The following is a 115,343-nucleotide window of genomic DNA, read 5'->3' as shown; positions in this document are numbered from 1 at the left end:
GTGCTGATACCTGCTGTTAGTACGCCAACGAAAGGCTTAGAAGCTTGGCCGTTGAACTTAGGTAGAGTAGCCACACCGTAGTTGATGCCAGACTTCTCGATGTTCGCCCAAGACCACGGACCGTTGATAGTCATTGCAGTTTTACCTTGGTTGAACGCAGACTCAGATACCGAGTAATCCATATCTGCAGAGATAACGCCTTTGTCTACTAGACCTTTAACGAAAGTCAGTGCGTCTTTAACACCGTCTTGAGCGATACCTGCGTCTTTAACGTCGTAGCTACCACCGTTGTATTTGAATGCGTAACCGCCATCAGCTGCCATTAGTGGCCATGTGAAGTACGGTTCTTTTAGGTTCCACATGATTGCTGTCTTGCCATCTTTAGCAAGTTTTGCGTTCAATGCTTCTACTTCTTCCCAGGTCTTAGGTGGGTTTGGAACCAAGTCTTTGTTGTAGATTAGAGATAGTGACTCAACTGCTACTGGGTAACCGATGATTTTGCCATCGTACTTAACTGCGTCCCATGCAAAGTCAACAATGCCTTCTTTAGTTTCTTTAGAAGGTTTGATTTCAGCCAGCAAACCTGCTTGAGCGTACTCACCGAAACGGTCGTGAGCCCAGAACACGATATCAGGACCGTCACCAGTCGCTGCAACTTGAGGAAAGCGCGCTTCTAGACCATCAGGGTGAGCAACTGTCACTTTAATACCTGTGTCTTCTTCGAACTTTTTACCTACTTCTGCAAGACCGTTGTAACCTTTGTCACCATTAATCCAAATAGTGAGTTGTCCTTCTTCGATAGCAGCATTTGCACCAAAAGAACCTAGAGCGACTAGCGTACCTAGTGCTACAGTGCTTAGGGCTTTTTTCATGTTTATATCCTTTTTATAGTTTTGATCGTAGGTTCATCCAGAGGATTTCCCAAGTTTCGATGAGTATCATCTTAAAAATACAGCAAGCTCTCATCATCCTACTCTCTACGCCCTCGCCACAAGCGTTGATTTCCGTGACCTCAATCGCCCAAGACTATAGATCAACATCACAAAACAATCTCCTGTTGTGACAGAATTCACTATTATCAGGCGCAAATTTTTGACCGAGATCTCACACATACATTCTCCCCCCACCCTCCTCCTCCTTCCCTACTACCCCCATAATTATTTTTGTCAGGAGGATGTACCTGCGACCTCAATCAAGGAAACTGCAGTCATCCAAGAGTGGATGGTAAGAACCCTTTACCAGTAAGAGCGAATGCTCTGACAGTTTCTTTAAGGAATGAACTTCTACAGGGAACGTATACTGGGTTTTCATCGCCGGACTCGCCAAGTAGTCACAATCTGAAGCACTAGTGGTAAATGTATTTTACGGGGGAGGTTTTCAGTTTGTGTCGGGGGATACTAGCGAAGTCTTGGCTTTGAGGGTGGCGCCAAATCGTACAGCGCCACCCTTTTTTCTTTCCATCTGGGACTATTTGCACAAACTAAGGAACATCAAAACCTAGAATCATCACGCAACAGTTTCCCAGAACTCCAAACCACGTTGTTGGAGTCACACACTGACCAATTTCCTACTATTATTACCTGTCGAATTATCTCTATAATGACCGACGGAAAGAAAAAATGAATCGAGGACGAGCTACATGGCGAGTGTCACGTTAAAAAATGTTAGTAAAGCGTACGGCGACGTACTGATCTCCAAGAATGTCGACCTAGAAATCAACGAAGGCGAGTTTGTTGTCTTTGTTGGTCCATCAGGTTGTGGTAAATCAACTCTACTACGTTGTATCGCAGGTTTAGAAGACATCACGTCCGGTGATTTATATATTGGTGAAGAGCGCATGAACGATGTTGAACCATCGAAGCGCGGCGTGGGCATGGTATTCCAGTCTTACGCACTTTATCCTCACCTTAACCTTTATGACAACATGTCATTTGGTCTTAAGCTTGCTAAAGCAGACAAAAAAGAAATCGACCGCCGCGTTGAGCACGCAGCAGAAATTCTACAGCTCGGTCACCTACTTGAGCGCCAACCTAAAGCACTTTCAGGTGGTCAGCGTCAGCGTGTGGCTATCGGCCGTACTTTGGTTTCTCAACCAAACGTATTCCTACTAGACGAACCGCTATCTAACCTAGATGCAGCACTTCGTGTAAACATGCGTTCGCAAATCACTAAGCTTCAACGCCAACTAGGCTGCACCATGATCTACGTAACGCACGATCAGGTTGAAGCGATGACCATGGCTGACAAGATTGTTGTACTAGACGCAGGCTATGTTGCACAGGTTGGTAAGCCTCTTGAGCTATACCACTACCCAGACAACCGCTTCGTTGCAGGCTTTATTGGTTCGCCTAAGATGAACTTCATGAGCGTGTTCATTGAAGAAGTAGAAGCAGAGCGCGTGAAAGTTCAGCTTTCTGATGGTGATTCATTCTGGATCCCAGTTGATGGAACAACCGTGAACAAAGGCGATCGTATGTCTATGGGCGTACGTCCAGAGCATTTGGTATCGGCGCAAGAAGGCGATGCGAAAGTGGGCGGTGAAGTGATGATCGTTGAGAAGCTAGGTAACGAAACTCAAGTTTATCTTAACCTAGAGAGCGCAGACGCGGACGTTATCTACCGTCAGCCGGACACACTTGCTGTTGAAGTTGGCGATAAGTTTGAGATTGGTATTCCAGCTCACCGTTGTCACCTATTCCACAGCGATGGCAGAGCTTGCCGTCGCCTATATAAAGAAGCAGGCGTATAAGCCTCTCTAATAGTTTTAAGCACCTTTGCTTGCTGAAAATCCTTCCTCTCTTAACGGAGAGGGAGGATTTTTCTTATCTTTTATACGACAATGCTCGTCAATAATGAATCGCGCTTTGCCTTCCTTATCTTGAAGATCGATAGGGAAACTACTTTTCGACAGAATAAACATCGCGACACCACCAGAACCTCGCCAATGATAGTCGTTGCCCGGTTCTGTTTTGACATGGATTGAGAGGTGACTAGTGTCAGCTTCGATCGCAATCTGTATTTGCTCCTGCTTTACTTGGCAACTGACTTGGGTCTTGAACAGTGCAGAAAATCCATCAAAAGCAGTTAAACAAAAAAAGACGGTGCATAACACCGCCTTTTTTACACCCACCGAAATGGATTTAGTTTTGATGTACATATACCGTCGTGTTTAGAGAGTTCACTTGAGAAATGTATGAACTGTCTTGTGCAGATTGAATAACATCAATATCGCCGCCGCTTGAAGCCACTAGATAAGCCTCAGATAGGCTGTTGTTACCTTTTTGGTTAATCAGCAAGTCGTTGTTCGAACTAGACGCGCTTAGCTCAACGATAGACACGTTATTTTTCTTGGAAGTATTTTTACCCTGCATAACAGTGACCATGTTATTTGAGGAGCTTCCAGACAGACGGATTTCAGAGTCTTGGTTTTCACCGTTTTGTGTTACAGCAACCGTATTGTATTTACTCGCATCTCTCGAGCGGACTCGAGACCAGTTATCAATACCGGTTTGTGCAACCGTTACCGTCGAGTTGTCTTCATCATGACGGAAATTCACCACCGAATCGTTGGCATGACCGTCTTGATTGACATCAATATCTGCCCCGCCAGTAGTACCGCCGATCTTCACTTTAGAGTCGTTGAAGCTGTAACCACCAGATTGGTCGATCATAACATCATTATTATTACCAGGACTGTTCAAACGGATGTCTACGACCGAGCGGTTACCATCGAATACACCCAGTTCACCCTGCATCACAGTAACGGTGGTACCTACGTCATTGGATTGAAGTACGACACTTTTGTTGTCCTTGTCACCTTGTACATCCATGTTTTGGTAAGCTGCGTAATTGTTGAAAGAGACTTCTTTCCCTGTGCCAGGGCCTGCAGCCATAACCGTGGAAGAAGCGACAGCAACACTAACAGCTAATAATAATACTTTCATAATATAACCCTTATTCCTTATAAGTTTCCATGTCATTACATACTCTCTAACCAAGAGTATTTGTATATAAACCGACTGCTCTGATACCTCTTAGTTTCCTTGGTTTATATAAACTCTCATTAACGCCGAAGCATTAATAATGGCGGTGTCACCACCATCTTGAGAAATACCTAAATTTGCAGCCCCAGCACCAGCAACAACGGCAATGTTGTTATCACTTCGCTGAGAAATACTCAATTGACTACCTGCTAACCCGTAATTAGCCTGCCCGATTAACGCGAGATTGTTATCGCCATTTTGCTCAATCAACGCTTCCGCGTTTCTCCCTAACTGGCCGACGTATGCAGCGTTCGAGCTTCCTGTTTGGGTTATGTATGCGGTGTGGTTACGTCCTGACTGCGTGACAAGTGCGGTGTTGTTTGCTCCGTCACGCTGCACCACTTTGGCTTTGTTACCAGCCCTCGAAACACTGCCCCCTTCTTGCACAATTATGGCAACCGAATCAACGACATTAACTGAGTGAACTTCTGAGTAATTGTCTAAGTCAGAACTCGCCCCAGTCACAAACGCATCATAATCAGTCACCACATTCTCACTCACGCCATCAAGAAACGTCCCTGGAGGTGCGCTAAGACCCCCGTTTGGCGCATACCAAAATGTCGCTGCTTGTACAGAACCGCCAGCGGCAAAGACCACTGAACACAATACGGTCGTGAGCCCTTTAGATTTGAGCATTTTGTTATTTAAAACCATGCCTGTTTACCACTTCTTCCGTGATTATTTGGCGTATAAAAATGACTTGATATTTTGGCCAAGACTTTTCTAAAGCAAATTTAAAAAAGCCATTTTTCATCGCCTGACAGTTACTATTCTAAAATTGCACCATGACTTTAGCTCTAAACTAAAAACGAGTTACAGAAATAATTCATTGATAAGTTGTCTTATCTAAAGGGCATTTATAGCGTCCGAAGTATGAAAAAAAACACCTAACTTCTAGGTCGTAAGTTTATGTTTAAACGACGGAGCTTAAGTTAGGCTTTAGATTAGATTTTCACGAATCTATTTCTCATTTTTTAAAAGGATTTTGGAATGGGAGCCTTTATGACTTCAAAAATGCTTACATTGACGCTTATGTTTCTTGCGCTTCCTAGCATCGCAGATAACAGCAAGTTGGAAAACGGGGCTCCTCTCGAAAACGGAACCAAACTCGAAAATGGGAAAAAACTCGAGGAACAGGGAGATAGACTGAAACCGCCATTTTATAACTTTAACGAAGTGAGTGGCGTTATTGTGGATAGAACAATCACACGGCTGGGGGAAGACTTTTATTTTTTCTTTTCTCAACAGTTGAACGACCAATATCCGGATCTTCAAGAAAATCTCACTATTAATGAAATACCAACAGCGCTTTCAGGTAGCATCATCGAAGTCTTCCACTCAAGACAGGTAATTTACCGAACTGCGCTGTCCCCGGGTCGACGCCAAGCAAAAGACAGAGCTCAAGACGCTTTACGTGTGGTGAGTAACTACATCATTCGTTGGCAGGCTGAGCGCCTTTATTTGGATACCTTTGACCTAGAACATGATGAATTTTAAGGCGGCAAGGATGGCAAATTTATCAAGCAAACTCGCTCTTTTAGCTGTGATAGCGACACCATTTGTCCACAGTTCAGAGCTCGTGTATACACCTGTTAACCCAAGTTTCGGTGGCAACCCACTCAACAGTACCATACTGATCAACCATGCAAATGCGATCAATGACTACAGTGATCCAAACGCATCTACATTCGATTTTGAAGAAGAATCGGCGCTCGATAGGTTGGCTTCTAGTCTGGAGTCACGACTCATTAGCCAACTACTTGCTGATATAGGCAACGGCAATACCGGGCAGCTAGAAACCGATGACTTTTTCCTAAACGTTGTTGACGACTCCGGCACGCTACTGGTGCAGATCGTGGACAAAGTAAGCGGTGAATCAACGGAAATCAGTGTTTCAGGACTTAACCCCGACCTCTAATTTACAAGGAACGTATTATGAAAGGTCTAATTGCTATTGGCTTAGCGATATTGCTAAGCGGATGCGCGTATTCGTTGGATATTCCAGATACCGACGCATCACCTAAACTAATGCCGCGTGGCGCAACCTATACTGATCTCGTGTCACTACCTAGACCGGCAGGTAAAATTTTGGTTTCTGTGTATGACTTTAGGGATCAAACTGGTCAATACAAACCGCAACCAAACAGTAACTTTTCAACCGCTGTTCCTCAGGGCGGCACGTCACTATTGACGACGTCTCTATTGGACTCTCAATGGTTTATTCCATTAGAGCGTGAGGGACTGCAAAACCTTTTAACGGAACGAAAAATCATTCGCGCCGCTCAAAAGAAAGACAAAGTCATCTCCAATCACGGCGCAGACCTCTCTTCGCTTAACTCTGCCAACGTTGTTATCGAAGGCGGGATTGTGGCTTACGATTCAAATATTCGCACCGGTGGACTCGGCGCAAAATATCTCGGGATTGGCGCATCAGGGCAGTATCGAACCGATCAAGTCACTGTTAACTTAAGAGCGGTTGATGTTCGTAGCGGTCAGGTACTGCTCAGTATTACCACATCAAAGACCATCTCTTCACATGAAATGGGGCTGGGCGCATTCCGCTTCATTGATTACAAAGAACTACTAGAAGTGGAAATGGGCTACAGCAACAACGAACCGGTTAACATTGCGGTTATGTCGGCCATCGATGCCGCAGTGATTCATCTGATTGTCAAAGGTATGGAACGTGGTATGTGGTCTGCTAACGACCCGCAAGCCATGTCTAACCCGATCATCGCAAGATACTCTCAAGCTGAAACGGAAATCCTCTAGCAACCGAGTAAGCAGTAAACAGGGCTTTGTGGAAAACGGAACTTACCCTTAGCCCTGTTTTTTTCTGTGAGAGAGTCAAAGACAAAGCGAGTCGCCGTCAAAAAAAGCGCCATTCTCAAATAGACCATGGCGCTTTTTCGCATCCTCAATTGTAGCGCTTATTACTGTACAAACTCGCTCGATGCGACATTGTTTTTTACCCACAATAGAGCCTGAAGTCGGTTCTTAACTTTAATCTTCTTGAACGCGTTATGGAGATGCGCTTTAACTGTGTTCTCGCTAACAAAAAGCGTCTCGGCGATCTCGACATTGGATGCCCCATCACCCAACAATTTGATGATCTGTTGCTCGCGTTTTGTTAGGCGAGTGTAGTAAGGACTGGTCTTCGCACACTGACGACGACGGTAGAAGTGAACATACTCATAAACAAGCTTACGACTCATCCAAAGCTCACCAGCTAAAATGCGTTCAAAGCCAGAAACTAAAGTTTCGATAGTATCTGAATCATAGAACACACCCACCAAGTTTTGCCATTTCAGCATTTCTGCATGAGCAAGGTTGGTGGGTGCATTGAGCAGGATCTCTTGGGTGTACTTCTCTACCCCTTCGATAATTTCAAGATACTTTGACGCATTGGCGCTACCAATAGTAGCATAGTCAATGATGATGTAGTCGGTGTCACTACCCAGCGTTTCATCACGATGCCTATACAGCGTTTCAGGAGACACTAAACGAATGTTGAGCGCAACCTTCTGCTCAATAGAGTCTTTGAGTAAGTTAGATTGCAGGCTATTACCTGCAAGAAGAATGGCATGAGGGGTGATGTCCTTATCTTGGGGCATGTCTAGCTCCTTGTATGTAAATCTTTCAAAGCTTCTAAGCAGAAAGTATAACAGAGGATTTAGAGCACGTTACTTCGGGGAAACAAGGAACCAACTGTATACGGCTTTATCTTCAATGACTTAGTTAATTTTCTCACTAATGAGAATAGCTTAAATGGAATCATGTTGTTCAAGATAACCTTATACAACCTAGTTTAGAGCAGTCTGTCACTAAGAATATTTCCGGAGCCTACTAATTATCGTTGAGTCGTAGTCATCTTACGAAGACCCACAAATCACTCATGAACCTTAGTTTATGTTTCTAGTCCCATTACCTAAACCAAATAACCATACTCTAAACATTCTAATTAGCCGTACCTAGCTAAGACTATTCATCCTAATTACTAGGGATAGTTTATGAAGCGTTCCACTTTTTAAACATAGTATTTAATTACACATGAAAATAAACTCCGCGTGCCGTAACGTAACGTGGGATAGAAAAGCAGGTCGTAATTATGAAATGTACATTACTAGGCTTATCTCATTTCTCAACGTTTAACGCCGCTCTGTTCAAGAGCGTAGCCGCTATTCTCATGAGCATTGTATGGCTAATAAATAATGTTCCATATGCAGAGGCAAGTGTCTTAAAGGGTTACGCCATACCGCTGGCAAGCAAAATTGATAACAAAGGTAAATTTGGCTCAGGTATTCAACTTACGCCGTTTGGGACAATTAAAGATATCGAAAATCAACGAGATTTAGCCTCCACAAGCGAGCTCAATTATTCAGAAATAGATATTAGTAGTGAGGGAGGTTCCCAGGCAGATATTTATCAACAAAGTGATGGCTGGGGTACCAACTGGGCTCAAGTTTACATAACCGGTGATGGTAATTATGCACTTGTAGCCCAGCAAGGCACACAAAACCAAGCTTATGTATCACAAAATGGCAACGATAACACCGCTCTATTACTCCAAAAGGGTGTCAATAATACTGCACTAGCTCTACAAGAGGGGGATGAAAACCTGATTTTCGTTGCGCAAAAGAATGGAATAAGGGGGCGTCATAGCAACGTAAGTGTTTCTCAACAGGGCGATGGGCATACAGCGGTTATATTGGCAGGCCCAAGAGCAAATGTAGGCATTGAGCAGGGAGGCAATTCACCACAAGCGATTGTAATGGATATATCCAGCGCTATGTCGGTAAACGTAGTGAACCAATAAATATGTGGTGTTAGTAATTTACAACATCCATAAAAACGGCAAACCATTAAATTAAGGAAGAAACAATGAAATATACGATACTAGCAACGTCAATCTTGTTATCGTTTAGTGCAGCGAGCATAGCAGATACTAGTGATATCGATATCTATGGTAATGGCAATAAGGCAACAGTAACACAAACCGATACGTTCGATAGTAAAGCGACTATTACAATAGGTACATCTGCTAATGACGTTGAAGGAAACAAAGCAACTATCACTCAAGATATGACAGATGAGTACACGATAGGAAAAGCACAAGCGACCATAGCTCAACAAGGTGACGACTCTACTGCTTATATCAAGCAAACTGTAACTGGATATAGAGGTAATGTTAACGACTATGGTATTACCCAGATTACACAAGAAGCCGGCACGACTGACAACAGAGCAAGACTCATTCAAGATGGTACAGGTAAAACAACGATTACCCAGAAGGGTTATACTTCAGGTTCCACCGCGAAAATTAAGGCCTATGGCGACGGAAACACCAGCATCGAACAGCACGCTGCAACCAATGCTACCGCCTCTATTAATGAGCGTGGTAACAAAACTATGTTTATTACCAACGATAATAACATCAAACAGATTGGTACTGATTTAGAGGCTACCATTAATCAACGAAGTGGTACCGGTAATAAATCTTCTATCTTTCAATTAGGTGGTGCCAGCTCAGACCTTACAGCAACGATCACCGTCAATGGTAACAACAACTTCAATAAAGTTTATGCTCAAGAAGGTCAACGCATAGGTCTTGCCATAGGCGTAAAAGGAAATACTAACAGCACTGAAGCTAATCAGAATGGTACCGATATTAATACGTTGGTCACAATTGATGGTAACGACAACACAACAACTTTGTCTCAAATCGGCGCTACTCTGGGGGCTGGGGTCGTTGTTGAAGGTAACACTAACACAACAACTTTGACTCAAGACGGAAACTTTGTGCTAGCTGGTGTCTTTGTTGATGGTGACAAAAACATGACAACTGTAACTCAAAAAGGAGATTATATGTTAGCTGGAGTCAGTATTGGTGAAACTTACATTGACGGTGGCACCAACATTGAAGGGAACCGTAACCAGACAGTTGTTATCCAAGAAGGAGATCATACGTTAGCTGGAGTTAGCATTGATGGCAACAGTAACTCAACAACTGTAAATCAAGACGGTAGTTATATCGTAGCCAGTGTTGATATTGCAGGCAGTCGTAACGGCGCATCGGTTATGCAGTCTGGTCTTGGCCAATTAACAACACTTAACATTGACGGTTCTACTAATACAGCTACCATCACCCAAACGGGCAGTATGAACACCAGCAACAATACTATGCAAGGTAGCGGAAATATTATTACTGTTGCCCAAAACTAATCAGTATTCTAGATCAGTAAGGTAACTTCTAAACACAGAAGTTACCTTGCTAGAATTTTAGTTAAGTAAGTATATATCCACAACAGTATGCGTAACACGCTCATGATTACTAAATATACTCGTGAGGCGAAATATTCTCCTTCACCCAGATCAGCGCTTGCAGTCGGTTGCTAACGTTGATCTTCTTAAACGTATTATGTAGGTGGGCTTTTACGGTGTTCTCGCTTAGGAACAATTCCTCTGCAATCTGAATGTTTGTCGCACCCTCACCGAGCAGTTTTATGATTTGTTGTTCTCGTTTGGTCAGGTTCGTATAGTAAGGGTTGGTAGACGTACATAGTCTCCTACGGTAAAGCTGGATGTATTGATGAACCAACCTACGACTCATCCACATTTCGCCAGACAAAATGCATTTGAATCCTTTGATTAGTTTATCCATTTCATCGTCGTTGTAGAACAGCCCAACTAAGCGCTGCCAACGTAGTAGTTCGTTCTGCTGTATACTGGGCTGCGCATTGATAATCACCTCCTGCGCTTCTGCGTCTAAGTACATTCGAAGCTCATTGTACTTTTTTAAGTGATGATCATTTAACGTAGGCTGGTCAATGATGATAAGTGATACATCTTCATCACCAGGATGCCCTCGATAATTACTAAGCCGATCTGGGGAAATAAGCCGAATATCCATATCCAGATTTTGCTCTAGCAAGTCTTTTAGCAAGCTAGACTGTAAATTGTTTTCCGCCAACAATACTGCACGTTGGCTCTTCAGGTGAGCCTTTGTCATTATTCACTCCATGTGATGAGTTGTGCACGAGTCTAATTACAAAGTTAATAATAGGATGAAGTATCACCTAATCGTCAAGCCGATACTTTTGTGATAAAAATCACAATGAAATCGATTTCATTCAATTAAATAGATTTATAACAGCAAGTTAGAGTCACGTCTCACTTTTGAGAACACTAAGAATAACATTGACAAATAGTCAAATAATTTGCCGAAAGGCACAGAACGAATGGAAAAATCAAACGATAGTTTATTTATTCGATTTAATTAATGGGTTACTTATGTCATTTTTTGAAGATATATGTAGAACAATATACCCTCGACAACGACTGATAAGTGGCGAGGGTTTTATAATCTGATTCTAAGACCTAAGCCTAATGAATAGGTGTCTGGTTATCTTTATTAAACTTGCCAAAATACTGCTCAAGTACTTCTGGCGTTAACTTGCCTTCAGCTTCTAGTCGCTTTAGCTCTGCCGCAATTTCGCGCTGCTCTTCAATCGATGGCAATGCCACCTCAGGTTCAGATTCTACCTGCGAAGCCATTTGCTCTAACTCTTTCTCAAAATCGCTCATAATGATTAACCTCATCAATACTTGTAAACTGTGGCGATTGTACTTGTTTTAGCGAGCAGGTACCAACATTGCGTGGAACGCACTACGCTACTGTTTGCTTTTGCGTCGTTTTGCTATTGAAGTTTTGATTAAACTCCCCAAAGTTATATAGTTACAAAACAATGACCTAGAGTTTGGAACTTTTCGCTCTTCAACTTTTCTATGTTCTTACCTATGTTCTTATATCTGCAATAAGGAATTTTCATCATGCCAGCACAGTCTTTCCAACAACTACAACGTTACTTGCAATCCCAAGTTATTGGTCAAGACAACCTTGTCACGCAACTACTCATCGCCCTACTCGCCGACGGCCATATTTTGGTTGAGGGTCCTCCAGGGCTTGCGAAGACTCGTGCCGTAAAATCTCTGGCTGATTGTCTTGAAGGCAGCTTTCATCGCGTGCAGTTTACTCCGGATCTTTTGCCTTCTGACCTCACTGGCACCGACATCTATCGACCAGAAACCGGTGAGTTTCAATTTAAGCCCGGGCCAATATTCCATTCATTGATCCTTGCCGATGAGGTAAACCGAGCGCCTGCTAAAGTGCAAGCGGCAATGCTGGAAGCCATGGCAGAGAAGCAAATCAGCGTAGGGCAAACTACATACGCGCTTCCTGAACTGTTTTTGGTGATGGCGACTCAAAACCCTATTGAGCAAGAAGGTACCTACCCGCTTCCAGAAGCGCAGCTTGATCGTTTTTTACTCCATTTGGAGGTGGACTATCCAAACGAAGAGAGCGAACTCGCTATTCTGAGACTGAACCGAGGTGAAGCTCAGGGTGAACTCCAACAGTTTGAAGGCAAACTCAGCCAAGAGACCATCTTTAAGGCACGCCAAGAGGTGTTAGCGATCCATATGGCGGATGCCATTGAGCGTTATATCGTTCGATTGGTCATGGCAACAAGGCAGCCTGATACCTACAGCCATAAGTTGGCTAACTGGGTAGAAATGGGGGTGAGTCCGAGAGCGACGATAGCCCTGGATCGAGCCGCTCGTGCCCACGCTTGGCTCGCCGGTCGTGACTTCGTCAGTCCTGAAGATGTTCATCAAGTCATTTATCCAGTGCTGCGCCATCGTTTGTTGCTTAGTTACCAAGCTCAGGCTGAAGGTGTCACTGGAAACATTGTTATTGAAGAGCTTCTCAATACCGTGGCGTCAGCGTAATGGCTAAGAGCGTTAGAGGATTTGGGAGAGTGATATGTTAAATCAACTCAAATCAGTATTGTCTCGTGGGGTACCAAGAAAACACGCGCCTAGAGATACGCTTCGGCAGTTTATCGAAGACGGGAAACTTCCAAAGGCGACCAATGGAGCAACCGTCTCCATTGAAGAGCTGTGTTTTTATCAAACGCACAGCCTGTGTTGGCAGCCACCAGCAAAAAGTATTTGGTCACAGCTCAATGGTGCTCATGCAAGTCCTCGTAAAGGACGTGGCATGACGTTTTCTGAGGTAAGACAATATCAAGCAGGGGATGACGTTCGCCAAATCGACTGGCGAGTGACAGCTCGCACTGGAAAAGTACACACTAAGTTGTTTACAGAAGAGCGCGAGCGCCCAGTTGTCCTATTTGTGGATTTCACTGCGAGTATGCTTACAGGGACAAAACTACTGCTCAAATCCGTGCAGCAATGCCATTTGGCGGCGCTGTTGGCGTTTGTTGCACTCAGCAGCAAAGATCGTGTGGGTGCAGTGATTAGAGTTGGTTCTGAGCTTATCGAGATTAAGCCATCCAGCTCGCGTACATCAATTATGCGTTTACTCAGTCAACTGTGCGAGCAACACAATCACTTATTACAGCACAGGTCGTTGTTACAAGAAGAATCGCTCATCGACCCATTCAACGCGTTAAGCAACCTTTGTAAAAAAGGTAGCGAGGTGATTGTTTTAGGTGATTTTTCAGAGCTTGATGAACCTCAGATCCAAGCTATGGCTCGCTTAGCCCAGCACAACCGAGTGCGAGCCGTGCAGATCTTTGACCCTATTGAAACTGGACAAACTCACGCTCGGGGGACTCAGAAAGTCATCGGCAAACATCAAGAGCTCACACTCGACTTTTCAAGTGCTGGCATTAAAAGTCATATTGCAGACGCGTTTGGCGCCCAACACCACCAGCTAGCAGCTGAGTTATCAAAAAGCGGTATCGCCCTATCGCTGATTTCAAGCGGAAACCCGCTGCTTTCTCAACTTATTCGTTTTAATTAGTACCATTATTATGAACGCATCAACGCAAACTCACCCTCTGCCCCTACAGCCACTACACCTTCCTGAAGCCCCCGGGATGTGGCCACTTCCGTGGGGGTACTGGGCAATACTCGCGACTATTATTATCACTGCTTTACTATTGATTTGGCTAACGCGCCATTACAAACACAAAACGCGGGCTAAAAAGGCCGCCATTAAGCTTATTGAAACCCATTCTGGCTCCTCGCCCTCTTCGGCAATAGAGATCGTTAGGCAAGCCGCACTCAGTTATTTCCCTCGTGAGGATATCGCCAAACTAAGTGGTGAGCAGTGGCTAGCCTTTCTTGACTCGCAGCTCGATGACCCTCGATTTAAAGCGAAGGCTCTACAGTGGCAACACGTGCTGTATCGAAAAGCGGTCAGCAGCAAAGAAACGGATCATGCCCTCGTGAACGATTGTGTCCATTGGGTGCAACATGCCCTTCCTCCAAAACGTAAGTTTAGAAATTGGAAGCAGTCATGAGCGGGTTTAGTTTTGAATGGTGGTGGATGTTTCTAGCGCTTCCATTACCCATAGTCATTTACCGGTTGCGTTCTGCTCCAGCCACGCGGGTACAAGTCACCTTACCACATATGGATGGAATACATGCACGCATTAACCAACGCGATAAACTCTGCAAGGTAATGGCGGTTTTGGGTTGGGTTGCTTTAGTCACCGCTAGCGCAAGACCCGTTTGGTTTGATGAGCCTATTACCGTCTACCCTAAGCATCGCGATATGATGTTAGTCATTGATTTATCGTACTCTATGTCTCGTGAAGACATGCTGCATGATGGCGACTATGAAGATCGCCTTTCGACGGTAAAACGTGTGGTTTCGGATTTTGTTGAGCGCCGTGAAGGGGATCGCTTAGGGCTGGTCTATTTCGCTGACCATGCTTACTTACAAACGCCACTGACCTTCGATCGCAAAGCGATTCAAACCCAGCTCAACCAAACGGTTCTCAAGCTGATTGGAACCCAAACTGCTATTGGCGATGGAATCGGGCTTGCCACTAAAACCTTTATCGATGGCGACGCTCCGCAACGCGTGATGATTCTACTCAGTGACGGCAGCAACAATGCCGGCGTACTCGACCCAATAAAAGCGGCAGAAATCGCAAAACGCAATGACACAACCATTTACACCATAGGTATTGGTGCTGGTGAAATGCAAGTACGAGAATTTTTTATGACGCGCACCGTCAATACCGCAGAAGACCTGGATGAAAAAGCCCTTATCGCTATCGCTAAACTCACTGGCGGGCAATATTTCCGTGCTCGAGACGCTAAGGAGCTCAATACGATTTACGATACCATCAATGCGCTGCAACCGGTTCAAAAAGCGACTCAGTCTTGGCGACCACGCACTGAATGGTTCCCTCTTCCTGCTTCTCTTGGGCTAATTTGCCTTGTGCTCATTACCATTATTAGGAGAAATGATGTCTAGTTTTCAATTTCTCTACCCTCAAATGCTTTGGCTTATTGCACCTGCTATCGGCATCTTGCTTTGGCTCGCGACAAATCAACGCTCATCAGAGATCATTGCTAGTCACCTAGCCAAAGCACTTGGGCAAAGTAAATCTAAAGGTCGCCATCTCTATTGGCTATCCCCTCTTTTACTCTTAACTATCATTGCGTTGGCAGGGCCAAGCTTTGGCAATGCACAAAAGCCAGGAGCTCAATCAGCGAATGCTAGAGTGTTGGTGTTAGATATGTCTCAATCGGTCTACGCTACTGACATTAAACCCACGCGTCTTGCGCAGATCCGCTACAAAGCGCTCGATATTTTGCCACTTTTCGACCAAGGACAAACTGGACTCGTCGCCTATGCTGGAGATGCTTATACTCTTAGCCCATTAACCTCCGATGCGGCGACACTCGCGAATGCCATTCAATACCTTTCTCCAGAAATCATGCCGTTCCAAGGGGCACGAGCCGACCTTGCTGTCAAACAAGCCGTCGGCCTAATGGAGCAAGCGGGAATGAGCCAAGGCGAAATCTTACTGTTTGCCGATGGCCTAAGCACTAATGAGTCCGAGCAGATACAAAAACAGCTTTCAGGGACTGGGTTTAGTTTATCGATTCTTGCCTTTGGCAGTCAAAGTGGCGCTCCTATCCCACTTGCCAATGGCGCTCTGCTTACCGACAGCAAAGGCAACACTGTGGTAGCCAAAACTCCCTACGATGAAATGCAAAAGCTGGCTAAATCAGCCGGCGGACAGTTCACCAGCTATCAAAGTGATAACGTAGATATTGAGCGTTTGGTGAACACGTCTCGCTATGAACAAGTCGCTGGCAGCCACAATCAATCACTCGATATTCCTATCAATCACGGGTATTGGTTAATGCCGCTAGTGGTGCTGCTAGTTTTACCATTGTTTCGTAAGGGCTTTGTATTCTCGATATCTGTAGCGATGGTACTCTCTGCCAGTTACGCGCCATCTTCTCAGGCATCCCTTTTAGATAGTGCCTTTAAAAATCGCGATCAACGTGGCGTTGAGGCATTTTCTCAAGGCAACTACCAGCAAGCGGCTGAACTGTTTGATGATGCTAGCTGGAAAGCAGCCGCTTATTATGAAGCCGGAGATTATTCGTCGGCCATCGCCGCACTGGAGGAGCTAAATGATGTTAACGACGTTTATAACAAAGGCAATGCTTTAGCTCAATCTGGCGAGATTGAAGCCGCTAATGAAGCTTATAAAAACGTATTAGATCGAGATCCAGAGCATGAAGATGCAAAATACAATTTGGATCTCTTAAAGCGACAGCAACAGCAACAGCAACAGCAACAGCAACAGCAACAGCAACAGCAAAAAGCCTGAAGGAGATGCAGAGGACAAGCAAGGTCAGTCGCAAAAAGACTCTAACGAAAGCGCCTCTCAAGACAACCAATCGCAGCAAAGCCAATCAAGTGAAGAGCAAAACAAAAAGCAATCGCAAAATAATGCATCGAGGGAGAGCGCTCAAGAGCCCAATACGAAGTCACATGATGACTCTGAGCAGCAAGGTTCGAATCCACAAGCCGGTGAAGATCAAAATGAATCAAAACAGTCTCCCACCACGCAACAAGCAATGAGTAGCGAGGCACCGAAAACGTCTAATGAATCAGCCGAACAAAGCCAGGCTATAACCTCAAGTAGCCAACAGCAAGAAGCCAACGCGGACTTACGTCAACTAGAGCAAGTAGAAAGCGTGCGTGACCCTAGTTTGCTTCTTAAAGCGCAAATGTTACTTCAAGCCAAAGACAAACCGGCTCCGTCTGCAACGGATAACAACTGGTAGTAAGAATGAAATTGAAACGTCTATGTATAAATATCGCCATCGCACTGCTGTCTATCACCAGCAGCTTTACCGCTATGGCGCTCAATGTCACCGCCAGCGTGACGAAAACCAATGTCAGTAAGGATGAGGTCATCCAGCTTAAAATTGTCGCCGATGAAAAGCTTGATGGCAGCAAAGTTAACTTCGATACACTGAGTGATGACTTTTTCATGGGAAGACCCAGCTTTAGTTCATCAGTGAATATTCTTAACGGAACGCGCCGTGATAGCAGTGTTTGGACAATTGCTATCGCACCGCAGCGCCTCGGTACACTCACCATCCCAAGTTTCGATATTGATGGCGTGACCACTGCACCCATTACTCTTACTGTAACAATGGATGATCAAACACCGACCGCAGACGAGCTGATTGAAGTGAGAACACAAATCGGCAAAGCGGAACTGTATCCCAAAGAGAGCACGACTCTGGATGTGCGTATCATCGTAAAAGTCGACCCGAGAATGCTACAAAACCCTTCTCTTAGCGACCCTATCGCCTCTGATCTCGATATTACAGCTATGGGAGAGCCCAAACAGTATCAAGCAGTGTTGGATGGTGTTGAGGTATTAATCGTTGATCAGAGCTACCGTGTTACCGCAACACAAAGTGGCGACTACACTATCGTCGCTCCAACGCTACGAGGTGGTGTTTTGTATAGCAGCCAACGTGGTGGCAGCACGAAGATCTTGAACCTTGATAGCAAAGCCCCAGAGGTGAACGTCTCGGTACTGCCAGTGCCTGAAAACTACAATGGCATTTGGTTACCCACTCCTTCACTCAAGGCTTCACAAACATGGATGCTAGATAACGGCGAATCTATCAATTCTGACTCAGTGAGTGTAGAGACAGGTGATGCTTTGACGCGAACTTTATCGGTGACTGCCCAAGGGGGGTCTGCCGAGCAAATGCCAGAACTCAACATCCGCAATCCAAAAGCGTTTAGAGTCTATCCGGAAAAGCCGAGTTTCACTGAGAATGCTGATGGCTCTGTTACGATGACCCTAAAACAAGTGTTAATCGCTAAGTCTCCTCAAGTCGCCACTCTGCCAGCCGTGGATATCCAATGGTGGGATACAAAGTCAAAACAAGCCGCCACGACCACGCTCCATAGCTTAGAGGTCGAAATTGCTGCTAATGAAGACAACACAGCTGCAATGCCGACATCATCTACTCCCCCGCCTACTGAGATTGTTGTGCAAGACTCAGGGTTTTGGCCGTGGCTAACTGCGCTATTTGCCGCGCTTTGGTTGGCTTTTATGGGGCTTTGGATTAGAGAGAAACGTCACTCAACATTGCCATCAGAAAAATCTAGCGACAAAAGGCAAACATCGAAGAACAAATTTATTCAAGCGGTACACGCTAGTGATGCGATAGCGGCTCACACGCAGTTTGAAAAGTGGTGCAAAGAAGAAAGTCTATCGACGGCTTCTATATCTGCTATCAAACAAGAGCTTGAACTAATGAGTGCAAGTGCTTTGGGACACCAATCGAGTGAATGGGATAAACGCCACTTACTTGAACTCATAGAGTCGATGCGAATAGAAACGCATCCTAATGAAGCTTTAGCCAAACTCTAAAAGCTAGACACTAAAAAGGCGCTCAATGTGAGCGCCTTTTGTCTAATCAAACTAAGTGATTATAGGTAGAAACGAGTACCAATGATGAACTGGTGATCTTTCGCTTTCTTGTATTCCGAACCTTCACCTTGATTATCGTAGTTGTAACCAGTGTATGCACGTAGGCGTGGTGAGATAGTGTATTCAGCTTGTACAGAAGTACCAGACTTAACACGTAGACCTAGGCTGTCGTCTTGCATCTCTTCGTGCTTAAGGATTAGGTTTAGACCGTTATCTAGACCATAAGCTAGAATAGAGTCGAACGCTTTCGTGTCTTTTAGAAGCTTGCCATTTGCAGAGTTCATGTACTCGTTCACTGCGTAAGTCGCTGCTACGTATAGACCAGCACCGAAGTTACCGTATTTACCAGAAACTAGGTGAGATTCAGCTGTGCGTGCAACGCCGCGCTCTGTTAGGTTACCAGAGTTAAACGCGTAGTTTGCGTTGAAACCGTTGATAGCGTAACCAGCTGCGATTTGAGCACGGTTTTGAGAGTTAAGAACTACATCTTTAGAGGTAGTTACTTTACCATCTGTATCTACTTTAGAAACAGTTTCAGTTGTTTGGTTAGCACCCTGCCAACCAGCACCGATAGTTAGTGCGCCAGCTGTGTCAAAATCGATAGTGTTTGAGTAAGCAACCATTTTCTCAGCACGTGCTGTACCGAAGAAACCGTGGTTGTCGTATAGGAAATCATTTGACCAACCGATTGGCGTATCAACAACACCAGCTGCCATGTAGTATGGAGACCACTGTGTACCAGCAGCTAGACGACCGTAAGTCTCGTGACCAAGACCGATGTAACCTAGACGAGTCTTGAACGTGTTCTCAGCACCTTCAAGCATGTTCATTTGCCATTCAGCTTTGAAATCAGCCTTGAAGCCGTTACCTAGGTCTTGGATTACTTCAACGTTTAGACGAGGAGACTTCTCTTCAACACGAGCGTCTTGACCTTTGTGTGCACCAGTAAGACCAACAGTCACGTGACCGCCGATGTTCATTACAGTGCCTTCGTTGTTGTAAACTTCTAGAGCGTTAGCTTGAGTACCGATTGCTGCAGCTGTAACCGCTACTGCTAGTAGTGTTTTGTTCATAATGACTTCCATATGACAGTTTCAAACTTAAGCGCTTCTTTCTATCCATAAGAGCGAGAAGCAAAAACTTAAGTAATTGGGTGTTAATCGCACTACTCTGAACGGCTGTATTAACAGAACGCTCATTACAAGTGCATGAAAAACATGAATTTGCGATATGGGATTACTTTAAACGGGAAGTTCCGTGATGTGACGTTAAATGAAATGAAGAGTTAAAAAGCCAGCAAACCAAACAACTTAATTCTTGCATTTCAGATACATACGAGCAAAAGAATTGAGATGAGATGAGTATTACTCAGTTTTTGTAAGATATTTTTACCTTTTGGACATTTTTTCCACAAATGCAAGTAAAAGCATACATTCAAGCGATTTATCACTTAGAACAAAAGGCATAAAAAAACCCGCTCACTAGAGCGGGTTTTTGCAATCAAAAGACTAACTGTTTCTATTATAGGAAGAAACGTACGCCAGCTGCGTATTGGTTGTCTTTGTCTGTTTTGTAGTCGCCAGAACCTTGTAGGTCAAACTGGTATGCTACGAAAGCACGTACGCGTGGGTGAATATCGTACTCAGCTTGGATAGCAGAAGTAGCGTAAACTGTGTCGCTCTTCTTCTCATCGCTTACTGCTTCATAGTTAACGCTTAAGTTTAGGCTGTTAGATAGACCGTAAGCTACGATAGCTTCGTATGCACGAGTCTCTTCAAGTAGATCAGCGTAACCAGGCTTAGCTGCGTCATCGTAGTTCATGTAGTCGTTCATTGCGTATACACCAGCAACGAATAGACCTTTACCGTACGTACCGTACTTAGCAGAAACTACGTGAGATTGTGCTTTTTCTGTACCAGTGATAGACGTATGCTGGATGTCACCACCTGTGTATGCGTAGTTCACGTTGAAGCCAGCGATATCATAGCCAAGAGCTACTTGACCACGGTCATCAGTCATACCAGTTTTAACATCACCGTTTTTGATGTCTTGAGAACCTTGCCAACCTAGACCAACGTTAAGTGCGCCAGCGTCAGCAAAATCAAAACCTTTAGTGTAAGCAACTAGCTTATCAGCACGACCTGTACCGAATGCACCATGGTTGTTGTATAGGAAGTCGTTCGCAAACGCGATAGGAGCATCAGCAATACCAGCTGCAGAGTAGTATGGAGACCACTGTGTACCAGCTGCTAGACGACCGTAATCAGCGTGAGAAACACCGATGTAACCTAGACGAGTAGTGAAAGAGTTGTCACCGCCGTTAAGCATGTTAAGCGCCCACTCACCTTTAACGTCAGCCGTGAAGCCGTTGCCTAGGTCTTGAGTTGCTTCCATGTTGATACGTGGAGATTTTTCGTCTACTGCGAAGTGAGACTCGTCACCACCAGCTACGCCAACAGTTGCGTGGCCGCCGATTGTGAATGTAGAACCGTCGTTGTTGTATAGTTCAACTGCTTGTGCAGTAGTACCGAATGCAGCAGCTGCCACTGCTAGTGCGATAAATTTTTTGTTCATTGGGATTTCCATATTTCAAGTTTTTGTATCATCTCGATGGATGACATCACGCTCATTAAGAGGTTACGCACACAGACATAACACCCATGCATGCAACCCGACTCGATGTAACGCTGGATTAACATGACGAGAGCCACTCTAACCTCAAAGTTCCCAAAGCCTTCATAAAAAGACGTAAAACATTAAAAACACTGTTTTCTATTTTAATAAGTTCTTTTAAAACAACCACATACAGCAACAACAAAAATCATAAAGCGTTATAAAAGCAGTATTCAATTCAGTGATTTTTAGCCAATTTAGATCTTTTGGGGTCTGTTTTGTGATGTTAAGCAGTTAAATTTGTTTAAATTTCAAACAAATCCAATTGGGTATTGAATAAGTAAAACAACAGGTTAAGTCAGACAAATCAGCCTCTCTCTTGCCGGAACCGTACTTAGAGAGCACGCACTTGGAGAAATGAGTTACAAAACCACTAATGAAATGGGTGATATATGAGCAATAGATCACAAAATTACAGATAAGATGGAACTTTACATCAATCGGTGAGGAAACATTCAAAAGGCGTCCTATCCTTCAAATAGATCGCTCTTAGAGTGGTATCGGAGCGATCTCGCAGTGGAAACATTGCAGTGGTTAAAATAATTAAAGGATAGAATTATGAAAATGGCAGCCATCGCTACGGCGATTACAACAGCACTCGTCTCTGGTTCAGCACTTGCAGCAGAGGTTTATAGCTCAGATGGCACATCTCTAAGCATTGGTGGTCGTGCGGAATTCCGTGGTGACTTCCAGGGTCAAGAGTCAGGCGCTAAGCTCGATGGAACAATGGACAACAAGTCACGAGTTCGTTTGAACGTAGGTGGCAAAACCCAAATTACTGACGATTTGTCTGGTTTTGGCTTTTACGAAGCTGAACAAAAAGTAAACTCTTCAGGCGGTAACGACAAAGGCACGAAAGGATTGACTTTCGAGCAACGTTACATGTATGTAGGTTTAGAGTCGAATAACAATGCGGTTTCGTTTGGTCGTCAAGATGCAGCGACGGTACAAATCTCACAAATGTCGGATAACGTAGCAACGCACAGTGGTATTCAAAAAACGTACATTGAAGCGGGTGATGAGCAAATAAACAACGCTATCAACTATTCCGGTTACTTCATGGATGCCTTGTCTGTGAAAGCAAGCTTGCTAGCTTCAAGCGAATCAAGCGAAGATGGCTACGCTCTTTCGGGTATTTATACACTTCCGTTTGGTCTTGGTGTTGGTTTGGGTTATGCCGCAAATGAAAATGATGGAACGCAAGATTCTAAGCAGTTTATTGGGGGCTTGAACTATAAATGGGAAGGCCTATATGTTGCCGCAACGTACACACAAGGTGAAGGCTCCAAGAAGTTAACCTCAGCAGATAATGACTTCACTAGTTATGAGTTTGTTGCCCATTACTTGTTCGAAAATAACTTCCAAGCCCTAGTTGGCTATCAAAAAGGTGAAATCGATCCGTCTGGTGCATCTAAAATCGATGTAAGTGACTATTTCGAGCTAACCGGTGTCTACTACTTTAACAGTGCACTGCGCACCTACGTAACTTACAAAGTTAACAATTTGAAAGCTGATAGCTCTTCGCTAGTTGAAGACGCAGACAACTCACTACGTCTAGGTCTACGTTACGACTTCTAACCTACCCGGTTAACCAATACCACAAGGGCGAGTTTACTCGCCCTTTTTTACTTCGTGAAACACTTATATACACTCTGATATTGAAAATACCCAATTAAATCAGAATGTAATATTACCCACATCTATCTGTCATATTCAAATCATACCTTATCCACATCCCAAGGAAGATGTGATGTCGCTTCAATGCATCACGTTATTCAATACTTATAAAGGTAATTAAAATGAAAAAGGCAGTTCTAGCGAGTGCAGTATTTGCAGCAATGGTATCAGGTTCAGCTCTAGCAGCAGAGGTGTACAGCCAAGACGGTACTACGCTAAACATTGGTGGCCGTGCTGAGTTCCGTGGTGACTTTCAAGGTAAAGATTCAGGGAGCAAGCTCGACGGTACAATGGAAAACAAATCTCGCTTTCGTTTAAACGTAGGCGGTGAAACTCAAATTTCTGACAACCTAACAGGTTTTGGTTTCTACGAAGCTGAGCAAACAGTCCAAAATACTGACAAAGACAACGGCGGCAACAACTCAGCGAACAGCAATTTCAAACAACGTTACATGTACGCTGGTATCGGTACTCAATTTGGTGCATTTTCATTCGGTAAGCAAGATACTGCTAACGTTCAAGTATCTAAAATGACGGATATCGGCACGCACACAAACAAGCAAAAAGACTTTATCGATGCTGGTGATGAACAAGTTAACAACACCATCAAATATACTGGCGACTTTATGGATGCGTTGGTAGTCGAAGCTAACTTCGTTGCTAGTGACGAGAAAAGTAACAACTCTTACGGTATCTCTGGTATTTACCAACTACCAATCGGTCTAGGAATCGGTCTTGGCTACTCTGCTGGTGACCTTGGCGAAACAGCTGGTCAAGACAACGGCAGCTCAAACCAGATAATTGGTGGTCTAAGCTATGAAATTGGCTCTTTCTACATTGCGGGTTCCTACACTCAAGGCGATATCAATGATAAAGCGACGGGAACCGATACTAAAGAGTTCATAGGTACAGAATTGGCTGGTCACTACAAGGTTGGTAATGGTTTCCGCGTCATTGCAGCATACAACAAGTCAGAGGTAAAAGACGAGATTGGCGATAAAACAAGCAAACATGATTTTGTCGAGTTAACTGGTCGTTACGACTTCAACAAGAGTCTTCGTGCTTACGCAACCTACAAAATCAACAACTTGAAAGCAGATAGCTCGGCGCTTTCTGAAGATGCAGACAACTCTCTACGTCTAGGTCTACGCTACGACTTCTAAGCGAAACTTAGTACACCCTTTAATCCTATGCCTGAGACCTAGTTCTCAGGCATTTTTTGTTTCAGCCCAATGCATAAATGAAGCATATAAAATTCACTCAAACACAACCATCCCCACCCTGCAATAAGCTTCGAAAATGCACTTTCACAAATAAACACATTCTCACTTAACAACTTGAAAACAATAATAAATGTGTATTTTTCTCTTAATCAAACTGAAATATAAGCTTCATAAACGCCACTTACCTTAGCCTCAACTTTGAGGGGTATAGCCTCACTTTTGATAACCAAGGTATTTAGAAAATGAAAAAAGCAGTATTGGCGAGCGCAGTTGTTTCAGCATTGATGTCTGGTCTAGTCGGCGCAGCGGAAGTTTACAACAGCGATGGCACTTCTCTAGAAGTTGGCGGTCGTATGGAATTTCGTGGCGATTTTGGTGGCAAGTCTAGCGGCGAAAAAATGGATGGCTCTATGGATAACCAAAGCCGTGCACGTCTTAGCATCAAGGGCAAAACAAAAATCAATGACAGTCTAGCAGGTTTTGGCAAGTGGGAAGTTGAACACAGCGCGAAGAAAGCATCTGGCAAGGAAGAAACCTTTAAGCAGCGTTACATGTTTGCTGGCCTAGAAACTGACTTTGGTGCGGTTTCGTTTGGTCGTCAAGATACTGCTGGTGTTATCATTTCTCAAATGTCGGACAACGGCCAAATCTACACAGGTGCTCAAAAAGAGTTCATCACATCAGGTAACGAACAAATTAACAATACTGTGAAGTACTCTGGCAACTTCGCAGATGCGCTAACGATTGAAGCAAGTGCCATTGCAGGTCAAGAAAGTAACTCTAACGGCTATGGTATTGCTGCTCGCTACGACCTTCCTTTCGGTCTAGGGCTAGGCCTTGGTTACTCACAAAACAGCGCGGGTAAAAATTCTAACGGCGATCAAAAACAAACTATCGCTGGTTTAACTTACGCAATCGCTGGCCTAGAGCTGGGCGGTACCTACACTCAAGGTGATCTAGACACTGCTAACGGCACTGAATTCAAAGGTACAGAAGTCTCTGCGAACTACAAAATCGGTGGTGGTTTCTCAGTAATGGGTGCCTACCAGAATACCGAACAAGAACAAGCGGCATCTGCTGAAAAGAAGAAAACCGATTTCTACGAACTTACGGGTCAATACAAGTTCAACAGCAACCTACGTTCTTACCTAGCGTTCAAACTGAACAATCTTAAGAAAGGTGACAACGCATTGGCTTATGATGCAGAAGATTCCATGCGTCTAGGTCTACGTTACGACTTCTAATCACGTCTCGTAGCAACTAAACCACTGCCAACAATTTAGCTAGCATCCTGGACACCTAGAAACCTAGCTATATAGCTTCGTACTTTAAGGCTGAGCATCTCGCTCAGCCTTCCCTATTTTAGTGCAAATGCACCAGCCTACGCCCTTCCTCAAGATGACCTATCAATTCCATAACAGTTAAAGTCACACAAAATCAATACGTTAAAAACTTAAACACACTTGGCACGACTACTGCTTTAGTAGTAGAGACAAATGCTGGCAGCATTTGCACTTATCGGTCTCGGTGTTAGTCGGGTTGCTTTTTTAGAGGGAGAAAGTGACTTGATAAACACACTCTAGGCAGAAGGGACTTCATAAGTGGTCACTATTTGCCTCCCCTGAGCGAAACTAGGGGAGGTTTTTTTTGTCCTGATTTTGGCTATCGCGCTTATGACTACTGGATCAAACGAACAACCAAAGCGCCCGGATCACGTAGGCTATCTACATTGTAACTAAGAACCGTACCAGCATGAGGTGCATAATATTGGTCGAGTACCTGCCCAAAAGCGTCATACTGCGTGGCTATAAGCTGGTCAGCTTCCACTTGCTGTAATAGCTCAACCTGAGGGATAACAAACCCACCTTGACGTGCTCGCACTGTAGTAATGCTCTGCCCCTCTACTGCGCAAGGCAGCACTTCAGGCGCACTTCCTTTCATCAAACCATGACGGGTCAATATTTGTCGAACGCCGTCAACCGTGCGCTCAATGAGCTCAGGCTGAGTGATCTTACCCATCCCTACTTCAATAGTAATGCTCGGCACACCTGAGCTGTTCCATACCGTTTCAAGTACACCTGCGTCGCCCGGATCGTTAAGAATTACGTCTGGTTTTATCGAGCGAGCCATCTCCAGCGCAGGATCTAGCCTAAAGTCAGCAAACACATAAAGAGGATACGTAGCGCCTCGGGTTTGAGTATGCAAATCAATGGCAAACTCAGCATTGGGCTTCAGCAGTTGATTCCAAAGACGATAGAGATATTGATTTGCCGCATCACCATCGACTTTGCCAGGAAAGAAGCGATTGAGGTTGGCGGGTGACGCGTCCGGATCAGACGAGCTGAAATCACGGCTGTGACTTAAAATGCCAGGAATATTCACAGAAGGCACGATCGTAACGACGCCCGCATCCACATTGCCTTCCAGTTTTCTAGCAAGTTTATGAGCCGTCAAAATACCATTGAGCTCATCACCATGCACACCAGCGGTGATCATAAACTTAGCGCCCGGTTTTTCGCCCTTTATGACGATAACGGGCAGCTGAATACCCACGCCCATTGCGTTGGTGGAAACTTGAAACCAAAACCGGTGCTCACCGGAAGGAAGCGTATCGACATCAAGTGATGTGATGGTTGGATAAGTTGGTTTGATGTGTTGCTGAGTTTGTTGTTCCATCATTTCGCCCAATAAAAAAACAAAGCGGGACAAAGCCCGCTTTTTTAAACCTTCAAGTATCTAGGTATTACGCGAACCCAGCGAGGTGCGCACCGATAACCACAAAACTTGCTAAAACGAATAGCAGCAGTATAAAGCGCCAACAGAATTTTGCCCAGTCACCCCAATCAATACGACACACACCAAGCGTTGCCATCAAGGATGCTGATGTTGGTACGATAACGTTAGTAAAGCCATCACCAAGCTGGAATGCCAGTACCGCAACTTGACGTGTCACACCGGCAATATCTGCTAAAGGTGCCAGCAGCGGCATTGTTAGTGCAGCTTGGCCAGAACCTGAGGTCACGAAGAAATTAAATACCGACTGGAATGCGTACATTAACCAAGCAGCGGCAACATCAGGTAGACCGCTAATCATGCCACCAGCACTGTTAAGAATAGAGTTTAGAACGCTAGACTCATCAGTAGTACCGCCACCTAAAATTAGCAGTACACCCTTAGCACAACCAACAAGTAACGCTGGTGCAAGCATAATGCTTGCGCCCTCTTTGAAAGCATCAGCCATGTCATTTAGGGTCATGCCGTTCAAGCGGAATAACACACCAATAAGACCGGCTACAAAACCCATAGTAAAGAACTGAGAAGCGATCTCAGGGATGTACCAAGCGTGCATCACCACGCCCCATACTACCCATACTGTCGTTGCAACTACTGTAAGAAGTACCAGCGTATCGCCTAAGTTCCAACGAGATTCTTTAACCGTATCAGCTTGCTTTCTAAAGTAAACATCAGTACGGCGGCTGTATGAGAGCTCTGGATTCGCTTTAATGCGAGAGGCATAAACCATAGTGAACACAATACCAATAACGGTAAACACTGCCCACATAACCATACGCATAGTCATCCCTGACAGCACTGGAATACCCGCAATCCCCTGTGCAACCGCAACAGAAAATGGGTTCATCCATGACGTTGCAAAACCAATTTGCGTCGCTACGTAAGTCACCATGACCGTCGTAATACCGTCATAACCTAAACGAACCATCAACGGGGCAATAATAATAGCAAATGCCACCGCCTCTTCACCCATACCAAAGACTGCACCGCCCAGAGAAAATAGGCCAAACAATACGGGAATGAACAGCGCTTCGCTGCCTTTGGTTTTATCGATCAGTCGTAAAATACCGTTATCGATTGTGCCTGTGCGCATCACAATACCAAACGCACCGCCGATGACCAGCATGAACATGATCACACCAATCGCGGAACCCCATTTCGAGCCAGAAACTAAACCTTCAAAGGCAAAGTTCATTAGGCCGATACCGCCACCTGAAGCAAACAGTCCGACTGACTTGTATACCAAGTCACCATTTTCATCGGTTGCGTATTCAAAAGAATGTGGGTCGATAACGGTGCGCGTTTTTTCTGCACCGTCAACAAGGTAAGTCACTTCCTGGCTGTCAAAATGACCAGCTGGGACAAAGTAAGTTAGCAATGTAGCCAGGATGCCGACGATAAAGATAAGAATAAGGGTATCTGGCATTTGCCAGGTTTTCGTCCCTTGTGACACGTTTGATGACGCTTCAGTATGAGTATTCATAATTACGTGAGGGTTAAGCATAAAATTTGGCATAAATATCCTTTATTCAGCATAAAAAATCAATATCTGACTGGACATCATTTGAACATTCGGAGATTAAATTGATCTATCGCACTGGATTTGCCTACCCCTACCCCTTCTTTGATACTCTCTCTCGCTTGGTCGTGATTAACATTCGTAGTAACATGCGGAAAAAACTACCAAAACTATTTATGAGCTCACATCACCACCCTATTCGTGGCGCACTTTGGATGCTAGCTGCCGGTGCAGCCTTTGCCTTAGTTAACAACATTGCCCAAGTGGTCAGTATTCGCCATAGTATGCCATCAACCATGGTGGCGCTTATTCAATATGCGATCGCATTCTTCGTGATTCTGCCTTATCTGACATCACTTGGATTTAGGCGCTCATTAAAAACTCAGCACTTCTCCAAACATCTGTTTCGAGTTTTTCTCTCTGTCGTCGGGATCCAGCTCTGGATGTGGGCGCTAGCCTATCCGGTACCTATTTGGCAAGGCATCGCACTACTTATGACATCGCCTCTCTTTGCCACCTTGGGCTCAGGACTACTACTCAAAGAAAAAGTGGGACCAGCACGTTGGCTGGCGACGCTGTTTGGTTTTATCGGTGCGATGATTATTCTAGAACCTTGGGCTGACGACTTTAGCTGGGCGACACTGTTGCCCATTGGTGCGGCATTCTTCTGGGCGTGTTATTCATTGATGGTCAAACACTTATCTTCGGATGATTCTCCATCAACTATGGTCGTGTACTTACTGCTGCTCATCACACCATTTAACCTATTTCTGGCGCTTCCAGAATGGTCGTTACCAACAACAGGCTGGGTGTGGGCTTTACTTGTTGGTGCTGGTGCTTTAACAGCCCTAGCACAATGGGCAATCGTTAAAGCGTATTCGGTCGCAGACGCATCATTTGTCCAGCCCTTTGACCATGCGAAGCTGCCAATGAACGTTCTCGCGGGTTGGATAGTATTTGGCTGGGCACCACCAGGAAGGTTATGGCTTGGCGCGGCCATCATCATCGCATCGGTTGCCTTTATTACCCACTGGGAAACATCCAAACGCGACAAAAAATAATTTGCGCTGATTGAAATGAAAACCCGTATTCAAGGTTCTACTCTATTAAATGGAAGAATTAAGAGGCAAAGAACATGGCACAACCAATTAAACTGACTTTATACCGCTGGGCTGGAAGCTGGGGACCATTCAAAGTTAACATTCCGTGCGGTGAGTGCACCTTAACCAAAGACATACTGACCGACACCTTTGCCAATGAACTTGACGGTATTCCAATTGAACTAGAAGTAAAAGACTGGCTATCACATTGGTGGGAGCCGTTAAAAGCAGGTTCTTGGCATGCTCCGATTTTAATGGTCGAAGGCAAAGTCGTTAGCCAAGGGGAGGCATTGAATCGCGGCGTATTGGTTCAGTCGGTGATTCAAGAGTGGACGAAACGCGACACATTACAAGGCAATATCGTTTACGGAAAGGCCACTTGTCCTTACTGCGTTAAAGCCAAAAAGCTACTCGACGACGCGGGTATTCCTTATACCTATCATGATGTGGTCAAGGACAGCGCTGCACTATATCGAATGATACCGGAAGTAAAAGCACATATTGGCCTCAAGACGCCGGTAACAGTGCCGCAAATCTGGCTCGAGGGTGAGTATATCGGCGGAGCAGACAACTTAAAGACGTGGCTTGAAAGTCGCACCCCAGCAAAAGCGCCTGATAACGTCGTTGATTTTAGTGAGAAGAATGCCTCTTAAGCTAGAAGAATTGCTGTTCAGGCGTTTTCAAGATATCGATTCATAGCTTCAGATAAAAAAGAAGGCTCGCAATGTGCGAGCCTTCTTTTTTTCAATCCATTATTTAGCCAGTTTTTTCATCATTCGTTTAACGAAAGACTTTTTCTTCGGCTGTGCTTTTCCATAAAGCATGTCATCCATCATTTTCTTTGCTGCCAATTGACCAACATACGCTGAACCTAGTTCGTAGCTCATGATCGTTCTCCGATAGATATGTAATTAACTTTCAACTAATTGTAATTTTATACCTAAGAGAGAATAAAACAAGAGGCATATCACACTTTTTCGTACTAAATTTCCAAAAAATAGCGAAAACCCAATATTCGAGCCCTCTTATGGAACATTAATCCTGTCAAACAAACTTTGTTCTTAACACGACAAAAAATCGGAATTGCCACCAAGCAAGGTTCTGATCTCTAATTAGCCTTTGAGAGTTCTGACACTATTCCATTTTGGAATTTCTGTCTTTCCAGACTTTCATTCAATTGTTTCATATACTTTTGAACAAGTTAATTTGAGCCATGAATTAAATCTGTCGCAGCCTATGCTGGCGACACCTACAAGCAACGTGGATGCGCCCTTCTCAATGCTCATTTTTTGTTATTCACTTGTTTTGCAAGGTTAAGTTAATGCTCTATCCAAACAGCAAAGATTGTCTCATCATTGATAACTACCCTATCGTTAGGGAGTCGATTGCCAAGATCGTAACCAGTATTGATGACATGAACTTGGTGCACCAAACAGACAGCATTCAAACTGCTCTGAACCTGGTTAAAACTGGCAATATCGAACTGATCATTCTCGATGTTAACCTAGCAGAGGCCGATGGTTTCGAGTTAATGCGCCGTGCCTATACTGCAGGCTATAAAGGCAAAGCGATTTTCGTTTCAAGTTATGGCTACCCTGTATATTCAGAAACCGCGTATAAACTAGGCGCCAATGGTTACATTAGCAAAACGGAAGATACTGCGTTGATTCGCGATGCCATTGCGGGCGTGATGCGTGGATATAACTTGTTCAAGACGGATTACAAACAACGCAGCCGTAACATTGTGTTGTCGCAGCGAGAAACTGTGGTCTTTAACTACTTGAAGAAAGGCTACACTAACAAACAAATATCAGAATTCCTGTCGTTGAGTGCAAAAACGATCAGCACTTACAAATCACGAATACTGGACAAATATGAGGCTAATTCCATTGTTGAGCTACTGCATACACAAGATGTAGTACAAACTCAGCCTACTGTGGGTGTCGCTATCAGTGGTACAGCGGCGAATCATGACACTGCGCCAGCGATGACTCCTCTTCCAGTTGCAGAAGCAGTCTTATAATTTTCTAAACCGCTTACTTCTTGGCAAGGACGCCAAGTTACTCCCCTAAAGAACTCAATACCGCCAGCTTAATCACACTATGTAGCTTTTGATGTAACGGGTTTTGCCTATCACTCTGTTTAATACAAGAGACAACCGGTGCATAAGTCTGCATGCGCTCTGGAAACGGTATATATCGAACACCTTCTCTCGAAGCAAGATGCTTTGCCAACACCACCGAAGTGTTTTCCCGACGAACTAGCGACATCGCCAATGAAAAATTATCAAGCTTGGTTTTATAATCGAAAGAAAGATCGTACTGCGCCATTTGTCTGATCAGACGATGGTTTGTTTCATTCCAGCCCCGAACCTCAAAAAAGATACATGGGTTGTCAAACACATCTTGCCATTGGTGGAGATCACTTTGCTCGCCTACTAAGGCTCCCATCTCGACATTGAACAAAGCGCTTTGATACAAAGACTTGGAACAATCTTCGTTAAACATCTGAATACCCAGTTGCACTTTTTCATCAAGAATACGCTGATAAGTATCACGTCGCCATGTGATCAACTCAATTAACGAATTACCAAACTCCGCTCTAAGAGCAGAGAGTATAGGAAGGGCAAAACGCTCAATGGAAGTGTTGTCTAAGGCAATAACAATCGGATGTTCATATTGAGTTGCATCAAACACCTCACCTTGCTTGAGAGCATTTTCAACCGAGCGCAAACCGCGCTGTATGCCAGGCATTATTCGCTCGAGATAATGTGTAGGCTCTAAGCCTGAACTACGGCGAATAAACAGCGGGTCACCAAGCTGTTCACGAAGCTTCGCCAAATGCTTACTAACCGCACTTTCTGTTTTACCTAACTTTGCCGCCGCCGTGGTTAGATTACGATGCTCATAAATGAGTACCAATACCTTCAGTAAGTTATAATCGTGCTCTTTATGCATGTTGCGTACTCGTCTGTTCAACCGTTCGCGCTTTGCTGCGCTTATCTCGATACAATAGATTGTCAGCGCGTTGAATCGCGGCCTGTAAATTATCACCTCGCTGAATTTGGCTTACGCCAAAGCTGATGGTCATAGTCAGTGACTGCTTACCGAAAGGCGTAGATTCAATATCACTCGCTAGCCTATCTGCCAACTGATACGCAGTTTGCTCACTGCAGCCAGGCAACAGCACCAAGAACTCATCACCACCACTTCGTATCAAATAATCACTGTCTCTAAAGTTATCCGTCATACATGTCGCTATGTGAATGATAGCCTCATCTCCAACATGGTGCCCGTAGGTATCGTTAATCGTCTTTAAGCCATCTCCATCAATGACGATAACCGACAACCCTTGCTTTTCCTTGATGTATTTAAGTGCACTGTCTTTGAGAATAGTACGATTGTAGATCCCGGTTAACTCATCGCGACTGATGGCAATTTCTGCCAACTTTAGCCGCTCGCGCTTAACGTGGAGTTCTTCTAGCTTTACAAAGATATAAAATAAGATCGCCACAAGAAGGAGGAGTAACCAACTGGTATCAATGACGAGCTTGCTAAAAGGAATGAGATAAACAAACTCAAAGTAGTCATCAACAACAAAATGTTTAGCAAACGCGTGCTTTTTTAGTGGGTAACGTAGGTTTTCAATAATGACCTGACGCTTGTCGCCATCTTTAGCAGAGACAAAGGTTTTATTGGAGATAAAACCAAAATAGTTCAGATAGATATCAACATTAACATCACCAATCATCGTCATTCCATCATAAACAGGACTCGACAACGTAATCGTAGGTTGTCCGGTCACCTTGTCCTGATGCACATCAGACACAACGAGTCGGTTTGATAAATCTTCTGGCGACACAAAATACGCACAGTTTGATGTCGCGAGACACGATTTTTCCGAAAACGCTGATTTAACAACATTGGCGGGAATATCGAACGACTTAGCTGATAGCAGCTTTTGTCCCTCGTAGGAGCGATAGTAAAGTGAATAAGACGGCACGCTGACCATTTCTGGCATGCTCCCAAACATTTTTTCAGCCGTCGCACTGATCACTTTTTCATTGTGAGTCAGTGTTTTATTGTCATCATAGTAATAGATCTTGCCACGATCAAACGACCTTTCGTCCACGAATTTACCGCGATTCGCCTCGACTTGAGCTTCAAACATCACCCCCATGATGTACAGGGTAGATTTATAATCTTGTACTGTTTTTGTGAGAAGGCGAAACTTTGCTTGCTCATTTTCCACCAAGTTGTCGGTACTGTGATAAATGGCAACCCCATATAACAATACCGACAGTATCAGCGCTCTAGCTAAGATAAATGTGTATTTTTTTGCGTGAGAGTGCATGCAATTAATCGTGAACCTTGAGAAAGTGAAAGCGCGCAATTATCAGACAATATTGTTTGATAATCAACAAGTCAGCTTTTAGGTAATAACGGTTATTCCTAATATATTAGCTATTACCAAACGCACTAATTAGGTGGCTAATACATGCTCTGATCCGATTGGGTTGATACTTGTCTTTGTGGTAAATGATCGACAAAGGAACATCGCTAACTTGCCAGTCGGTAAAGACAGAAACCAGTTGCCCCTGCTCAATTTCTCTCTCACAGTAAATCCGCGGCACCCGGATAAGGCCAAGCCCTTTTTTCGCAGCATTTATAAGCACTCTGCCATTTTTGCAACTCAATACACCTTCAATAGGCACTTCAACGGACTCTTTAGTTTCTATATGCTCAAAACGCCACTTAGTTACGGAACCCGTGATGCAGCGGTGAGATTTTAGATGTTTAGGGTGCGTGACAGGCGCAGAGTTTGCTAAGTAGCTTGGACTAGCCAGTGTTTGCATTTCAATCGTGGTGAGCTTGCGCGCGACATAGCTGGCATCAGCTAATTCTCCCATTCGAATCGCTAAATCAAACTCTTCCTCTAAGAGATCAACACGGTGACTCGAAAAGTCGAGTTCAACGGTCACATCAGGATGAGCCTGTAAAAAGGCAGCAATGAACTCCGAAACCATCTCCTCGCCAATATAACCGCCTACACAATTAATTTTGATGTTTCCGCGAATCGTCTCAATATCATCAACCGCAGTATGTACGGCTTTATCGATACTATTTAATGCTTGGTCACACGAGGCTAGAAACGCCCTTCCGGCCGTGGTCAGTTTCATTGAACGTGTAGTGCGAATGATCAAGCTTACACCCATCTGCTTTTCCAGTGACTGTATTTGTCTAGAGACATGAGAACGTGATACGCCCAATGCTTCTGCAGCCTTAGTGAAGTTCCCCAAGTTCGCAACAAGGACGAACGCTCGAACATCGAGAAGATTAATGGAAGAGTGATACATGGCTTCGCACCTTTGTGAGTGGTAGGTTTATTTTGTCTACAATCCCACGAATTGCAACACTTGCATTGCACCTCAACGTTGACATGTTTGTTGTGTGCTCAACCTTTTCAAGAGTGCTTTTGACGCATTCAGTACCAAATGTAAGTTTTCAGCGCAATATTTACACTTCGCACAATAAATAGCCAAAAGTGATTCAGTTAAAACAATCATAGCTTACCGAAAATACAATATTTACATCTACCCACCTGCCGATTAACCAATATTAAACACCCTGTTATCACCGATAGATAATGTTTGTTCTAGATCAGCAATATGGCGTATTAGTGTCGTGCCACAGGCTATTAAAAGGTAGAGTCATTGACACATTTAGAAATAAATAGACATGTATTTTAACAGTATCAGGGGAGATTTATGTTAGAACTGATGATCGGCTTAGTGGTGACCATCACCGTTGGCTACTTTATCGTTAAAGGCTACAAGCCAGCAGGTGTGTTGCTTACCGCCGGTATTTTATTACTGCTTTTGACCGGTGTATTAGGTCACACTGTGTTGCCAGCGAAACTGACATCAACAGGCAACATGGTGACGGATTCGCTAGAGTATGTGAAATACATGCTTCAGTATCGTGGCGGCGGCCTAGGTATGCAGATCATGCTGCTGTGTGGTTTTGCCTCTTACATGACGCATATCGGCGCTAACAACGTGGTGGTAAAACAGTTCTCTAGGCCACTGTCTTTCATTACCTCTCCATATGTTTTGTTGGTTGCGGCGTACATCGTAGCCTGTCTGATGTCACTGGCCGTTAGCTCGGCTACTGGGCTTGGTGTGCTATTGATGGCTACTTTGTTCCCAATGATGACGGCAATGGGTATTTCTCGCCCAGCAGCAGTGGCTGTCTGTGCTTCACCTGCAGCAATTATTCTTTCTCCAACATCTGGAGACGTTGTGATTGCAGCAGAAAAGTCTGGTTTGGCTTTGGATGTGTTCGCGGTGCAAACGGTGTTACCCGTTTCTATCTGCGCGATAATTGTTATGGCAGCAGCGGCATTTTTCTGGAATAAGTACTTGGACAAAAAAGAAAATACGCCAATGGAGCGTGTTGACGTTTCAGAAATCAAGGTAGACGCTCCGGCGTTCTACTGCATTCTACCGTTCTTACCAATCATTGGTGTTTTCCTCTTCAATGGCCGTACAATTCCGGGGCTGTCATTGGATATCTATACCATTGTTGTTGGGTCGATCTTCCTAGGTGCTGTGATTGACTTTATGGTTAAGCGTTTCAACGGTAAGAAGACCTTAGAAGACCTAGAGTCTTGCTATCAAGGCATGGCCGACGCGTTTAAAGGTGTGGTAATGCTATTGGTTGCCGCAGGCGTGTTCGCACAAGGTTTGATGTCAATTGGCGCAATTGATAATTTGCTTCACTTGGCCGACAAAGCGGGTGCTGGCGGTATCGCTCTAATGCTTATCCTAACCGGATTAACGGTCGCAGCCGCAATCGCAACAGGCTCTGGTAACGCACCGTTCTATGCCTTCGTTGAGCTTGCGCCATCTTTGGCCGCTAAGATGGGACTAAACCCAGCATTCCTTATCATTCCAATGCTGCAAGCATCGAACTTAGGTCGCACCATTTCACCAGTATCTGGCGTTATTGTTGCAACATCGGGTATGGCGCAGATTTCTCCGTTTGAAGTTGTCAAACGTACGTCTGTTCCAGTCATCGCTGGCCTTGTCACTGTCATCATTGGTACACTGGTTCTTGTACCAATGAGCGCTTAATTAAAACATAGCGTCGTCAAAACACAGCTTCATCAAAACAAGGGGAGCTAACTAAGCTCCCCTTGTTTAAAACGCCTCACCAACCGATAAGTGCAACGTACTTTCTTCTGGCCCGCGCGCTATATCGAGTCGAATGTTCATCTTCTTCTGCTCTACTGGTTGCCACCTAAGGCCTATACCTTTCGTGACAACCGTACTTTGACGTAAGATATCTTGTTCCGCTTCTGCCGTTTTCCCAAGTCCCACAAAGCCAACCGCGCCAAAACGTGGCATAAATGTCCAACGCCCCTCAAACTGCGCCTGAACAATGTTGTCATTTCGATAGCGACCATGGTTAAAGCCACGCATTTGTAGCGTCGGTTTTTCATAGAAAGGCACATCACCTCCGCTGGTCATTGCGGTCAGTTTTGAGGCAAACACTAGGTCATTTCTGACGCTCCAGTAGTTACTCGTCGACAGCTTACCAATGTTGTAATCACCATCACCTCCCCAGTTTTGGCCATAATCCATATAGCTAAACTGAGTGTACCAACCTTCTGTCGGATAGTAGTTGTCATCACGCGTGTCGTAGTGAACAACCGCGCCAAGTCCAGCCGACTTCACTTGCTCGGTTCCCGGCCAAAAATCGTTAAGTTCTCGGAACGAAATGTCGGTTTGCATGTAGTTATATTGAGGGCCAATGTACCAATGCGACCCAGCAACTTGGAACAAGGCTCTGAGCATGACACCACTCATTGTCATGTCATACTTAAGCGGATCATCCGCAAAAATAGGATCGTTTCCGTCTCCGTAATACTTAAGCTTTAGATCGCCATGAAAGATGCCACCGGTATAGCGCACTGAATCATCTTTTAACGCGCCATCATGGAACGCACCAATCAACCAGCTCTCTGTCGACGTGTACATGCCGACGATACCCGACGTATCGTTGTGCGCCTTAGAGTCTGGCTCTTTGGCATGCATATACAGCCCTACCAGTTGAACACCTGTTCCTAGGGTGGGATTTGACATTGGAATCGGCAACGCAATGAAACCCTGCTTTTCTTCATTACTTTTACTGGTGCTATCCACTTTAGACTTCTTGTCATCAACGTGGTCTTTATACTCGGCCGACCAGGCGGGAAAAGTACTCAGCGCCAACGTTAATGCCAACACAAGAGACTTACTAGGAGTAGCTTTAAAACTGAACTCACGGTGAACCATTTACAACATCCCTGTATCGATAGAACCTCTAGTATACATACAAGTTATCCCTAAGATCTAAGCCATGTCTTGGGGAGGTTAGCAAATAATCGATAAAACTCTGGCAAAAAATTCATATACATACATCCTCATGTTTATCTTTCCCGTACTAAGCTTTTGGTGACAAAGTCAGACAGAAGGGACAACAATGAAAACGACACTTAAAGGACTAACACTGTGCGCGGCTATCCTAGCTCCAACAGCGATCGCTGGTGAGCACGTCATTTATGAACTAAATGGCCAGTCGTATGAAGGCTACTGGGCAAAAGTAAACAACACCGCGCCGTTAGTACTCCTAGTACATGATTGGGATGGCTTAACCGAATACGAAGAAAAGCGCGCGGAAATGCTCAATGAAATGGGCTACAACGTCTTTGCTGTTGACCTCTTTGGGCAAGATGTAAGGCCGACAAAGGTCGAAGATAAACGTCAGCATACCGGTGAACTGTATAAAGATCGCGCCAAGTTACAAGCATTGATGAATGCTGGGCTAGCAGAAGCTGGCAAGCTCGGCGGCAATCTCGATAACACTGTGGTGATGGGCTACTGCTTTGGAGGTGCAGCTACGTTAGAGTCAGCGAGAGCCGGCATGCCTGTTCGCGGCTTTGTGACCTTTCATGGAGGACTAAAAACACCAGAAGGCCAAAGCTACGCCCAAACAAAAGCGCCAATTATGGTGCTCCATGGCACCGCTGATTCAGCCATTCCTATGTCTGAGTTCGCTGGACTTGCGGTTGAGCTTGAAGAAAATGGCGTAAACCACGAAATGATAACCTACAGCGGAGCACCTCACGCATTCACTGTGTTTGGCTCTGACCGTTATCGAGAAGATGCGGATAAGAAATCATGGACTGCCTTCTCTACTTTCTTGAAAGAGACCACAGGAAGCTAAGCAAACCGCTAGATGCAGGGTATAAATGTAACAGCTTGACTAGGCAATAAAAAAACCCAGGTATTAAGACCTGGGTTTTTAGCTTTCGTTTTACAGCTTACGGTTTTCGATTAGCTTGGATTCTTTGCCTTGAACAAAATTGCGTACATCACTGGGATAAACACCAAGGTCAATACGGTTGCAAAACCAAGACCAAACATAACCGTGATAGACATGTTCACGAAGAACACATCACCAAGCAGCGGGATCATGCCCAAGATTGTCGTACATGCTGCCAGCATTACTGGTCGCATACGAGAGATCGAGGAGTCAATGATCGCATCGTAAATCGGTTTCTCTTCCGCTTGCATGTCGATCTCTTCGAGGAGAACGATAGCATTCTTGATGAGTAGACCTATCAAACTTAATGCACCTAGAAGTGCCATAAAGTCAAACGCACCATCAAGTAACAATAGACCTGCGGTAATACCAATGATAGCCAAAGGTACGGTGATCCAGATGATTAGCGGCTGACGCACTTTACCAAATAGAAGTACCACCACGATGATCATCATGATAAACGATACCGGAATCGCGCTAAACAGTGCACCTTGCGCTTCCGCTGAATCTTCGTACTCACCACCCCAGTCCATCGTGTAGCCAGGTGGAAGTTCGATAGCTTCAATTTGTGGCTTCAAACGCTCGAATAGTGGTGCTGCAAGTTCACCAGTTGGGTTCGCAGAGGCAATAATAGTCGTTAGACGGTCTCGTCCACGAATCATCGCATCTTCCCAAACGGTTTCAAAACCAACAACAACCTGCGCAATCGGCACTGTGCGCTGCAGCACAGGGCTATACACTTGTGCATCCATCAACTGAGACACATCTTGGCGCTCGCTAGCATCAGCACGGAAGTAAATTGGCAACAGGCGCACACCGTCACGGTAAATACCTACTTGGGTACCTTCACTTGCTGCTCGAAGTGACGCTGTAAGCTCCGTTCTCGTCACGCCTAATTGACGCGCAACTTGCTCGTTGAAGATAGGTTTGATCAGCTTAACTGGTTGGCGCCAGTCGTTACGAACTTCTTTGGTACCCGGATCGGCATGCATGATCGCTTCAGCTTGAGATGACAGATCGCGCAAGACTTCTGGATCTGGACCTGCAAAGCGCGCTTCAATCTTGGAGTCACGTCCTGGACCGATACGTAAGCCTTTGATCTTAGGTTCAATGCTTTCGATATTCTCCGTCATGAACTGATCGATCTTAGCTTGCAGTGGTGCAATCACGTCTCGATTTTCAGTACGAATAATAATCTGGCCATACGCCTTGGTCGAATCTTGCGGTGTGTATACCAAAGAGAAACGAGAAGCACCGCCACCGATAAAGCTTGCCGTCCACTCTACGCCCTCTTGGCCACGAATAAACTCAGCTACCTTCAGTGTATCATCACGAGTTTGACGAATATCCGTGCCTTCTACTTCCCAAATATCCACAAAGAACATTGGTGTGTTCGCGTTCGGGAAGAAGGCGTTCTTAACAAAGCCAAAGCCCCAAACAGCCGACACAAACATCGCTAGAATGACACCAATAGTCAATACACGCTGTTTAAGTGCGAACTGAAGAATACCTTTATAAATAACAAAGCCAGCCCCCGCATAAGGGTCTTTCTCTTCTTCCTCTTCTTTCTTGTCTTCTTTCTTAAGAAGCATCGCACACAACAGCGGTGTTGTTGACACTGCTGTCACCCAGCTCAAAGAGAGTGAAATCAAGATAACGTAGAAAAGAGAGCGCGTGAATTCACCCGTGTTACTTTGCGACATACCAATCGCGGCAAACGCAAGGATACCTACGGCGGTACCACCAAGAAGTGCCAAGCCGTTAGCGCCAACAACTTCACCCGCTGCTTTCATAGCAGGCATACCGCGCTTGATCCGTATCATCATCCCTTCGGCGACAACGATGGCGTTATCCACCAACATACCAAGGGCGATGATCAGGGCACCAAGAGAGATACGTTGTAGCTCGATACCATAAAGGTGCATGAGTGCTAGCGTACCAGCAACAGTAATCATTAGAACCGCACCGATGATAAGACCTACGCGCAGTCCCATAAACGCAAGTAAAACAACAACTACAATGATCAACGCTTCGACTGTGTTGGTAACAAAGCCTGCAACCGACTGATCAACTTCGTTTGGTTGGTTGTAGATGATATCTAGGTTCATCCCTAGTGGGATCTGGTTCTCAAGGCTGGCTAGCTTATCTTCAATAAGGCCGCCTACTTCAACCACATTACGCCCACTTAGCATCGAAATACCAACCGTTAGCGACGGTTTACCATTGAAATAAATGAGCTTGCTTGGCTCGTCGCTGTATTCACGAGTAACCCTTGCAACATCACCCAGACGGATAAGCTTCTTATCAGTACTAGAGATAAGTAGGTCTTCGATTTCACTTACGTGCTTAAAGGAGCCAGTCGGTTCAATACGAATGTACTCAGGACCAACTCGGAACCGGCCAGAGTCAGACACCAAGTTTTGCGACTGAAGCAAATTCTCAATCGTTGCCATGTCGATGCCAAGCTCCGCCATTTTCGAGCGAGACATTTGCACGTAGACCACTTCTTTTTGGTCGCCATCAATCGACACCTTACGCACACCAGGCACCAAGACCAGTTGCTTCTTCAGATTGTCAGCAACATCTTTAAGTTCACGGTATGTGTAACCTTCACCATTAAGTGCTAGGAAACCACCATAAACATCGGCAAAGTCGTCGACAATTTGTGGTTCACCGGCACCTGGAGGCAGCTTATGCTTGTTATCCGCAATTTTACGACGTAGTTCATCGTAAATACCCGGCATTTCGGCAGAACTGTACTCATCTTTAAACTCAATCGTGATGTCGGACAGACCTTCACGTGTAACTGAGCGTTTGATGCGTTTTACTTGCCCTAAGAGGCGAACCGCATCTTCAATGTGATATGTGACTTCGTCGTACACCTCTTGTGGTGACGCACCTGGGTAGGCTGTAATGATTTTCGCTTCTTTGATTGTGAATGCTGGATCTTCGAGTTTACCCATTTCAAAGTAAGCTAATACACCGCCAATCGTCATCAGCAGCACTAGCAGCCAGCTGTTGACTTTATTCTTTACTGAATACTCACCTAAATTCATATAACTTCTCTTCTTGCTGAGTCACAGTGGGTTATTGCGCTTGATCGATCTCTGGCATCAGGCTCACTTCCATACCTTCAATCAGGAATGGAACACCAACAGTCACAATGCGCTCACCCATTTCAAGACCTGAAAGAATGGTAATGCGATCGCCTGACATATTTGAAACTTCAACAGATTTAGGCTCTACCGTATTGTCACCTGTAACAACCCAAACTGTCGCATTGTGTGCGTTGTCGCTCACAACAGCCGTCGCAGGAACTTGAATAGAACCAGACGTTTCTTGCAGCTTAGAGAAGTCTGCCGTCACATAACCCGTCATCCCAGGAAGGATGTTTTGATCGGTTGGTGCTTCCATCGACACCGTCACTTCGAACGTTTGAGTATCCGAATCTGCTTTAGAAGATACTTCTGTCACCGTTACTGGATACGGCTTTTCACGCGCGGTATCAAAGTAAGCGAAAACAGGAATTTCTACCGGTTCTTCTGCTTGTTCATCACGGATCTGACGAACCAGTTTCTCAGGTACGTTGAATTTAAGTTCAAGCGTGTTGAGGTTTTGGAAAGTAAACACAACCTGTTTAGCTTCAACGTTCTCAAAGTTTTGAATATCACGCTGTGCGACAAAGCCATCAAAAGGGGCAAGAAGTTTGGTGTAGCCTAGCTCTGTATTCGCTTTATCATATGCCGCTTTAGCTCGTGTTAAATTTGCACGTAGCTGCTCGAAATCTTTCTGAGAGATAAAATTATCTTTAATCAGTTCTTGAGCACGTTTGAAATCAGCTTGAGTACGTTGCAACGTTGCGCGAGTATCACGAACCGCCAGTTTAAAGCTCGTATCATCGAGCGTTGCTAGTACCGTTCCTTTCTTAACGTTGTCGCCTTCTTTAACAGGAATACTGTTTACTTTGCCAGAAACGCGGAACGCCATATCTGCACGATCCGATGCAAGAACTCTTGCAGGGAATTCGCGAATCATGCTTTGGTTTTCTAGCCCAATAACAACCGTCTTCACAGGCCTTACTACCGGCGCTTCCACTGTCTGTTCTGGCTCTGGACTACATCCTGTCAACGCAACACCAATTGCTGCTGCCAGAGTAAGAGCACGTAAATGAGTTTTCATAACAACCACCCAATAAAAATTTATAAAAACCAACACACTATTTGGTTAACGAGATCAAATGAACGCTATTTCACAAGTTACATTAAGCGTAGCAAAAAGCAACAAACCTTACACAAAACTATAACGCACAAATGAATGTTCTATGCCAGCTAAAACTTATGGAATAAAAAAACTCTTGTTAAGACCGTCAATTAGAGACAAGTTCATTATTTTTTTCGTTTTTTTATCTTAAATTGAAACAGCAAATAAGTATCCCATAATGATACGTATAATCAATACGAATGATACATATTATGAACATTGTAGTTATAAGGTGGTTAGCCGCTCTAGGTGCTCTTATCACATTGACAACATACCTATTTTTTAGTTTTTCGGCACCAGAAAAGCCGGCAAATAGCACCCGTTCAGAAACCACTATCAATCTCAAAGATATAAGCGCTCAACTCATTCAGCCGATACCAGAACCAACACTGAGTAGCCGCGAACTGAACATTGCGAAACTGGGGATGCAGATCTTTTTAGACCCTAACTTATCCTCAAATAATCGCGTTAGTTGTGAGTCTTGCCATCATATATTCGATAATGGCGCAGAAAATAGACAGGTCTCTTTAGGGGTACAAGGCCTTGGCGCTAGGAACTCTCCTACAGTCTTCAACGTTTCCCACAATTCGCGTTTTTTTTGGGACGGGAGAGCTTCTAGCCTGGAAACACAAATGGATGGTCCGGTTCACAATCCGTTAGAAATGAACACCAACTGGCAAAAAATCACACGCTATGTCGCCTCTGTTCCAACCTATAAACAGCAATTCAATGCCCAATTGAACGGCACCATTAATGAATCCACCATCAAAGAGTCCTTGATAAGTTTCATGACGGCGTTAGATACACCAGACTCACCCTTTGATTTGTTTTTGAAAGGCAATGAAACGGCTATCTCCCAAGCGGCCATAAATGGCTGGCAGCAATTTAAAATACTAGGCTGCATAGCTTGTCATCAGGGAACAAATATTGGGGGCAACCTATTTCAGAAGTTTGGTAACTTGAACGCTACCGATAAGAAAGAGTCAGACCTTGGTCGTTACAACGTCACAGGATTAGAGTCTGATATGGGAGTTTTCCGCGTTCCCAGTCTACGAAACGTGGCGAATACCGCCCCCTACTTTCACGATGGACGTGCAGAGACCTTGGAAGCTGCCATTGTTACTATGGCCTACGTTCAGCTAGGCCGAGAGCTTGAGCCTGCCACTATCTTAGAGCTAAAAGCGTTTCTCAATGCCCTCTCTGCACCACCACCTCCCGTACTCAAGGAGCTAATACCATGACTCGGCGGATACTTACCAAAAAGCGTGTTGAAACACTTTATCAAATGGCTATCGTGCTATCAGCGCTATGGCTAGTAATCAGTGTCTCTTACAGCCGAGTTAGTGATACCTATCAGCAAGCTTACCTTGCTCTATCTCATCAAATCACTCAGTCCCTTGAGGACATCTACACCTTTGACTACAACAATGAACAGTCCTATGACAATTTCTCTAATGAGTTAGTCACCATAGAACTCGAAGCTGGGAACCTCTATGACAACCTGCTGCAGAACCAACAAAGCTACCTCTCTCTTATCAGCCCGATACCCGAGCAAGGCGTACAGTTTGGACGTCATATCAAAAACCAAGTACTCGGTTTCACCCAAAGATTGGAACGCTTGCTCAGCGCTAAAGTATCCTTTGAATACTCCACCAGTACCCTAGAGGAGCTTCAGCGAGGACTGCTATCAGCATCAACTTCCGATACCGACAAACTCAAACTCTATCAATACTTCGACAATCAAATAGCACGTCAAGCGCTGACTAGTGATGCTCAAACCAACAGCACTATCCTCGCAATCGACAGCTACATTCGGCTTAACAGCCGAGTTAAAAATGAAATAGACCAAGAGAAGCAAGCACTTCTTGGCAGTGAAATTCACACCTTACTCAATGACGTCAACACCTATTGGATGACGAGAACATCCAACCTTCAAGGACACGTCGTTTTTTCCGGCGTCATGCTGTTTGTGTTTCTTGGTGGATATATCTACTGGCGTCAATGGATACAGCAATATCGCGAAGCCAAACTCAATCGTGAGCTTTTCACTAAAGAAAAAGAACGTTCTCATTTAGCCTTAGTGGTCGAGCATGCAAGCGATGCCATTATCATCACAGATAAACACGGCTTTGTTACTTGGGCAAATACGGCATTCGAGCGACTCTCAGGCTACCAAGTGAAAGAAGTCATCGGACTTAAGCCAGGTAGTTTTTTACAAGGGAAAGAAACGTCACAACAGGAAGTTGCGAACATTGCAGCACATCTGAGAAAAGGTGAGCCTGTTCAGTCTGAGCTGATTAACTATCACAAAGATGGAGCACCATATTGGATAGACATCGCGATAACGCCCATCAGGAACTATCAACAAGAAGTCGAGCAGTTCATTGCCGTAGAGCGCGACAGCAGTGTTCGAAAAAACCTAGAGCGAGATTTAAGACTTGCGGTTGATAATGCAGATGCTTCTAACAAAGCAAAGTCCACTTTCCTTGCCACCATGAGCCATGAGCTACGCACGCCGCTCAACGGCATTCTTGGAATGGCACAGATTCTCGAGTCTTCAGTCACCGAAACTCAGCATAAAGAGCAGCTCAACATTTTGCTTGAGTCTGGCAATCACTTACTTTCGTTGCTTAACGATATTCTCGATATCTCAAAAATTGAAGAAGGCAAACTTGAACTTGAGGCCATTGATTTTGCTATCAGCGATCTCTGTTCGCCCATCGTCACGACCTACTCTTCTATCTGTGCAGAAAAAGGCGTCGAGTTTGTTCTCGACAACCAGCTCGAAAGCGGTAAATCCTATCGGGGGGATAAATCCCGCATTCGCCAAGTTATTTTCAATCTACTCGGCAATGCTGTGAAATTTACCCGTGATGGCAAAGTTACCCTCACGCTCAGCAGCACCAAAACAGAAAACGGTAAGGACGAAACCCTAACTATCTCTGTAAAAGATACTGGCGTCGGCATTCCTTCAAAAAGGCTAAGCACTATCTTCGATCCCTTTACTCAAGCCGAAGCTTCGACAACGCGTAAATTTGGCGGCACAGGGCTTGGACTGGCCATCGTTAAAAAACTGGCCAACATCATGAATGGTGACGCAAGCGTAACAAGCGAACCCGGCGTTGGAAGCGAGTTTGTTGTTACCATGCAGATTAGTCCGGCAGAAGCTGTCAAAAAACAACAGAAAGCGCATGTTTCGCTTGATGATCAAGCCCTCGCTCAGTCACTCAATATCTTGCTTGTAGAAGACAACAAGGTAAATGCGCTCGTTGCAAAAACCTTCTGTATTAAGCAGGGACACAAAGTAGAAGTTGCGGTGAACGGTCAAGAGGCAGTAGAAAAAGTAAAACAAGGTCACTACGATTTAATCATTATGGATAACCACATGCCTGTTATGGATGGTATCGAAGCGACGCGAATAATACGCGAAGAACTGCATTCAAAAACGGTCATCTTCGGTTGTACCGCCGATGTCTTTAAAGAAGCTCATGACAATTTCATCGCCGCTGGCGCTAATCACATCCTGACCAAACCACTTCAAAAAGAAAGCTTTATTGACGCATTACAACAGTATCGCCATCTGCTAGTAATGCCACCCAAACACGAATCCAATAACAAGGTCGTCGAGTTGATCCGACACGACTTGTCTCAGATGTCGATATCAAACACGACCGAAGCAGAGCTTAAAGTGAGTCCTAACAACGGAAAGTCACTGCTGTCTGAAGATAGAACAAAACAGTTTAAACAAACCAGTGAAGATGCGCTCACCACACTAATCACTAGCTACTCAAGCAAAGACAAAGCAACGCTTTCAAGTACTATGAAACTATTAGATACCGAATGCAGTGCAGTTGGTCTATCTCGCGTAACAGAAAAAATGCGATCACTTCAAACCACACTCGATAGCGAAATTTGGCCTGCGCTAGAGGAGATGCAGTCACTAGTAAATCTACTTGAGGTCAATATCCATGAAGCAGTTCGAATTCTGGATAAATATCGCGATACGCGAAATCAGTCAGTGTTAAAGTCGTCTAAACTCTCTCGGTAAACGTATCAGTAGCATGACGTAGCAAGGACTAACTCATTTCAATGATTAAAGCGGTAGTATTTGATTTAGACAACACACTGGTGACATCAAACATCAACTTTCAGCAGCTAAAACTAGAACTTGCTTGCCCTGCTGATAAGGATTTATTGACCCATGTCGATGAAACCTTTTGTGATAACGAACGGCAGCAACGTATTGAGACCATACTCAAGCATGAACTCGACGATGCCGAAGCCAGTGATTTAATGGCAGGTGCACGTTCGCTGACAGATTGGTTATCAAACGAAGGCTTAAGATTTGGCATCATCACCAGAAATTGTCGTGAGGCCGCGACAAAGAAGTTAAGCGCTCATGCACTAACAATAGAAGAGCTTATCACTAGAGAAGACTTCCCCGCCAAACCTGATCCCAGTGCTCTGCTACACCTTGTGGACAAATGGCAGCTAGAGCAACACAACGTTCTTTATGTGGGCGACCATCAATACGACATTCTCACAGCGCAAAACGCTGGCTGTTTAAGCTGCTTTATTTCCAACTCAAGCCACGAGCCAGACACCTTCGGTGCAGATCTGCATTATTCATCACTGGATGGGCTTCTTGCCTATTTGCAAAAAAACTATTTACGAAAAAGCTATTTGCACAAAAGCCATTTGTAGAAAAGCTGTCTTTAGAAAGCGATTCACAGAAAGAGTAACCTTTAACCTTGCCCTTGAGAGGCTTTATTTAAGTAAAGCGCTTTGTCAGCCAGGTCGAGCAGCTCATCGTGATCAACATTATCGAGCGGAGTGCAACAAACAATGCCAACGCAATAACTCAAGGCGTAAACTGCTTGATGATTGCGATTGAACGACGCGACATTGTCATTAAACCGTGTCATTGGGAACTTGGAGTCGTTTCCTGTGGTTCCGGACATCAAGACAACAAACTCATCTCCCCCTACTCTGGCTATCACGTCAGAGTCTCTAAAACTCGCTTTTAACAATTTGGCAAATTGGCGTAGTGCCTCGTCGCCAACAGAATGCCCGAATGTATCGTTGATGGCTTTGAAGTTATTGAGATCAAACAGGGCTACTGTGTATGGCTCCGTAGAAAAGCGACATTTTTGAATCACTTTGTCGGCAAGCAATCGATAACCACGTCGATTGGAGATTTGAGTTAACTCATCAAGGGTAGAGTTTAAGTTCGCCACCAGCTCAGATTCGGCTAACTTCGCGAGATCTATCAGGTCATGAACTTGCTGATCGGTAAACAGTCTCGGTTTACTGTCTATAACACACAAGGTACCGACCTTGACACCGCCCTCTATTTTGATAGGCACGCCAGCATAAAAACGGATGTTGGGGTCACCCGTCACCAATGGATTATCGCGAAAACGTTCATCAATAGACGCATCGTGAATAATGAATGGCTCGTCACCTAAAATAGCATGGCCACAAAATGATTCTCCACGACCCGTTTGATTCGCAGCGAGTCCTACATTGGATTTGAACCACTGTGTGTCTCTGTCAACGATGGTTAACAAAGCAATATCTACATCAAACATCCGTTTTGCTAATCGCGTAACCCGATCAAAACGCTCCTCTGGCACACTGTCGATATTAAGCTGCCTAACAACTTTCAAACGGTAATCATCATCGATGGGTATAGGAGCTGGCTGCATGTGTGAGAGTTCCTTAGCATAGACGTACTAGACAAATTTGGACTGCGTACTGACACCTTTCATCACTCTCGATGCGCTTTTGAGTTTAAATTTAAAGTGTCCGCTTCTAAAATTAGTCAAGATCACGTGGGCATGCCACAAAAGCATCACATTCTTAACGTAAATTGAAATGAAAATTCGGCAGAGCTTATTGAGAAGAGTGTTAGTAGGTTGCATATTGCAAATATATTGCGGTTTGCATTTGCAATATAAGAACGCATCGAACCTTTTATGTGTAATGACGCACAAAAAGTCGGTAAATAGCTTTCGGCAAAGTTGGCACACATCATGCTACATATATTATGACTTCAGCAATGAAGTCACCTAGCCAACTGACGTTGTTAGTGAACCGATTTGTTCACACTGTTTTCGGCCGATTGATTTATCAATCGGCCTTTTCTTTATCTCAAAATCTAAGCCAATGCTTGCCTAGACAATGTGATTAGCCTTCTTGGCTAGACTCCACCTGTTGAGCCTTCTCCATTTCAGCCAACTTTTGCTCTAACTCGCGGATACGAATTTCAGCCTCTAGCTCGTCAGCGCGCTTCTCCGCATCACTGCGATTGTCTTGCTTTATCCCATCAGCTAGCGTTTCTGTACGCCCTGTTTCACGGGAATCATCCAAGTCTTTCATAGAGCCAGCAACGCCACCAGCAACACCACCAGCAACCGCGCCTTTTACAGCCAGCTCAGGTTCGCCTGTCAGTACGCCCATTGTGGCACCAAGTAAAGCACCTCCCGCTGCGCCTCTATTACGTGCTGCGTTCTCATTGTCCTTATCGAAAGCAGGTGAAGCGCAACCAGCAAGAAGAGCTAGGGTTGCAGCAGCAAAAAGTGATTTAACAGAGTTTTGAGATAGTGTCATAACGGGTTTCTCGCAGTGGTTGTGTCTACGAGAGAAAGAATACTGTTTCAATGTGCTTCAGGGAATTCACTTGTCGTTATTAGCCTGATAAGCAGGAGTTATCAGTTCGGCTAAAAATGTTCGTCTCAAACCGCAATTAAAAAAAGCCGGGTATTACTTTGAATTTTGTATCCTTAAGTAATTCCCGGCTTGTCGTTCTTGAACAATCGTTACTTAGTGAACGTTTTCAGTAGCATTTCTGTCGGCTTAACGATAGCGACGATCGTTTCATCAATGATAATCGCAGACTCGTTAATCATTGCTTGATACGCCTGTGCATCCGCTTTGCTCACGCTATCACCAGATTTCGCCTTTGATACCAAGGTTAAGCCTATTTCAGCAACCTGCTTGGTAGCTTTGGTCAGTGCCACTGTATCGACAGACGCCACGTTGGCGGCAAATACAGGCTCTGCAGCCGCTGCAGCGTTCAAAACAGTTTGGTAGTGCTGTTCTAACGCTGTTAATGCTTGCTTATCCCCTTTCTCGAACTGCTCCACCAAATCATTCATTTCATAAACGGCGTAGCTCTCAACCGGAAGGGCATCAGCAAAACGATTCAAACGCTCATGCTGATTGTAAAGGTCGCCATGGTTTTCCGTTTGAATCCATTTTTCCCAGTTACGAGCATAGTACTGCGCAGGCTCAGTATATCGCGCTAAAGCTAGTAGCGGCGTGATATCTGCGCCATTTGCTAAGCGTTGCATCATCACTCTAGAGTCCGCATGATGGCGCATCCCTAAAGAAATCTCAGACCAATTATCGATAGCACGCATACGTTTATACATGCTTGCTTCATCGGTTAGCTCTTCAGAAGACCAGAAACGCTCAGCAATTGCATAGCTGCGTGGCCAAATGCGATTTTCCATGGTTTGAGTATTGATGTTTTCCGCCCAAACAGTAATTTCACCACCGAGAATCAGCGACTGCTCCTGTTCTGTAAGTTCCGCAGGATAACCACCAGTTGGTTCAGGGATCACCGAGCCCGGCTTAGCTGAAGAGGCAACAATTTCACCCGTGGTCGGCCAACGCACGTTACCAATAAGCTGATAACTGCCTTCTGCCAACTTGTCGCCAGCAAGCTTCAAGTTGAACTCGGTGTAAGACATGAAGTTATCAAAGTGACCCTTGAAGCTTTCACCTGGGGTGTACTCAAGGATTTCAACTTCAGTACGAGATTTGCCGTTGTAATCAGTGAAGGCTCGAACGCTGCCGTCTTTAGCTTGGATGATCGTTAGCAAGCCTTTGCGAGGGCCACCTTTGGTACGTGGCTTCTCCCACTGGTAACTGACAAATCGCTCGCCTTCATGCAGTTGATCGTCAACAGTAATACCGTGAGGCATAGGGTCATTGCGGTAGTGGTAGCTAGTCGGTTGAGGTTGGTCTAGGTAGTAACCTGTCGAAAGCAGTCCCTGATATCCCTCTTGCGCTGCTCGGCCAATACTATCGTGGCCGCGCCAGCTTTGAATAACGATAGATTTAGGCAGGTCTTTGTGCCATATCTCATCCCAACCAGACATCTTCTTGCCACGCTCTTCGAGCATTTTCTCTACTTTCGCATTCAAGTAGGACTGAAGGCCGCGCTCGCCATCTAAGTTGTTTTCCTTAATAAACGCCTGAATTTCTGGATTATTTTGCCACTGTTTGTAGTTCGGCTCATCACCACCAATGTGGAAGTAGTCATCAGGGAATAACTCAACCACTTCATCAAACACGCTGCTCAGCATGGTATAGAGCTCTGGATTCGTCGGATCCATAAGCGGTTCAAATACACCCCATTCGCGCTGCTGTGGATAGCTTTGTTCGCCTAAACCAGACATCAGCTCTGGATAAGCATGTGCAACCGCTGATGCGTGACCAGGTAGCGAGATTTCCGGCACTACACGGATACCCAACTCACGAGCATAATCAACAACATAGCGAATCTGATCTTTGGTGTAGTAGTCACCATCTGTGGTTTTCTCCCACAGCTTAGTGTAGTTATCAAGCTGAATGCGAATGCCTTGGTCGTCCCAAATATGCCAGTGGAACACGTTCATCTTCGCAGACGCCATAGCATCCAACTGACGCAAAATCACTTCCATCTCAATAAAGTGACGTGATGTGTCATAAGAGACCCCACGCCAGCGAAAACGTGGTTCGTCTTCTACATAGATAGCCGGTACTGAGTATCCGATGGCGTCTGTTTTTACTAGCTGAAGGATAGTCTCGATACCACGAATCGCACCATAAGGGCGGTTGGCTTTAAGCACGATCTGACCATTCTGAACATCCAGCGTATAGGACTCATCAGCATTGATATCTTGCACTGCCGATTTTGGCGCTTGGTCGATATCAATCACTAAGGTTGCTTCACTAGCGCTTTCCGCTTGCCAGTTCAGTGTCGGAAGACCCGTTTGACGCTCAATACGATTAACAAAACGTTTTGCGGTCGCTTCCACGCGCTCAGAGTTAAAACCTTTGATGAAAATACTAAAGTCTTTGTCGATGACGACAGCGCCCTGTCTTAGCTCCACAGTTTGTGGATAAGGCATTAGATTCAGATCTGTATTCGGTGCCATAGCCCATGCCGTTGATGTTAGTGTGCCTGCAATTAATAGAGAGACGAGTTTTTTGTTCATGACTACTTCCTTAGAAAACAAAATTTAGACCAATGCGATAGCGCCACTCTGTCGCGCCTTTGTTGGGTTCGGGGATATAAATGTTCTTATCAGCGTCGACAATTTCCGCATATGGGCGCATAAAGCTTGAGTATTTGTACATAAACTTCACTGTATGTTCGCGAGCCGTTTGCTCACCGTTGGCAAGTTCGCCTGGATGATTAGTGATCTGGTCAAAGTAGGTATAGGCATACGACAGCGTAAATTTGTCGTTGCTGTATCCTGTCCACACGTCGTAACGATTTCGTTTGATGGTCTCCAACTCGCCTGCTGCATTTTGAGCTTCGGCACTGGAGAAGTCATAACGATATCGACCGTGAATAAAGAAGCCGTTATCGAAGTTGTAGTTCAGCTTTAGATACGGCATGTAAAAGGTGTTTGAACTTAGGAAGTTAAGTGTAATACCTGGGTTCAAAGTGAAGTTGTCATTCACACCGTAAGTGTAGTAGTTGGTCACCTCAGTATTAGATAGACGTAGGTTACTACCAAAGCTATCAGCGTAAGTGCCGTGGTTAATATTGGTCAGCATTTCAATGCCATAGCCGTTATCAAAATGATGACCAAGAATGACTCGGCTGCGATGTCTATCAGACGGGTCTCTATATTCGTGGCGTAAGTCTAAATAGGTAGTGGATGCCAAAGCTGATGAAGACATCAGTACTAACAAAGGGTAGATACACTGTTTTTTCATTATTTTTTTGTCTTAATGGGGGAGAAATGTTTTAGAGTCAGGGTGTCTTGGGCTACACCCTGACTTAGAGTGTGATTACTCGGTAACTGGCGTAGTCGTCGTTGTACTGCCCGATTCGCCGCCTTGTTCCATTTGCGCACGCTCTGCATCTAAGATGGCTTGCGCTTCTTCTGGAGAAACCATGTTTCTTGGGGTGAATAAGCTCACAGCAACGCCCGCTAGTGTTGCAACCGCTACAGATGGAATCACAGGGTTACCCCAATAAGCGGACAAGCTTGGGCTAAGGATGACAGTGAACGAGGCCGCCGATGCACCCACCAAGGTTGCGATAGCACCTTGCCAGGTGTAACGCTTCCAGAAACGTCCTAGCATGCCGCAGACGAACATGCCTGACATCACGGTAGAGATCATCTTGGTGATGTAGCCAATGATGTCATTCGACGTCAGTGCGAATAGTAGAGCAAAGCCAATCACCACGACCAAAGCGAGTCTTGAGTAGTTCATCATCGATTCTTTGTTTGGTACGCGCCCTGTGAACATCACGTAGACATCACGCAGCAGAATCGACACACCAGCAATGGCATCAGAGCTCGCACTTGACATGGTTGCAGACAGACCCGCAATCAGAACAATCATGCCGATACCCACAGGCAATACCGTTGCCGCAATGTATGGGAACGCAAAGTTTGGATTATCAAGGCTTGGGTCAATCGCATGTGCCGCCATACCAATGATGGCTGGAATGATAGAGAAGAACAGATACAGCACGCCAGAGAGCACAAACGAGCGACGAATCGTTGAAACATCCTTACCAGAGTAGATACGTTGGCGGAAAGAAGGCGTTGCTAACACTCCCACACCAACCACAACAGCGAGTGAAATCGCAGGGATAATGCCTAGCTTCTCGATAGCCAGGAAGCTGGTTGCTGCTGGATCCATTGCCGCATATAAGTTATCCAGTCCACCAATGTGCTGAACCGATAGCACCGCCATTAGAATGAAACCAACGAACAGGATGACAGCTTGAATCGTGTCAGTCCAAACCACCGCAGTATAACCACCGATCACCACGTAGATAGTGAATGCCGCAGCAATAATGACCTTAGCCACATTGAGATCAATGTCAGCAATCCAGGCGAGGTACATGCCGCCACCAAGAATGTGGGCACCTAACCAACCAATGGAAGCGATAAAAATCAGCACTCCAACTAGGTTTTTTACTACGCGGTTTGCACCCACGTAATAAGACAGCTCTTCACTCATGGTCATAAAATTGAGACGACGTACAGGGGCAAACCATAGAGCAAGAAGCAGAATACCAAGTGCGCCACCAATACCATACAAAGCACCAGCCCAGCCGTTCGCGTAGCCAAAGCCAACCGCGCCCATACTAGAGCCAGTACCCACCATGGTCGCGACGGTCGTACCCAACACTAGGAACAGTGGTAGACCACGCCCACCAAGTAGAAAATCTTCACCTGACTTTTGGTTGCGGGATACAAACCACCCTAACCAAATAAGGAAACACACATATACCCCAAAACTGGATAAAAATAGTGTACTGTTCATTGAACTACCTCCAGAGATATAAGCAGATAAGACACTGCTTACTTTTACGTTATTTATATCGAAAAGTAATTACATTATGTGATCAGAATGTCATTGTTATTTTTATTGATAAGGGCATCGCAAAATGCCCTTAATAATGTTGCTTACTGTTGAATATTTATTTTATCGGCGATCTTCGCGATAGCAGGTTACATCGACTTCAACCTTTACATCGACCACAAGGTCACACACCATGCAAATTCGCGCTGGCGGGTTAGCACCGAAGAACTCTTTGAACACTTTGTTGAAAGATTGGAAATAGCGTGAGTCTGTTAGCACTACTTTCACATGCACGACATCTTCAAGGCCGTAACCCGCTTCTTCCATAATGTCGACACAGTTTTGAATCGCTAAACGCGACTGATCAACAATACCACCTTCAACAACTTCGCCATCTGTCATCGGTGTTTGACCCGACACATAGAGAAAGCCACCGGCTTCTGTTGCACGAGCAAAGGGTAAATGTTGTCCGCCAGTACCGGTTCCACCTTCTACACCATAGCGTTTAATTGTCATTGTTTACTCCAGTTTGTTACTTCTTATTTAAATGTTACACATCTCGAATAGTGTTTATTCAAGAGCAATTAGTGCCATCTCTATATATAAATCGACCAAATCTTTTGTTGGCGACTAATTTATTCTGATAGCTGATATTTCCGTTTACGAATACACATTCAATTCCGTCTGCGACGGAAATTGGTGATTCAAACGTCGCGGTATCGCGAACGTTATGTTTATTAAATAAAACCAAATCAGCAAACGCGCCTTCTTTAATAACGCCTCTATTTGCCAGGTTATAGCGCTTCGCCGACATTCCCGTCATTTTGTACACTGCTTCCTCAAGAGGAAATAGGCCGCGATCTTTGCAGTAATGGTTAAGAACTTTCGGGAAAGTGCCCCAAAGCCTTGGGTGTGGATGAGGATCGTTTGGCAACCCATCTGATCCCACCATAGTGAGCTTATGCTTAAGCACTCGCTCGACATCTGCTTCATCCATACAGTGATACACAGCACCGGCTGGTTGAATGGCTTTAGCCGCTTCCATCAATGGCAGTTCCATTTGGTTAGCGATGTCAGCAAGGAGCTGCCCCGCATACTCAGGTTTTGTTTCAGACCAAGTGATGAAAATATCGAAGTCATCGGTCACTTGTTTTAAATCAAGCGTTGATGAGCTTGCTGAATAGGGGTAACAATCACAGGAAACATCTTGGTGCTGAGCCGTTTTTTCGAGCAAATCGAGAACTTCAACGGTTCTTCCCCAGTTACCAGCGCCTGCACATTTCAAGTGAGAAATAACCACAGGGACACGGGCATGTTGCCCCGTTTCAAAAGCCTCTTCCATCGCACTCAATATTTCTTCAAATTCAGTGCGCATATGAGTGGTATAGATGCCGCCAAACTCAGCCAATACCTCTGCTAGTCGCATCACTTCACTGGCGGTTGCCTGCTTAGCGCTGGCATAGGCCAAGCCAGAGCTCAATCCCAGCGCACCTTCGGACATCGCTTGAGCTAAGGCAGTTTGCATCGCCTGAAGCTCATCTTCTGAGGCTTCACGAAGCAGCTCATCCATCACGTTATTGCGAAGTGTGGTGTGCCCTATCAAGGCAGCAACATTCACCGCAGGCTCCGCTTGCTCAACCGCAGTCGCGTATTCAGCAAACGTTGGGTACTTAAAGTCTTCTTGCTTGCCCAATAGATTCATCGGGTCTGGCGGTGCAACGTGTAACGTTGCCGGTGATGCACTTATGCCGCAGTTACCAACAATCACCGTTGTCACGCCTTGACTGATTTTCGGCAAGCAATCTGGGTAGCGAATAACATTGGTATCATCGTGAGTGTGAACATCAATAAAACCAGGACTGAGCACCTGACCCTGGCCGTCGATGATCGTGCTCGCCTCAAAGCCAGCAAGATCACCAATTTTAGCGATGCGATCTTGCTTAATAGCCAGATCGGCATGGTAGGACGCCTCATTGGTTCCATCGACGATTTCTACATTTTTTATAATAGTGTCGAACAACATGACCTTATCTCTCGTCTTCACGCTTTCCATGACACCTATGTTAGAAATTACCCCCATAAAACTCAGTGACAAATTACACAAAAACATCAATAAAGTTTGATAGTTTCTAACATGGTAAGTATCATAAATACCATCAACCATTATTAATCAACAACTTAAATCATGTTAGTGTGAGGATTAAAATGAATAATCTATTTAAAAAAGATAGAAACAATCACAGAAGCCATGCGTTGGGATATGCAATTGGTCAAAAAGGAATGGCGTGCTGCGACCAAGAAGTGCCCAGTTACAGCTTACCTAAAGAAGAAATTAGCTTGCCTGCAGCCGTGATTAAGCGCAGTCATTTAGAAAATAACATGCAGTGGATGCAAAAATTTGCCAACCATCACGGCGTTAAACTTTGTCCACATGGCAAAACAACCATGACTCCGGAATTTTTCCGTCAGCAGCAGGAGTGTGGTGCTTGGGGTGTGACGGTCGCCACCGCCCCACAAGTTGAAGTGGCCGCTCACTGTGGTATCACCAACATCATGATGGCCAACCAACTCGTAGGCAAAGCCAACATGGCCATGATTCATCGAGTACGACGAGATACCGATGCTCGCGTGATGGTATGTGTAGATTCAAAACAAAATATTCAGAAGTTGCAGCACTATTTTGAACACGCTAACAGCTCAATCGACGTTCTGATTGAATATGGCGTTGCAGGCGGTCGCTGCGGCTGCCGCACAGTCGATGAAGTCGTCGCGCTTGCTCAGTTTATAACCGATATGCCAAACGTTAATTTGGTGGGGATTGAAGTCTATGAGGGCGTGATCCACGGTGGCGATGAAGAAGCCCGTGTCCGTCAGTTTCTTGCCAATACTCTTGAGTTAGCCGGTCAGTTAGTTGCAGACAATCTACTGCCTGAAAAACCGATCGTCACAGGTGCTGGCTCAGCATGGTACGACGTGGTCGCGGAAGAATTTGCCCACCTCGACGCCTTTGATGCCATTTTACGCCCTGGTTGCTACGTCATTCATGACACTGGTATCTATCTAGATGCCCAGCATAAAGTGATGCGACGTGCTGAGAAAAACCAGGGTTTTGCTTGTGAGCTTGGCGGCGATCTCTCTTCCGCTTTAGAGGTTTGGGCGTATGTCATTTCTCGCCCTGAAGCCACAAAAGCCATCATAGGTTTAGGCAAGCGCGATGTCGCATTCGACGCAGGGCTTCCTATTCCTGAGCGAATCTATCGCGATGGTGAACAAATAGATACAGCAGGCCTTGTGGCGACGGATGTGATGGATCAACACACATTTTTGTCGGTTCCAGAGGACTGCGATCTCCAAGTTGGTGATATGATTGCCTTTTCAACATCGCACCCTTGCCTAACCTTTGATAAATGGCGCTACATTGCCATTAGCGATGACCAGCATAATGTCGAACATTGGGTCGAGACAGCATTCTAGAGGGAACATTTTGAGCGTAGAAATAGACATTATTTCTCAAATCACGGAGCGCTACAGTGCGCTTCGTGACGCAGAAAAAAAGGTCGCAGACCTTATTACAGATGATGTAAGCAGCGCTGCCAACGCCAGTATTACGGAACTCGCAGAGCAAGCAAGCGTGAGCGAAGCTACCATCACTCGCTTTGCAAAAGCCGTGGGATGCAAAAATGTTCGCGACCTTAAAATCAAACTGGCGCAATCACTTGCGGTAGGCCAGCGCTTTATTATTGAGCCGCCGGTGCAGACTGGTCATCAAGGCATTTACGAGTCCATCAAACAGGCTTTGGACATCAACCGAGCGCTTATTAACGAAGCAGACATCAGCAAGGCGGCGGAATTACTTCACTCAGCAAGGCAAATCATTGCGATTGGCGTCGGTGGTGGCTCAACCATCACCTCACAAGAGCTGCAGCATCGTCTGTTTAGACTTGGCTACCCAGTAGTGTCATACAATGATGGATTGCTCACTCGCATGGTGGCGGCAACAGCCGATGCCAATGACGTGATGGTGGTGATATCGGCGACGGGTCACACACCAATCGTGGTCGAAACGGCTGAAACTGCAAAGCAATATGGCGTCCCTGTGATTGCTATTACCCCTTCAGGCTCACCACTGGCGAACCTTAGCGATCTTGTTCTGCCTATCGTTCACAAAGAAACCGATTTTATTTACAAACCATCTGCGTCACGCTATGCGATGCTTGCCTTAGTTGACGTAATCGCTATGGAGCTCGCAGTAAACCACAAGCGCCGCTCTCGCGACCGCCTTCGCCGCTTAAAGCTTGCCTTAGATACCCACAGAACCGGAAGCGATCGCCAGCCATTGGGCGACTAATTACTGCTTCAACTCCCCCCACCAAACATGAACATCTTTTTGAACCAATGTTCATGTTTGGTTCATATTCCTTAGCGTAGTATTTCGATATAAAGGAGCGATACCAGTAAAGGATGCCCATAAAGACTCGTCCATTTTTGCATTCGGTTTATTACAAAGAGGTCATTATGAAACAAGCACTCCTAACCATTAGCGCACTATTTATCGGTTTTGTGGCAATGATGTTCAGCCTACTAATGGCAATCCCAATGGCCATTGCTGCATTCATCACTGGCAACCGTATTAAAAAGCAGTTAGACAAAGAATTTGCCCGTCAGCGCGAGGCACAAGGCCAAACCGCAAACGGCAATACTATCGAGGGTGAATATGAAGAAGTTTCGTCCAAGTGAATCTAAACGCGAAAAACTATCGCGTCACAAGCGAAAGTTGGTGGCGTTAGCGTTTTATCTGTCTGCTTTTATTACTGCCGGCATCATTGGCTGCTCAACGAAAAACGAAAACCCTTCGTTTTCTCATGCGCCAAGCCTACCTAGCTACCAACAGTCAAATTACCAAGACTATGTTGACGAAACTCAGCAGTGGCTAGCCGAGCATCGCGTCTACAAGACTGATGATCACACGCTAGAAGTGGCACTCAACAGCCCTTTCGAAGTTGTTCCTGAAAACCCAAACGGCGAGGCCGTACTATTAGTGCACGGCCTTGGCGATTCTCCCTACTCTTTTCGTGATATCGCTAACCATCTTGCCAAACGGGGTTATCTCGTTAGAGCGATATTACTTCCTGGCCACGGCAGTAAAGTGGGCGATCTCATTCTACCAAGCTATGAAGATTGGCATGGTGTCGTTGAGCACCACACTGCCCTCTTGTTAGACGAGTACCCATCTATTTGGCTCGGTGGCTATTCTACCGGAGCTAACCTAGTGACTAGTAAGGCACTGCAAGATGACCGCATTTCTGGGCTTCTGCTATTTTCCCCAGCCTTTGAGCCCAGCTCTACCGCGGTTAAATATGCAAGCTTTGTAAGCGTATTTGTACAATGGGCGGATAAAGACCCTGAAGACAACATTCTTCGCTACAATTCTCTGCCGATGAATGGAGCTGCAGTCTATTACGAAACCGTTAGCCAAGTACAAAAGCAATTAGATAAACACCAGTTCGATAAACCCACAGTGATGGTGTTGAGCGAAGGCGATAGCGTTGTTGACACAAAAGCCGCGGTAGGTTGGTTCAATAGCCATTTTTCAAATCCAAATAACAAGCTGATTTGGCAGGGCGACAATGCGCCACAAGTTAGCGGAACGATCGCTCAAACCATGCGCCTCCCTAAGTTTCGTGTCTCCAATGGATCGCACATGGGAATGTTGTTTAGCCCAGAAAATCCATACTATGGGACTCAAGGAACAGTGCGCATTTGTGACAATGGTCAATCCGAAGAGGCCTATACAGCTTGCCTAAATGGAGAACCAATGTGGTATTCCTCATACGGCTATCAAGAGCTAGGAAAGATCCACGCTCGTTTAACATTTAACCCCTACTTCAACCAAATGTCTGAGATTATTGACACCGTTATGAACAGTGAACATCATTACGAACAGACAGCCAGTGCAAAGAAATAGACAGCGCTCGCTACTTTTTATCTCCTTCGATCGCACTTTTGTCTAGCGGAGCACATTATTGACTGGGCTTCGTCCAACTCGCTGTAAAATCTACTAGTATCGCTATATAGCTGTGCTCGAGTCACGTTTAAGCGTAGAGTCATCGAGATAGTTTGAGCACATAGTTGACAGTCATCTGAGGTCAAAATTATGAAGAAAATAGCGGTTATTCTGAGCGGTTCCGGCGTCTTTGATGGTGCCGAGATTCACGAGTCTGTATTGGCCTTACACGCCATTGAGAAGGCTGGAGCGACGTGGCATTGTTTTGCGCCAAACGTAGAGCAATATCATGTTATTAACCATATCACTGGCGAGGAAATGGCAGAGTCGCGCAATGTCTTGGTTGAAGCGGCGCGAATTGCACGTGGCAGTATTGAAGATGTCGAAAAACTGAATGTTGACGACTACGACGCGCTGCTTGTACCAGGCGGCTTCGGCGCAGCCAAAAACCTGACCGACTTTGCCATCAATGGTGCTGAGTGTTCCATTAACGCAGGTGTTGCATCTGCTTGCCGAGCTTTCAAGCAAGCGAATAAGCCTGCGGGTTACTTGTGCATTGCCCCTGTTATTATCCCGATGATTTACCCCGAATCTGTGTCCGGTACCATCGGCAGCGATACAGGTACGGCTGAAGGCTTTAATGCGCTTGGTGGACGCCATATTGAGTGTGCCGTAAACGATTTTGTCTATGATGAGAGCAATAAAGTCCTCTCAACGCCAGCCTATATGCTCGCAAGCAGTATCTCAGAAGCGGCGAGTGGCATAGACAAGCTGGTAAGTAAGCTGGTTTCATTGGCCTAACAGCTAAGAACTAATAGAATTACCTACACCAAATCAATTAATTAACATGGTGTAGGTGACTTTATTAATGTCAGTATTTTGTAACATTCTACATCCCTCTGTCTGCAAAAGTTTCAATCTCCTTCGAGCTCACGTACAATATGCGCCCTTGTCGATGTGCGGCAAACCTAGATTTTACATTTTGGTCTATTGAATATGCTTAAGTTTTTAAAATCAAAGCTGAGTCCTTACTATGAGTTTTGGATCCTCAATGCATTGCTTGCGACGCTAATTGGCGCCCGCTATTTCCTTTATTTCCCAGACTTGCCCTTCGATGGACTTCAGTTCTCGTTTGCTGTGACCAGTTTGTTCAGCCATATGGCGCTACTCGCGTTAGTCTTCTGGCTTGTGGGTTTGGTGGTTTGTTTCTTACCATTAAAGATAAAGCGTCCTATTTTGGCACTGGTAGCCACCATCGCGCTGGGCTTTTTGTTTGTCGATACCATGGTATTTGGCTTCTACCGATTCCACCTAAATTACCCAGTACTCTCTATGGTAATGTCGGGACAAATCGTTGAGTTTCCATGGTCTGCATGGCTTATGCTTGTGGTTGGTCTTGGCTCTGTGTTTGCACTTCAATGGTGGGCGCTAAGTAAAATGGAGCTTCGCAGTTTCACGTTGACCAAAAAACTTCGCAAAGTATTTTTCCCATTATTTATTGCCACCACATTGGCAAGCCACGGTATTCACATTTGGGCAGCGGCGAAAACCTACCAGCCTGTCATGTTTGTGAACCAGTATCTACCGATGTTCTATCCAACTATCGCAAACTCCTTCCTAATTAAAAAGGGCTGGCTAGACCGCGAAGAGTTAGAGAGAAATCAAGCTAAAGCACCAAAAGTACAAGGTGGTCTTAACTACCCCCTAAATCCAATTGTCGGTGAGGCACCGTCACAGCCGAAGAACATCATGTTAATTCTGATCGACTCATGGCGCCCAGATACGGTGACACCCGAGTACATGCCAACCGTTTACGATCTGTATAACGAAGGCTTATCATTCGATAAACACTATGCCTCTGGTAACGCGACTCGAATGGGCACATTTGGTCTATTCTACGGTCTACCTGGTCCTTACTGGCATCCAATGCTAGCAAACCAGCGTCCAACAGTGTTGATGGATCGCTTGCAAGAGCTTAACTACGAGATTGGTGTGTTTACATCAGCACACATCGAGTCACCAGAGTTCAACCGTACTATCTTCGCCAACATCCCGGATCTACGTATTCGTGGTAAGAGTAAAGGTAATTCTGCTGATCGTGATATCGAACTCGTCGACGATTGGATGGTTTGGTATGACGTCAATAAGTCAAAACCAACCTTCTCGTTCTTGTTCTTTGATGCGCCACATGGATTCGTTTTCCCTGCGGATTATGAGCCGAAGTTTGAGCCAATGTCTGGACCAAACAACCCGTTCGTACGCAGTAACGATTCCGATCCGGAGCCTATCTTCAACCGCTACCGTACAAGTACTCACTTTGTTGATAGCAAAATCAAAGAAGTGATTGCCAAACTAAAAGCGGAAGGCACCTATGACGATACACTGATCGTTATTACTGGTGACCACGGTGAAGAGCTCAATGACAATGGTCAAAACTTCTGGGGTCACAACGGCAACTTCACCGAAGCTCAAATCAAAGTACCGTTTATTATGATTGGTGCTGGCGTCGACAAAGAAGCCAGCCAGTGGCCACAAGGCAAGATGACCACACACTATGACTTTGTGCCGACCATCATGAAAAACTACCTAGGTGTGACCAACGACATCGAAGACTACGCGGTTGGTGAAGATCTCTACGGTGAGTTTGTTGACCGCCCATACACCATCGTTGCAGACTACGGCGACTACGCCGTTGTGTCCGAAGATAAGATCTTCTCACTCAAAGGTAACGGTCTTTATGAAGTAAAAGACGGCACTAACCGATTATTGCCACAGCAAGAGATCGACCACGAGCGTATGCACTATGCCATTGAGCTGCTTACCCGCTACACGGAGTAATAGCTAGCTTCAATAAAAAAGCCCTCGCAATATTTTGCGAGGGCTTTTTGTATCAGCTCAGTATGTTTAAAGTTAGCGACTTAAACCGATACTAAAACCTCAGCACTCATCGGTTCGATATGCAGCGCGCCATCAGCCTCAACCACAGCATCAGAAAAGATCGAACTCAGTGTGTTAGTTTGATTGAGAGCCACTACTTTACTGCGTGATGACTTGTTGATCACTACGACACCTTTGTCACCTCGGCTAAATGCCAACAGATCTTCATTCGCCTCAATGATCTCAACGGTCGCTTCGTGAACGGTATGGTAGAAACGAATCAACTTAGCAAGTTTAGGATCTTTCCAACCATCCACCCATCTTGGTAAACCTCGTTTATTGGTGATACCACTTGGATCAAGGTCACTGTATATGAGAGGAACCCCTTCGCCGCGTGTAAGGATGTACACATACGCCAACCACTCATCCTGCTCCTCCATGACCATGTCACTAAACACATCGTTATTTGGAATATCATGAGTTGTCACAAAGGTAATTGAACGCTCATGAGTCAGAGCCAGACCAAAACAATAAGGATCAATCAATGACGTTAAGCTTCCGTCTTTGGATGAAAAGGCTTCAAAAATGGTTTTGAACAGCGGAAAGTCGTACGCCGCCAGTCTAGTCTCTTCAAGATATGGTTGAAGGAACAGCTCGTACTCTTCCTCAGTTGCACCGCCATCAGTAATGATTTCGCCGAACACATGCATGCCTTCAGTGATCTCATCAGTGAACACCTTTTTGATGTGCTCAAGAGTAAGGTGTTTTGCTGCATCAATGCGATAACCACGCACACCAAGATCTTTCATCGCCAATAGATACGCTTGCTGCTGAGCAATAACGTGCTCGCTTGTGCGCAATGTCGGCAACCCTGGATCCTCTGGTCCACCGGTCAGGCGGCCATTTTGCACTTCCCAACGATCTTTCCAGTTCTCGATACCAAACGCTTCAACAAAATCCTCTTCTGTGAACAGAGGTTTGCTCAAGTCACCAAATAACTTTTGCTGCTCAAAGTAGCTAGGATGCTCCTGATAGCACGTTATGTCTGATTTACCCGGGTATTGAAGATCGAGACGCTGACTCAACTCATTCGCCATGTGGTTGAAAACCACATCTATGTATACCCAAATATCGAGTTCATTCAGTGCCGCCATCATGGCTTTAAAATCTTCAGTATTACCGAGTTTATTATCGATAACGCGATAGTCTTGAGGCTGGTATAACTGCCACCACAATACTTCCTTCTCGCCACGGTAGGACTTCATCGGTGGGGAAACAAGCACTGTCTTGTACCCAGAGGCTTTGATTTCCTGAGCGCGCTCAGTCACTAAAGCGTAGGGCCAATCGAACGCATGAAGGATCACGTTACTTTGACTGGTGGTTTTGATAGACATTAGGATCGCCTTTATTACTTGGAATTACTTCAGTTGATAAAATTATAGTGATTGAGGAAAACCGCGGCTCATCCTCAACTTAGTTTCTGTTGGTTTAGGCGGTAGGCGTAGAAGACAATTAACCCTTGAAAATCGTGCCAATCACTTAAATACGACGATAAACCATTGAATTAAAAAGACTAAACAAGAAACATTGTGCAACAACCCAAGTTGTTAACCGAGATCGCTTTATCGTGAAGCCGTGAGCAACATCACAGCGTGTGAGGAAGGTATAATATTCCATCTATATGAAACACAAACAAAAAAGGCGCACGTTATTCACGTACGCCTTCTTGGCTAAAACAACATTAAAATGGTTTTGGTGCGTAACCTGTCATTACCTTTAGCTTCAGCTCTTTACCAATTTTCGTCATTGGGTGAACGACAACTAAGCCTTTCACAGACTTTTTCAGCTTACCCATATCCGCCTGCTCTGCTTTGGTGATTTCACGAGAGAAAGGCATGTCCAGCAAACTCTTACGCTCTTTGTTCATGTCGTAGCTTTGCTTATGGTTTAACTGAGCCAATTTCTTAGTTAGCTTGTCAATTTCATCGGTAAAACGTGAAATCAACTCATTGTCACCACGAGCTTTTGCTCCATTTAGCTTATGCTTGCACTTATCTAGGCGGTTTTTCAGTTTCTGGAGTTCTTGTTTCGAGCTCATGGCATGGACCTTTTTATGGTAAATGATGGGGACAAACGCTGGATATTCAGAGTCTAACTTATCCGCAGCCAATCTGCATAACTGACATCAGCGCGCACGATCCCGTATCTTGGTCGCGCATCATAAAGTTTACGATTCAAGAATGCCAGAGTTGAACGCAGAAATTTCTCAAACCGTTGAAATAGAAAAAAGCAAACGGTTGCAATCGCAAAAACCTTTCTATAGAATCCGCTCACCCCAAATTGGGGACTTACTGTCAGGCATTTTGTATAAGCTTCAGATAGGGTGAAGCGTTTCTACAGAGCACCAATAATGCTCCGCTATAAAATGACTCGAATCCATATCTGCTCTTATGCCAATAAGTCTGATCAGTGAGTGTAATTTTTACACACGCACTTAATCGCTGAGACAAGTGCGCCACTTAGATTTATTACTACCTATTTAATACGGACATTGCTAGGTAACACATGAAAGAGTTGTATCATGTCACTACTTATGAGCATTGTCGGAATCATCGCACTGCTATCCGTTGGTTTTCTTTTCTCTGAAAACCGTCAAGCCATCAATAAACGTACTGTCCTACTTGCCCTAACTGCACAAATTAGTTTTGGTGCCTTCGTTATGTTTGTCCCCCTTGGTGAGCAAATTTTGCAAGGCATGTCGAATGGCGTCAATCACGTTATTTCCTACGCTAATGAAGGTCTAGCGTTCGCTTTTGGCGGCTTAGGTAAGTTCGAAATGGGCTTCATTTTCGTTATCAACGTACTTTGCGTCATCATCTTTATTTCGGCACTTATTTCGGCATTGTATTACCTCAACATCATGCAAACGCTGATCAACGTAATTGGTGGTGTACTAACCAAGGTACTTGGCACGTCAAAAGCAGAATCACTTAGCGCAACCGCAAACATCTTCGTTGGTCCTATTGAAGCGCCATCTATGATTCGTCCACTCGTCAAAAATATGACTCGTTCAGAGCTATTCGCTGTGATGACAGGCGGTCTAGCAAGTGTCGCTGGCGGCACCATGATTGGTTATATCAGCTTAGGGGTGGATCCAAAGTACATTATTACTGCATGTTTTATGACTGCGCCCGCAGGCCTGCTGTTTGCAAAGCTACTGTGTCCACAAACAGAGGAAGTTACCACTGACAAAGCCATTAAAGTTGATGACAAAGACGCTCCAAAATCGCTTCTCGATGCCATTACTGAGGGCTCTCTGGTCGGTATGCACCAAGCAGCAACCGTAACCGCACTCGTCATTTCTTTTGTTGCGTTAGTGGCACTACTTAACGGTATTATCTCCGGTCTTGGTGGCCTTGCTGGCTTCGAGAATGCGAGCCTTGAACTGATTATTGGCTACATCCTGTCACCACTTACATTCCTAATGGGTGTGCCATGGAGCGAAGCGGTTACCGCAGGCGCTCTTATTGGTAAGAAGATTGCTGTAAACGAATTTGTTGCTTACATGAGCTTTGTTGAAGTCAGCGAAACCTTGTCAGCAAAGACTCAAGCTATCATTGCCTTTAGCCTGTGCGGCTTTGCCAACATTGGCTCGCTCGCCATGGTGATTGGCGGTATTGGCGCTATGAACCCAGAGCGTCGTCCTCTGCTTGTTGAAATTGGCTCACGTGTACTATTTGGCGCCATTCTAGCGAACTTAATGTCAGGCACTATCGCTGGCCTGCTTATCACTCTGTCTTAAGGAAAAACTCCATGCCTACTCCACATATTAATGCGAACAAAGGTGACTTTGCAGAAACGATTCTAATGCCAGGTGACCCACTTCGCGCTAAGTTGATTGCTGAAACTTACCTAGAAAATCCGCGTTTGGTGAGCGATGTTCGCAACGTATACGGCTATACCGGCACTTACCAAGGTAAAGAGATCTCTGTTATGGCTCACGGTATGGGTGGACCTTCAGCAACGATCTACTTTCATGAGTTAATGACTGAGTTCGGCGTTAAAAACTTCATTCGAATCGGCAGCTGTGGTGCCATTCACGACGATGTAAAACTGAAAGACGTTATCGTCGCGATGGGTGCATCGACCGACTCTAAAATCAACCGTATTCGTTTTCGTGATCACGACTACGCCGCGCTCGCTGACTTCAACATGCTGCAAAACTGTGTATCCGTGCTAAGCGAAACCGACATGAGCTACCGTGTGGGTCAGGTGTTCTCTTCTGATCTATTCTATCGCCCAGATTTCGATATGTACGAGCTTATGGCTAAGTACGGCGTACTAGGTGTAGAAATGGAAGTGAACGCGCTTTACTCATGTGCTGCTGAAAATGGCTGTAAAGCAATTGCAATGTGCACAGTGACCGACCACATCACTAAAGGTGAACACCTCACCGCTGATGAACGTCGCACAGAGCTGCACGAAATGATTAACGTGGCGCTAAAAACCGCGTTGACGCTGTAATCATTATCAAGCCCAGCATTTGGCTGGGCTTTTTAATGGCTCGCTATTGAAAAGCCACTTTTTAGATAAGTCGTATTTTAGCCATACGGTTTTAGGAACTGAGATGACAAATCAAGCCTTTGTTGCCAATCTTTATCATGCCCCAATCAAAGGGACATTCGACTATATCGAACAGGCGTGTATTGAAATTGATGGTTTGGGAATGATTACCCAAGTATTATCACCCAATCATTCAGACTACACGCAGCTCGTCGAACAACACGAAAATAATAGTAGCTTAACGCGCTTAGCCGACCATCAATACTTGCTGCCGGGTCTCGTTGATCTTCATACTCACGCACCGCAATGGCCTCAAGCAGGCAAAGGGCTGGATCTTCCGCTGCATGATTGGCTAAACCAGTACACTTTTCCACTAGAGAGCAGCTACAGTGATCTCACATTTGCCGCTCGAATTTACCCAGAATTAGTAGACACACTGCTTGCACATGGCACCACAACCGCCATGTACTTTGCCACAATTGACAGTGCACCATCAGAATACCTTGCGCGTGTGTGTAAAGAGAAAGGACAGCGCGCGCTGGTCGGAAAAATCTCTATGGATGAAAAGTCGATGTGTCCGGATTACTACGTTGAATCATCAACGCAGCAAGCGCTCTCTGACGCAGAAGCTTTCATCCAAAATGTGAATGAAATAGATGCACAGCAAGGACTGGTTTATCCCGTCGTCACACCTCGCTTTGTACCGACATCAACCAAAGCACTACTAGAAGGTTTGGGCAAACTGGTTTCCCACTATCAATGCCACGTGCAAACTCACGCCTCAGAAAGCGATTGGGCTCGAGATTTCACAGAACAAGCCTATCAAAAAACGGATGTTGAGTTGTACAACGAAACAGGACTACTGACTCGTAAAACGGTGCTCGCCCACTCAATCTTTCTCAGTGAAAGTGATAAAGAGACCATCAAATCTGTTGGCGCAGGCATTGCGCACTGCCCACTCTCCAACATGTACTTTGCCGATGCAGCATTTCCACTAAGAGAAGCTCTCGATAAAGACCTTCATGTCGGTCTAGGCTCCGATTTATCCGGCGGACCACTGCCTTCAATCTTCCATGCGGCCTTAGATGCAGTGAGTCACTCTCGCGTGCGCGAAGCGGGCACGAATACCCATATCATGGAACAGCGCGGCGAAGCAAACACGCGCGTGTCATTCGTGGAAGCATTCTGGCTTGCGACTCATGGCGGTGGCCTGACGCTTGATTTACCTGTTGGCGTATTCAAGCCCGGATACTGCTTCGACGCACTTGTGGTTGATAGCAACACCCAAGGTAGCCAAGTTCGCGTTTATGATGATCTCGATAGCGAGCAAGACATCTTAGAGAAAATCATTGTGCACACCACCGAACCGGCGATTTCATCGGTTTGGGTCAATGGTCGAAAAGTGAAGTAGCTTCAATGCCTGCATGGTTTGCATAGCAAGGTAGTATAGAAAGTAATAGCCCGCGCTTAATACGCGGGCTATTTTGTATTTGAACGTCTCTGTTTAGCGAGAATGCTCGAAGGACTTAAGTTCTATACAGAACCTTCACCACATGCCAACCAAACTTAGTCTTCACCAAGTGTGGTACTAACGTCTCGCCCGTGAAGCAAACCTTATCAAATTGAGGTACCATTTGGCCTTTACGGAACTCGCCTAAGTCGCCGCCTTTTTTGCCTGATGGGCAAGTAGAGTACTTTTTCGCAAGTGTTTGGAACTTAGCACCTTTCTTCAGCTGTTTGATAATATCTTCAGCTTGCTCTTTGTGTTTAACCAAAATGTGAAGTGCTGCCGCAGTTCTCGCCATGGGTTGCCTCGATCTTTATTCGACTATGGGATGATAAGTGGCGCTGAGTGTAATTCAAAACGAGATGCAAATCACGTTTACTTTTCGCGCAACTAAAGTTTTTCGAGCAACTGCCGCATTAACATTTGCTAGGAAAGTTTATAAAATCAATCTATTGGCAAATAGAGAAAGCGATATAATGAAAGCAACCATCAGTAAGGCAAATCAATCACAGGGCATGTTGTTGTTTACCCTCAACATGCAAAAGCAGCGCTTTGCCATCGGCACACTCAAGGTACGTGAGATCGTTCCTTTCATGCCGACAACACAGATCCCCTACTCACATCAACACGTGGTAGGAACGGTGAGTATTCGCGGCCTGACGGTGCCCGTGATTGATATGGCAGCGGCTATCGGTTTTCGTCCTATTGCGCCAGAAGAGTACAGTAGTACCTATCTAGTCGTTACAGACTGCCTACGTACCGTCGTAGCCTTCATGGTGCGAGAGATAGACAAAATCATCGAATGTGATTGGAAGTCGATTGAACCCGCCCCCGAGAGCAGCGGCAAAAATGTGTTTGTCACTGGCGTGACACGCTTCAACGACCAAATCGTCCAACTGCTGGATGTGGAGCTGTTGCTATCTAAGATTTACCCACAATACGCCGATACCAAAATTCCTATGCTCACCGATGTGCAGAGGGAGCGAATTAAAGCACTCAACATCTTGCTGGTTGATGACTCTTCTATTGCCCGGAAGCAGCTTGGCGATGCACTTAACCAAATTAATATTCCGTTCGATATTTGCAAAGACGGCAACAGCGCGCTCACCTTTATGCGCAATAAAGCTGAGCAAAACGATGCTATCGACATTCTTGTGAGCGATATTGAAATGCCAGGGTTAGATGGCTATGAGTTAGCATTTGAAGTACAAAATGACCCCAAATTGGGACATGCATATCGCATACTGCATACGTCGTTATCTAGTGAAATGTGTACCGAACGTGCTCATCAGGTGGGTGCTCATGAAGCATTAGTGAAATTTAACGCGGGCGAACTGATTGAAGCGATGTTGCGCGGTGCTGAGCAGCTTACTGCTCACTAATCCTTTTTTTTGATACCGACGCCGCTTTCCCATTGCACTTTGCCATTAGAGAAATGCGGCGCCGTTGATCAACGTTTAACTAGTTAGCGTCGTAATTGTTGTTTGGGGCAAACGAGAAGCCCTGACCGCCAATAGATGCTTCATACATTAGACCGCCCTTGGTCATAGTAAACACCGCCATCCCATTAATGTAAGTCGCCTGACTTTGCTTATCGCCCGCTTGTGCTCCAGCACCAGTAGAACCCGCTTGCGCACTCGCGCCTAATGTCAGAGCCACAGCGGAAGCTTGCGCGCCAAATTCAAAGCTGCCGCTGGTGAATGCGTAGTAATCCGCCTTGCTCTCAAAGAAAATAATTTCGCTGTAAGCCTGGGCTCCAAGTTGCAATCCAATACTTAGCTGCGCCAATGTTGAATCGCCCACATGCATACCTTGTTGGTACACTTGCCCTTCACCATAGGAACCGCCAATACCGAAGCCGCCCTTGCCGACAGTCGGGAATACCGCGTAGCCGTAAGCGTTTTCAAAAAATGGTAAGGTTGCTGGGGCTTGTTTGAACTTATTGAGTGTCGCCTCATATTTGCTACTTGATTCAGCACCCTTTGAATTGCTGTCATGACTTGTATCTTGTGCTTTTTCCTCTGAGGTCGTTTCTTCTGCTGCAAATGCGTTAGGGGAGAGTGCCAAACAGGCGGCAAGAAAATAGGGTGTGGCCTTTACTAACATATGATTTCCTTGTTTAAGGTCGGTATTACGTCAAAGCTAAACTGAGTTTTTAGACGACATGCCTTGCGGTTAGTTCAACTCGGCACCACAAATTGAAGCCGCTCTTTTGCACCCAACAAGAATCAGCTCTACACTAAGCAATAGCCTAGACAATTCTTAACATAATGAAAACTATGATAAAGAAGCTATCAGTCAATATCACCTGCATTCTGCTTGGCGTACCGCTGCTATTGGTGATCTTCTTTAAGTTCATAAACCCACCTATTTGGGGATGGAAGATTGCCCGTACTGTGTCACCACCGGAGGGTTACCCCGCTCAAGTCCATCAAACATGGACGCCACTAGAAAACATCTCATCGAATATGCCTAAAGCGGTGATAGCATCCGAAGACCAACGATTTCCCGATCACAACGGTATCGATGTTGTTGCACTGTGGAATGTCATATCTAACAGCGGTGCGGCAGGTCCGAGTCGTGGGGCAAGTACCATTACCCAACAAACGGCCAAAAACGTATTCCTGTTTCCGAGTCAAACGTATATCCGAAAAGCCTATGAACTGTATATCGCGCTACTGTTAGAAGTGATTTGGGGCAAGCAGCGCATTATGGAGGTGTATCTTAATGTCATTGAATTCGGCCCTGGGATCTATGGCGTGGAGGCCGCTAGTCAGCAATTTTTCAAAGTACCGTCTTCTCAATTAACCGCGATTCAGGCAGCACAGCTTGCTGTTGTACTGCCAAACCCTTATCGAATTCGCCCTACCCCTATGTCTGATTACGTGAACAAACGAACGCACTGGGTAGTAACGCAAATGAACAATTTAGGCCCGCTTTCGCTTTAATGGTTCAATGACAGGTTTGAGCAAAGACCACAAATCTCTGCGACATCGAAGCTCTGTGACATAGAAGCTCTGTAACCTAGAGGCTCACTGGCAAAGCTAGTTGTCTAAGGGTGTAACGCTGCGTCCAAAACGTCGAACCTGGCTCATCAGCAATACTACCGCCATTAGTAACGCAGACATTAGATAGAAACGTCCCAATGCCAGCTGATTAGTAACCCAATACTCCACTAAAAATCCACCAAGCACGCCTGCAACAACCATTTGTATCGATCCTGAAAGTGCCGAAACCGAACCCGCCTGAGTCTTATGTGGGCCTAGTAACAGAGCAATAGAGATTGGAAACGACAATCCTTGAGCAATTGTCAACACAGTGAATGATAGCAGTAGATTGAATACGGTCATCTCTACCATTAGCAGCCAAAGCCCAGCCATTGCGGACAAGGCAATCGCTAGAAATAAGATCCAGCTGTTTGAAAAGTAACGGTTCAGAATATTGAGCGAGACACTTCCCATCATTAAGCCTGCCGATGGGATAATCATGATCGACCCATATTCCGCTGCAGTCAGACCCAGTTCGTGCTGCATTAAAAACGGAAACAGGCTGAGTGATACCACGGCAGTAAGGTAGCTGATCCAGTTATAGCTCGCACTTCCAATGACTTGAGGGTTTACAATCAATTTAGCGTACGTCTGCATGACTTGTTTAGGTTTAAAGGCACGCGGTGCATAAGGTAAGGTTTCTGGCAGGATAAACCAGCCCAAACTAAAGATTGCCACCAAGTACACCAACACAAAGACAAACACCGCTTCCCAATCTAAATGAAATGCGATCCAACCGCCAAACATTGGGGCAATAATAGGCATCACCGACGCCGTTACTGAGATGTAAGACAAAGCTTTGGTGAGCTGCTTTCCGTCATAACTATCACGCAGCACACTCCGCCCTAGCACCGAGGCACTGCCTGCACCTAAGCCTTGCAACAGCCTACCAAACTCAAGCACAGCGAAGTGATCACTGAAGACGATACACAGCAAGGTACCCAGCAAATAAACACCTTGCCCCAGAATGAAGACTGGGCGTCGGCCGATAGCATCTGACAAAGGCTCATAGAAGAGTTGTGACAGACCAAACCCGACCAAAAACAAGGTCACCAGCATTTGAACGTCGGCATGACCCACCGCAAGTGACTCACTAATGAGAGGCAGTGAAGGCAGATAAATACTGACACCAACTTGCCCCGTTGCAATGATCATCATCGCAAGCAGCATTGGTGTTTTATTGAATGATTTTGGCTTTGTTTTATTCATACACACATTCTATATTGCGTATGAATCATTGATAATACACCATAAAGGAAACAGAATACGTCCTGTTAGGAAATAATAAGAGGCTGAATATGGATTGGATTTCGTGTATCAACACTTACATTCGAGTAGTCGAAGAAGGAAGCTTCAACGGCGCAGCTCGCCGTCTCAATACCACCAGCTCAGCCATCAGCAAGCGGGTTCACTGGCTTGAAGAACGCATTGGGGTACAGCTTCTCAAACGCACTACTCGCTCAGTGACCCAAACCGAAGCGGGTGCCCTTTTCTACCAGCGCGCCAAGGACTCGCTTGACCGATTTCAGTCCATTATCGATGAAACTCGATCCGTCAATGAGACGCCAGCAGGACTTCTAAAAATCGGCGCAACCATTGCCGTTGGATCTAAATTCCTAGTTCAATATCTCAACGATTTTCTTATCCAATATCCAGACATTCGGATCCAGCTCACCACTACGGTTCCTGGTGCGATGCCTGACAGCAACCTGGATGTATTCATCAGCCGAGAGCTCGACACCCTCAATACTCTCAGTATTAAACAAACCCCACTGTTTGAGCAAAGAATTGGCTTTTACGCCGCCCCTTCCTACATTGCTAAGTTTGGTGAGCCACAAACGGTGGAATCACTCAAGCAGCACAACATTTTGATTTGGGGAGAGCGCCCGCAACGAGAATACAAAATTTCCAAGAACCAGCGCATCATGCTTTCTGGAAACTTTGCGACCACCAATCCAGAAGCGCTGTTTTACGCGGCCAAAAGCGGCATGGGTGTGCTCATTAGCAATGACATCATGATCAAAGAAGATGTCAAATCTGGCGCCTTGATTCGCGTACTGCCAGAGATCCAAGCCATGGACTCGACAGTCTACGCCTACTACCCCAAACTCGACTACGACCACACGCGAACCAAACTGTTTCTCGATTACATTAAAATGCGTCTCGCGCAATCGAACGAGGAGTCGTAATCCATTCCATCAAAGCGCTTCTAACAGACGTACCACACAGCATCGTTGCCCTAAAATGGTCACACTGCACGGGTGAAGTGCATCTTCACCTTGGTAAGGAATGACTCAATGCTATAGATCGCGACAAACAAACATGAGAAAAACCAGAGTACGTGCATCATGATCACGAACCATGCGTTTTTCCATTCAGATGCCGTAATTACAATAGCTTGCATACCAAAAAAGTAGATCATCACTCCTAGAATTAAAGCTAGGCTCAAAGAAATCACGGTAATAAGTGGAAACCATTTCGTCATGGGAACCTCCAAAAAGTTGAATTAAGTTACAAATGCTATGTGTAACCGAGCACAAATAGTGCCACTTTTTGTATGGGCATAGATGTGTTCAAATTTTTCGAACTAGATGCTCAAACAAACCGCCTTATACAACATCACCCCAGTGTCTAAACTGACCCCATAGATTGAGAAGCAGACGTTGCTTCTGATAGAGAGGATAACCCCATGTCGAATACACTTGTTTTAAAATCCAGCATTCTTGGCGACTATTCACAGTCTAATCAAATCATTGCACAAGCAATCGAAGGTAAGCCAAACGTAACAACACGCGATCTTGCTGCTGAGCCAGTGCCGGTTTTGGACATGGCAGTAGCAACAGCCCTTCGCAGCGCCGGTGACGATCTATCAGACGAGCTAAAACAGATCGTTGAACTGTCTGATTCATTGATTACTGAGCTTAAGGAGGCAGATACCGTCGTGATTGCTGCGCCAATGTATAACTTCATGATCCCAACGCAGCTTAAGAATTACTTCGATCTTATTGCTCGTGCAGGCGTCACCTTTAAATACACAGAGACAGGCCCTGTTGGTCTTATCGACAACAAAAAAGTCGTTGTTTTGACTACTCGCGGTGGCATTCACAAAGATACGCAAAGAGATAGCATGCATGATTACTTAGCGACGATTCTTGGCTTCTTGGGTATGACAGACGTAGAGTTTGTCTATGCGGAAGCGCTGAACATGGGTGATGAACCAGCGGCTGAAAATAGAGCCTCTGCATTGGAAGCGCTTAGCCAGTTGGTGTAACTCGCCTTTCAGGTTGCATCAAGCGTAGTTCGGAGAAGTGGTGGGTTGGCCTAGCGTCACTCACCACTTTTTGTTGACGGTAACAAATATCAAAGGGTAGCGGCTTTCTGTAGCTGCATTTTCCGTTTGAGATCACGAGCAAACTCTCGAAGCTGCCGCGCGTTATCAGCATACTGCTCATCGCCGCAAACTCTACCGTTATTGGTTATATCAGGGCTCGAATAAATCGACAGCAGTTCTGATTCGTAACTCATAATAGTACCTGCACCGCCGCACTGATAACCTCTCGCATAAGGTTTGAGCCTATCTTTGTTCATTTCCGAAGTATGCTGCTCTAACGTTTCATCAAGAACTTTGAACCATGAGCGATCGTCATGCCAAGCCCAAGAAAGATGGCCTAATTCATGCTCTAACGTGTATTCATCGGCATACTCAGACAGCATAAAGAATTGACTATTTTCATCCGGGTTGGTGGTACCAATAGTGTCATATTCAAAATAGCCATCCTCATCGGCGAGGATCACGCCATAAAACTGATTAGGAAGCCGTTCAATGTTGCGTACCTTTTCTTCACCAACGCGCTTCGTCAGTTGGCGTCTTATTTGGTCGATATCAAACAACGACGCCGAGTTAAAATCGACGGTTTCTACCGTCGCCAATGTTCGCTTCATGGGAATGCACGAGTTTCTCATTATCACATTGCTTTTACGAACCGACTTATCTAACTCAGTATTGACCTCTTCAAGGCCATATTTATCTACAACCATTTTGGAAACGAAGAAGAAAATAGGGGTTTCGATCACCTCTTCCATCGTGCAGTCTGGGATCTTCATTCCTGGTACATCGACTTTGTAGAATAACGGGATCAAAGTAAACGATAAGCAGCCGACAATCATGGCGCTTTGAATTGAAATCAGTTTTTTCATTATTATGCACATTCATTGATATCACTCTATCCTACCCGACTGAGTACGATATGGCGTATAAGCTTGGTGAAAACCCAAACTGGCTCATGAATTTACATTGATTTACTAACACTGACGTAAGGTTACATTGCAAGGAGTAGAGTTAAAGCTCAATAGGAGCGTTATGATGAAAAAACTCTATTTTATGGTGCTCACCCTCGTACTGGCTGTCATCTTGATATGGCTTCAAGCCGAACCCCCATTGTTTACTTATGAGACCTTTATGCCTTGGCGCAGTGCTTTACTTCAACTGACGGGCATTGTGTCTGTGTTGCTGTTAACGATGACCATGCTTCTGGCAATGAGATTGCCGCTGTTTGAGCGTCTTACTCGAGGTCTGGACAAATCTTATCGCTTACATAAATGGACGGCCATTTATGGCGTCGTTATTGGTGCGATCCATTGGTTACTTGCAATTGTCCCAAAACAACTGGTTAGTGCCGGTGTTATGGAACGCCCACAACGAGGGGTAGGTGTACCTATCGATCCGGACTCGCTTTACGCAATCATTCAGCCACTTAGAAGTGGTGCAGAAAGCTTAGGGGAGTGGACGCTGTATCTGTTTATCGGCCTAATACTGCTAGCGCTTTTTGTCCCAATTAAGTACAAGCTATTTAAGTGGACACACAAGCTCATGGCTATCGCTTTTGTTGCGATTGGTTACCACTCTTTGGTGCTGCTCAAACACGCTTACTGGGGCAACTTAATCACACCCGTCACGGTGATCGTCGTTGTCGCAGGTATTATCGCGGCCGTTTGGAGTCTTGTAGGCAGGATTGGTCATCGCCGCAAACACACAGGCGTAGTGACTAGTGTTGAATACAACAAAGAAAACCAGACAACCAAAGTTGTGGCTGAGCTTCCTAATTGGCGTGGACACAAGGCTGGGCAATTCGCGTTTCTCAAGCTTGGTGATGAAGAACCTCATCCATTTACCATTGCCTCATACGATGACCATAGTCACCAAGTTAGCTTTCTTATCAAAGCACTTGGGGATTTTACTGCCGATATCCAAAACCGCGTGACAGTAGGTCAGGCCGTTGAAGTAGAAGGACCTTATGGCCAATTCGATTTCGAGGACAACAAGAAACAAGTGTGGATTGCCGGAGGTATTGGTTGCGCAGCGTTTAAGGCCAGACTGGAGCAGTTAGCAAAACAACCAAGAGATCAAAAAGTGGTGTTTTATTACTGTACTCAAGCGCCGTCACCGTTACTAATACAGGAAATGAAGCTAGCCGCACTGAGCGCTAATATAGAGTTTCACCTTATCGATAATAGGCTTACCCCGTTTTTATCGATTGAGCAGATCTTGCAGCAACATCCAGATCTGTCAGAACACAGCATCTGGTTTTGTGGCCCCGTCGGATTCAAAAATGCTCTACAAGGTCAGTTGAAGGCACTCAACATGAAAACAACCGCTTTCCATGCTGAGCTGTTTAACTTTCGATAATGGCTGGCGAAGCTAAATCGGATACAAGAACACAAAAGGCGCACATCGCGCCTTTTTGGTTGTTCCGTTTTTTTGCCTGATTGTGCCTCTTTAGGAAGATGAGCTACCCATCCATTGCGACTCAGTTTAGGCTCACTTCTACATCAGACTTGATGGTGCTAGAGCAAGCAAGAACATAACCGCTTTCTCTCTCTTCATCAGACAGAGTTTCATAGCTCGACGACTCTACTTGGCCAACTTTTACCTTACATTTACAAGAGCCACAGATGCCACTTCGACAAGCTGCAATGACTGGCACGCCGCCTTTCTCTAAAGCATCAATGAGCAAGCTACCTTCGTCTGCTTCGACTTCTACGCCAAAGTCTGGCACAGCTATTTTGACTGTTCCCTCACCCGCTTCTGCTGCAACTTGAGCTGGCGTAAAGCTCTCTTGGTGAAACTGAGACATGTCAAACTGCACCTCTTCCAGAGCCGACTTAACCGCTCCCATAAAACCAGTTGGTCCACACAAATAAATTGTGCGCTGCTGAAAGTCTGAAACCAAAGCTTTTAACCACTCAAGACTGATCAAACCTTGAGGAAAATCTGTTCCCGCATTGTCTTCAAGCAACATATTGAGATGAAAACTCTCTACGCTCTGATTTAGCTCCATCAACCTATCAAAGTAAATCGCATCGAGTTTGCTTTTCGCCAGATGCAAAAACTCAATATCGATATTTGCCCCCTCAGCTAGCCATTGGTCAACCATTGACATCACAGGCGTCACACCACAACCAGCGCTGATCATCAGCACTTTTTGCTTTGGCGTACAATCGACATTATTGAACTGACCCACAGGCGCTTGAGCTTGCACTTTTTGGCCAACCGACAACGTATCGACAATGTGATTTGATACCAGACCATCGGGGACGCGCTTAACGGTAAATTTCAGTCGACTGTCACCCGGGATAGAACTAATTGAGTAGGCACGAAACGCTGTGTTACCTTCGATATCAAAACCAAGCGAGGAGAATTGCCCTGCTTTGAATTGAAATGAGTCACTCGCTGAATCACTCGACAGCTCAAACGATACCGAATCCGGCGTCTCAAACCATTTTTTGGTACAGGTTAATTGGATTGTTTCTGAATGGTACCAAGCCATTTTCTGCTTCTCCTAAAACATGAAATGGCGCACCAAAGCGCCATTTCAATCACTGCTGATTATGCTGCCAGAATAGTTTTTAAATCGTTTTCAACCGTGGAGATACCACGCATATCGAATTTCTGTTGCAGAATACTTAGCAAGTTATCCGTTAGGAAAGCCGGCGCCGTTGGTCCTGTGTAGATACCTTTTACGCCAAGCGCAAACAGGGTAAGTAGAATCACAATCGCTTTTTGCTCAAACCAAGACAGGACTAAAGTCAAAGGCAGTTCATTGATACCACAATCAAATTCCTCTGCCAGTGCAAGCGCCAACTGGATTGCAGAATAAGCATCATTACATTGGCCAACATCCAATAGACGAGGAATGCCGTTGATGTCACCAAACTGATTTTTGTTGAAGCGGAACTTACCACAAGCCAGGGTCAAGATGACGCTGTCTTCTGGAGCTTGAGCCGTAAAGTCTGTGTAGTAGCTACGTTCAGACTTATCGCCATCACAGCCACCGACTAGGAAGAAGTGCTTGATTGCGCCTGCTTTCACTTGCTCCACAACCGCAGGTGCGGCTTGCATCAATGCATTACGACCAAAACCTACGGTGATCATCTGTTCAATCTCATCATGCTGGAAGCCGTCTTGAGCCAATGCACATTCGATCACTTGTTTAAAATCATCACCCTCGATGTGCGCAACGCCAGGCCAACCAACAATGCTACGTGTGAATAGACGATCAGCATATTGACCAACATTCGGGTTTAGCAAACAGTTTGAAGTCATGACGATGGCGCCAGGGAAATTAGCAAATTCTTTCTGTTGATTCTGCCATGCGCTGCCGTAGTTACCTGCAAGGTGTGGGTATTTTTTCAGCTCTGGGTAAGCGTGAGCTGGAAGCATCTCACCATTGGTATAAACGTTGATACCTAGCCCTTCGGTTTGCTGAAGGATCTTCTCAAGATCATGAAGGTCGTGACCAGACACTAGGATACACTTGCCTTTGATAGTCTTGACGTTCACCTGAGTTGGCTCTGGGTGACCAAAGGTGTCCGTTTCGCCTTTGTCTAGCATCTCCATGATCTTATAGTTCATAAGACCAATCTGCATTGAGGTGTTTAGAAGCGGCTCTAAGTCAACAGGGTCAGTACCGAGCCACGCCATGATCTGATGATACTCGCCATACACTTCCTCATCCGTTTGCGATAGCACACGAGCATGCTCTAAATACGCCGCTGCACCTTTCAAGCCGTATAGGCAAAGTAGACGCAAGCCAATCACATCTTCATGCAGACTGTCATGACCACGGTTTACCGCCGCCGTCGGCGCAAACGCTAACAACGCTTCTTTTGTTGTTGGCAGCTCAAATTTCGCAGCAGGAGACAGCTCATCAATGGCTATACCCTTAACCAGCGATGCCGCTTGTACTTTTTGTTGAAGTCGCGCTTTATAATCAGCAGCTTGAGTAGAGAGCTCAATAATGCGCTCTGGGTCGAAGTTAACGTTCGTCAGTGTAGAGAAGAAAGCTCTAGGCGCCCATTGATCGATATCTTGGTCAACGATGCCAAATTTACGACCTTGATCGGCCCAGAAAGAAACACCCTGTAGGGTATACACTAATACGTCTTGTAGGTCAGACACTTCTGATGTTTTGCCACACATGCCTTGTGTGTATGAACAACCCTTAGCAGCAGGGGTTTGAATGGTTTGTTCGCATTGAATACAGAACATAATAAGGACTCCAGTATATTAAGTCGCGCTTTGGTACGTAGCCAGCGCTGATTATTTCCTGCAGCTCTATAGCATAGTCTGTGCCATAATTTATCTTGCTGTTTTTTATGGACTAATTTAAAAAATCAAACCATAAAAGGTCATAATGACCCAACATAAAATCGCATCAAAAACAAACCATCGAGTCATAAAGACTCTATTTCGTTTTAAAATTGTTTATCCGAGAGCATTGGATATCTTTGCTACTATTTAGAGTAGAGTATTGAGATGCTGTATCGATATTGCTAATGTTATGAGAAATAACAAAAACAATGGGTTCCATGTGAACGCAGTACAATTTAGCGACGTCAATAAATGGTTCGGAGACTTTCAAGCTCTGAACTCTATCCAACTGGAAGTAAAACAAGGCGAAATCGTCGTCATTTGCGGCCCTTCTGGCTCTGGTAAATCTACGCTGATCCGTTGTATCAACGGCTTAGAAGCCTACAACTCCGGTGATATCCAGGTACTCGGTCACGATGTGAACTCCAAGAGTATTCAACCTGGTCAAGTCGGTATGGTTTTTCAGCACTTCAACCTTTTCCCACACCTTACTGTGCTTGAAAATCTAACACTTTCGCCAATACGCACGCTTAAGCTTTCAAAACAGCAAGCAGAGTCGCGCGCTATGGAGATGCTTGAACGAGTGAAAATTGCCGAACAAGCTGGCAAGTACCCCTCTCAACTCTCTGGAGGCCAGCAACAGCGAGTTGCGATTGCCCGCTCTCTATGCATGAAACCCGATATTCTGCTTTTTGACGAACCAACGTCAGCGCTCGATCCTGAGATGATTAGCGAAGTGCTCAACGTTATGGTTGAGCTGGCTGAAGAAGGTATGACTATGCTATGCGTCACCCACGAAATGGGCTTTGCCAAGCGAGTGGCGCACAATGTTATTTTCATGGATGAAGGGCAAATTTTAGAATCAGCGCCGCCAAGCCAAATCTTCGACGCCCCTCAGCACCCGCGTACTAAGGCATTTTTGGACAAGATCTTAAATCACTGATGATATTCAAGATTATAAAGCCGGTTCTATCAGCAATCCTACAAATCGCTCTGGTTGCGATAGCATTAGCTTGGCTACTCAACAGTGGTGCCGAGGCCATGGGCTATCGCTGGCAATGGGAGCGAGTGCCGGACTATCTAGCATTCTATGAAGATGGTGAGTGGTGGCCTGCAGAGCTTTTACAAGGCCTGATTGTCACCATAAAGCTGAGCGCTTTGGCGTTACTGTTTACCTTGCTGCTAGGCCTCATCACTGCGCTGTTAAAAACCTCGAATTCGATCGTAGGCCGCGCTATCGCCCATTGCTATGTGGAAGCCATAAGAAATACGCCGCTGTTGGTGCAGATCTACCTCCTGTATTTTGTCTTTGGCCCCATCATCGGTCTTGATCGATTTTCTACCGCTGTATTTGCTCTAGCGCTATTCCAAGGCGCCTACACGGCTGAAATCCTCCGAGCGGGCCTGAACAGCGTTCCAAAGGGTCAATTCGAAGCCTGTCGTTCAATAGGTCTATCTCGTTTTTATACCTACTATGATGTGATATTGCCTCAGGTAGTACGACGTACACTGCCACCGCTCACCAACGAAGTGGTCTCGCTAATTAAAAACTCATCCATCGTCAGTGTGATGGCGATTTTCGACCTCACTACCGAGGGGCGTAACATCGTGGCTGAAACCGCGATGCCATTTGAAATTTGGTTTACTGTTGCCGCGATTTACCTCGTGTTAACGCTTACCTTGTCTGCTTTCTCTGCCTGGCTTGAATATCGCTTAAGTCAAGAGAAGCGGTCATAACTCTCTATGCTAACCATGATTTACTAACAAGGAGTCACCCCATGAAAAGGACACTCAAACATCTAGTAAAAGCAGCCAGTTCCGTCGCAATTGGCCTTGCGGTCTCATTTGGCGCCGCAGCCAGTGAGACACCTAATCTCGATAAGATAAACGAGCGCGGCACTTTGCGTGTCGGAATGTCAACGTTTGTACCGTGGGCCATGCGTGACAAACAGGGCGAACTGATAGGCTTTGAAATCGATGTAGCGAAACGACTCGCTGAAGATTCAGGCTGGAAAGTTGAGTTTGTGCCTACCGCGTGGGATGGCATCATCCCTGCTCTGCTTTCTCAAAAATTCGACGTCATTATCGGCGGTATGTCTGTTACGCCAGAGCGCTCAAAGAGCGTGCTGTTTACCTCGCCTTACTCACACTCAGGTGTTCAAGTCGCGGCAAGCAAAGCACTGGCTGGCGACTTTTCTAAGATTGAAGACTTTGACTCACGCCGCGTTAAAATCGCTGCTCGCCGCGGTGCATTCACCGTGCAAGTTGCTCGCGAAACGTTCCCGAAGGCAAAAGTTCTGCAGTTTGACGATGATGCACAAGCATTCCAAGAAGTACTGAACGGTAACGCCCACGCAGTGATCGCCTCAAGTCCGAAGCCGGAGCATGAGGCAGTTAAACATGCGGACGCGTTATTTATTCCATTTAGCGAGCGTCTCTCTAAAGGAAACGAAGCTTTCGCTGTTCGTCTAGGTGAAGAGGACAAAAAAGCCTTCTTCGATGAGTGGATCCAAGCAAGAACCGATGATGGCTGGCTAAAAGAGCGCTATGAATACTGGTTCTCTACCCTAGATTGGCAAGACCAAATCGCTGGCGGACAATAATTACAATGAGCAACACCAACTCAATCAAATTGAATTCCGATAAAAAACCATCATCACCAGCAAAGCGATGGCGTCCTACCCTACTGGATGGCGTATTACTGCTCGCCGTGGTGGGACTTATTGTCTGGCTGGCGTACCGTTCATCCATTGGAATCAGCTATCACTGGCGCTGGAGTCAGGCGTTTGAGTTGGTGTTTAACCCGACTGCAAATGGAGGGTTACCCTATTTTGTCCAGGGCATCATTGCCACACTGAGACTCAGTGTGTGGGGTATGGTGCTTGCCGTAACTTTGGGCACCTTACTCGGCCTAGCGAAACACTCAGCGATGGCCGTATTTAGCATCCCCGCCAATCTATTTATCCAGTTGGTTCGAAATATTCCGCCACTGGTGTTTATCTTCATTTTTTACTTTTTCATTTCGAATCAGTTGATCCCATTACTTGGGCTCAGTGATGTGCTCCGTGGCTATAGCGGTGAAATATCAGCTTGGCAGGCGTTTTTGTTTGGTCCTAGCTCGCTATGGGAGAACCTACTTTCTGGCGTTATCTGTATCGGTCTTCTATCGTCGGCGTATGTGGCAGAAATCATTCGCGCGGGTCTTGCTTCTATCCCAAAAGGGCAGTGGGAGGCGGGTCAGTCGTTAGGTTTATCAACTTGGTATCAATATAAAGATGTCATCGCACCGCAAGTGCTTACTGCAGTCGCGCCAGCACTGGCAGGACAAGCGATTTCTCTAGTCAAAGACACCTCTATCGTCTCGTTAATCTCCATCCAGGAGATGACCTTTGTCGGCACTGAAATGGCTAACTCTTCCGGGCTTATTTTTGAAATCTGGCTCATTGTTGGCTTGTGCTATTTCTTACTTTGCCTAGCACTATCCCTACTGTTTCGACGCTTTGAAAGCCAGCAGAGATAGGCTTCGCTAGTTAACGGTAGATCGTTAATGGTTAGACTGGCATGTAATGGTCAACAAGCAGTAGAACAAACAGCACCATCAAATGAATGATAGAGAACTTAAAGGTCTCCATTGCAGTTTTCTCTGTTGCGGCGACTTTAAGCTTCCACGCATAGTAGATAAACCCAGCACTCAAAAAGGTTGAACCAGCCAAATAGACCAAACCCGTCATCCCAACCAGAGCTGGCATCAAGCACACTAACGCCAATAGAATTGTGTACAGCAAGATGGACGTTTTCGTGTATTCCACCCCATGTGTTACTGGCAGCATTGGAATATCAGCCTTGGCGTAGTCATCTTTTCGATGTATCGCTAGTGCCCAAAAATGTGGCGGAGTCCAAATAAAGATGATCATCACCAAAAGCCACGCATTGGCATGCAGCTCTCCGGTCACAGCTGTCCAGCCCAATAGCGGCGGCATGGCACCAGCAATCCCGGCTATAACGATATTTTGCGGCGTTGCCCGTTTCAAATACAAGGTATACACCACCGCATAGCCAAGCAAACTTGCAAACGTTAGCCAAGCCGTTAACCAATTCACGCCAAGCGCCAACACGGCAAAGCCTGCTATACCTATACCACTGGCAAACGCCATTACCTTGTCCGCACTTAGGTCACCAGACGGCAAAGGGCGTTTGTGGGTACGCGCCATAATTGCGTCGATACGGCGATCAATTAGGTGGTTGAACGCGGCTGCAGAACCCGCCATCAACGCTATACCTGTTAAACCCAAGATACTGGCTTGCACAGGTAACGCACCGGGCACTGCAAGACACATCCCTACTAGGGCAGTTAAAATCATCAAGGCGACTACTTTCGGTTTCGTTAACGTCAGATAAACGCGCCAGTTGATTGCAGGTTTGGAGGCCGAGTTCACCTCACGATTGCTGATTATCGTCGTTTTACTCATAGAGAACTCTCCTTGTCTCCAGACACTTTGAGGGCTGTAACTTGGCTGTTGGCTTCAACAATGGTCAATGTTGGTTTTTCAATTCGCACATAGCGCGCGCTATGCACTACGTAGTTAGTGTGAATAAGCGATAGCAGTAAAAAGGCCGCGCCAAGGTTGTGTAATACAGCCACAGGCAGCGGAAGGTGGAACACAACGTTGCTCAGCCCCAACATTAATTGGAGTGTCAGAAGCACGGCTAAGGTAACCCCCACTTTACGTATCGCTGGATGTGGATAGCGCCATAACCGAAATGCCAATAGACCTACCACAAACGCAACGACAATCGCACCGATTCGATGAGTCACGTGAATAGTCATCCTTGCAGGATATTCAAGTACTCCAAACTCATAGTCATCAAACCCGAAATGAACAGGCGTGAAGGCGGTTTTGAAATCCAAGTACTGCGCCCAATTCCCTTCACAGATAGGCAGCGCGGTACACACCACCGCAGCATAATTCGATGATGTCCATCCGCCCAACATGATCTGCAAAACCGTCACAAACAGCGCAACCAACGCAAGTATTTTCAGGCGTGAACTGACCAGCGTCGGCAATGTTTGTGTTGCAGGCTTGTCGACAACTTTAGGTTCAAATGCCATATCAGCGTTGCAGGCTTCGTCTGTAGTATTGGCACGGCGAACCTCAATCTTAGGTCTTAGCTTTAGGTAGGTAAAAAACAGCAAAGAGAACATGGTAAAGCCGCCAAGCAGGTGCCCCATCACTACGATCGGCATGAGTTTGAGCGTAACCGTCCACATACCCAGTGCCGCTTGGAACACAATCACTAATGACAGAGAGATTGGCAGCACGATGCCTAACTCCCTACGCCTCTTTGATAAACCAATAGCGGTGATCGCAAACACCATCAACCCCAAGCCTCCTGCTAAGTATCGATGAATCATCTCCAACCACGCTTTGTACGGCTCTACGGCTCTCTCTGGATAAAGCGTATTCGCGACTACCACTGCTACCTTGGAGCTGGGAACCGTCAATTGCCCATAGCAGCCAGGCCAATCCGGGCAACCTAACCCGGCATCAGCTAACCGAGTATAAGCACCCATGGCAATCACGATGACCGTAAACACCAGTGAAGCTCTGACTAAGTTGATTAACCCCATAGCGACTCCTTGCTGTAACTATCGAATTACTACCATTAGATTTGCAAACAACGCGCACCTTTCGTGCGTCTAACCGACTCGTGATAATTTCAGTAATTTTCTAAGATCCGAAAGCAGCCCCTTACTGTGTGCGACTTGCTTATCTTCTGAGGTAGGCGAAAAGTACATCACCAACTGACCAAGAGTATCGGTAATCAAATATCCTTGTTCTGGCACAACATCTACAAAGGCCGCATTGACCGTCACCACGCTTAGAGATTCTGGTAACGCTGGCAGCACTTGATCTGGCAACACATACACCACTGGTGTCACACGTTCTTTGTATTTGCCTAATGCCAAATAGGTTTGCCCCATGATGTAGAGGCGGTTGATACACGCATCATTGCAATCCGCGGGTAACATAAATCCAAGTTGCCAGCTCTTCGTTTGCAGTGGGTTCACCAAATCGAGAGACTCAAACGTCACCCTTGGCTCAACTAGCGCACCATGGTTAGTTACCCCCGATTGATACCAATGGTTGCTCAAAATAGCTTTGGCGATGATAAAAGGCAGTGCAAAAAACACTATTAGCGCCAAGAGAGTTAAGCGACCGCGTCTCACTGAAGACGCACTAGGTGTAGCGTTGGACGATACTGTACTTGTTGTCTCTAATTTACTGCTCATCATCTAACCTCGTTTATTCGCCGGTCGTGCTATGTGTCTATTTATGCTTTGAAGACAAATTACGCTTTGAAGCCAACTTTCTCTTTCCTTTAGAAGCACGATTTCGATGCAAACTGCTACGCCAAAATGCCATTGAGACAACGACTGCAAACACCGTCGCCATAGTGAACCATTGAAATGAATAGCCGAAATGTTTGGCTGAGTTCATTGATACTGGTTTCCAAGGATGAGGGTAAGCCGTCAACGTATCCGTTGGTTGAACTACCCAAGCTGATAGCTCGGCATCGACAAGAGCACTTATCTGCGCTGTATTAAGATGCTGGATTCGATATTGCTGTGTTGACTCTAAGTCAAAACGCTCGTTGTAAAGCTCTGAACCCAAAGGGCTTTCCATTTTCTTGTATAAGCGCCCACTGAGCGTCACCGGCTCCGATAAGGTGGAAACACTAGGAAGAGTTTGACGATCTAAACCGCCTGCCACAAAACCGAGCTCTACCAGATAGCGCTGATTCGTCTTCTCAATATCTCGCATCATCTGCAGCACCAGGTACCCGACCGTTCCATCGAGGATTTGGTTATCGAGAAAGAACAAAACCGGCTCAGGTATTAAGTGAGCACTCACTGGCATCGCAATCCAACGTTGATAGTTATGGTCACCGTAGTGAGCCAGCGGCAAGTCGAGAGACGATAAAGCGACAGGAGGCTGCTCATTTCGTAAGGCAAGCGACTGTTCTAACGCTACTTTTTCATTGCCGCGCTGCTTTTGCCACAGTCCCAATTTGACCAATGATGAAAACACAACCACAGTTAATACGAACCCCAACCAAAACTTAGTAGTTTGGTAAAAGCGAACATGAGGAGTATCCATGTCACCCACACTGTTGTTTAAGATTGCTTTAGTACTACTGTTACTCTTCATCATCTTTAACTTAGCGCTTGCCCTTATTCGAATGGTGCGCGACGACCCTTCTTCTGAAAAACCAATGAGTTATTATCTTGGCCGCCGTGTTCTGTTCTCCGCGATTGTCATTATTCTTCTCATCATCGCGCTTCAAAGTGGTTTTTTAACGCCTAACCCCCGACCTTATTAGCGAGTATTTACTACCCCAGCGCTATATAGCGCAGGGGTTCATGCCTTTACAATACGTAGACAAAGACAAACAAACACAGCCATACCACATCAACGAAGTGCCAATACCAACTCCCCGCTTGGAAGCCGAAATGATCTTTCGGTGTGAAATGGTCTTTGGCTATTCGGAACAGCAATACAATCAAAAACACGGTTCCAATAAACACGTGCAGTCCGTGGAAGCCAGTGAGCATAAAGAAGGTATTGCCGTAGATACCGGACTGAAGTGTTAGCCCCATATCTTGATAGGCATGAGCATACTCAACGGCTTGGAAATACAAGAAAAACACAGCAAGCACTATGGTTAGCTCAAGCCAAACGATGAGTGCTGTACGGCGATTTTTCTCTAAACTGACATGAGCCATGTGCAGTGTGATAGAAGACAAAAGTAAGATCACTGTGTTTTGCAGTGGCAGCCCTTGCCAAGGCATTGCTTCAGTTGTTGTTCCATCCGGTGTTAATGTTAGCGGCCACATCGCTTCAAAAGCCGGCCACAAAACTTCATGAGTCATCACATTGTTGTCGGCGCCAGCGAGCCAAGGAACTGAAATCATTCGTGCATAAAACAGTGCTCCAAAAAACGCACCGAAGAACATCACTTCAGAGAAAATAAACCAACTCATACCTTGTTTGAATGAGCGTGAGAGTTGGTCTGAATAGAGTCCAGACATGGACTCAGAGATCACATTGCTCATCCATCCAGAAAACATATAAATCAGCACAGCGACACCAAGCGCTAGCACAACGCCGCCAATGACACTGCCTGCCCCGCCAGAATCTAGATTTTGGACGGTCAGCCCCGCGCCGACTGCGACAAGAAACAGCGCCACAGCCCCAACGATGGGCCAACTACTCTGCGCCGGAACATAATAAGTTTGAGCTTTACTCATAGCTTATCTCCGATGTTGGATAATCGAGTGCAGGGCGACTGCTACTACCGACCTGTGCACGAGAGATATCGAGAACGGCACCGTCAGTAGCGGCGCTGCTCGTGATGTTATACAAGGTGTAAGAAAGGGTCAGGGTATGAATTGAGTCTGGAATGTCTGGCTCAATGTAAAAGATCAGCGGCATTTCAGCCTTACCCTTGCCTTCTAATGGTTGATGGTTAAAACAGAAACATTCGATTTTATTGAAATAGGTCGCCCCAGTTCCCGGAGATACTGAGGGCACAGCCTGACCAATAAGTGATTGATTAGATTGGTTATGTGCAAAGTAGACAGTCTGGATAACCTCACCAGGGTGAACATCCAACGACATTTTCTCTGGTTTAAATGACCAAGGCATATCCGGATTGACATGCGCCATAAACTCAACCCGAATTGTGCGCGTGATGTCTGCCCGCATACCAATAGGTTGAACCGCTGATTCTGTATTGGTTTTGCCGTTAATGCCTAACGCTTCGCACATAATGTCGTAAAGAGGCACCAAAGCGAAACCAAAGCCAAACATCGCCACAACGGCCACACCGAGCCAGCCTACGAGTTTGCGGTTTGATTTTCTGGTTTCGCTATCCATCTCAACCTACCTTTAGTCAATCTTAGGTGGTGTGGTAAAAGTATGGTGTGGTGCTGGACTTGGTACTGTCCACTCTAAGCCTTCTGCACGCTCCCAAGGCTTAGCTTCGGCTTTGTCGCCTCCTTTGATGCACTTAATGACCAACCAAAGAAAAATGAGCTGAGATAATCCAAACGCAAAGCCACCGATAGAGACGATTTGGTTCACGTCGGCAAACTGTATAGCGTAGTCCGGAATACGGCGCGGCATCCCCGCGAGACCTAAGAAATGCATAGGGAAGAACAGCACATTCACTGAAATAACCGAACACCAGAAATGCCACAGACTGAGCTTGTGGTCATACATATTGCCAGTCCACTTCGGTAACCAGTAGTAGGCCGCTGCCATAATCGAGAACACAGCACCCGACACCAATACATAATGGAAATGCGCAACTACAAAGTAAGTATCGTGATACTGGAAGTCCGCCGGCACAATCGCCAACATCAGCCCCGAAAACCCACCTATGGTAAACAGCACAATAAAGGCGATAGCAAACAACATCGGCGTTTCAAACGTGAGCGCACCGCGCCACATGGTCGCCACCCAGTTAAATACTTTCACGCCTGTCGGCACTGCAATCAACATGGTGCAGTACATAAAGAACAGTTCGGCAAACACCGGCATACCTGTAGTAAACATGTGGTGTGCCCACACGAGGAATGAGAGCAATGCGATACTGCACGTCGCGTAAACCATCGAATGGTAACCGAACAGTTTTTTGCCACTAAATGCAGGGACAATGGCCGAAACAATACCGAAGGATGGCAGAATCATAATGTAAACTTCTGGGTGCCCAAAGAACCAGAAAATATGCTGGAACATCACTGGGTCACCACCACCCGCCGCGTCAAAAAAGCTGGTTCCAAAGTACTTATCTGTCAATACCATGGTCACCGCCCCCGCCAACACAGGCATGACAGCAATGAGTAGGAAAGCAGTAATGAGCCAAGTCCATACAAACAATGGCATTTTCATTAACGTCATGCCCGGCGCGCGCATGTTGAAAATAGTTACGATGACATTGATTGCCCCCATAATGGAGCTAATACCCATGATATGTACCGAGAACACAAACAGCGCCGTACTGTCTGGGGCGTAGGTCGTGGAGAGAGGCGCATAAAATGTCCACCCAAAGTTCGGGCCGCCACCAGGCATAAATAGTGACGCAATTAAGATCAGAAACGCGAACGGTAAGATCCAGAAGCTTAAGTTATTCATTCGTGGCAAAGCCATATCTGGCGCGCCAATCATCAAGGGTACCATCCAGTTTGCCAATCCCGTAAAGGCTGGCATAACCGCGCCGAATACCATGATCAAACCATGAACTGTGGTCATTTGGTTGAAAAAATTCGGTTCGACCAATTGGAGACCGGGTTGGAACAGCTCGGCACGAATGACCATAGCCATCGCCCCGCCTGTTAGGAACATAATAAAGCTAAACCACAGGTAGAGTGTGCCAATGTCTTTATGACTGGTGGAGTATACCCAGCGCTGCCAACCTGATGGCGCGTGATCATGATGATGATCGTCTTCGATGACTGCCGTGCTATTTGCTCGGCTCATGTCCGCATCAGTCACCGCCGATGCTTTCACTTTTTCCATTGGGTCCGTTTTCATCATAACTCCTTGGAGCTTGGCTCCGCTTCCTGAGTTTTGTAGCTGTTGATATCCGATGCCTGAACCACATCACCGGTATTGTTACCCCACGCATTGCGCTGGTAAGTGATTACTGCGGCGATTTCTTTATCGGTTAACTGATTGGCAAACGACTGCATGGCTGTCCCTGCCACACCATCAACGATTTTACTAATGTGAGTATCGATAGAGCCCGATGTCGCCACTTCCGCCCCTGCGATTGCTGGGAAGGCGCCGGGTAAGCCTTGACCGTTAGCCTGATGACACACTGCACATCGAGAGGCATAGATACCTTCGCCTGTGGTCAATAGCTCTTCAATCGATAACGTTGCATCTAGTGCCTTGGCCGCTTCTGCTTTAGCGAGCGCCATCTCTTCTTTCTTTCCTGTCAACCAAACGTCGTAGTCATCTTGCGCCATGGCCTGCACCACTATCGGCATGAAGCCATGTGCTTTACCGCAAAGCTCCGCACATTGGCCACGATAGACACCAGGCTCATCGATTTTTGTCCATGCTTCGTTGATAAAACCCGGAATTGTGTCTTTTTTAACCGCAAAAGCTGGTACCCACCACGAGTGAATCACATCATCGGAGGTCATCAGGAAGCGAATCTTTTTATTGATTGGCACGACAAGCGGGTTATCCACTTCTAGCAGGTAATGCGCACCTTTTTCTTCAACACCATCAATCTGCTGTTGAGACGTGGACATTAGTGAGAAAAATTCCACATCTTCGCCAAAGTAGGCGTAGTGCCATTTCCACTGTGAGCCAGTAATTTTAATGGTGATTTCTGACTGGGAGGTGTCTTCCATCGCAACCAAAGTCTTGGTTGCCGGAATCGCCATCAATATTAAAATAATGACGGGAATGACAGTCCAAACCACTTCCACCTTGGTGCTTTCGTGGAAGTTAGCGGCTACCGCCCCTTTGGACTTACGGTGCTTGAAAATAGAATAGAACATTACCCCAAACACAACTGCTGCGATGGCACAGCAGATGTAGAAAATGAGCATATGTAGGTCATACACTTGGTTACTGATATCAGTAACCCCGCGGGTCAAATTGTATTGGCTCGACTCCGCGAAGAGAGGTTGGCTGACGAGCGCAGTCGCCAAACCAGTTCCAGTGTGAACGGTCAGCAATCTCTTCAAAAGATTTCTCCTTTGCCTAGCCACGTCTATCCTGACGTGGTTCCCCTATGACTTGTACCAAGCACATCTGAAAAGTGATCAAACTCTCCAGGATGGAACAAGTCCGTAATCAAAACCCAACAAGCTGTGATTCGACGACGATAAACGAAGACCAACTAGGTTTTCGACTCTTTCATGAGTCCAAAAAGTAACGCCAAACTACACAAGTAAACGGTCAAAGCTACTCACTGACCACTTACTTATTGAGTCCGGTATCAGTTAAATACAACTAGAAACAATTTGTTATATTTTTGTTAACTAAATGCTAGTTACTGATTTCCAGATCCGCAAGAAGAAAAATAATCAGCGAATTTTTGTGAGGGAAGCGGAGACGATGAGGATGATATTTTTGACAAATTGCGATTTTGGATTCTATGTAATCCAAAGTTAAACTGGAGATCGCAAGCAATCAATCTCCAGGAATAATATTTCCATTAGAAGGAGCTCAGTGACGGTTAAATAGCCAACCACTCCACTTCAATGACCGCTTTACCTTGGTGCTTGATACGGCCTAGGAATCGGTCGCCAGCGACAATTTCTCCCACCCCCTGAGGTGTGCCTGTCATGACGATATCGCCGTCTTCAAGGTGAGTGTAGGTATTGAGCTCGCTTAGAATAACGTCCGGCTTGTAGAGCATCTGTTTCGTTGAGCCCAACTGCATTCGCATACTGTTGATAAATAGCTCCACTTCGAGCTCGTTAATATCCATGTCACCTAGCGGCACAAAACGACTGAATTTTGCAGAGTGATTAAACGCTTTAGCGCGTTCCCAAGGCAAGCCTTTGGCTTTTAATGTCGACTGTAAACCGCGTTTGGTAAGGTCGAGTCCAAAACCAACAGCATAGAGTTGTTTATCGCGGACGATAAAACAGATTTCCGCTTCATAGTGCAGCGGTTCATCGAGGAAGGAATACAGGTCAGTCGCGATGCTCGAGTTAGGTTTGTTGAACACCACCATATTCTCCGGAACTTCATTTCCTAGCTCACGAATGTGCTCAACATAGTTTCGGCCAACGCATAAGATTTTCGATGGATAAAACGTTTTTTCACCGACTACAACCGACTTCATCACCCTTCCTTGCCCTATTCCTTTGTAAACGAACTCGCTATTTTACCCGAAGTTAAGTGACAGACTGATGATTTCGCAGAGAAAATATCAAACTTGAGGTCAAGATCAGCTTTTGCTCTAAGTTAAACCAAACAAGCTCAAACCCGCAAAAATAGTGATAAATGATGTGATGCCTTGCATTTTCATGCAAATTCTATGACCATTTGTATATTCAAATAAATGGATTTAGTGAATGATGTCCCAAGAGCCGCTATACATTCAGATCAAACAGTATATTGAAGACCGAATAGACCAAGGAGTGTGGTCAGTCGGTGAGCGAATCTCCACCGAAATGGAGCTAACAGAGCAGTTTGCTGTGAGCCGCATGACCGTCAATAAGGCTATTCGCGATCTCGTCGGTCAAGGCAAACTAGAGCGTCGCCCGCGACTAGGTACCTTTGTAACTAGCCCAGCAGAAAAAGCCCAATCGCCTCTTCTTGATACTCGTAACATCGCCAAAGAGGTTGCAGCTCGCGGTAAGCAGTATTCCAGCGAAGTGGTTCGACATGAAGCAACCAAAGCGGATCAGCTTATTGCGACTAAGCTTGGGGTGATGCTTGGCAGTGCCGTCTACTACAGCGAGATTCTCCATAAAGAAAACGACAAGCCAATCCAATTAGAATGTCGTTGGGTGAATGCTAAATACACCCCCAAGTACCACCAGCAAGATTTTACTCAAACCACACCTAACGAATATCTAACCGAAAACTGCCCAATGACTGCCGTTGAGCATACCGTTGAGGCCATTACCTGTGATGAGCAAATCGCCCGCTTACTTGAGATGGCCGTCACTGAGCCTTGCCTACTATTGCATCGTCGAACCTGGAGTGAAGACAAACTCATCAGTACCGCACTGCTTTATCATCCTGGTAGTCGATATCAGCTCAGTTCAAAAATAGAGTTATAGTCATCCGACATTCATCTGTTCAAACGACGTCCTGATAGGCGATCCGGTTTGGATCGTCATTTCCTACTCTAACCATCACACCTTCCTTTTGAAGGAACACAATTTCACAGGTCTATCCTGATCACATTTCAACCACTCGCACTTGATCAATTGTATATATTCAACTATTCATTTGTATATACAATAAAACAGAGCGATGTTATGAATCTGATCCTTACTAACGCCCGTCTAGTGACTATGGAGCCGGGCGCACTTGGTTATCTGCCCTCTAAGCCTTGCACGGTAGTCATTCGAGGTGGTTACGTTAAGGCGATCCTTAGCGACATTCACTCGTTAGATACCCTACACCATGACATCACCGACGATGTGCCGACGTTGGATTGCAAAGGTAAAATCGTCACTCCGGGTTTGATTGACCCTCACACTCATTTGATCTTCGCTGGTAGCCGAGCTGAAGAGTTTGAAAACCGTTTAAATGGTATGTCTTATGAGGCGATTGCTCAGAGCGGTGGTGGTATTAACAGCACGGTTCGAGCAACACGGGAAGCGACGATAGAGGAACTTGTTGAACTGGCTCTTCCAAGACTCGATAGTCTTATCCGCAGTGGCTGCACGACTATCGAAGTTAAGTCTGGATACGGGTTAACGCTCGATGATGAAGTGAAGATGCTGCTTGCAGCAAAAGCGCTCGAGAATCATCGCAGAGTCAATATCACCACAACCCTTCTTGCCGCGCACACAGTGCCGTCGGAGTATCGCGATCGCCCCGATGACTATATAGATTACGTCACAGAGACCATCATCCCTCATGTAGCAAAGCATCAACTCGCTGATGCTGTTGATGTTTTTTGCGAATCAGTTGGTTTTAACGTTGAGCAGACGAAACGTGTTTTTCAGGCTGCGAAACAAAGCGGTCTTGCGATTAAAGGCCATACAGAGCAACTCAGCAACCTAGGTGGCAGTGCACTAGCGGCTGAGCTTAATGCGCTCTCCGTCGATCACATCGAATACTTGGATGACGCCGGCGTCGATGCCTTGTCCAACAGTGGAACCGTCGCCACCTTGTTGCCAGGCGCGTTCTATTTCTTGCGAGAAACACAACAGCCACCCATCGACAACCTACGAGCGGCACGAGTGCCTATGGCCATTGGTAGCGATCTTAATCCAGGAACCTCACCATTCGCTAATCTGCAACTGATGATGAACATGGCTTGTACTTTGTTCCGCTTAACACCAGAAGAAAGTCTACGAGGCGTAACGTGCCATGCCGCACAGGCCATTGGTCAAGGCCGCAACATAGGCCAAATCAAGCCAGGTTTTCGCGCTGATCTTGCTATCTGGGACATCGAACACCCTAGCGAGCTTAGCTATCAATTCGGCATGGGTGGACTGAGTAAGCGAATCGTTGCAGGGAGTGTCGAAGATGTCCTCTAACAACCAACATCCCTTCAATTGGACTGGTCGTGACGACCATGAGGACGGCAATAAACGCTTTCGTGTGCATCATAAAGTCGTTCACCGTTCTCAAGGCGATTCCCCACAACTTCAGCTAATAGGTTTTTGCACTGATGAAGGAGTGAAACGAAACAAAGGACGAATTGGCGCCAAGCAAGGACCAGATGCTATCAGAGCCGCGCTTGCTAATTTAGCTTGGCACCAAGATAACGAGATTATTGATATTGGTAATGTTGTTGCCGATTCTGATGACTTAGAGCTTCATCAGCAACAAGCCGCTGAAACGATCACTAAACACCTGACTAATGGACCGATCGTGGTGCTGGGTGGCGGACATGAGATTGCTTGGTCCTCTTTTAAAGGTCTATCCGATTTCCTATCTCAAACCAACAATAAGCCAAACATTGGCATTATCAACTTCGATGCTCACTTCGATCTTAGAGAATATCAAACGAACGACAAAACACTAACGGATGTTGACCTCAAACCCAGCTCAGGGACGCCATTTGCTCAAATCGCCGATCATTGCCATGCCACTGGGCAGAACTTTCATTACTTCTGTATAGGTGTGAGCGAAACAGGTAACACTCAGGCTTTGTTTAAAAAAGTCGACAGTTTGCAAGTTCAATACATCAAAGATACTGATCTTTTAGATAGACCCATACATGAGCATATTGCTCAATTAAAACGCTTCATCAATAAGGTCGACACCCTGTATTTCACCATTGACCTTGATGTCTTCAACGCAAGCCTAGCCCCCGGCGTGAGTGCACCCGCCGCGTTTGGCATGAATTTAGAGCAGCTCATCCCCATGCTCAACACTATTGTTGCCAGCGACAAGTTAATGCTGGCTGACATCGCCGAATATAACCCGAATTACGACATAGACAACCGCACCGCAAAACTTGCCGCAAGAGTGTGTTGGCAGATATTGGTTGCCATGTCCAAACAGCTACAAAAAACCGATAACGAATAACGTAAACACTCTCTGCCAGTCACCATGGTCATTAATCATGACAAGGGCGCTATAAAAAAATAAAAGCCCCGAGTAAGGCAGAGTTCAAAAGGAAATGACAATGACTGATAAACAATCTCTACATCCAACTAACTCACGACTCGACACCTCTCGCTCCATCAAAGCGCCACGTGGTACCGAGCTCAATGCGAAATCTTGGCTCACTGAAGCACCGCTCCGCATGCTGATGAATAACTTGGATGATGAAGTAGCTGAGCACCCACAATCACTCGTGGTTTATGGTGGTATTGGGCGAGCAGCTCGTGATTGGGCTTGCTACGACAAGATTGTCGACGTGCTAAAACGCCTTGAAGACGACCAAACCTTGTTGGTGCAATCTGGAAAACCCGTCGGTGTCTTCCCTACTCACAAAGATGCGCCACGCGTGTTGATCGCCAACTCCAACCTTGTCCCTCATTGGGCAAACTGGGAGCACTTTAACGAGCTCGATAAACAGGGGCTGATGATGTACGGCCAAATGACAGCAGGGTCATGGATATACATCGGCTCTCAAGGCATAGTACAAGGCACTTACGAAACCTTCGTCGCTATCGCTAAACAGCACTTTAACGGTGATCCTGCAAATAAATGGATCCTAACAGGTGGTCTAGGCGGGATGGGCGGTGCGCAGCCTCTTGCTGCGACCATGGCAGGTTTTTCAATGTTAGCGGTTGAATGTGATGAATCGCGTATCGACTACCGTCTCAACACGCGCTATGTCGATACTAAAGCACACTCTCTAGATGAAGCGCTATCCATCATCAAAAATAGCGACAAACCTATTTCAGTCGGCCTTCTAGGTAATGCCGCCGATGTTTATGCTGAGCTTGTCGAAAGAGGCATCACTCCAGACGTCGTTACCGATCAAACTTCCGCTCACGATCCACTTAATGGTTACCTGCCTCAAGGCTGGACGATGGATTTTGCCAATCAGCAGCGCGATAGTGACCCTGAAGCCGTCGCCAAAGCAGCAAAAGCGTCTATGGCAGTACAAGTTCAAGCCATCTTAGATTTGCAAGAAAAAGGCGCGGTCGCCACTGACTATGGCAACAACATTCGCCAAATGGCTCTTGAAGAAGGCGTTGAAAATGCGTTTGATTTCCCAGGTTTTGTACCGGCTTATATTCGACCTTTGTTCTGCGAAGGCGTGGGACCGTTCCGTTGGGCAGCGCTATCGGGCGATCCTGAGGATATCTACAAAACCGACCAAAAAGTGAAAGAGCTCATACCGGACAACCCTCACCTACATAACTGGCTTGATATGGCTCGCGAGCGCATTCAGTTCCAAGGACTGCCAGCGCGTATTTGCTGGGTCGGCCTGAAAGATCGTGAACGTTTAGGCCAAGCCTTCAATGAAATGGTCAAAAATGGCGAGCTGAAAGCTCCTATCGTGATTGGACGTGACCATCTCGATTCAGGCTCTGTCGCTAGCCCGAACCGCGAAACTGAAGGCATGATGGATGGTTCTGACGCGGTATCCGACTGGCCATTGCTCAATGCACTACTGAACACCTCTGGCGGTGCGACTTGGGTGTCACTGCATCATGGTGGCGGCGTAGGTATGGGATTCTCCCAACATAGCGGTATGGTGATTTGTTGTGATGGCACTGATGATGCTGCGCGTCGCATAGGCCGTGTTCTTCACAACGATCCTGCGACGGGAGTGATGCGTCATGCCGATGCAGGCTATGACATTGCCAAACAGTGCGCGCGTGAGCAAGGCCTTGATCTGCCGATGATGGACAGTAATGAATCTAACCACCAAGACAGCAGCCATGGATAAGGAGCAGAACATGTTGAAGTTAGAACTACTCCCAGGGCAGCTTACATTAGCTCAGTTACGCCAGATTAGTCGCTCACCGCTGCACTTGTCACTGAGCCCTTTAGCGCTAGATGACATTGAAGCCAGCACACAGATTGTTGAGCAAGTGATCGCCGAAGATCGCACCGTCTATGGCATCAATACGGGCTTTGGTTTGCTGGCCAACACTCGAATTGAGCCTGACGATCTTGAAGTGCTGCAAAAGAGTATCGTGCTGTCGCACGCCGCGGGTATTGGCAAGCTGATGAGTGATCAAACCGTCAGACTGATGATGGTGCTGAAGATCAACAGCCTAGCTCGTGGTTTCTCCGGTATTCGCCTCAAAGTCATTAACGCATTGATTGAGTTGGTTAACTCACAAGTGTATCCATGCGTCCCGCAAAAAGGCTCCGTCGGTGCATCAGGGGATCTCGCCCCGCTTGCTCATATGAGTACGATATTACTCGGCGAAGGCGAAGCACGTCACAATGGCAGAATCATCAGCGGACTCGAAGCGCTGCAAATTGCCGGACTTGAGCCAGTTACCCTCGCCCCGAAAGAAGGGCTGGCGCTACTAAACGGCACCCAAGCTTCTACCGCCTTTGCTCTAGAGGGACTATTTTTGGCTGAAGATCTGTTTGCGTCAGCCACCTTATGCGGTGCGATGTCAGTAGAAGCCGCGCTTGGTAGTCGTCGACCATTCGATCCGCGCATTCATCGCGTACGTGGTCATCGCTCACAAATGGACGCTGCCCACGCTTATCGTCACCTTCTTGGCAACAGCAGTGAAATTGGCAACTCCCACCAAGGCTGCGAAAAGGTTCAAGATCCCTACTCCCTTCGCTGCCAACCACAAGTCATGGGGGCGTGTTTACAGCAAATCCGCAATGCCGCAGATAGCCTGCAAGTGGAAGCTAACTCGGTATCGGACAATCCGTTAGTCTTTGCTGACGATGGCGATATTATCTCTGGTGGTAACTTCCATGCAGAGCCAGTCGCTATGGCAGCCGATGGTTTAGCACTGGCTATCGCAGAGATTGGTAGCTTGTCAGAACGAAGAATGGCACTGCTCATCGACAGTGCATTAAGCAAATTGCCACCGTTCTTGGTCGATAACGGCGGGGTCAATTCTGGCTTTATGATTGCTCAAGTTACCTCTGCCGCACTGGCGAGCGAAAACAAAACCCTGGCACATCCTGCCTCTGTAGATAGCTTACCAACGTCTGCCAACCAAGAAGATCATGTTTCTATGGCGACGTTTGCTGCGAGAAGGCTGAAAGACATGGCGGAGAATACCCGAGGGATCCTTGCTGTTGAGTATCTTGCTGCCGCACAAGGGCTCGACTTTAGGGCACCACTGAACTCTGCACCTCTTGTTGAGCAGGGTAAACAAATCCTACGAGAAGTGGTGCCGTTTTATGATAAAGACCGCTACTTTGCTCCTGACATTGCTAAAGCCAACGAAATCATAAAGCTGTCGCTTCACAATGCCCTAATGCCAGCTAACTTACTGCCAAGTATCTAATAGCGTCCGACATCATCACAAAACTAAATTCACTTGCCTAAATAATGGTCTTATTTTGGGTAAGTGAATTTCTCACCTAATGATAAAATCAACATTTAATACGACATTGGTTCAAATCATTGGAATATTCGTCCAAAAAATGTCATTTAAATGCAAATTACACTAATTTGTAGAAGTGCCTTCCAGAAACAATTCAACCCATTCGCTGAACTTATTTTTCATTACTAAATTATGCCTACACTTGCGGGAAGCAAGTGCTCTACTAAACATGCACTGACTCAACGTGCAATTAAAATTTTAAGAGAAGGTATTGGTATGAGACACACAAAAGTCTTAATTTCATTGGCGGCTGTTGGATTGGCTACCAGCCCACTTGTCCATAGTCATGGTTACGTTTCTGCAGTCGAAAACGGTGTAGCGGCGAGTCGTGCTGCGTTATGTAAGTTTCCAAATGCAAATGGCGAAAAGAACAGTAACTGTGGTTCGGTTCAATGGGAACCACAAAGTGTTGAAGGTCCAGAAGGCTTTCCACTATTAGGTCCATCTGACGGTCAAATCGCCAGCGCTGGACTGGTACAGTTTTCTCCACTAAACGAGCAAACCTCAGATCGCTGGGTAAAAACGCCAATCCAAGCGGGTTTACAGAACTTTGAATGGACATTCACAGCAAATCACGTAACCCGTGATTGGAAATACTACATCACTAAACCAAGCTGGAATCCAAACCAGGCATTGAGTCGTGACTCGTTCGATCTAAACCCTTTCTGTGTGGTCGATGGCAACATGCAAAAACCACCAAAACTGACGACTCACCAATGTAATGTCCCTGAACGTGAAGGCTACCAAGTGATCCTAGCTTATTGGGATGTGGGTGATACCGCAGCGGCGTTTTATAACGTGATTGATGTGCAGTTTGAAGGCACCACACCAGGCATTCCTGGCTGGACGCAAGCAGGTACAATCAACCCAACAATGGATCTGAAAGTTGGCGACTCTGTGTATACGCGTGTGTTTGATGCTAACGGTGAGCTGCCAAATCTATCGACCAGCATTACCATTAATTCGAGCGAACAAGGCGCAGCAACCCAATGGTCGCACGCACTAGCAAGTGCCATTAACTCAAGCACGACAGATATCAAAGCAGGCCAAGCAGACAGCAGTGGCAATATCGCTCCAGTATTTGGCGCTAACACTATCTACGTGGCTGATAATAGCGGATTGGATCGCGTTGAAATTGGTTATGACATCGTAACGCCGCCTCCAGCATCAGGTGCTGAGGTAACAGGACTAGAAACGCAATACGTTATTGGCACCGCACCAACTGAACTTGCCCTTACTGTCACGGCGGTCGGTCGAGTAGACGTATCGATGAGTGTCTACAACCACGGTCAAGAAACACTTGCTGGCAGTGAGCTTGCGTTAAACGATGGTGATAGCAAAAATGTTGTCTTAGCTCTTTCTAAGTCTGAGCCTGGCCATCACATGCTGGTTACCCGTGTTCGTGATGAAAAAGGCAACCTGCTTGATCAAACCACGCAAGATTTTATGCTCGTCGACCAGACTGCACCGACTGACTACGACTTTGTATTCCCGACGGGTGTAGAAAGCTACACAGAAGGTACCAAAGTACTGGCAAGCGACGGCGCTATTTATCAATGTAAGCCGTTCCCACACTCAGGATACTGCAAGCAGTGGTCTCCTACAGCGACTCAGTTCGAACCAGGCACCGGCAGTCACTGGGATTCAGCTTGGAACAAACTTAACTAACCATTTCTAGCAATAAGGCTCCAAAACGTTTGGAGCCTTTTTTGTTTGTGCGTTTACGATTTCGCAGCCTTTATCGCTACAACGAACATACAACCTAAACATTTCCATAACCTTCTGATATATTGAACTTGTTTAATTCATAAAAATGATGTCAGTTAATCAATGTAAGGTGATAGAAATGGATCTTCGTCATCTGGTCGCGCTAGGCGGCCTCGCGTGTACAGCAACCTCTCCGACCCTGGCGGGTCAATTTCATATGGCCGGCGGCGCGTTTTTTTCCGAGGCCGATACCTCTATCGGTGTCACAAACCCAAACACAGGCAATGACTTTGACTTAGATTTTGAATCGGATCTAAGCCTCAAAGAACGCTCAACACTACCTTACCTTTTGGTCGGCTATGACTTTAACGAGCGTCATGGCATCTTTTTAGATTGGCGTAGCCTTCATCGCAAAGCGAGTAATACGGTCGTCACTAAACCGTTTCAATTGCCTGATTCAAATACTGAAGTGCAAGCAGGCGCGCGCCTCGATTCAACACTCAACATCGACATCTTGCGCTTTGGCTACAACTATAAGTTCTACGATGGTGAAGATTGGGACTGGAAAGCCTCCATTGGTCTTCACATAATGAATTTCAATGTCGGCTTTGGAGGCGAACTTGGTTACCGTGTTGATCAAGATGACCCAACCCTCATTCCAGTCAAAGATGAAGAGTTTACCGATCTCACCGCACCATTGCCCAATATTGGCTTAATCACTGACTATAGGATTACTGACAATTGGCACCTATTAGGCCACGCGCAGGTGTTTGCCCTCAGTATCGAAGAAATCTCAGGACTGCTTCTCGATTTAGGTGCTGGCATCGAATACAAGTTCACTGAAGATTTTGGCCTAGCGGCGACTTACAGCTATTACGAGATTAATGTTGACTACGGCCGAGACTTTGCCGACCTCGATGCAAAGTTTAAGTTCTATAGCCCAATGGCAACGCTGACCTACGCTTTTTAATCAAAAGCTCTCTATTTCAAAATCATAGAGATACAAAAAAGCCCATCATAATCCGATGGGCTTTTTGCTGTCTAAAGAGGGTTAGGCTTCAGCAGGTTGCTCGACAAGATCTTCAACCATAGCTATGGCAAGCGCCTCAGCAACTTTGATGCCGTCGATACCGGCAGAAAGAATACCGCCCGCGTAGCCTGCACCTTCACCAGCTGGGTAGAAGCCTTTCAAGTTAACGCTTTGATAGTCTTTACCACGTTTAATGCATATTGGTGAGGAAGTACGAGTTTCAACACCCGTCAATAGGCCATCTGCACCAGAGAAACCTTTGATTTTCTTGTCGAACGCAGGGATCGCTTCACGAATGGCTTCAATAGCAAAATCCGGTAACGCCTTAGACAAGTCTGTCAGTTTGATACCCGGTGTGAACGATGGCTCAACATCACCTAGTGCGCTTGGATCGTTACCTTTTAAGAAATCGCCAATTTTCTGTGCTGGCGCATCGTAGTTTTCACCGCCTAGAAGGTAAGCGTTACTTTCTAGTTCACGCTGGAAGCGAATACCTGCCAGTGGATCACCTGGGTAATCCTGATCTGGAGAGATGCCCACTACAATCGCACTGTTGGCATTGCGCTCTGCACGAGAGTATTGGCTCATGCCATTGGTCACCACTCGACCTTCTTCCGACGTCGCCGCAACAACCGTACCGCCAGGACACATACAGAAGCTGTATACCGTGCGACCATTTTTACAATGGTGAACCAGTTTGTAGTCAGCCGCACCCAAGATTGGGTTACCTGCGTTTGGACCAAAGCGCGCTTCGTCAATCACTGATTGTTTGTGTTCAATACGGAAGCCGACAGAGAAGGGCTTCGCTTCCATATACACGCCACGATCGTGCAGCATTTCAAACGTATCACGAGCACTGTGACCTACTGCTAGTACCACATAGCGAGTTTTGATCTCTTCGCCGCTCGATAGTGTTAGACCCGTGATTTGGTCGTTTTCCATGTGAATGTCATCAACACGCGTGCTAAAGCGGATCTCACCACCTAGCTCAATGATTGTCGCGCGCATCTTTTCAATCATGGTCACCAATTTAAAGGTACCAATGTGAGGCTTGCTCACATACAGGATCTCTTCAGGTGCACCTGCAGCGACGAATTCTTCAATCACCTTACGGCCATAGTGTTTTGGATCTTTCACTTGGCTATAAAGCTTGCCGTCAGAGAACGTACCCGCACCGCCTTCACCGAACTGTACGTTCGATTCAGGGTTAAGCGTACGCTTTCGCCAGAAACCGAAGGTATCTTTAGTACGCTCACGAACCTCTTTACCACGTTCAACAATAATTGGCTTAAAGCCCATTTGTGCCAAAATCAGTCCTGCAAACAAGCCACATGGGCCAAAGCCGATGACGACTGGTCGCTCAGCCTGGTTTACTGGTGCTTTCGCAACAAACTTGTACTCCATATCTGGGGTGACTTTGACGTGTGGGTCATCAGCAAACTTCTCTAGCAGAGCCGCTTCATTCTTCACTTCAATATCTAGAGTGTAGATAAGCAAAATGCGTGTTTTCTTGCGCGCATCATAGCCACGCTTGAACACATTGAATGAAACAACTTGATCTGAAGAAATACCAAGTTTTTTTAGGATGGCTTGAGAAATTTCGCCTTCCTCGTGATCAAGAGGAAGTTTGATTTCAGTTAAACGTATCATGGAGGGTCTCGCGTCGTTGGTGTCTTAGCTTACAAACCCGTTCTCTAAACCGAATGGCTTAAACTTAAGGCTTGCTCGCTCACAATGGCGCGCATTTTACGTTAACTTGATTTGTCTGTCATACTTAATTGCGACTTAGACGGGTGATAAAGGGATCAAGTAGCGCCAAGATATTGAATTTTGCGCTCGGATCAGTATTATCGCCCCTCCACAAATTTGGCTAATAAGAGTTCACCATCATGGCATTTGTCGTTACCGATAACTGTATTCAATGTAAATATACCGACTGTGTCGCGGTATGCCCTGCTGACGCCTTTCACGAAGGCCCAAATTTCATGGTGATCAACCCAATCGAATGCATTGACTGTGGACTGTGCGTACCTGAATGTGACGCTCAAGCTATTTTCCAAGAAGATGAGCTCACCGATGACCAACACGTGTTTATCGAACTCAACGCAGAGCTTTCGGAAGTATGGCCAGTTCAAACTGAAGTCAAACCCGCAATGGATGAAGCAGAGAAGTGGAATGGCGTACCAAACAAACTTGGGATGCTAGAGAAGTAGCCCTGAAGGGTATCGTCACCCCTGCGCAGGCAGGGGTCTACTCAAGTCTCGCGCCAGTTTTTAACTAAGCTGATTTTTAACTATGCTGACGACGATAGTTATCCATGATAATACCGGTCGCCATAGCCACATTTAACGATTCTGCGCCGCCGAACGCCGGAATGGTGATTTTATCCGTAACATAATGCTCAGCTTCAGCACGTACACCGTGCGACTCACTGCCCATCAACAAGATACCTTGCTGAGAAAAGTTTGTCGTGTGAACGCTTTTCCCTTCTAAGAACGCTCCATATACCGGTATTTTTGCTTCATTGAGATAACGAGGTAAGTCGAGCAGCGTGACCTGAACTCGTCCAAAACTGCCCATCGTGGCGCGGATTGTTTTAGGGTTGTACGGATCCGCACAATCGGTACTTGCGACAATGTGTTTAATACCGTACCAATCAGCAATACGAATGATGGTGCCTAGGTTGCCAGGATCAGAAACGCCATCCAACGCGATCATCATACCTTTTGGTTCCGGTGCATCTGTCTGAGGGATCTCAACCACTGCAACTGCCGCATTGTTGCTAACAAGCGAACTCGCTTTTGTCAGTTCATCTAAGGTCGCTTCAATACACTCATAAGCACGAAGCTCACTAGCATGCTTAGCTAAGAAGTCTGATGTGGCAAAGACTTGCTTTACCTTCAATGACGTCTCGACAAGCTCAAGCACATTCTTTTCGCCTTCCACCAAAAATAGGCCGTGTGCTTTACGCTGTTTTTTCTGCCCAAGGGCTCTCAGCAGTTTTAGTTGGTTTTTTGAAATCATTGTCTTACCTCAGATAAAAGCGGGCGCATTATATACTTAATTGGCAAAACTATGCGAGCACGGATGCTAGCCCGGATTTGAGCAATACTAACAGCATAGTCAAAACTCATACTTTTGAAGCAAAACTATCGTTTTTCGATCAAACTAAGAAAAACCACTAATCAACCTCCACTAGCAAACGTTTCCCTAGTTTGGCTGGAAATTAATTTTCAAAATAATTTCCAGCCATAATTTTATTAACCTTATGATTAATTGGCACTAATAAAGCGAAGCTAAAAAACAACGTCACTTTTGGAGAATTCAGCGCTTGACTCTGTGATTTACATCACCATAATACGCGCCGTTTGCCTGAAATACAGGTAAACGTACGAATAAACATATTTAGTGAATTGTGAGGTATCAGATGTCTGCGGATAACAACTACAGTTTAGGGCCAGTTCCGGCAACGGCCAGGAAGGGAGTCGCTTCATTAACCATGGTAATGCTTGGTTTGACCTTCTTCTCCGCAAGTATGTGGACCGGTGGTTCCCTCGGTACTGGACTTGCTTTCAATGATTTCTTCCTCGCTGTTCTCATCGGTAACCTCATCCTCGGTATTTACACTTCTTTCCTCGGTTACATCGGCGCTTCTACTGGTCTCTCTACTCACCTCCTTGCTCGTTTCTCTTTTGGTTCTAAAGGCTCTTGGCTTCCTTCTGTGCTCCTTGGCGGTACTCAAGTCGGTTGGTTTGGTGTTGGCGTCGCCATGTTCGCTATCCCAGTACAAAAAGCGACCGGCATTGATACCAATATCCTGATTTTGGTGAGCGGTCTGTTGATGACAGCGACGGTTTACTTTGGCATTTCCGCATTGATGGTGTTGTCAGCTATCGCGGTTCCTGCTATCGCACTATTGGGTGGTTACTCTGTACTGACGGCGGTAGATAGCGCTGGCGGAGTTGCCGAACTGCAAAAAATCCAACCTGCTGAACCATTAGATTTCTCTGTTGCACTTGCGATGGTAGTGGGTTCGTTTGTGAGTGCGGGTACACTTACCGCTGACTTCGTACGCTTCGGTAAAAAGCCAATGGGTGCAGTCTTCATCACCATGGTGGCGTTCTTTATTGGTAACTCGCTGATGTTCATCTTCGGCGCTGCCGGCGCATCGGTAACAGGCCAGTCAGATATCTCTGAAGTGATGATCGCTCAAGGTCTATTGCTACCTGCCATCATCGTACTAGGTCTGAACATCTGGACTACCAACGACAACGCGCTTTACGCCTCTGGCCTTGGTTTCTCTAACGTCACCGGTTTACCAAGTAAATACTTGTCGATGGCAAACGGTGTTGTCGGTACTTTGTGTGCACTTTGGCTATACAACAACTTTGTAGGCTGGTTAACGTTCCTATCTTTGGCTATCCCACCAATCGGCGGCGTGATCATCGCAGACTTCCTGATCAACCGTAAGCGTTACGCAAATTTTGAAACAGCAAAATTCCAAACGGTAAACTGGGCAGGTATCATTGCCGTGGCGCTTGGTGTTGCAGCTGGTAACTTCTTACCTGGCGTTGTGCCACTAAATGCCGTACTTGGTGGCGCGTTAAGCTATCTTGTACTAAACCGTCTTCTTAATGCAAAAACTGCTCAGCTAGAAAACGCTGACGCTTAATTACTAGGAATTTGATGCCATGTCATCTTTGCTTATTCAAAACGCAACCATCAATGGTCAACAAGGCCAGTTCGATATTCTTATCGAAGAAGGGGTGTTTAAAGCGATTGAAACAGCAGGAACCAAATCGTTCACTGCTGACCGTGTGATTGACGCAACGGGTCAAATGGCAACTGCGCCATTTTGTGAGCCACACATCCACCTCGACACGACGCAAACTGCGGGTGAACCGAGCTGGAACATTTCTGGTACGCTGTTTGAAGGTATCGAGCGCTGGGCTGAGCGCAAGGCTATGCTTTCTATTGAAGATGTGAAAAGCCGTGCTAAGCAAACCTTAAAATGGCAAATTGCCAACGGCATTCAACACGTGCGTACCCACGTCGATGTGTCTGACCCAACACTCACCGCACTAAAAGCAATGGTTGAAGTGCGTGAAGAGATGAAACAGTGGGTAGACATCCAAATCGTAGCGTTCCCGCAAGAAGGCATTTTGTCTTACCCAAATGGCAAAGAACTACTTGAAGAAGCAGTTAAACTGGGTGCAGACGTGATTGGTGCAATCCCACACTTCGAATTCACTCGTGAATACGGTGTGGAATCTCTGCATTATGTGTTTGAACTTGCGCGTAAATACGACTGCTTGATTGATGTTCACTGTGACGAAATCGATGACGAGCAATCACGCTTTGTAGAAACACTTGCAGCCTTGGCACACAAGTTCAACATGGGTGACCGCGTAACCGCTAGCCACACAACGGCAATGGGCTCATACAATGGTGCCTACGCGTCACGACTATTTAGATTGCTGAAAATGTCTGGTATTAGCTTTGTAGCGAACCCATTGGTGAACATTCACCTACAAGGTCGCTTCGATGACTATCCGAAACGTCGCGGCGTCACACGTGTCAAAGAAATGCTAGCAGCAAATATCAATATTTGTTTCGGTCATGACGATGTGTTTGACCCTTGGTACCCATTAGGCACAGCAAATATGCTGCAAGTTCTGCATATGGGACTGCACGTTTGCCAAGTGATGGGTTACGACCAAATCAACCAATCGTTGGATATGATCAGTCACAACTCAGCCAAGGCACTAAACATTCACCACAATTATGGGATTGAAGCTGGAAAGCCCGGCAGCCTGTTGTTGCTACCTGCAGAAAACGGCTTCGATGCCGTTCGCCGTCAAGTTCCAGTAGGCTACTCTATCCGCAAAGGTGAAGTGATTGCCCACACCAAACCGGCAGAAACCTCAATTCACTTAGGCACTGAAGAAAGCGTTACATTCCAACGTTAACTGTCTTCAACCGGGAGGCTAGCCTCAAAACACCAGTGCAAGCGACAAAATCGCTTGCATTTTTTTTACGATTTAACAAGAAATTCATTTAAACCCTCGATAGGTGGTGGTACACTGCTCGTGCTCTGGAGTTCAGAGAGTTATTTAAAGTAAGAGTAAAAAGAGTACGATAAGTTTTGTCAGATTTTCCCCTAGGGTATTTGTCATTCGTTTTATCCATTTACAGCTTGATTAAATAAACAGAACCACAAAGCGAGACCGCCTAAAGGCAAAAATTTTTAATCTGAAAAGTAAGGGACATAATATGTCTAGCACAAATACTGGCACTGTAAAATGGTTTAACGAAGAGAAAGGCTACGGCTTCATCGCACAAGAGAACGGTCCAGACGTATTCGTTCACTTCCGCGCTATCTCTGGTGACGGTTTCAAAACTCTAAAAGAAGGCCAAGCGGTTTCTTTTGGTGTTGAGCAAGGCCAAAAAGGCCCACAAGCTGTTAACGTTGTTCCAGCTTAATAACGCAGCTTCGTAAGAATGCTAAAAGGCCTCGAGAAATCGAGGCCTTTTTCTTTTCTGTCTGTCTAAGAACCCTCACTACCCACACTCGTCAAAAGTCGAGATAGAATCCCAACTCGACATTGCTGCTGTCTTCGATCGGTCTACCTGGACGCACACGATATTGACCCTTTGTGTACTTCACATACGGTTGAACATAAGGCGTGTTCACTGTCGCTGAAATGTCGTAGCTACTGCGCGTACTGTTTTCAAACCCATGCTGTGATGTCAACACATCCACATTGTAACTAACACCAATATCCAGCAAAGGGTGAACGCTATAGCTTGCGCCTAAGGTGTTTTTCCACTCCCGGCGATGATTAGCGTAATCAATAGGCTCTGGCAGTTCTACAGCTTTGCTGGTATCTCGCCATTGATAATAAGTATCCCAATAAACAAATAACGATGGTGCAGCCGAGTAACCATACATAAATCCAACGTCGTGGATGTCGATAGTGTCGTCAAACCCATATTGACCATAAACGTTGAAGTAATGGTTGCCCGTAAGCCAATCGTAACTCGCACCGAATTGCAGATAGCGATCGGTATCAACCTCCGCACTTAAAGTGACGCTATCCGTCGCTGCCACATCTATACCGAAAACACCAATGACTTCATCTTGATACTTTGTCGCTTGAATATTGAAATCAACGATCTCTCTTTGTGATTCACTGGCAGTAGCAAAAGATGGAATGAGCGATGAAGAGAGTAAAGCAAGGGTGAGCAATCCGTGGCGTGACGTCTTCCATGGTAAATAGACGTGTCGCATGTCATGGTTCTCTATGGCAATTTGAGGGAAGAAAGCTAATCTTCTGAAACAAGGATAGCTTCAGAAAGTACCACTATGATGCGCGTTTTTAGCTATTTAGAAAACTGAGCTAGATATATAGCTGACATTTAGGCTATAAATATCAGCACCGATACACAAGTGCTATATTCAAGAAAAACCGAAGCCCATAGGACTTCGGTTTCGACAGGTTCAATATTTATTCAAACCAGGTTAGAAGAAACCCAATGGGCTGGTTGAATAGCTAACCAACAGGTTCTTGGTGTTTTGGTAGTGACCCAGTGCCAGCTTATGAGTTTCGCGGCCGATGCCCGATTTCTTATAGCCACCGAACGCGGCATGTGCTGGATAGGCGTGATAGCAGTTCACCCATACTCGACCAGCTTGAATTTCTCTACCCATGCGATATGCCAAGTTGCCGTTTCGCGTCCAAACTCCAGCACCTAATCCGTAGTCTGTATCATTGGCAATCGCCAACGCTTCCGCTTCATCTTTGAACGTGGTGATCGCAATCACCGGACCAAAGATCTCTTCTTGGAACACGCGCATTTTGTTGTTACCTGCAAGCATAGTTGGCTGAATGTAATAACCTTGCTCTAAATCGCCCTCTTGCTTACTCATGTCTCCACCAATGATCACTTTCGCGCCTTCTTGACGACCAATCTCAAGGTAGCTCATGATCTTATCAAACTGCTCTTGTGAAGCTTGAGCACCAACTTGCGTGGTAACATCGAGTGGGTTGCCTTGTTTGATGCCACGAGAACGCTCTTCAAGCTTGGCAATGAACTTATCATAGATCGACTCTTGCACTAACACACGTGATGGACAAGTACATACCTCACCTTGGTTAAAGAACGCAAGCAATGTACCTTCAATACACTTATCTAGATAATCGTCGTCTTGATCGAAAATATCTTCAAAATACACATTTGGAGATTTACCTCCCAACTCGACTGTCGATGGAATCAAACTCTCTGCTGCGCATTTCAAGATATGGTGGCCGATTTCGGTAGAACCTGTGAAGGCTAACTTGTTGATACGTTCACTCGTCGCCAAGGCCTGACCTGCTTCTGCGCCGTAACCATTAACAATGTTCACCACACCTGGTGGTAGTAAGTGACCAATTTTCTCCATCAGCATCAAAATAGACGCGGGCGTTTGCTCCGCTGGCTTGAGTACCACGCAGCACCCTGCCGCCAGTGCAGGTGCCAGTTTCCATGCAGCCATTAACATCGGAAAGTTCCAAGGAATAATTTGCCCAACAACACCAACGGGTTCTGGGAAATGATAGCTCGCCGTTGTAGCATCGATATCGGCCGCTGTGCCCTCTTGCGCTCGGATACAGCCGGCAAAGTAACGGAAATGATCCACCGCTAAAGGAAGATCCGCAGCTAGCGTTTCACGAACGGGTTTCCCATTCTCCCAGGTTTCAGCGACAGCAAGCGCTTCAAGGTTCTGTTCAATTGCATCCGCAATTTTCAGCATAATATTGGCGCGCTGCTCAACACTGGTTTTACCCCAAGCTTCTCTTGCAGCGTGTGCCGCATCCAGCGCTAGATTGATGTCTGCTTCACCTGAGCGAGGAACCTCACAAAACGGTTTGCCATTTACTGGTGACACGTTGTCAAAATACTGGCCATTTACTGGCGCTACCCACTCGCCTCCGATGTAGTTTTCGTAACGGCTTTTATAGCTGACGACGGCGTTTTCTGTTCCTGGTTGAGCGTAAATCATGTTCATTCCTTTTTCTATTTTTCAGACTGTTGGCAGCACTTTTGCAACAACAAAAACAAGCGGTTGCAAAAACGTACAGTGATAAAGGCAACATTTACGCCAAGCCAAATGCTTTAAATGTTATAATTATGTAAATTTATGATTAATATATTTTTATTGTACTGCCTTTGGGTGACACTCATTGAGGTCATCAAACCCACACTGTTACAAGATGCCACAGTGTGTCACACACCGCTGTTACAGATTGGCACAGTCACTACAAGCCATTGAACAGCGAAGAATAATCGAAAGAGAACCGTCGGTCTTATCGGCAGAGAAACTGGAACACTCACATTCGGGAACGTTATGTTAGTTACTCAGATACAAAACAACAAAACTTGGTTAAAAGACTCTTGGCGACGCAGCGTACTCGCAGGTTTAAGCAGTCGAAAGCAGCCCGACGACCGACGCATCGATGGCGAAGAAATCAAGTCACGCGCCGAGCAGCACCAGTCACTCATCCAAGTAGTTGAACAGCATGCCTATCCGTTGTTTTGTCAAATATTCTCCCGTACCGACAGTCGTCTGATCCTCGCCGATACTCAAGGCGCCATTATTAAAACATGGGGACAAAAACGCTTTCGCGAAAAACTTACCGAAATTGCCCTCGACCAAGGGGTGGTCTGGGATGAAAAGCTCAAAGGTACCAACGCCATTGGTACGGCATTAATAGAAAAGCGCCCTATTTCGGTTATCGGCGGCGAACATTTCATTCGTGACCACCAATTTATCAGTTGTACCGCCAGCCCCATTTTTGCTCCCGACGGCAGTTTGCTTGCGGTGCTCGATGTCACTAGCGAATACCAAACTCATAACGATGCGACTCAAGTACTCATTCAATCTATGGTGCAAAAAGTCGAGAGTGAGCTACTCAATCATATTCCAGACGCCGCTCTGCGTATTCGTATCGGTCATGACCGTTCCGTACTGGACAGCGGCTGGCAAGGTATTGTCGTCACCGATAAAAACGGCCAAGTACTGGCGCAAAACGCTATCGCATCAAGTGTTCTTGCCAACCAAATCCAACCTGGAGATGCCATCGATAGTGTCATCGGATCGCTGACCATGAACCAAATAAGTAAAACCGCGCAGTTTTACTATCAGGTTGAAGCGGTGCGCGGCAAAGCAAAGATTCCATTAAGCAGCATCGTGAGCTCTCCGAACAAACCGCGTCCCTGCCCGCTTCACTTCGGAGACAGCAATATTGAGCAGTTATGGACACAAGCGGCCAAAGTCATGGACAAGCGAATTAGCTTAGTCATTGGCGGTGAAACTGGCTGCGGGAAAAATGAACTGGTTAAAGCGCTGCATCAGCAAAGTGACTTGGCAGACAAGCCCCTTATCTCTATCAATTGTGGTGCGCTTCCTAAAGATTTGATTGAGTCGGAGCTGTTTGGCTACGCCCCTGGAGCCTTCACTGGAGCCAATAATAAAGGCTTTGAAGGCAAGTTTCGCCAAGCCAATGGCGGCATACTGTTTCTCGATGAGATAGGCGATCTGCCACTGTCTGCGCAATCTCGTCTGTTGCATGTTCTACAAGATAAAGTGGTCTCTCCCGTCGGCTCTCCAAAAACCTACCCTGTTGATGTTTACGTGATTGCCGCCACACATGCTAACCTACCGCAGCAGGTTGCCAGCGGTGAGTTTCGTGAAGATCTCTGGTATCGACTTGAAGGGTTAACCATTACCTTGCCACCAGCAAGAGAGCGTGACGATCTCGACGCGCTTATCTGCCAGCTGTTTCACCGTGAAGCACCAAAGCAAACCCTTTCCCCTTCTCTATTGGATGCCATGATTCACTATCAATGGCCTGGAAACATTCGAGAAATCGTCTCCGCGTGCCGTTTGCTGGCAGCGCTGTGTGATGAAGAGATAATCACACCCGCATCTATCCCAACTAGCCTCCACCAAAAATGGTTTGCGTTAAAAACGGCAGACGACACCAACAAACAAAACTTACGTTCTACACTGGATCAAACACTGATCGCGACCTTTAATAAAACCAAAGGTAACGTCAGCCAGACGTCACGATTACTCGGTATTAGTCGCAACACCATCTACCGAAAACTGAAAAAACTCGGCTACAACCAAC

102 protein-coding genes and 1 riboswitch (2 of these 103 only partly in view) are annotated in these 115,343 nt (G+C 45.8%); of the genes, 55 read left to right on the top strand and 47 right to left on the bottom strand.

All coding sequences use genetic code 11. The annotated features are described in order from the left end of the window. On the bottom strand, positions 1–872 hold the 5' portion of the coding sequence (gene malE / locus PG915_RS21270) for a maltose/maltodextrin ABC transporter substrate-binding protein MalE (protein ID WP_353498990.1). The gene continues 310 nt to the left of window position 1, outside the view; the window shows 872 of its 1,182 coding nt (coding positions 1–872); it begins with the start codon at positions 870–872; its stop codon lies beyond the left edge, outside the window. A gap of 767 nt (positions 873–1,639) precedes the next feature. On the opposite strand from malE, the gene malK reads away from it, so the two are divergent. Then, positions 1,640–2,749 carry a maltose/maltodextrin ABC transporter ATP-binding protein MalK gene (gene malK / locus PG915_RS21265; protein ID WP_353498989.1) on the top strand — a complete coding sequence of 370 codons (1,110 nt, stop codon included), beginning with the start codon at positions 1,640–1,642 and terminating at the stop codon, positions 2,747–2,749. 15 nt (positions 2,750–2,764) lie between these two features. Here malK and PG915_RS21260 read toward each other — a convergent pair whose 3' ends face one another. From PG915_RS21260 to PG915_RS21250, 3 genes are all read right to left on the bottom strand, one after another. Then, positions 2,765–3,157, bottom strand: a complete 393-nt coding sequence (locus PG915_RS21260; RefSeq protein ID WP_353498988.1) for a hypothetical protein — start codon at positions 3,155–3,157, stop codon at positions 2,765–2,767. Next, positions 3,141–3,944 carry a hypothetical protein gene (locus PG915_RS21255; RefSeq protein WP_353498987.1) on the bottom strand — a complete coding sequence of 268 codons (804 nt, stop codon included), beginning with the start codon at positions 3,942–3,944 and terminating at the stop codon, positions 3,141–3,143. The genes PG915_RS21260 and PG915_RS21255 overlap by 17 nt, the downstream gene beginning before the upstream one ends. A gap of 90 nt (positions 3,945–4,034) precedes the next feature. Beyond that, positions 4,035–4,697 carry a curlin subunit CsgB gene (locus PG915_RS21250; protein WP_353498986.1) on the bottom strand — a complete coding sequence of 221 codons (663 nt, stop codon included), beginning with the start codon at positions 4,695–4,697 and terminating at the stop codon, positions 4,035–4,037. 348 nt (positions 4,698–5,045) lie between these two features. On the opposite strand from PG915_RS21250, the gene PG915_RS21245 reads away from it, so the two are divergent. The 3 genes from PG915_RS21245 to PG915_RS21235 are packed head-to-tail and all read left to right on the top strand — an operon-like array spanning position 5,046 to position 6,815. Then, a complete protein-coding gene (locus tag PG915_RS21245) occupies positions 5,046–5,540 on the top strand; it encodes a curli production assembly/transport protein CsgE (protein ID WP_353498985.1) in 495 nt (164 codons plus the stop codon). Positions 5,541–5,550: 10 nt separating this feature from the next. Beyond that, entirely contained in the window at positions 5,551–5,961 is a 411-nt protein-coding gene (locus PG915_RS21240; RefSeq protein ID WP_353498984.1) for a curli assembly protein CsgF, read from the top strand. Between the two features lie 17 nt (positions 5,962–5,978). Beyond that, positions 5,979–6,815: a CsgG/HfaB family protein gene (locus PG915_RS21235; protein ID WP_353498983.1), complete on the top strand. Its 837-nt coding sequence runs from the start codon at positions 5,979–5,981 to the stop codon at positions 6,813–6,815. A gap of 161 nt (positions 6,816–6,976) precedes the next feature. Here the strand turns inward: PG915_RS21235 and PG915_RS21230 are convergent, their stop codons facing one another. Beyond that, the gene (locus tag PG915_RS21230) at positions 6,977–7,657 is read right to left on the bottom strand and encodes a LuxR C-terminal-related transcriptional regulator (RefSeq protein ID WP_353498982.1); all 681 of its coding nucleotides are present in this window, start codon (positions 7,655–7,657) and stop codon (positions 6,977–6,979) included. A gap of 494 nt (positions 7,658–8,151) precedes the next feature. Between PG915_RS21230 and PG915_RS21225 the strand changes: the two genes are divergently transcribed. Beyond that, entirely contained in the window at positions 8,152–8,859 is a 708-nt protein-coding gene (locus tag PG915_RS21225; RefSeq protein ID WP_353498981.1) for a hypothetical protein, read from the top strand. 65 nt (positions 8,860–8,924) lie between these two features. Then, on the top strand, positions 8,925–10,265 hold the full coding sequence (locus tag PG915_RS21220; RefSeq protein ID WP_353498980.1) for a hypothetical protein: 1,341 nt from the start codon (positions 8,925–8,927) through the stop codon (positions 10,263–10,265). A 109-nt stretch (positions 10,266–10,374) separates the two neighbouring features. Here the strand turns inward: PG915_RS21220 and PG915_RS21215 are convergent, their stop codons facing one another. Next, positions 10,375–11,052: a LuxR C-terminal-related transcriptional regulator gene (locus PG915_RS21215; protein WP_353498979.1), complete on the bottom strand. Its 678-nt coding sequence runs from the start codon at positions 11,050–11,052 to the stop codon at positions 10,375–10,377. A 374-nt stretch (positions 11,053–11,426) separates the two neighbouring features. Then, positions 11,427–11,627: a restriction endonuclease subunit S gene (locus PG915_RS21210; protein ID WP_112463026.1), complete on the bottom strand. Its 201-nt coding sequence runs from the start codon at positions 11,625–11,627 to the stop codon at positions 11,427–11,429. A 246-nt stretch (positions 11,628–11,873) separates the two neighbouring features. On the opposite strand from PG915_RS21210, the gene PG915_RS21205 reads away from it, so the two are divergent. The 7 genes from PG915_RS21205 (at position 11,874) to PG915_RS21175 (ending at position 18,787) form a co-directional block, all read left to right on the top strand. Further along, positions 11,874–12,830 (top strand): AAA family ATPase, encoded by a 957-nt coding sequence (locus PG915_RS21205; protein ID WP_353498978.1) that lies wholly within the window; start codon positions 11,874–11,876, stop codon positions 12,828–12,830. Positions 12,831–12,864: 34 nt separating this feature from the next. After that, the gene (locus PG915_RS21200) at positions 12,865–13,869 is read left to right on the top strand and encodes a DUF58 domain-containing protein (protein ID WP_353498977.1); all 1,005 of its coding nucleotides are present in this window, start codon (positions 12,865–12,867) and stop codon (positions 13,867–13,869) included. A 10-nt stretch (positions 13,870–13,879) separates the two neighbouring features. Then, entirely contained in the window at positions 13,880–14,371 is a 492-nt protein-coding gene (locus PG915_RS21195) for a DUF4381 domain-containing protein (protein ID WP_353498976.1), read from the top strand. Next, entirely contained in the window at positions 14,368–15,336 is a 969-nt protein-coding gene (locus PG915_RS21190; protein WP_353498975.1) for a vWA domain-containing protein, read from the top strand. Before PG915_RS21195 ends, PG915_RS21190 begins: the two co-directional genes overlap by 4 nt. Continuing rightward, positions 15,329–16,711 carry a VWA domain-containing protein gene (locus tag PG915_RS21185; RefSeq protein ID WP_367357787.1) on the top strand — a complete coding sequence of 461 codons (1,383 nt, stop codon included), beginning with the start codon at positions 15,329–15,331 and terminating at the stop codon, positions 16,709–16,711. The genes PG915_RS21190 and PG915_RS21185 overlap by 8 nt, the downstream gene beginning before the upstream one ends. 250 nt (positions 16,712–16,961) lie before the next feature. Further along, positions 16,962–17,171 (top strand): hypothetical protein, encoded by a 210-nt coding sequence (locus tag PG915_RS21180; RefSeq protein WP_353498973.1) that lies wholly within the window; start codon positions 16,962–16,964, stop codon positions 17,169–17,171. 5 nt (positions 17,172–17,176) lie between these two features. Continuing rightward, complete coding sequence (locus PG915_RS21175; protein WP_353498972.1) at positions 17,177–18,787, top strand: BatD family protein; 1,611 nt, start codon at positions 17,177–17,179, stop codon at positions 18,785–18,787. 59 nt (positions 18,788–18,846) lie between these two features. Here the strand turns inward: PG915_RS21175 and PG915_RS21170 are convergent, their stop codons facing one another. Both PG915_RS21170 and PG915_RS21165 read right to left on the bottom strand, forming a co-directional pair. Continuing rightward, positions 18,847–19,920, bottom strand: a complete 1,074-nt coding sequence (locus PG915_RS21170) for a porin (protein ID WP_353498971.1) — start codon at positions 19,918–19,920, stop codon at positions 18,847–18,849. Between the two features lie 448 nt (positions 19,921–20,368). Then, entirely contained in the window at positions 20,369–21,421 is a 1,053-nt protein-coding gene (locus PG915_RS21165; protein ID WP_353498970.1) for a porin, read from the bottom strand. Positions 21,422–22,078: 657 nt separating this feature from the next. Between PG915_RS21165 and PG915_RS21160 the strand changes: the two genes are divergently transcribed. The 3 genes from PG915_RS21160 to PG915_RS21150 all read left to right on the top strand — a co-directional run bounded on the left by PG915_RS21160 (position 22,079) and on the right by PG915_RS21150 (position 25,664). Next, on the top strand, positions 22,079–23,098 hold the full coding sequence (locus PG915_RS21160; RefSeq protein ID WP_353498969.1) for a porin: 1,020 nt from the start codon (positions 22,079–22,081) through the stop codon (positions 23,096–23,098). Between the two features lie 221 nt (positions 23,099–23,319). After that, positions 23,320–24,360 (top strand): porin, encoded by a 1,041-nt coding sequence (locus PG915_RS21155; RefSeq protein WP_353498968.1) that lies wholly within the window; start codon positions 23,320–23,322, stop codon positions 24,358–24,360. A gap of 302 nt (positions 24,361–24,662) precedes the next feature. Then, positions 24,663–25,664, top strand: coding sequence for a porin (locus PG915_RS21150; RefSeq protein WP_353498967.1), 1,002 nt, complete (start codon positions 24,663–24,665; stop codon positions 25,662–25,664). A gap of 433 nt (positions 25,665–26,097) precedes the next feature. Here PG915_RS21150 and PG915_RS21145 read toward each other — a convergent pair whose 3' ends face one another. Both PG915_RS21145 and yfcC read right to left on the bottom strand, forming a co-directional pair. Continuing rightward, positions 26,098–27,096 (bottom strand): succinylglutamate desuccinylase/aspartoacylase family protein, encoded by a 999-nt coding sequence (locus PG915_RS21145; RefSeq protein ID WP_353500183.1) that lies wholly within the window; start codon positions 27,094–27,096, stop codon positions 26,098–26,100. 67 nt (positions 27,097–27,163) lie between these two features. Next, positions 27,164–28,639, bottom strand: coding sequence for a putative basic amino acid antiporter YfcC (gene yfcC, locus PG915_RS21140; protein ID WP_353500182.1), 1,476 nt, complete (start codon positions 28,637–28,639; stop codon positions 27,164–27,166). Between the two features lie 269 nt (positions 28,640–28,908). Between yfcC and PG915_RS21135 the strand changes: the two genes are divergently transcribed. Further along, positions 28,909–29,793, top strand: coding sequence for a DMT family transporter (locus PG915_RS21135; protein WP_353498966.1), 885 nt, complete (start codon positions 28,909–28,911; stop codon positions 29,791–29,793). A 74-nt stretch (positions 29,794–29,867) separates the two neighbouring features. Beyond that, complete coding sequence (locus PG915_RS21130) at positions 29,868–30,485, top strand: glutaredoxin family protein (protein WP_353498965.1); 618 nt, start codon at positions 29,868–29,870, stop codon at positions 30,483–30,485. Between the two features lie 99 nt (positions 30,486–30,584). On the opposite strand, the gene PG915_RS21125 is transcribed toward PG915_RS21130, so the two are convergent. Further along, entirely contained in the window at positions 30,585–30,719 is a 135-nt protein-coding gene (locus tag PG915_RS21125) for a hypothetical protein (RefSeq protein WP_353498964.1), read from the bottom strand. 434 nt (positions 30,720–31,153) lie between these two features. On the opposite strand from PG915_RS21125, the gene PG915_RS21120 reads away from it, so the two are divergent. Beyond that, complete coding sequence (locus tag PG915_RS21120; protein WP_353498963.1) at positions 31,154–31,855, top strand: response regulator transcription factor; 702 nt, start codon at positions 31,154–31,156, stop codon at positions 31,853–31,855. 37 nt (positions 31,856–31,892) lie between these two features. Here the strand turns inward: PG915_RS21120 and PG915_RS21115 are convergent, their stop codons facing one another. The 3 genes from PG915_RS21115 to PG915_RS21105 form a co-directional block, all read right to left on the bottom strand. Then, positions 31,893–32,789 carry a LysR family transcriptional regulator gene (locus tag PG915_RS21115; protein WP_353498962.1) on the bottom strand — a complete coding sequence of 299 codons (897 nt, stop codon included), beginning with the start codon at positions 32,787–32,789 and terminating at the stop codon, positions 31,893–31,895. Further along, positions 32,782–34,185, bottom strand: coding sequence for a sensor domain-containing diguanylate cyclase (locus PG915_RS21110; protein WP_353498961.1), 1,404 nt, complete (start codon positions 34,183–34,185; stop codon positions 32,782–32,784). Before PG915_RS21110 ends, PG915_RS21115 begins: the two co-directional genes overlap by 8 nt. A 106-nt stretch (positions 34,186–34,291) precedes the next feature. Beyond that, entirely contained in the window at positions 34,292–35,188 is an 897-nt protein-coding gene (locus PG915_RS21105) for a LysR family transcriptional regulator (protein ID WP_353498960.1), read from the bottom strand. 411 nt (positions 35,189–35,599) lie between these two features. Between PG915_RS21105 and dcuC the strand changes: the two genes are divergently transcribed. Then, positions 35,600–36,967: an anaerobic C4-dicarboxylate transporter DcuC gene (gene dcuC / locus PG915_RS21100; protein WP_353498959.1), complete on the top strand. Its 1,368-nt coding sequence runs from the start codon at positions 35,600–35,602 to the stop codon at positions 36,965–36,967. 66 nt (positions 36,968–37,033) lie between these two features. Here dcuC and PG915_RS21095 read toward each other — a convergent pair whose 3' ends face one another. Then, the gene (locus PG915_RS21095) at positions 37,034–38,170 is read right to left on the bottom strand and encodes a BamA/TamA family outer membrane protein (protein WP_353498958.1); all 1,137 of its coding nucleotides are present in this window, start codon (positions 38,168–38,170) and stop codon (positions 37,034–37,036) included. Positions 38,171–38,357: 187 nt separating this feature from the next. Here PG915_RS21095 and PG915_RS21090 point away from each other — a divergent pair, with 187 nt between their 5' ends. Further along, positions 38,358–39,101 carry a dienelactone hydrolase family protein gene (locus PG915_RS21090; RefSeq protein ID WP_353498957.1) on the top strand — a complete coding sequence of 248 codons (744 nt, stop codon included), beginning with the start codon at positions 38,358–38,360 and terminating at the stop codon, positions 39,099–39,101. 110 nt (positions 39,102–39,211) lie between these two features. Here PG915_RS21090 and PG915_RS21085 read toward each other — a convergent pair whose 3' ends face one another. Both PG915_RS21085 and PG915_RS21080 read right to left on the bottom strand, forming a co-directional pair. Next, complete coding sequence (locus PG915_RS21085) at positions 39,212–42,256, bottom strand: efflux RND transporter permease subunit (RefSeq protein WP_353498956.1); 3,045 nt, start codon at positions 42,254–42,256, stop codon at positions 39,212–39,214. Between the two features lie 31 nt (positions 42,257–42,287). Then, complete coding sequence (locus PG915_RS21080) at positions 42,288–43,379, bottom strand: efflux RND transporter periplasmic adaptor subunit (protein WP_353498955.1); 1,092 nt, start codon at positions 43,377–43,379, stop codon at positions 42,288–42,290. A 293-nt stretch (positions 43,380–43,672) separates the two neighbouring features. Between PG915_RS21080 and PG915_RS21075 the strand changes: the two genes are divergently transcribed. The 3 genes from PG915_RS21075 to PG915_RS21065 are packed head-to-tail and all read left to right on the top strand — an operon-like array spanning position 43,673 to position 48,164. Next, the gene (locus PG915_RS21075; protein ID WP_353498954.1) at positions 43,673–44,701 is read left to right on the top strand and encodes a cytochrome-c peroxidase; all 1,029 of its coding nucleotides are present in this window, start codon (positions 43,673–43,675) and stop codon (positions 44,699–44,701) included. Continuing rightward, positions 44,698–47,508 carry a PAS domain-containing hybrid sensor histidine kinase/response regulator gene (locus PG915_RS21070; protein WP_353498953.1) on the top strand — a complete coding sequence of 937 codons (2,811 nt, stop codon included), beginning with the start codon at positions 44,698–44,700 and terminating at the stop codon, positions 47,506–47,508. Before PG915_RS21075 ends, PG915_RS21070 begins: the two co-directional genes overlap by 4 nt. 41 nt (positions 47,509–47,549) lie before the next feature. Further along, a complete protein-coding gene (locus PG915_RS21065; protein ID WP_353498952.1) occupies positions 47,550–48,164 on the top strand; it encodes an HAD family hydrolase in 615 nt (204 codons plus the stop codon). A gap of 41 nt (positions 48,165–48,205) precedes the next feature. Here PG915_RS21065 and PG915_RS21060 read toward each other — a convergent pair whose 3' ends face one another. The 7 genes from PG915_RS21060 to PG915_RS21030 form a co-directional block, all read right to left on the bottom strand. After that, a complete protein-coding gene (locus tag PG915_RS21060; protein WP_353498951.1) occupies positions 48,206–49,168 on the bottom strand; it encodes a sensor domain-containing diguanylate cyclase in 963 nt (320 codons plus the stop codon). Positions 49,169–49,649: 481 nt separating this feature from the next. Further along, positions 49,650–50,072 (bottom strand): glycine zipper domain-containing protein, encoded by a 423-nt coding sequence (locus PG915_RS21055; RefSeq protein WP_353498950.1) that lies wholly within the window; start codon positions 50,070–50,072, stop codon positions 49,650–49,652. Positions 50,073–50,281: 209 nt separating this feature from the next. Continuing rightward, a complete protein-coding gene (locus PG915_RS21050; protein WP_353498949.1) occupies positions 50,282–52,729 on the bottom strand; it encodes a family 20 glycosylhydrolase in 2,448 nt (815 codons plus the stop codon). Positions 52,730–52,739: 10 nt separating this feature from the next. Then, positions 52,740–53,459 (bottom strand): oligogalacturonate-specific porin KdgM family protein, encoded by a 720-nt coding sequence (locus tag PG915_RS21045; RefSeq protein WP_353498948.1) that lies wholly within the window; start codon positions 53,457–53,459, stop codon positions 52,740–52,742. A 75-nt stretch (positions 53,460–53,534) separates the two neighbouring features. Continuing rightward, a complete protein-coding gene (locus PG915_RS21040; RefSeq protein WP_353498947.1) occupies positions 53,535–55,028 on the bottom strand; it encodes a sodium:solute symporter family protein in 1,494 nt (497 codons plus the stop codon). 162 nt (positions 55,029–55,190) lie between these two features. Next, on the bottom strand, positions 55,191–55,583 hold the full coding sequence (locus PG915_RS21035) for a RidA family protein (RefSeq protein ID WP_042501660.1): 393 nt from the start codon (positions 55,581–55,583) through the stop codon (positions 55,191–55,193). 58 nt (positions 55,584–55,641) lie between these two features. After that, a complete protein-coding gene (locus PG915_RS21030) occupies positions 55,642–57,090 on the bottom strand; it encodes an N-acyl-D-amino-acid deacylase family protein (RefSeq protein WP_353500181.1) in 1,449 nt (482 codons plus the stop codon). A 182-nt stretch (positions 57,091–57,272) separates the two neighbouring features. Between PG915_RS21030 and PG915_RS21025 the strand changes: the two genes are divergently transcribed. From PG915_RS21025 to PG915_RS21000, 6 genes are all read left to right on the top strand, one after another. Next, the gene (locus PG915_RS21025) at positions 57,273–58,541 is read left to right on the top strand and encodes an amino acid deaminase (protein WP_420884626.1); all 1,269 of its coding nucleotides are present in this window, start codon (positions 57,273–57,275) and stop codon (positions 58,539–58,541) included. 10 nt (positions 58,542–58,551) lie between these two features. Beyond that, positions 58,552–59,415: an SIS domain-containing protein gene (locus PG915_RS21020; RefSeq protein WP_112463053.1), complete on the top strand. Its 864-nt coding sequence runs from the start codon at positions 58,552–58,554 to the stop codon at positions 59,413–59,415. A 167-nt stretch (positions 59,416–59,582) separates the two neighbouring features. After that, a complete protein-coding gene (locus tag PG915_RS21015) occupies positions 59,583–59,804 on the top strand; it encodes a hypothetical protein (protein WP_042501664.1) in 222 nt (73 codons plus the stop codon). Continuing rightward, the gene (locus PG915_RS21010) at positions 59,782–61,032 is read left to right on the top strand and encodes an alpha/beta hydrolase (protein WP_353498946.1); all 1,251 of its coding nucleotides are present in this window, start codon (positions 59,782–59,784) and stop codon (positions 61,030–61,032) included. The genes PG915_RS21015 and PG915_RS21010 overlap by 23 nt, the downstream gene beginning before the upstream one ends. 189 nt (positions 61,033–61,221) lie before the next feature. After that, on the top strand, positions 61,222–61,872 hold the full coding sequence (gene elbB / locus PG915_RS21005) for an isoprenoid biosynthesis glyoxalase ElbB (protein ID WP_353498945.1): 651 nt from the start codon (positions 61,222–61,224) through the stop codon (positions 61,870–61,872). 195 nt (positions 61,873–62,067) lie between these two features. Beyond that, positions 62,068–63,909, top strand: a complete 1,842-nt coding sequence (locus PG915_RS21000) for a DUF3413 domain-containing protein (protein ID WP_353498944.1) — start codon at positions 62,068–62,070, stop codon at positions 63,907–63,909. Positions 63,910–63,989: 80 nt separating this feature from the next. Here PG915_RS21000 and PG915_RS20995 read toward each other — a convergent pair whose 3' ends face one another. Beyond that, a complete protein-coding gene (locus PG915_RS20995; protein ID WP_353498943.1) occupies positions 63,990–65,342 on the bottom strand; it encodes an alpha-amylase family glycosyl hydrolase in 1,353 nt (450 codons plus the stop codon). Between the two features lie 347 nt (positions 65,343–65,689). Then, entirely contained in the window at positions 65,690–66,046 is a 357-nt protein-coding gene (locus PG915_RS20990; protein ID WP_353498942.1) for a YibL family ribosome-associated protein, read from the bottom strand. A gap of 245 nt (positions 66,047–66,291) precedes the next feature. After that, positions 66,292–66,389: riboswitch (purine riboswitch) on the top strand. A 140-nt stretch (positions 66,390–66,529) separates the two neighbouring features. On the opposite strand from PG915_RS20990, the gene PG915_RS20985 reads away from it, so the two are divergent. The 3 genes from PG915_RS20985 to guaD all read left to right on the top strand — a co-directional run bounded on the left by PG915_RS20985 (position 66,530) and on the right by guaD (position 69,922). Beyond that, positions 66,530–67,750 carry a NupC/NupG family nucleoside CNT transporter gene (locus PG915_RS20985; RefSeq protein ID WP_353498941.1) on the top strand — a complete coding sequence of 407 codons (1,221 nt, stop codon included), beginning with the start codon at positions 66,530–66,532 and terminating at the stop codon, positions 67,748–67,750. Between the two features lie 11 nt (positions 67,751–67,761). Next, positions 67,762–68,472, top strand: coding sequence for a purine-nucleoside phosphorylase (gene deoD, locus PG915_RS20980; protein WP_112463061.1), 711 nt, complete (start codon positions 67,762–67,764; stop codon positions 68,470–68,472). Positions 68,473–68,575: 103 nt separating this feature from the next. Then, positions 68,576–69,922 (top strand): guanine deaminase, encoded by a 1,347-nt coding sequence (guaD, locus tag PG915_RS20975; protein WP_353498940.1) that lies wholly within the window; start codon positions 68,576–68,578, stop codon positions 69,920–69,922. Positions 69,923–70,037: 115 nt separating this feature from the next. Here the strand turns inward: guaD and ppiC are convergent, their stop codons facing one another. Continuing rightward, on the bottom strand, positions 70,038–70,316 hold the full coding sequence (gene ppiC / locus PG915_RS20970; protein ID WP_353498939.1) for a peptidylprolyl isomerase PpiC: 279 nt from the start codon (positions 70,314–70,316) through the stop codon (positions 70,038–70,040). 178 nt (positions 70,317–70,494) lie between these two features. On the opposite strand from ppiC, the gene PG915_RS20965 reads away from it, so the two are divergent. Continuing rightward, positions 70,495–71,400 (top strand): chemotaxis protein, encoded by a 906-nt coding sequence (locus PG915_RS20965; protein ID WP_353498938.1) that lies wholly within the window; start codon positions 70,495–70,497, stop codon positions 71,398–71,400. 79 nt (positions 71,401–71,479) lie between these two features. Here PG915_RS20965 and PG915_RS20960 read toward each other — a convergent pair whose 3' ends face one another. Then, the gene (locus PG915_RS20960) at positions 71,480–72,124 is read right to left on the bottom strand and encodes a lipid-binding SYLF domain-containing protein (RefSeq protein WP_353498937.1); all 645 of its coding nucleotides are present in this window, start codon (positions 72,122–72,124) and stop codon (positions 71,480–71,482) included. A 164-nt stretch (positions 72,125–72,288) separates the two neighbouring features. On the opposite strand from PG915_RS20960, the gene mtgA reads away from it, so the two are divergent. Further along, entirely contained in the window at positions 72,289–72,966 is a 678-nt protein-coding gene (gene mtgA / locus PG915_RS20955) for a monofunctional biosynthetic peptidoglycan transglycosylase (protein ID WP_420884625.1), read from the top strand. A 96-nt stretch (positions 72,967–73,062) separates the two neighbouring features. Here the strand turns inward: mtgA and PG915_RS20950 are convergent, their stop codons facing one another. Continuing rightward, entirely contained in the window at positions 73,063–74,274 is a 1,212-nt protein-coding gene (locus tag PG915_RS20950) for a multidrug effflux MFS transporter (protein ID WP_353498935.1), read from the bottom strand. Positions 74,275–74,363: 89 nt separating this feature from the next. Here PG915_RS20950 and PG915_RS20945 point away from each other — a divergent pair, with 89 nt between their 5' ends. Then, a complete protein-coding gene (locus PG915_RS20945; protein WP_353498934.1) occupies positions 74,364–75,254 on the top strand; it encodes a LysR family transcriptional regulator in 891 nt (296 codons plus the stop codon). Positions 75,255–75,313: 59 nt separating this feature from the next. Here PG915_RS20945 and PG915_RS20940 read toward each other — a convergent pair whose 3' ends face one another. Beyond that, positions 75,314–75,550, bottom strand: coding sequence for a hypothetical protein (locus PG915_RS20940; protein WP_353498933.1), 237 nt, complete (start codon positions 75,548–75,550; stop codon positions 75,314–75,316). Positions 75,551–75,754: 204 nt separating this feature from the next. Between PG915_RS20940 and PG915_RS20935 the strand changes: the two genes are divergently transcribed. Beyond that, positions 75,755–76,336, top strand: a complete 582-nt coding sequence (locus tag PG915_RS20935; protein WP_353498932.1) for an FMN-dependent NADH-azoreductase — start codon at positions 75,755–75,757, stop codon at positions 76,334–76,336. An 89-nt stretch (positions 76,337–76,425) separates the two neighbouring features. Here PG915_RS20935 and PG915_RS20930 read toward each other — a convergent pair whose 3' ends face one another. Continuing rightward, positions 76,426–77,262 carry a hypothetical protein gene (locus PG915_RS20930; RefSeq protein WP_353498931.1) on the bottom strand — a complete coding sequence of 279 codons (837 nt, stop codon included), beginning with the start codon at positions 77,260–77,262 and terminating at the stop codon, positions 76,426–76,428. 163 nt (positions 77,263–77,425) lie between these two features. Between PG915_RS20930 and PG915_RS20925 the strand changes: the two genes are divergently transcribed. Continuing rightward, complete coding sequence (locus PG915_RS20925; RefSeq protein ID WP_353498930.1) at positions 77,426–78,751, top strand: ferredoxin reductase family protein; 1,326 nt, start codon at positions 77,426–77,428, stop codon at positions 78,749–78,751. 121 nt (positions 78,752–78,872) lie between these two features. Here the strand turns inward: PG915_RS20925 and PG915_RS20920 are convergent, their stop codons facing one another. Both PG915_RS20920 and hcp read right to left on the bottom strand, forming a co-directional pair. Continuing rightward, on the bottom strand, positions 78,873–79,892 hold the full coding sequence (locus PG915_RS20920; RefSeq protein ID WP_353498929.1) for a hybrid-cluster NAD(P)-dependent oxidoreductase: 1,020 nt from the start codon (positions 79,890–79,892) through the stop codon (positions 78,873–78,875). Between the two features lie 59 nt (positions 79,893–79,951). Further along, positions 79,952–81,613 carry a hydroxylamine reductase gene (gene hcp / locus PG915_RS20915; protein WP_353498928.1) on the bottom strand — a complete coding sequence of 554 codons (1,662 nt, stop codon included), beginning with the start codon at positions 81,611–81,613 and terminating at the stop codon, positions 79,952–79,954. A gap of 292 nt (positions 81,614–81,905) precedes the next feature. Here hcp and PG915_RS20910 point away from each other — a divergent pair, with 292 nt between their 5' ends. The 4 genes from PG915_RS20910 to PG915_RS20895 are packed head-to-tail and all read left to right on the top strand — an operon-like array spanning position 81,906 to position 85,235. Next, entirely contained in the window at positions 81,906–82,658 is a 753-nt protein-coding gene (locus tag PG915_RS20910; protein WP_418642533.1) for an amino acid ABC transporter ATP-binding protein, read from the top strand. Then, positions 82,658–83,452 carry an amino acid ABC transporter permease gene (locus PG915_RS20905; RefSeq protein ID WP_353498926.1) on the top strand — a complete coding sequence of 265 codons (795 nt, stop codon included), beginning with the start codon at positions 82,658–82,660 and terminating at the stop codon, positions 83,450–83,452. The genes PG915_RS20910 and PG915_RS20905 overlap by 1 nt, the downstream gene beginning before the upstream one ends. Before the next feature lie 41 nt (positions 83,453–83,493). Beyond that, on the top strand, positions 83,494–84,318 hold the full coding sequence (locus PG915_RS20900; protein WP_353498925.1) for a transporter substrate-binding domain-containing protein: 825 nt from the start codon (positions 83,494–83,496) through the stop codon (positions 84,316–84,318). Positions 84,319–84,323: 5 nt separating this feature from the next. Continuing rightward, the gene (locus PG915_RS20895) at positions 84,324–85,235 is read left to right on the top strand and encodes an amino acid ABC transporter permease (RefSeq protein WP_353498924.1); all 912 of its coding nucleotides are present in this window, start codon (positions 84,324–84,326) and stop codon (positions 85,233–85,235) included. 31 nt (positions 85,236–85,266) lie between these two features. Here the strand turns inward: PG915_RS20895 and cyoE are convergent, their stop codons facing one another. The 4 genes from cyoE to PG915_RS20875 form a co-directional block, all read right to left on the bottom strand. Next, a complete protein-coding gene (cyoE, locus tag PG915_RS20890; RefSeq protein ID WP_353498923.1) occupies positions 85,267–86,184 on the bottom strand; it encodes a heme o synthase in 918 nt (305 codons plus the stop codon). Further along, entirely contained in the window at positions 86,181–87,344 is a 1,164-nt protein-coding gene (locus tag PG915_RS20885; protein WP_353498922.1) for a COX15/CtaA family protein, read from the bottom strand. Before PG915_RS20885 ends, cyoE begins: the two co-directional genes overlap by 4 nt. Before the next feature lie 69 nt (positions 87,345–87,413). Continuing rightward, the gene (locus PG915_RS20880; RefSeq protein WP_353498921.1) at positions 87,414–88,010 is read right to left on the bottom strand and encodes a hypothetical protein; all 597 of its coding nucleotides are present in this window, start codon (positions 88,008–88,010) and stop codon (positions 87,414–87,416) included. 34 nt (positions 88,011–88,044) lie between these two features. Continuing rightward, positions 88,045–88,875, bottom strand: a complete 831-nt coding sequence (locus tag PG915_RS20875) for an SURF1 family protein (RefSeq protein WP_353498920.1) — start codon at positions 88,873–88,875, stop codon at positions 88,045–88,047. Here PG915_RS20875 and PG915_RS20870 point away from each other — a divergent pair. Further along, positions 88,874–89,098: a DUF2909 family protein gene (locus PG915_RS20870; protein WP_042501704.1), complete on the top strand. Its 225-nt coding sequence runs from the start codon at positions 88,874–88,876 to the stop codon at positions 89,096–89,098. The genes PG915_RS20875 and PG915_RS20870 overlap by 2 nt on opposite strands. Positions 89,099–89,144: 46 nt before the next feature. On the opposite strand, the gene PG915_RS20865 is transcribed toward PG915_RS20870, so the two are convergent. The 5 genes from PG915_RS20865 to PG915_RS20845 form a co-directional block, all read right to left on the bottom strand. Then, positions 89,145–90,026 (bottom strand): cytochrome c oxidase subunit 3, encoded by an 882-nt coding sequence (locus tag PG915_RS20865; protein WP_353498919.1) that lies wholly within the window; start codon positions 90,024–90,026, stop codon positions 89,145–89,147. Next, positions 90,019–90,654: a cytochrome c oxidase assembly protein gene (locus tag PG915_RS20860; RefSeq protein WP_353498918.1), complete on the bottom strand. Its 636-nt coding sequence runs from the start codon at positions 90,652–90,654 to the stop codon at positions 90,019–90,021. Before PG915_RS20860 ends, PG915_RS20865 begins: the two co-directional genes overlap by 8 nt. A 12-nt stretch (positions 90,655–90,666) precedes the next feature. Continuing rightward, positions 90,667–92,313, bottom strand: coding sequence for a cytochrome c oxidase subunit I (gene ctaD / locus PG915_RS20855; RefSeq protein ID WP_353500179.1), 1,647 nt, complete (start codon positions 92,311–92,313; stop codon positions 90,667–90,669). Further along, entirely contained in the window at positions 92,313–93,482 is a 1,170-nt protein-coding gene (coxB, locus tag PG915_RS20850; protein ID WP_418642537.1) for a cytochrome c oxidase subunit II, read from the bottom strand. Before coxB ends, ctaD begins: the two co-directional genes overlap by 1 nt. Before the next feature lie 494 nt (positions 93,483–93,976). Then, on the bottom strand, positions 93,977–94,591 hold the full coding sequence (locus tag PG915_RS20845) for a fumarylacetoacetate hydrolase family protein (RefSeq protein WP_353498917.1): 615 nt from the start codon (positions 94,589–94,591) through the stop codon (positions 93,977–93,979). A 235-nt stretch (positions 94,592–94,826) separates the two neighbouring features. On the opposite strand from PG915_RS20845, the gene hutC reads away from it, so the two are divergent. The 7 genes from hutC to PG915_RS20810 all read left to right on the top strand — a co-directional run bounded on the left by hutC (position 94,827) and on the right by PG915_RS20810 (position 104,109). Continuing rightward, entirely contained in the window at positions 94,827–95,537 is a 711-nt protein-coding gene (hutC, locus tag PG915_RS20840; RefSeq protein WP_353500177.1) for a histidine utilization repressor, read from the top strand. 201 nt (positions 95,538–95,738) lie between these two features. Further along, entirely contained in the window at positions 95,739–96,971 is a 1,233-nt protein-coding gene (hutI, locus tag PG915_RS20835; RefSeq protein ID WP_353498916.1) for an imidazolonepropionase, read from the top strand. Then, positions 96,961–97,968: a formimidoylglutamase gene (gene hutG / locus PG915_RS20830; RefSeq protein WP_353498915.1), complete on the top strand. Its 1,008-nt coding sequence runs from the start codon at positions 96,961–96,963 to the stop codon at positions 97,966–97,968. Before hutI ends, hutG begins: the two co-directional genes overlap by 11 nt. Positions 97,969–98,068: 100 nt before the next feature. Beyond that, positions 98,069–99,790 (top strand): urocanate hydratase, encoded by a 1,722-nt coding sequence (hutU, locus tag PG915_RS20825; protein ID WP_353498914.1) that lies wholly within the window; start codon positions 98,069–98,071, stop codon positions 99,788–99,790. Positions 99,791–99,800: 10 nt separating this feature from the next. Continuing rightward, on the top strand, positions 99,801–101,333 hold the full coding sequence (gene hutH / locus PG915_RS20820) for a histidine ammonia-lyase (RefSeq protein ID WP_353498913.1): 1,533 nt from the start codon (positions 99,801–99,803) through the stop codon (positions 101,331–101,333). 315 nt (positions 101,334–101,648) lie between these two features. Then, complete coding sequence (gene gbpA, locus PG915_RS20815) at positions 101,649–103,100, top strand: N-acetylglucosamine-binding protein GbpA (RefSeq protein WP_353498912.1); 1,452 nt, start codon at positions 101,649–101,651, stop codon at positions 103,098–103,100. Between the two features lie 178 nt (positions 103,101–103,278). Then, on the top strand, positions 103,279–104,109 hold the full coding sequence (locus tag PG915_RS20810; protein ID WP_353498911.1) for a hypothetical protein: 831 nt from the start codon (positions 103,279–103,281) through the stop codon (positions 104,107–104,109). A gap of 81 nt (positions 104,110–104,190) precedes the next feature. Here the strand turns inward: PG915_RS20810 and PG915_RS20805 are convergent, their stop codons facing one another. Further along, positions 104,191–105,819 (bottom strand): NAD(P)/FAD-dependent oxidoreductase, encoded by a 1,629-nt coding sequence (locus tag PG915_RS20805; protein ID WP_353498910.1) that lies wholly within the window; start codon positions 105,817–105,819, stop codon positions 104,191–104,193. 239 nt (positions 105,820–106,058) lie between these two features. Between PG915_RS20805 and fdxA the strand changes: the two genes are divergently transcribed. Next, positions 106,059–106,382, top strand: a complete 324-nt coding sequence (gene fdxA, locus PG915_RS20800; protein WP_042501725.1) for a ferredoxin FdxA — start codon at positions 106,059–106,061, stop codon at positions 106,380–106,382. A gap of 76 nt (positions 106,383–106,458) precedes the next feature. On the opposite strand, the gene PG915_RS20795 is transcribed toward fdxA, so the two are convergent. Then, the gene (locus PG915_RS20795) at positions 106,459–107,193 is read right to left on the bottom strand and encodes an RNA methyltransferase (RefSeq protein WP_353498909.1); all 735 of its coding nucleotides are present in this window, start codon (positions 107,191–107,193) and stop codon (positions 106,459–106,461) included. A 403-nt stretch (positions 107,194–107,596) separates the two neighbouring features. Here PG915_RS20795 and codB point away from each other — a divergent pair, with 403 nt between their 5' ends. The 3 genes from codB (at position 107,597) to PG915_RS20780 (ending at position 110,652) form a co-directional block, all read left to right on the top strand. Continuing rightward, positions 107,597–108,841 carry a cytosine permease gene (gene codB / locus PG915_RS20790; protein ID WP_353498908.1) on the top strand — a complete coding sequence of 415 codons (1,245 nt, stop codon included), beginning with the start codon at positions 107,597–107,599 and terminating at the stop codon, positions 108,839–108,841. A 19-nt stretch (positions 108,842–108,860) separates the two neighbouring features. Then, positions 108,861–110,138 (top strand): cytosine deaminase, encoded by a 1,278-nt coding sequence (locus PG915_RS20785; protein WP_353498907.1) that lies wholly within the window; start codon positions 108,861–108,863, stop codon positions 110,136–110,138. Positions 110,139–110,442: 304 nt separating this feature from the next. Beyond that, on the top strand, positions 110,443–110,652 hold the full coding sequence (locus PG915_RS20780) for a cold-shock protein (protein ID WP_353498906.1): 210 nt from the start codon (positions 110,443–110,445) through the stop codon (positions 110,650–110,652). 91 nt (positions 110,653–110,743) lie between these two features. Here PG915_RS20780 and PG915_RS20775 read toward each other — a convergent pair whose 3' ends face one another. Both PG915_RS20775 and PG915_RS20770 read right to left on the bottom strand, forming a co-directional pair. After that, on the bottom strand, positions 110,744–111,460 hold the full coding sequence (locus PG915_RS20775; RefSeq protein WP_353498905.1) for a hypothetical protein: 717 nt from the start codon (positions 111,458–111,460) through the stop codon (positions 110,744–110,746). 231 nt (positions 111,461–111,691) lie between these two features. After that, the gene (locus tag PG915_RS20770) at positions 111,692–113,212 is read right to left on the bottom strand and encodes an aldehyde dehydrogenase family protein (protein ID WP_353498904.1); all 1,521 of its coding nucleotides are present in this window, start codon (positions 113,210–113,212) and stop codon (positions 111,692–111,694) included. Between the two features lie 345 nt (positions 113,213–113,557). On the opposite strand from PG915_RS20770, the gene PG915_RS20765 reads away from it, so the two are divergent. Beyond that, positions 113,558–115,343, top strand: partial view of a sigma-54-dependent Fis family transcriptional regulator gene (locus PG915_RS20765; protein WP_353498903.1) — the 5' portion only. The gene runs 5 nt beyond the window's last position; 1,786 of the gene's 1,791 nt are visible here — the first part of the coding sequence; its start codon is at positions 113,558–113,560; the stop codon falls past the right edge of the window.

Source organism: Vibrio sp. CB1-14, assembly GCF_040412085.2.
GTDB classification, from domain to species: Bacteria; Pseudomonadota; Gammaproteobacteria; order Enterobacterales; family Vibrionaceae; genus Vibrio; species Vibrio chaetopteri.
The sequence above is the reverse complement of the archived record's forward strand: the minus strand, read 5'-3'. Positions and strand labels throughout refer to the sequence as shown.

Excerpts from the sequence above, each read along its gene's own strand:
- PG915_RS21065 (WP_353498952.1), top strand. The coding sequence starts at position 47,550 with ATGATTAAAGCGGTAGTATTTGATTTAGACAACACACTGGTGACATCA.
- PG915_RS21145 (WP_353500183.1), bottom strand. The coding sequence starts at position 27,096 with ATGGAACAACAAACTCAGCAACACATCAAACCAACTTATCCAACCATC.
- hutU (WP_353498914.1), top strand. The coding sequence starts at position 98,069 with ATGACTGATAAACAATCTCTACATCCAACTAACTCACGACTCGACACC.
- PG915_RS20780 (WP_353498906.1), top strand. The coding sequence starts at position 110,443 with ATGTCTAGCACAAATACTGGCACTGTAAAATGGTTTAACGAAGAGAAA.
- PG915_RS20960 (WP_353498937.1), bottom strand. The coding sequence starts at position 72,124 with ATGTTAGTAAAGGCCACACCCTATTTTCTTGCCGCCTGTTTGGCACTC.
- PG915_RS21225 (WP_353498981.1), top strand. The coding sequence starts at position 8,152 with ATGAAATGTACATTACTAGGCTTATCTCATTTCTCAACGTTTAACGCC.
- PG915_RS20935 (WP_353498932.1), top strand. The coding sequence starts at position 75,755 with ATGTCGAATACACTTGTTTTAAAATCCAGCATTCTTGGCGACTATTCA.
- yfcC (WP_353500182.1), bottom strand. The coding sequence starts at position 28,639 with ATGCCAGATACCCTTATTCTTATCTTTATCGTCGGCATCCTGGCTACA.
- PG915_RS20875 (WP_353498920.1), bottom strand. The coding sequence starts at position 88,875 with ATGGATACTCCTCATGTTCGCTTTTACCAAACTACTAAGTTTTGGTTG.
- hutC (WP_353500177.1), top strand. The coding sequence starts at position 94,827 with ATGTCCCAAGAGCCGCTATACATTCAGATCAAACAGTATATTGAAGAC.
- PG915_RS21090 (WP_353498957.1), top strand. The coding sequence starts at position 38,358 with ATGAAAACGACACTTAAAGGACTAACACTGTGCGCGGCTATCCTAGCT.
- PG915_RS21220 (WP_353498980.1), top strand. The coding sequence starts at position 8,925 with ATGAAATATACGATACTAGCAACGTCAATCTTGTTATCGTTTAGTGCA.
- PG915_RS21130 (WP_353498965.1), top strand. The coding sequence starts at position 29,868 with ATGGCACAACCAATTAAACTGACTTTATACCGCTGGGCTGGAAGCTGG.
- fdxA (WP_042501725.1), top strand. The coding sequence starts at position 106,059 with ATGGCATTTGTCGTTACCGATAACTGTATTCAATGTAAATATACCGAC.
- PG915_RS21060 (WP_353498951.1), bottom strand. The coding sequence starts at position 49,168 with ATGCAGCCAGCTCCTATACCCATCGATGATGATTACCGTTTGAAAGTT.
- hutH (WP_353498913.1), top strand. The coding sequence starts at position 99,801 with ATGTTGAAGTTAGAACTACTCCCAGGGCAGCTTACATTAGCTCAGTTA.
- hcp (WP_353498928.1), bottom strand. The coding sequence starts at position 81,613 with ATGTTCTGTATTCAATGCGAACAAACCATTCAAACCCCTGCTGCTAAG.
- mtgA (WP_420884625.1), top strand. The coding sequence starts at position 72,289 with ATGAAAACTATGATAAAGAAGCTATCAGTCAATATCACCTGCATTCTG.
- PG915_RS20985 (WP_353498941.1), top strand. The coding sequence starts at position 66,530 with ATGTCACTACTTATGAGCATTGTCGGAATCATCGCACTGCTATCCGTT.
- elbB (WP_353498945.1), top strand. The coding sequence starts at position 61,222 with ATGAAGAAAATAGCGGTTATTCTGAGCGGTTCCGGCGTCTTTGATGGT.
- PG915_RS21095 (WP_353498958.1), bottom strand. The coding sequence starts at position 38,170 with ATGGTTCACCGTGAGTTCAGTTTTAAAGCTACTCCTAGTAAGTCTCTT.
- PG915_RS20880 (WP_353498921.1), bottom strand. The coding sequence starts at position 88,010 with ATGATGAGCAGTAAATTAGAGACAACAAGTACAGTATCGTCCAACGCT.
- PG915_RS21025 (WP_420884626.1), top strand. The coding sequence starts at position 57,273 with ATGAATAATCTATTTAAAAAAGATAGAAACAATCACAGAAGCCATGCG.
- PG915_RS20865 (WP_353498919.1), bottom strand. The coding sequence starts at position 90,026 with ATGAGTAAAGCTCAAACTTATTATGTTCCGGCGCAGAGTAGTTGGCCC.
- PG915_RS20775 (WP_353498905.1), bottom strand. The coding sequence starts at position 111,460 with ATGCGACACGTCTATTTACCATGGAAGACGTCACGCCACGGATTGCTC.
- PG915_RS20910 (WP_418642533.1), top strand. The coding sequence starts at position 81,906 with ATGAGAAATAACAAAAACAATGGGTTCCATGTGAACGCAGTACAATTT.
- ctaD (WP_353500179.1), bottom strand. The coding sequence starts at position 92,313 with ATGAAAACGGACCCAATGGAAAAAGTGAAAGCATCGGCGGTGACTGAT.
- malK (WP_353498989.1), top strand. The coding sequence starts at position 1,640 with ATGGCGAGTGTCACGTTAAAAAATGTTAGTAAAGCGTACGGCGACGTA.
- PG915_RS21045 (WP_353498948.1), bottom strand. The coding sequence starts at position 53,459 with ATGAAAAAACAGTGTATCTACCCTTTGTTAGTACTGATGTCTTCATCA.
- PG915_RS20845 (WP_353498917.1), bottom strand. The coding sequence starts at position 94,591 with ATGAAGTCGGTTGTAGTCGGTGAAAAAACGTTTTATCCATCGAAAATC.
- PG915_RS20810 (WP_353498911.1), top strand. The coding sequence starts at position 103,279 with ATGGATCTTCGTCATCTGGTCGCGCTAGGCGGCCTCGCGTGTACAGCA.
- PG915_RS21120 (WP_353498963.1), top strand. The coding sequence starts at position 31,154 with ATGCTCTATCCAAACAGCAAAGATTGTCTCATCATTGATAACTACCCT.
- PG915_RS21135 (WP_353498966.1), top strand. The coding sequence starts at position 28,909 with ATGAGCTCACATCACCACCCTATTCGTGGCGCACTTTGGATGCTAGCT.
- deoD (WP_112463061.1), top strand. The coding sequence starts at position 67,762 with ATGCCTACTCCACATATTAATGCGAACAAAGGTGACTTTGCAGAAACG.
- PG915_RS20965 (WP_353498938.1), top strand. The coding sequence starts at position 70,495 with ATGAAAGCAACCATCAGTAAGGCAAATCAATCACAGGGCATGTTGTTG.
- PG915_RS21050 (WP_353498949.1), bottom strand. The coding sequence starts at position 52,729 with ATGAACAAAAAACTCGTCTCTCTATTAATTGCAGGCACACTAACATCA.
- PG915_RS21175 (WP_353498972.1), top strand. The coding sequence starts at position 17,177 with ATGAAATTGAAACGTCTATGTATAAATATCGCCATCGCACTGCTGTCT.
- PG915_RS21160 (WP_353498969.1), top strand. The coding sequence starts at position 22,079 with ATGAAAATGGCAGCCATCGCTACGGCGATTACAACAGCACTCGTCTCT.
- PG915_RS20770 (WP_353498904.1), bottom strand. The coding sequence starts at position 113,212 with ATGATTTACGCTCAACCAGGAACAGAAAACGCCGTCGTCAGCTATAAA.
- PG915_RS21250 (WP_353498986.1), bottom strand. The coding sequence starts at position 4,697 with ATGGTTTTAAATAACAAAATGCTCAAATCTAAAGGGCTCACGACCGTA.
- PG915_RS20990 (WP_353498942.1), bottom strand. The coding sequence starts at position 66,046 with ATGAGCTCGAAACAAGAACTCCAGAAACTGAAAAACCGCCTAGATAAG.
- PG915_RS20895 (WP_353498924.1), top strand. The coding sequence starts at position 84,324 with ATGAGCAACACCAACTCAATCAAATTGAATTCCGATAAAAAACCATCA.
- hutI (WP_353498916.1), top strand. The coding sequence starts at position 95,739 with ATGAATCTGATCCTTACTAACGCCCGTCTAGTGACTATGGAGCCGGGC.
- PG915_RS20870 (WP_042501704.1), top strand. The coding sequence starts at position 88,874 with ATGTCACCCACACTGTTGTTTAAGATTGCTTTAGTACTACTGTTACTC.
- PG915_RS21195 (WP_353498976.1), top strand. The coding sequence starts at position 13,880 with ATGAACGCATCAACGCAAACTCACCCTCTGCCCCTACAGCCACTACAC.
- PG915_RS20925 (WP_353498930.1), top strand. The coding sequence starts at position 77,426 with ATGATGAAAAAACTCTATTTTATGGTGCTCACCCTCGTACTGGCTGTC.
- PG915_RS21150 (WP_353498967.1), top strand. The coding sequence starts at position 24,663 with ATGAAAAAAGCAGTATTGGCGAGCGCAGTTGTTTCAGCATTGATGTCT.
- PG915_RS20805 (WP_353498910.1), bottom strand. The coding sequence starts at position 105,819 with ATGATACGTTTAACTGAAATCAAACTTCCTCTTGATCACGAGGAAGGC.
- PG915_RS20860 (WP_353498918.1), bottom strand. The coding sequence starts at position 90,654 with ATGGATAGCGAAACCAGAAAATCAAACCGCAAACTCGTAGGCTGGCTC.
- PG915_RS21080 (WP_353498955.1), bottom strand. The coding sequence starts at position 43,379 with ATGAAAACTCATTTACGTGCTCTTACTCTGGCAGCAGCAATTGGTGTT.
- PG915_RS21115 (WP_353498962.1), bottom strand. The coding sequence starts at position 32,789 with ATGCATAAAGAGCACGATTATAACTTACTGAAGGTATTGGTACTCATT.
- PG915_RS21165 (WP_353498970.1), bottom strand. The coding sequence starts at position 21,421 with ATGAACAAAAAATTTATCGCACTAGCAGTGGCAGCTGCTGCATTCGGT.
- PG915_RS21240 (WP_353498984.1), top strand. The coding sequence starts at position 5,551 with ATGGCAAATTTATCAAGCAAACTCGCTCTTTTAGCTGTGATAGCGACA.
- PG915_RS21170 (WP_353498971.1), bottom strand. The coding sequence starts at position 19,920 with ATGAACAAAACACTACTAGCAGTAGCGGTTACAGCTGCAGCAATCGGT.
- PG915_RS21075 (WP_353498954.1), top strand. The coding sequence starts at position 43,673 with ATGAACATTGTAGTTATAAGGTGGTTAGCCGCTCTAGGTGCTCTTATC.
- PG915_RS21210 (WP_112463026.1), bottom strand. The coding sequence starts at position 11,627 with ATGAGCGATTTTGAGAAAGAGTTAGAGCAAATGGCTTCGCAGGTAGAA.
- PG915_RS21000 (WP_353498944.1), top strand. The coding sequence starts at position 62,068 with ATGCTTAAGTTTTTAAAATCAAAGCTGAGTCCTTACTATGAGTTTTGG.
- dcuC (WP_353498959.1), top strand. The coding sequence starts at position 35,600 with ATGTTAGAACTGATGATCGGCTTAGTGGTGACCATCACCGTTGGCTAC.
- PG915_RS21110 (WP_353498961.1), bottom strand. The coding sequence starts at position 34,185 with ATGCACTCTCACGCAAAAAAATACACATTTATCTTAGCTAGAGCGCTG.
- PG915_RS21070 (WP_353498953.1), top strand. The coding sequence starts at position 44,698 with ATGACTCGGCGGATACTTACCAAAAAGCGTGTTGAAACACTTTATCAA.
- PG915_RS21155 (WP_353498968.1), top strand. The coding sequence starts at position 23,320 with ATGAAAAAGGCAGTTCTAGCGAGTGCAGTATTTGCAGCAATGGTATCA.
- PG915_RS21085 (WP_353498956.1), bottom strand. The coding sequence starts at position 42,256 with ATGAATTTAGGTGAGTATTCAGTAAAGAATAAAGTCAACAGCTGGCTG.
- PG915_RS21200 (WP_353498977.1), top strand. The coding sequence starts at position 12,865 with ATGTTAAATCAACTCAAATCAGTATTGTCTCGTGGGGTACCAAGAAAA.
- gbpA (WP_353498912.1), top strand. The coding sequence starts at position 101,649 with ATGAGACACACAAAAGTCTTAATTTCATTGGCGGCTGTTGGATTGGCT.
- PG915_RS21255 (WP_353498987.1), bottom strand. The coding sequence starts at position 3,944 with ATGAAAGTATTATTATTAGCTGTTAGTGTTGCTGTCGCTTCTTCCACG.
- PG915_RS21010 (WP_353498946.1), top strand. The coding sequence starts at position 59,782 with ATGAAGAAGTTTCGTCCAAGTGAATCTAAACGCGAAAAACTATCGCGT.
- PG915_RS21185 (WP_367357787.1), top strand. The coding sequence starts at position 15,329 with ATGTCTAGTTTTCAATTTCTCTACCCTCAAATGCTTTGGCTTATTGCA.
- PG915_RS20785 (WP_353498907.1), top strand. The coding sequence starts at position 108,861 with ATGTCATCTTTGCTTATTCAAAACGCAACCATCAATGGTCAACAAGGC.
- PG915_RS21235 (WP_353498983.1), top strand. The coding sequence starts at position 5,979 with ATGAAAGGTCTAATTGCTATTGGCTTAGCGATATTGCTAAGCGGATGC.
- PG915_RS20950 (WP_353498935.1), bottom strand. The coding sequence starts at position 74,274 with ATGAATAAAACAAAGCCAAAATCATTCAATAAAACACCAATGCTGCTT.
- PG915_RS21015 (WP_042501664.1), top strand. The coding sequence starts at position 59,583 with ATGAAACAAGCACTCCTAACCATTAGCGCACTATTTATCGGTTTTGTG.
- PG915_RS21035 (WP_042501660.1), bottom strand. The coding sequence starts at position 55,583 with ATGACAATTAAACGCTATGGTGTAGAAGGTGGAACCGGTACTGGCGGA.
- PG915_RS20940 (WP_353498933.1), bottom strand. The coding sequence starts at position 75,550 with ATGACGAAATGGTTTCCACTTATTACCGTGATTTCTTTGAGCCTAGCT.
- PG915_RS20920 (WP_353498929.1), bottom strand. The coding sequence starts at position 79,892 with ATGGCTTGGTACCATTCAGAAACAATCCAATTAACCTGTACCAAAAAA.
- PG915_RS20905 (WP_353498926.1), top strand. The coding sequence starts at position 82,658 with ATGATATTCAAGATTATAAAGCCGGTTCTATCAGCAATCCTACAAATC.
- PG915_RS20900 (WP_353498925.1), top strand. The coding sequence starts at position 83,494 with ATGAAAAGGACACTCAAACATCTAGTAAAAGCAGCCAGTTCCGTCGCA.
- cyoE (WP_353498923.1), bottom strand. The coding sequence starts at position 86,184 with ATGAGTAAAACGACGATAATCAGCAATCGTGAGGTGAACTCGGCCTCC.
- PG915_RS21215 (WP_353498979.1), bottom strand. The coding sequence starts at position 11,052 with ATGACAAAGGCTCACCTGAAGAGCCAACGTGCAGTATTGTTGGCGGAA.
- PG915_RS21040 (WP_353498947.1), bottom strand. The coding sequence starts at position 55,028 with ATGAACAGTACACTATTTTTATCCAGTTTTGGGGTATATGTGTGTTTC.
- PG915_RS21245 (WP_353498985.1), top strand. The coding sequence starts at position 5,046 with ATGACTTCAAAAATGCTTACATTGACGCTTATGTTTCTTGCGCTTCCT.
- PG915_RS21030 (WP_353500181.1), bottom strand. The coding sequence starts at position 57,090 with ATGTTGTTCGACACTATTATAAAAAATGTAGAAATCGTCGATGGAACC.
- codB (WP_353498908.1), top strand. The coding sequence starts at position 107,597 with ATGTCTGCGGATAACAACTACAGTTTAGGGCCAGTTCCGGCAACGGCC.
- ppiC (WP_353498939.1), bottom strand. The coding sequence starts at position 70,316 with ATGGCGAGAACTGCGGCAGCACTTCACATTTTGGTTAAACACAAAGAG.
- PG915_RS20945 (WP_353498934.1), top strand. The coding sequence starts at position 74,364 with ATGGATTGGATTTCGTGTATCAACACTTACATTCGAGTAGTCGAAGAA.
- PG915_RS21205 (WP_353498978.1), top strand. The coding sequence starts at position 11,874 with ATGCCAGCACAGTCTTTCCAACAACTACAACGTTACTTGCAATCCCAA.
- PG915_RS21230 (WP_353498982.1), bottom strand. The coding sequence starts at position 7,657 with ATGCCCCAAGATAAGGACATCACCCCTCATGCCATTCTTCTTGCAGGT.
- hutG (WP_353498915.1), top strand. The coding sequence starts at position 96,961 with ATGTCCTCTAACAACCAACATCCCTTCAATTGGACTGGTCGTGACGAC.
- PG915_RS21125 (WP_353498964.1), bottom strand. The coding sequence starts at position 30,719 with ATGAGCTACGAACTAGGTTCAGCGTATGTTGGTCAATTGGCAGCAAAG.
- PG915_RS20995 (WP_353498943.1), bottom strand. The coding sequence starts at position 65,342 with ATGTCTATCAAAACCACCAGTCAAAGTAACGTGATCCTTCATGCGTTC.
- PG915_RS20885 (WP_353498922.1), bottom strand. The coding sequence starts at position 87,344 with ATGGGGTTAATCAACTTAGTCAGAGCTTCACTGGTGTTTACGGTCATC.
- PG915_RS21105 (WP_353498960.1), bottom strand. The coding sequence starts at position 35,188 with ATGTATCACTCTTCCATTAATCTTCTCGATGTTCGAGCGTTCGTCCTT.
- PG915_RS20930 (WP_353498931.1), bottom strand. The coding sequence starts at position 77,262 with ATGAAAAAACTGATTTCAATTCAAAGCGCCATGATTGTCGGCTGCTTA.
- guaD (WP_353498940.1), top strand. The coding sequence starts at position 68,576 with ATGACAAATCAAGCCTTTGTTGCCAATCTTTATCATGCCCCAATCAAA.
- PG915_RS20795 (WP_353498909.1), bottom strand. The coding sequence starts at position 107,193 with ATGATTTCAAAAAACCAACTAAAACTGCTGAGAGCCCTTGGGCAGAAA.
- PG915_RS21055 (WP_353498950.1), bottom strand. The coding sequence starts at position 50,072 with ATGACACTATCTCAAAACTCTGTTAAATCACTTTTTGCTGCTGCAACC.
- PG915_RS21260 (WP_353498988.1), bottom strand. The coding sequence starts at position 3,157 with ATGTACATCAAAACTAAATCCATTTCGGTGGGTGTAAAAAAGGCGGTG.
- PG915_RS21180 (WP_353498973.1), top strand. The coding sequence starts at position 16,962 with ATGAGTAGCGAGGCACCGAAAACGTCTAATGAATCAGCCGAACAAAGC.
- PG915_RS21190 (WP_353498975.1), top strand. The coding sequence starts at position 14,368 with ATGAGCGGGTTTAGTTTTGAATGGTGGTGGATGTTTCTAGCGCTTCCA.